The organism is Janthinobacterium paucivorans, assembly GCF_051380805.1.
Classification (GTDB): domain Bacteria; phylum Pseudomonadota; class Gammaproteobacteria; order Burkholderiales; family Burkholderiaceae_D; genus Janthinobacterium; species Janthinobacterium lividum_D.
In genome coordinates this window covers 1-115,343 of sequence record NZ_JBNYXR010000011.1, presented here as the reverse complement: position 1 = coordinate 115,343, position 115,343 = coordinate 1, and the positions used below count along the sequence as shown (strand labels likewise).

At 60.0% G+C, this 115,343-nt stretch carries 96 protein-coding genes, 1 tRNA gene and 1 pseudogene (1 of these 98 running past the window's edge); 60 read left to right on the top strand and 38 right to left on the bottom strand.

What is annotated here, in order from left to right; all coding sequences use genetic code 11:
• Positions 1-2,585 carry the 3' portion of a response regulator gene (locus ACQ4V8_RS14710; protein WP_436571732.1) on the top strand. Its footprint begins 502 nt before the window's first position, so only the last 2,585 of its 3,087 coding nucleotides appear in the window; its start codon lies beyond the left edge, outside the window; its stop codon occupies positions 2,583-2,585.
• A 99-nt stretch (positions 2,586-2,684) separates the two neighbouring features.
• On the opposite strand, the gene ACQ4V8_RS14705 is transcribed toward ACQ4V8_RS14710, so the two are convergent.
• From ACQ4V8_RS14705 to modA, 4 genes are read right to left on the bottom strand one after another with little or no spacing between them, the layout of a single operon-like run.
• Positions 2,685-3,482, bottom strand: coding sequence for a TOBE domain-containing protein (locus ACQ4V8_RS14705; RefSeq protein WP_010393907.1), 798 nt, complete (start codon positions 3,480-3,482; stop codon positions 2,685-2,687).
• A gap of 10 nt (positions 3,483-3,492) precedes the next feature.
• Positions 3,493-4,215, bottom strand: coding sequence for a sulfate/molybdate ABC transporter ATP-binding protein (locus ACQ4V8_RS14700; protein ID WP_436571731.1), 723 nt, complete (start codon positions 4,213-4,215; stop codon positions 3,493-3,495).
• The gene (gene modB / locus ACQ4V8_RS14695) at positions 4,212-4,883 is read right to left on the bottom strand and encodes a molybdate ABC transporter permease subunit (RefSeq protein ID WP_070345977.1); all 672 of its coding nucleotides are present in this window, start codon (positions 4,881-4,883) and stop codon (positions 4,212-4,214) included. Before modB ends, ACQ4V8_RS14700 begins: the two co-directional genes overlap by 4 nt.
• 17 nt (positions 4,884-4,900) lie before the next feature.
• A complete protein-coding gene (gene modA / locus ACQ4V8_RS14690) occupies positions 4,901-5,671 on the bottom strand; it encodes a molybdate ABC transporter substrate-binding protein (RefSeq protein ID WP_070345978.1) in 771 nt (256 codons plus the stop codon).
• A gap of 139 nt (positions 5,672-5,810) precedes the next feature.
• Between modA and ACQ4V8_RS14685 the strand changes: the two genes are divergently transcribed.
• Positions 5,811-7,043, top strand: a complete 1,233-nt coding sequence (locus tag ACQ4V8_RS14685) for a putative DNA modification/repair radical SAM protein (protein ID WP_010393895.1) — start codon at positions 5,811-5,813, stop codon at positions 7,041-7,043.
• Positions 7,040-8,503 carry a UdgX family uracil-DNA binding protein gene (locus ACQ4V8_RS14680; RefSeq protein WP_010393893.1) on the top strand — a complete coding sequence of 488 codons (1,464 nt, stop codon included), beginning with the start codon at positions 7,040-7,042 and terminating at the stop codon, positions 8,501-8,503. The genes ACQ4V8_RS14685 and ACQ4V8_RS14680 overlap by 4 nt, the downstream gene beginning before the upstream one ends.
• Here the strand turns inward: ACQ4V8_RS14680 and ACQ4V8_RS14675 are convergent.
• On the bottom strand, positions 8,455-9,468 hold the full coding sequence (locus ACQ4V8_RS14675; protein WP_010393891.1) for a bile acid:sodium symporter family protein: 1,014 nt from the start codon (positions 9,466-9,468) through the stop codon (positions 8,455-8,457). The genes ACQ4V8_RS14680 and ACQ4V8_RS14675 overlap by 49 nt on opposite strands.
• 232 nt (positions 9,469-9,700) lie before the next feature.
• On the bottom strand, positions 9,701-10,063 hold the full coding sequence (locus ACQ4V8_RS14670; protein ID WP_010393887.1) for a BON domain-containing protein: 363 nt from the start codon (positions 10,061-10,063) through the stop codon (positions 9,701-9,703).
• Here ACQ4V8_RS14670 and ACQ4V8_RS14665 point away from each other — a divergent pair.
• Positions 10,062-10,319, top strand: coding sequence for a hypothetical protein (locus tag ACQ4V8_RS14665; RefSeq protein ID WP_436571730.1), 258 nt, complete (start codon positions 10,062-10,064; stop codon positions 10,317-10,319). The genes ACQ4V8_RS14670 and ACQ4V8_RS14665 overlap by 2 nt on opposite strands.
• A gap of 31 nt (positions 10,320-10,350) precedes the next feature.
• Here ACQ4V8_RS14665 and ACQ4V8_RS14660 read toward each other — a convergent pair whose 3' ends face one another.
• The 3 genes from ACQ4V8_RS14660 to ACQ4V8_RS14650 are packed head-to-tail and all read right to left on the bottom strand — an operon-like array spanning position 10,351 to position 13,672.
• The gene (locus tag ACQ4V8_RS14660) at positions 10,351-11,718 is read right to left on the bottom strand and encodes a sigma 54-interacting transcriptional regulator (RefSeq protein WP_010393885.1); all 1,368 of its coding nucleotides are present in this window, start codon (positions 11,716-11,718) and stop codon (positions 10,351-10,353) included.
• A complete protein-coding gene (locus ACQ4V8_RS14655; protein ID WP_436571729.1) occupies positions 11,715-12,263 on the bottom strand; it encodes a hypothetical protein in 549 nt (182 codons plus the stop codon). Before ACQ4V8_RS14655 ends, ACQ4V8_RS14660 begins: the two co-directional genes overlap by 4 nt.
• Complete coding sequence (locus tag ACQ4V8_RS14650) at positions 12,260-13,672, bottom strand: sensor histidine kinase (protein ID WP_436571728.1); 1,413 nt, start codon at positions 13,670-13,672, stop codon at positions 12,260-12,262. The genes ACQ4V8_RS14655 and ACQ4V8_RS14650 overlap by 4 nt, the downstream gene beginning before the upstream one ends.
• Before the next feature lie 299 nt (positions 13,673-13,971).
• Between ACQ4V8_RS14650 and ACQ4V8_RS14645 the strand changes: the two genes are divergently transcribed.
• Positions 13,972-16,842, top strand: a complete 2,871-nt coding sequence (locus tag ACQ4V8_RS14645) for an insulinase family protein (RefSeq protein WP_010393878.1) — start codon at positions 13,972-13,974, stop codon at positions 16,840-16,842.
• 169 nt (positions 16,843-17,011) lie between these two features.
• On the opposite strand, the gene ACQ4V8_RS14640 is transcribed toward ACQ4V8_RS14645, so the two are convergent.
• Positions 17,012-17,455 carry an MFS transporter gene (locus ACQ4V8_RS14640; RefSeq protein ID WP_436571727.1) on the bottom strand — a complete coding sequence of 148 codons (444 nt, stop codon included), beginning with the start codon at positions 17,453-17,455 and terminating at the stop codon, positions 17,012-17,014.
• A 106-nt stretch (positions 17,456-17,561) separates the two neighbouring features.
• Between ACQ4V8_RS14640 and ACQ4V8_RS14635 the strand changes: the two genes are divergently transcribed.
• On the top strand, positions 17,562-18,464 hold the full coding sequence (locus ACQ4V8_RS14635) for a LysR family transcriptional regulator (protein ID WP_436571726.1): 903 nt from the start codon (positions 17,562-17,564) through the stop codon (positions 18,462-18,464).
• A gap of 139 nt (positions 18,465-18,603) precedes the next feature.
• Positions 18,604-19,452: a hypothetical protein gene (locus ACQ4V8_RS14630; RefSeq protein WP_436571725.1), complete on the top strand. Its 849-nt coding sequence runs from the start codon at positions 18,604-18,606 to the stop codon at positions 19,450-19,452.
• Positions 19,453-19,485: 33 nt separating this feature from the next.
• Here ACQ4V8_RS14630 and ACQ4V8_RS14625 read toward each other — a convergent pair whose 3' ends face one another.
• Entirely contained in the window at positions 19,486-20,550 is a 1,065-nt protein-coding gene (locus ACQ4V8_RS14625; RefSeq protein WP_436571724.1) for a bifunctional nicotinamide-nucleotide adenylyltransferase/Nudix hydroxylase, read from the bottom strand.
• 323 nt (positions 20,551-20,873) lie between these two features.
• Complete coding sequence (locus tag ACQ4V8_RS14620; protein ID WP_436571723.1) at positions 20,874-21,518, bottom strand: ArsR/SmtB family transcription factor; 645 nt, start codon at positions 21,516-21,518, stop codon at positions 20,874-20,876.
• Between the two features lie 63 nt (positions 21,519-21,581).
• Between ACQ4V8_RS14620 and ACQ4V8_RS14615 the strand changes: the two genes are divergently transcribed.
• Positions 21,582-22,070, top strand: a complete 489-nt coding sequence (locus tag ACQ4V8_RS14615) for a DUF2938 domain-containing protein (protein ID WP_010393864.1) — start codon at positions 21,582-21,584, stop codon at positions 22,068-22,070.
• On the opposite strand, the gene ACQ4V8_RS14610 is transcribed toward ACQ4V8_RS14615, so the two are convergent.
• Positions 22,071-24,506, bottom strand: coding sequence for a DUF3772 domain-containing protein (locus ACQ4V8_RS14610; RefSeq protein ID WP_010393863.1), 2,436 nt, complete (start codon positions 24,504-24,506; stop codon positions 22,071-22,073).
• Between ACQ4V8_RS14610 and ACQ4V8_RS14605 the strand changes: the two genes are divergently transcribed.
• The 5 genes from ACQ4V8_RS14605 to ACQ4V8_RS14585 all read left to right on the top strand — a co-directional run bounded on the left by ACQ4V8_RS14605 (position 24,505) and on the right by ACQ4V8_RS14585 (position 32,702).
• A complete protein-coding gene (locus ACQ4V8_RS14605; RefSeq protein ID WP_128089120.1) occupies positions 24,505-24,786 on the top strand; it encodes a hypothetical protein in 282 nt (93 codons plus the stop codon). The two genes, ACQ4V8_RS14610 and ACQ4V8_RS14605, sit on opposite strands and share 2 nt — an antisense overlap.
• A gap of 491 nt (positions 24,787-25,277) precedes the next feature.
• The gene (locus ACQ4V8_RS14600) at positions 25,278-27,752 is read left to right on the top strand and encodes a two-component system response regulator (protein WP_436571722.1); all 2,475 of its coding nucleotides are present in this window, start codon (positions 25,278-25,280) and stop codon (positions 27,750-27,752) included.
• A gap of 46 nt (positions 27,753-27,798) precedes the next feature.
• Positions 27,799-28,839 carry an ABC transporter substrate-binding protein gene (locus ACQ4V8_RS14595; RefSeq protein ID WP_082260938.1) on the top strand — a complete coding sequence of 347 codons (1,041 nt, stop codon included), beginning with the start codon at positions 27,799-27,801 and terminating at the stop codon, positions 28,837-28,839.
• A 6-nt stretch (positions 28,840-28,845) separates the two neighbouring features.
• On the top strand, positions 28,846-31,572 hold the full coding sequence (locus ACQ4V8_RS14590) for a response regulator (protein ID WP_080570563.1): 2,727 nt from the start codon (positions 28,846-28,848) through the stop codon (positions 31,570-31,572).
• A gap of 128 nt (positions 31,573-31,700) precedes the next feature.
• Positions 31,701-32,702 carry a diguanylate cyclase gene (locus tag ACQ4V8_RS14585; protein WP_070345989.1) on the top strand — a complete coding sequence of 334 codons (1,002 nt, stop codon included), beginning with the start codon at positions 31,701-31,703 and terminating at the stop codon, positions 32,700-32,702.
• A gap of 11 nt (positions 32,703-32,713) precedes the next feature.
• On the opposite strand, the gene ACQ4V8_RS14580 is transcribed toward ACQ4V8_RS14585, so the two are convergent.
• On the bottom strand, positions 32,714-37,225 hold the full coding sequence (locus tag ACQ4V8_RS14580; RefSeq protein ID WP_436571721.1) for a response regulator: 4,512 nt from the start codon (positions 37,223-37,225) through the stop codon (positions 32,714-32,716).
• A 287-nt stretch (positions 37,226-37,512) separates the two neighbouring features.
• Entirely contained in the window at positions 37,513-39,342 is a 1,830-nt protein-coding gene (glmS, locus tag ACQ4V8_RS14575; RefSeq protein ID WP_070345992.1) for a glutamine--fructose-6-phosphate transaminase (isomerizing), read from the bottom strand.
• A 161-nt stretch (positions 39,343-39,503) separates the two neighbouring features.
• Here glmS and ACQ4V8_RS14570 point away from each other — a divergent pair, with 161 nt between their 5' ends.
• Positions 39,504-39,977, top strand: coding sequence for an Lrp/AsnC family transcriptional regulator (locus ACQ4V8_RS14570; protein WP_010393847.1), 474 nt, complete (start codon positions 39,504-39,506; stop codon positions 39,975-39,977).
• A 305-nt stretch (positions 39,978-40,282) separates the two neighbouring features.
• On the opposite strand, the gene ACQ4V8_RS14565 is transcribed toward ACQ4V8_RS14570, so the two are convergent.
• Positions 40,283-40,984 (bottom strand): response regulator transcription factor, encoded by a 702-nt coding sequence (locus ACQ4V8_RS14565; protein WP_070346586.1) that lies wholly within the window; start codon positions 40,982-40,984, stop codon positions 40,283-40,285.
• Between the two features lie 80 nt (positions 40,985-41,064).
• Here ACQ4V8_RS14565 and ACQ4V8_RS14560 point away from each other — a divergent pair, with 80 nt between their 5' ends.
• The gene (locus ACQ4V8_RS14560; RefSeq protein ID WP_436571720.1) at positions 41,065-43,071 is read left to right on the top strand and encodes a sensor histidine kinase; all 2,007 of its coding nucleotides are present in this window, start codon (positions 41,065-41,067) and stop codon (positions 43,069-43,071) included.
• 439 nt (positions 43,072-43,510) lie between these two features.
• On the opposite strand, the gene glmU is transcribed toward ACQ4V8_RS14560, so the two are convergent.
• A complete protein-coding gene (gene glmU, locus ACQ4V8_RS14555; protein ID WP_436571719.1) occupies positions 43,511-44,887 on the bottom strand; it encodes a bifunctional UDP-N-acetylglucosamine diphosphorylase/glucosamine-1-phosphate N-acetyltransferase GlmU in 1,377 nt (458 codons plus the stop codon).
• Between the two features lie 27 nt (positions 44,888-44,914).
• Between glmU and ACQ4V8_RS14550 the strand changes: the two genes are divergently transcribed.
• From ACQ4V8_RS14550 to ACQ4V8_RS14530, 5 genes are all read left to right on the top strand, one after another.
• Entirely contained in the window at positions 44,915-45,820 is a 906-nt protein-coding gene (locus ACQ4V8_RS14550) for a DUF6279 family lipoprotein (RefSeq protein WP_010393839.1), read from the top strand.
• 69 nt (positions 45,821-45,889) lie between these two features.
• Positions 45,890-46,549: a 16S rRNA (guanine(966)-N(2))-methyltransferase RsmD gene (gene rsmD, locus ACQ4V8_RS14545; protein WP_010393836.1), complete on the top strand. Its 660-nt coding sequence runs from the start codon at positions 45,890-45,892 to the stop codon at positions 46,547-46,549.
• Between the two features lie 100 nt (positions 46,550-46,649).
• Positions 46,650-47,147, top strand: coding sequence for a pantetheine-phosphate adenylyltransferase (gene coaD, locus ACQ4V8_RS14540; protein ID WP_010393833.1), 498 nt, complete (start codon positions 46,650-46,652; stop codon positions 47,145-47,147).
• A gap of 14 nt (positions 47,148-47,161) precedes the next feature.
• The gene (locus tag ACQ4V8_RS14535) at positions 47,162-47,428 is read left to right on the top strand and encodes a YfhL family 4Fe-4S dicluster ferredoxin (protein ID WP_010393832.1); all 267 of its coding nucleotides are present in this window, start codon (positions 47,162-47,164) and stop codon (positions 47,426-47,428) included.
• Positions 47,429-47,528: 100 nt separating this feature from the next.
• Entirely contained in the window at positions 47,529-47,744 is a 216-nt protein-coding gene (locus tag ACQ4V8_RS14530) for a chalcone isomerase family protein (protein ID WP_070345995.1), read from the top strand.
• 63 nt (positions 47,745-47,807) lie between these two features.
• Here ACQ4V8_RS14530 and ACQ4V8_RS14525 read toward each other — a convergent pair whose 3' ends face one another.
• Complete coding sequence (locus ACQ4V8_RS14525; protein WP_010393830.1) at positions 47,808-48,113, bottom strand: hypothetical protein; 306 nt, start codon at positions 48,111-48,113, stop codon at positions 47,808-47,810.
• 191 nt (positions 48,114-48,304) lie between these two features.
• Here ACQ4V8_RS14525 and ACQ4V8_RS14520 point away from each other — a divergent pair, with 191 nt between their 5' ends.
• Complete coding sequence (locus tag ACQ4V8_RS14520; protein WP_010393829.1) at positions 48,305-49,285, top strand: LysR family transcriptional regulator; 981 nt, start codon at positions 48,305-48,307, stop codon at positions 49,283-49,285.
• A 52-nt stretch (positions 49,286-49,337) separates the two neighbouring features.
• On the opposite strand, the gene ACQ4V8_RS14515 is transcribed toward ACQ4V8_RS14520, so the two are convergent.
• Both ACQ4V8_RS14515 and ACQ4V8_RS14510 read right to left on the bottom strand, forming a co-directional pair.
• Positions 49,338-50,897, bottom strand: a complete 1,560-nt coding sequence (locus ACQ4V8_RS14515) for a methyl-accepting chemotaxis protein (RefSeq protein WP_010393828.1) — start codon at positions 50,895-50,897, stop codon at positions 49,338-49,340.
• 202 nt (positions 50,898-51,099) lie between these two features.
• A complete protein-coding gene (locus ACQ4V8_RS14510) occupies positions 51,100-51,555 on the bottom strand; it encodes an Lrp/AsnC ligand binding domain-containing protein (protein WP_010393827.1) in 456 nt (151 codons plus the stop codon).
• A gap of 207 nt (positions 51,556-51,762) precedes the next feature.
• Here ACQ4V8_RS14510 and putA point away from each other — a divergent pair, with 207 nt between their 5' ends.
• Complete coding sequence (gene putA, locus ACQ4V8_RS14505) at positions 51,763-55,416, top strand: trifunctional transcriptional regulator/proline dehydrogenase/L-glutamate gamma-semialdehyde dehydrogenase (protein ID WP_436571718.1); 3,654 nt, start codon at positions 51,763-51,765, stop codon at positions 55,414-55,416.
• Between the two features lie 72 nt (positions 55,417-55,488).
• On the opposite strand, the gene ACQ4V8_RS14500 is transcribed toward putA, so the two are convergent.
• Entirely contained in the window at positions 55,489-56,247 is a 759-nt protein-coding gene (locus tag ACQ4V8_RS14500; RefSeq protein ID WP_208760707.1) for a 5'-methylthioadenosine/adenosylhomocysteine nucleosidase, read from the bottom strand.
• A 1,476-nt stretch (positions 56,248-57,723) separates the two neighbouring features.
• On the opposite strand from ACQ4V8_RS14500, the gene ACQ4V8_RS14495 reads away from it, so the two are divergent.
• The 7 genes from ACQ4V8_RS14495 (at position 57,724) to ACQ4V8_RS14465 (ending at position 66,481) form a co-directional block, all read left to right on the top strand.
• On the top strand, positions 57,724-59,349 hold the full coding sequence (locus ACQ4V8_RS14495) for a GMC family oxidoreductase (RefSeq protein ID WP_010393822.1): 1,626 nt from the start codon (positions 57,724-57,726) through the stop codon (positions 59,347-59,349).
• A 133-nt stretch (positions 59,350-59,482) separates the two neighbouring features.
• Complete coding sequence (locus ACQ4V8_RS14490; protein WP_436571745.1) at positions 59,483-60,253, top strand: ABC transporter ATP-binding protein; 771 nt, start codon at positions 59,483-59,485, stop codon at positions 60,251-60,253.
• A complete protein-coding gene (locus ACQ4V8_RS14485; RefSeq protein WP_436571717.1) occupies positions 60,253-60,981 on the top strand; it encodes an ABC transporter ATP-binding protein in 729 nt (242 codons plus the stop codon). The genes ACQ4V8_RS14490 and ACQ4V8_RS14485 overlap by 1 nt, the downstream gene beginning before the upstream one ends.
• Before the next feature lie 70 nt (positions 60,982-61,051).
• On the top strand, positions 61,052-62,269 hold the full coding sequence (locus ACQ4V8_RS14480) for an ABC transporter substrate-binding protein (RefSeq protein ID WP_436571716.1): 1,218 nt from the start codon (positions 61,052-61,054) through the stop codon (positions 62,267-62,269).
• Positions 62,270-62,435: 166 nt separating this feature from the next.
• A complete protein-coding gene (locus ACQ4V8_RS14475) occupies positions 62,436-63,320 on the top strand; it encodes a branched-chain amino acid ABC transporter permease (protein ID WP_010393815.1) in 885 nt (294 codons plus the stop codon).
• Between the two features lie 31 nt (positions 63,321-63,351).
• Positions 63,352-64,332, top strand: coding sequence for a branched-chain amino acid ABC transporter permease (locus ACQ4V8_RS14470; protein WP_010393813.1), 981 nt, complete (start codon positions 63,352-63,354; stop codon positions 64,330-64,332).
• 76 nt (positions 64,333-64,408) lie between these two features.
• Positions 64,409-66,481 carry a 3-hydroxybutyrate oligomer hydrolase family protein gene (locus ACQ4V8_RS14465; RefSeq protein WP_436571715.1) on the top strand — a complete coding sequence of 691 codons (2,073 nt, stop codon included), beginning with the start codon at positions 64,409-64,411 and terminating at the stop codon, positions 66,479-66,481.
• Between the two features lie 3 nt (positions 66,482-66,484).
• On the opposite strand, the gene ACQ4V8_RS14460 is transcribed toward ACQ4V8_RS14465, so the two are convergent.
• Positions 66,485-67,642, bottom strand: coding sequence for an iron-containing alcohol dehydrogenase (locus ACQ4V8_RS14460; RefSeq protein WP_010393809.1), 1,158 nt, complete (start codon positions 67,640-67,642; stop codon positions 66,485-66,487).
• A 482-nt stretch (positions 67,643-68,124) separates the two neighbouring features.
• Between ACQ4V8_RS14460 and mnmG the strand changes: the two genes are divergently transcribed.
• The 13 genes from mnmG to ACQ4V8_RS14395 all read left to right on the top strand — a co-directional run bounded on the left by mnmG (position 68,125) and on the right by ACQ4V8_RS14395 (position 80,043).
• A complete protein-coding gene (gene mnmG / locus ACQ4V8_RS14455; RefSeq protein WP_436571714.1) occupies positions 68,125-70,062 on the top strand; it encodes a tRNA uridine-5-carboxymethylaminomethyl(34) synthesis enzyme MnmG in 1,938 nt (645 codons plus the stop codon).
• Entirely contained in the window at positions 70,059-70,703 is a 645-nt protein-coding gene (gene rsmG, locus ACQ4V8_RS14450) for a 16S rRNA (guanine(527)-N(7))-methyltransferase RsmG (RefSeq protein WP_010393802.1), read from the top strand. The genes mnmG and rsmG overlap by 4 nt, the downstream gene beginning before the upstream one ends.
• 177 nt (positions 70,704-70,880) lie before the next feature.
• Positions 70,881-71,651 carry a ParA family protein gene (locus ACQ4V8_RS14445; protein ID WP_010393800.1) on the top strand — a complete coding sequence of 257 codons (771 nt, stop codon included), beginning with the start codon at positions 70,881-70,883 and terminating at the stop codon, positions 71,649-71,651.
• Between the two features lie 131 nt (positions 71,652-71,782).
• Positions 71,783-72,667, top strand: a complete 885-nt coding sequence (locus tag ACQ4V8_RS14440; RefSeq protein ID WP_010393797.1) for a ParB/RepB/Spo0J family partition protein — start codon at positions 71,783-71,785, stop codon at positions 72,665-72,667.
• A 270-nt stretch (positions 72,668-72,937) separates the two neighbouring features.
• Entirely contained in the window at positions 72,938-73,306 is a 369-nt protein-coding gene (locus tag ACQ4V8_RS14435; protein ID WP_010393794.1) for an ATP synthase subunit I, read from the top strand.
• A gap of 51 nt (positions 73,307-73,357) precedes the next feature.
• Complete coding sequence (gene atpB / locus ACQ4V8_RS14430; protein ID WP_010393792.1) at positions 73,358-74,167, top strand: F0F1 ATP synthase subunit A; 810 nt, start codon at positions 73,358-73,360, stop codon at positions 74,165-74,167.
• Between the two features lie 62 nt (positions 74,168-74,229).
• On the top strand, positions 74,230-74,511 hold the full coding sequence (gene atpE / locus ACQ4V8_RS14425; protein WP_010393790.1) for a F0F1 ATP synthase subunit C: 282 nt from the start codon (positions 74,230-74,232) through the stop codon (positions 74,509-74,511).
• A 43-nt stretch (positions 74,512-74,554) separates the two neighbouring features.
• Complete coding sequence (locus tag ACQ4V8_RS14420; protein WP_010393788.1) at positions 74,555-75,025, top strand: F0F1 ATP synthase subunit B; 471 nt, start codon at positions 74,555-74,557, stop codon at positions 75,023-75,025.
• A 2-nt stretch (positions 75,026-75,027) separates the two neighbouring features.
• The gene (locus ACQ4V8_RS14415) at positions 75,028-75,573 is read left to right on the top strand and encodes a F0F1 ATP synthase subunit delta (RefSeq protein WP_010393786.1); all 546 of its coding nucleotides are present in this window, start codon (positions 75,028-75,030) and stop codon (positions 75,571-75,573) included.
• A 78-nt stretch (positions 75,574-75,651) separates the two neighbouring features.
• Entirely contained in the window at positions 75,652-77,193 is a 1,542-nt protein-coding gene (gene atpA, locus ACQ4V8_RS14410) for a F0F1 ATP synthase subunit alpha (protein WP_010393784.1), read from the top strand.
• A gap of 62 nt (positions 77,194-77,255) precedes the next feature.
• The gene (atpG, locus tag ACQ4V8_RS14405) at positions 77,256-78,131 is read left to right on the top strand and encodes a F0F1 ATP synthase subunit gamma (RefSeq protein WP_070346001.1); all 876 of its coding nucleotides are present in this window, start codon (positions 77,256-77,258) and stop codon (positions 78,129-78,131) included.
• 29 nt (positions 78,132-78,160) lie between these two features.
• Positions 78,161-79,561, top strand: coding sequence for a F0F1 ATP synthase subunit beta (atpD, locus tag ACQ4V8_RS14400; protein ID WP_010393778.1), 1,401 nt, complete (start codon positions 78,161-78,163; stop codon positions 79,559-79,561).
• Positions 79,562-79,623: 62 nt separating this feature from the next.
• Positions 79,624-80,043 (top strand): F0F1 ATP synthase subunit epsilon, encoded by a 420-nt coding sequence (locus ACQ4V8_RS14395; RefSeq protein WP_010393776.1) that lies wholly within the window; start codon positions 79,624-79,626, stop codon positions 80,041-80,043.
• An 89-nt stretch (positions 80,044-80,132) separates the two neighbouring features.
• On the opposite strand, the gene rsgA is transcribed toward ACQ4V8_RS14395, so the two are convergent.
• The 7 genes from rsgA to ACQ4V8_RS14360 form a co-directional block, all read right to left on the bottom strand.
• A complete protein-coding gene (gene rsgA / locus ACQ4V8_RS14390) occupies positions 80,133-81,197 on the bottom strand; it encodes a ribosome small subunit-dependent GTPase A (protein WP_436571713.1) in 1,065 nt (354 codons plus the stop codon).
• 276 nt (positions 81,198-81,473) lie between these two features.
• Positions 81,474-82,139: a hypothetical protein gene (locus ACQ4V8_RS14385; RefSeq protein ID WP_436571712.1), complete on the bottom strand. Its 666-nt coding sequence runs from the start codon at positions 82,137-82,139 to the stop codon at positions 81,474-81,476.
• Positions 82,094-82,465 (bottom strand): adenosylmethionine decarboxylase, encoded by a 372-nt coding sequence (gene speD / locus ACQ4V8_RS14380; RefSeq protein WP_010393772.1) that lies wholly within the window; start codon positions 82,463-82,465, stop codon positions 82,094-82,096. The genes ACQ4V8_RS14385 and speD overlap by 46 nt, the downstream gene beginning before the upstream one ends.
• A 2-nt stretch (positions 82,466-82,467) precedes the next feature.
• Positions 82,468-82,653 carry a hypothetical protein gene (locus ACQ4V8_RS14375; RefSeq protein ID WP_010393770.1) on the bottom strand — a complete coding sequence of 62 codons (186 nt, stop codon included), beginning with the start codon at positions 82,651-82,653 and terminating at the stop codon, positions 82,468-82,470.
• Complete coding sequence (locus ACQ4V8_RS14370; protein WP_436571711.1) at positions 82,650-84,113, bottom strand: DUF4178 domain-containing protein; 1,464 nt, start codon at positions 84,111-84,113, stop codon at positions 82,650-82,652. The genes ACQ4V8_RS14375 and ACQ4V8_RS14370 overlap by 4 nt, the downstream gene beginning before the upstream one ends.
• A 21-nt stretch (positions 84,114-84,134) precedes the next feature.
• The gene (locus tag ACQ4V8_RS14365; RefSeq protein WP_010393767.1) at positions 84,135-85,175 is read right to left on the bottom strand and encodes an SPFH domain-containing protein; all 1,041 of its coding nucleotides are present in this window, start codon (positions 85,173-85,175) and stop codon (positions 84,135-84,137) included.
• A gap of 31 nt (positions 85,176-85,206) precedes the next feature.
• Complete coding sequence (locus ACQ4V8_RS14360; RefSeq protein WP_010393765.1) at positions 85,207-85,593, bottom strand: DUF350 domain-containing protein; 387 nt, start codon at positions 85,591-85,593, stop codon at positions 85,207-85,209.
• A 58-nt stretch (positions 85,594-85,651) separates the two neighbouring features.
• Between ACQ4V8_RS14360 and ACQ4V8_RS14355 the strand changes: the two genes are divergently transcribed.
• Complete coding sequence (locus ACQ4V8_RS14355) at positions 85,652-87,163, top strand: polyamine aminopropyltransferase (RefSeq protein WP_436571710.1); 1,512 nt, start codon at positions 85,652-85,654, stop codon at positions 87,161-87,163.
• Complete coding sequence (locus ACQ4V8_RS14350; RefSeq protein WP_436571709.1) at positions 87,163-88,794, top strand: NAD(P)-binding protein; 1,632 nt, start codon at positions 87,163-87,165, stop codon at positions 88,792-88,794. Before ACQ4V8_RS14355 ends, ACQ4V8_RS14350 begins: the two co-directional genes overlap by 1 nt.
• A gap of 290 nt (positions 88,795-89,084) precedes the next feature.
• Here the strand turns inward: ACQ4V8_RS14350 and ACQ4V8_RS14345 are convergent.
• Positions 89,085-90,045: pseudogene (locus ACQ4V8_RS14345) on the bottom strand (IS5 family transposase).
• Between the two features lie 86 nt (positions 90,046-90,131).
• On the opposite strand from ACQ4V8_RS14345, the gene ACQ4V8_RS14340 reads away from it, so the two are divergent.
• The 7 genes from ACQ4V8_RS14340 (at position 90,132) to gabD (ending at position 98,148) form a co-directional block, all read left to right on the top strand.
• The gene (locus ACQ4V8_RS14340) at positions 90,132-90,428 is read left to right on the top strand and encodes a hypothetical protein (RefSeq protein ID WP_128089125.1); all 297 of its coding nucleotides are present in this window, start codon (positions 90,132-90,134) and stop codon (positions 90,426-90,428) included.
• 71 nt (positions 90,429-90,499) lie between these two features.
• Positions 90,500-91,006, top strand: coding sequence for a hypothetical protein (locus tag ACQ4V8_RS14335; protein ID WP_128089126.1), 507 nt, complete (start codon positions 90,500-90,502; stop codon positions 91,004-91,006).
• Positions 91,007-91,521: 515 nt separating this feature from the next.
• Positions 91,522-92,808 (top strand): HlyD family secretion protein, encoded by a 1,287-nt coding sequence (locus ACQ4V8_RS14330; RefSeq protein WP_436571708.1) that lies wholly within the window; start codon positions 91,522-91,524, stop codon positions 92,806-92,808.
• Between the two features lie 57 nt (positions 92,809-92,865).
• Positions 92,866-94,998, top strand: coding sequence for a peptidase domain-containing ABC transporter (locus ACQ4V8_RS14325; RefSeq protein ID WP_436571707.1), 2,133 nt, complete (start codon positions 92,866-92,868; stop codon positions 94,996-94,998).
• A gap of 353 nt (positions 94,999-95,351) precedes the next feature.
• Positions 95,352-95,774: a CoA-binding protein gene (locus tag ACQ4V8_RS14320; RefSeq protein ID WP_010393748.1), complete on the top strand. Its 423-nt coding sequence runs from the start codon at positions 95,352-95,354 to the stop codon at positions 95,772-95,774.
• Positions 95,771-96,613: a PPK2 family polyphosphate kinase gene (locus ACQ4V8_RS14315; RefSeq protein ID WP_010393746.1), complete on the top strand. Its 843-nt coding sequence runs from the start codon at positions 95,771-95,773 to the stop codon at positions 96,611-96,613. The genes ACQ4V8_RS14320 and ACQ4V8_RS14315 overlap by 4 nt, the downstream gene beginning before the upstream one ends.
• A gap of 80 nt (positions 96,614-96,693) precedes the next feature.
• Positions 96,694-98,148 (top strand): NADP-dependent succinate-semialdehyde dehydrogenase, encoded by a 1,455-nt coding sequence (gabD, locus tag ACQ4V8_RS14310; protein ID WP_010393743.1) that lies wholly within the window; start codon positions 96,694-96,696, stop codon positions 98,146-98,148.
• Between the two features lie 6 nt (positions 98,149-98,154).
• Here gabD and ACQ4V8_RS14305 read toward each other — a convergent pair whose 3' ends face one another.
• Positions 98,155-99,282 carry an extracellular catalytic domain type 2 short-chain-length polyhydroxyalkanoate depolymerase gene (locus ACQ4V8_RS14305; RefSeq protein WP_436571706.1) on the bottom strand — a complete coding sequence of 376 codons (1,128 nt, stop codon included), beginning with the start codon at positions 99,280-99,282 and terminating at the stop codon, positions 98,155-98,157.
• Between the two features lie 188 nt (positions 99,283-99,470).
• Between ACQ4V8_RS14305 and ACQ4V8_RS14300 the strand changes: the two genes are divergently transcribed.
• Positions 99,471-100,067: a glutathione peroxidase gene (locus ACQ4V8_RS14300; RefSeq protein WP_070346590.1), complete on the top strand. Its 597-nt coding sequence runs from the start codon at positions 99,471-99,473 to the stop codon at positions 100,065-100,067.
• Between the two features lie 196 nt (positions 100,068-100,263).
• On the opposite strand, the gene pabB is transcribed toward ACQ4V8_RS14300, so the two are convergent.
• The 3 genes from pabB to ACQ4V8_RS14285 all read right to left on the bottom strand — a co-directional run bounded on the left by pabB (position 100,264) and on the right by ACQ4V8_RS14285 (position 103,541).
• Complete coding sequence (pabB, locus tag ACQ4V8_RS14295; RefSeq protein ID WP_436571705.1) at positions 100,264-102,108, bottom strand: aminodeoxychorismate synthase component I; 1,845 nt, start codon at positions 102,106-102,108, stop codon at positions 100,264-100,266.
• 21 nt (positions 102,109-102,129) lie between these two features.
• Complete coding sequence (slmA, locus tag ACQ4V8_RS14290) at positions 102,130-102,705, bottom strand: nucleoid occlusion factor SlmA (protein ID WP_029496083.1); 576 nt, start codon at positions 102,703-102,705, stop codon at positions 102,130-102,132.
• Positions 102,706-102,806: 101 nt separating this feature from the next.
• Positions 102,807-103,541 carry a pyrimidine 5'-nucleotidase gene (locus tag ACQ4V8_RS14285; RefSeq protein ID WP_010393733.1) on the bottom strand — a complete coding sequence of 245 codons (735 nt, stop codon included), beginning with the start codon at positions 103,539-103,541 and terminating at the stop codon, positions 102,807-102,809.
• Between the two features lie 51 nt (positions 103,542-103,592).
• On the opposite strand from ACQ4V8_RS14285, the gene ACQ4V8_RS14280 reads away from it, so the two are divergent.
• Positions 103,593-104,501 (top strand): TraB/GumN family protein, encoded by a 909-nt coding sequence (locus tag ACQ4V8_RS14280; RefSeq protein WP_436571704.1) that lies wholly within the window; start codon positions 103,593-103,595, stop codon positions 104,499-104,501.
• Between the two features lie 174 nt (positions 104,502-104,675).
• Here ACQ4V8_RS14280 and ACQ4V8_RS14275 read toward each other — a convergent pair.
• Positions 104,676-104,750 (bottom strand) — tRNA-Thr (locus ACQ4V8_RS14275).
• A 40-nt stretch (positions 104,751-104,790) separates the two neighbouring features.
• On the bottom strand, positions 104,791-105,684 hold the full coding sequence (gene argB / locus ACQ4V8_RS14270; protein ID WP_010393729.1) for an acetylglutamate kinase: 894 nt from the start codon (positions 105,682-105,684) through the stop codon (positions 104,791-104,793).
• Positions 105,685-105,915: 231 nt separating this feature from the next.
• On the opposite strand from argB, the gene ACQ4V8_RS14265 reads away from it, so the two are divergent.
• The 3 genes from ACQ4V8_RS14265 to ACQ4V8_RS14255 all read left to right on the top strand — a co-directional run bounded on the left by ACQ4V8_RS14265 (position 105,916) and on the right by ACQ4V8_RS14255 (position 110,445).
• Entirely contained in the window at positions 105,916-106,098 is a 183-nt protein-coding gene (locus ACQ4V8_RS14265) for a cysteine-rich CWC family protein (protein ID WP_436571703.1), read from the top strand.
• Between the two features lie 113 nt (positions 106,099-106,211).
• Positions 106,212-109,262, top strand: coding sequence for a response regulator (locus ACQ4V8_RS14260; RefSeq protein WP_010393727.1), 3,051 nt, complete (start codon positions 106,212-106,214; stop codon positions 109,260-109,262).
• A 31-nt stretch (positions 109,263-109,293) separates the two neighbouring features.
• Positions 109,294-110,445 carry a response regulator gene (locus ACQ4V8_RS14255; RefSeq protein ID WP_010393724.1) on the top strand — a complete coding sequence of 384 codons (1,152 nt, stop codon included), beginning with the start codon at positions 109,294-109,296 and terminating at the stop codon, positions 110,443-110,445.
• A 131-nt stretch (positions 110,446-110,576) separates the two neighbouring features.
• Here ACQ4V8_RS14255 and ACQ4V8_RS14250 read toward each other — a convergent pair whose 3' ends face one another.
• Both ACQ4V8_RS14250 and ACQ4V8_RS14245 read right to left on the bottom strand, forming a co-directional pair.
• Positions 110,577-111,869 (bottom strand): extracellular catalytic domain type 1 short-chain-length polyhydroxyalkanoate depolymerase, encoded by a 1,293-nt coding sequence (locus ACQ4V8_RS14250; RefSeq protein WP_436571702.1) that lies wholly within the window; start codon positions 111,867-111,869, stop codon positions 110,577-110,579.
• A gap of 54 nt (positions 111,870-111,923) precedes the next feature.
• Positions 111,924-112,337 (bottom strand): CopG family transcriptional regulator, encoded by a 414-nt coding sequence (locus tag ACQ4V8_RS14245; protein WP_010393719.1) that lies wholly within the window; start codon positions 112,335-112,337, stop codon positions 111,924-111,926.
• Positions 112,338-112,729: 392 nt separating this feature from the next.
• Here ACQ4V8_RS14245 and ACQ4V8_RS14240 point away from each other — a divergent pair, with 392 nt between their 5' ends.
• From ACQ4V8_RS14240 to ACQ4V8_RS14225, 4 genes are all read left to right on the top strand, one after another.
• Positions 112,730-112,846, top strand: a complete 117-nt coding sequence (locus ACQ4V8_RS14240) for a DUF1289 domain-containing protein (protein WP_010393717.1) — start codon at positions 112,730-112,732, stop codon at positions 112,844-112,846.
• Positions 112,847-112,854: 8 nt separating this feature from the next.
• Entirely contained in the window at positions 112,855-113,787 is a 933-nt protein-coding gene (locus ACQ4V8_RS14235; RefSeq protein ID WP_436571701.1) for an MBL fold metallo-hydrolase, read from the top strand.
• A 90-nt stretch (positions 113,788-113,877) separates the two neighbouring features.
• Positions 113,878-114,831 (top strand): NAD(P)H-dependent flavin oxidoreductase, encoded by a 954-nt coding sequence (locus tag ACQ4V8_RS14230; RefSeq protein WP_010393712.1) that lies wholly within the window; start codon positions 113,878-113,880, stop codon positions 114,829-114,831.
• Positions 114,832-115,115: 284 nt separating this feature from the next.
• A partial coding sequence (locus tag ACQ4V8_RS14225; RefSeq protein ID WP_436571700.1) for an IS110 family transposase occupies positions 115,116-115,343 on the top strand: 228 nt, incomplete at its 3' end.

Sequence of the window (115,343 nt, the reverse complement as noted above, 5' to 3'; positions counted from 1 at the left end):
AGGTGGCCGGCATGGTGGTCGGCGTGCTGCGTTTGTACAAGGACAACCTGCTGGGGCGCCTGCGCTCGGAAAAAATCGGCAAGAACGGCTATTACTCGATTCTCACGCGCGGCGCCGTGCCGCGCTACGTGCTGCACCCCGACCCCAGCCGTTTGCTGCAGCCGCGCCAGCCGGACACCAATCTGGCGACCACCGCGCTGCTGAAACAAGATGGCGAAGGCAGCATGATCAGCACCGACAGCCGCGGCATCACGGCCGTCAACAGCTTCAAGCGCCTGAAATCGGTGAACTGGCTGCTGGCTACCTCGCTGCCCGTCGATGATGCCTTCGAGCCGTTCGATGGTGTGCTGTACCGGCTGGTGCTGTGGGGTATCCTCGCTTCGCTGCTGGCCGCTTTTGTTCTGGGCTGGCTTACCGTGCGCCTGCTGTCGCCGCTGGTACGCCTGCGCGACACCCTGCAAGCGCTGCGCACTAGCGGTAGTCGTTTCAGCCCGGTACCGGTGCGGCAGCGCGACGAGATCGGCGAACTGACGGAAGCGTTCAACGACCTAATGAGCGAACGCGATCGCCTGCAGCAAGAGCTCGAAGCACGCGCGGAGGAGTTGGAACAGGAGCGCGACCGGGCCGAGGCGGCCAACCGCGCAAAGAGCGACTTCGTAGCCAATATGAGTCATGAAATCCGCACACCCCTCAATGCCGTGCTGGGCATGGTGTACCTGCTGGGAAATACCAAGCTCGACACGGAACAGCGCAAGTATTTGACCATGGTGCGCGTGGCGGGCCAATCACTGCTGGGCATCCTCAACGACGTGCTCGATTATTCGAAGATCGAAGCGCGTCGCATGGAATTGTCGCCCGTCGAGTTCGACCTCGATGAAGTCATGAATTCCCTGGCCACGACGATGACCATGAATGCGGGTAAAAAGGAGCTGGAACTGGCCATCGCCGTCGAGCCCGACGTGCCGCGGTGCCTGGTAGGCGACGCCCAGCGCCTGCTACAAATCCTCGTCAACCTCGCTGGCAACGCCATCAAGTTTACCGAGAACGGCGAAGTGGTGGTGGCCGTCAGCAAAGCCGAAAGCGGGAAAGGGCGCGCCTGGCTGCGCTTCGAAGTGCGCGACACGGGCATCGGCATGACGGAACTGCAGCAACAGCAGCTGTTTGCCGCGTTTTCACAGGGTGACCAGAGCATCACGCGGCGCTTCGGCGGCACGGGCCTGGGCCTGGCCATCAGCAAGCAGCTGATCCACATGATGGGCGGCGACATCGCCGTCGCCAGCAGCGAAGGCAAGGGCAGCCGCTTCTCTTTCAGCGTGCCATTCGAGATGCTGGCGCAAGCAGCCGAAACGCGGCGCACGCCAGCCTTGGGCCAGCTGCGCCTGCTGGTAGCCGACGATAACCGCACCGCGCGCGAACTGATCGTCAAGCTGATCGAAGCGTGGGGCTGGCAAGCCGACGAAGTCGATTCCGGCTTTGCCGCCATCGAACTGTACCGCGAACGCCTGGCACAGCAGCAGCCCTACGATGTGGTGCTGGCCGACTGGCACATGCCCGTGATGGATGGCCTGGCTACGGCCAAGGCCATCCGCCAGGCGGCCGGCGGCCAGCGCCAGCCCATCGTAGTGATGGTCAACGCCTTCGCCCGCAACCATCTGGAAGCGATCTCCAGCGCGGCCGAGGCCGATGTCGTGCTGATGAAGCCGATCACAGGATCGAGCCTGTTCGATGCCCTGCACCAGGCGTTGATCGCCAAGAACGACGGCGACGTGCAGCGCATCCTGCACCAGCCGCTCGGCACGCAACTGACCGGCGTGCATTTATTGCTGGTGGAAGACAACCATTTGAACCAGGCGGTGGCACGCGGCATCCTCGAACACATGGGCGCCACCCTGGACGTGGTGGGCGACGGCTTGCAAGCGGTGGAACGGCTGCGCACCGAAGCGCTGCGCTACGACATCGTGCTGATGGACATGCAAATGCCCGTCATGGACGGTTTTAGCGCCACCCACATCATCCGCACGGAACTACGCTTGAACTTGCCCGTGATCGCCATGACGGCAGGCGTGCTGGCGTCCGAGCGCGCGCGCTGCATGACAGCCGGCATCAGCGATTTCATCGCCAAACCCGTGGTGGTGGAAGAGATGATGGAAGTCATCCTGCGCCATCTGCATAAGCACCCGCCCATACAGACAGCCGAGCAGACAGCCGAGCCGGTAGCCGTTGCCGATGAGGAAGTATTTTCCATGGCACCGCTAATGCGCGTGATGGGACGCGATGCGAAAGGGCGCGGCGTGCTGCGGCGCATGGTGGAAGACGCATTGAGCAAGGGCATGAAGCCCGTGCGCGACGCCGAAACAGCGTTGCAGGCTGGCCACCACAGCGACGTGGCGCGCATACTGCACAGCGTACGCGGCTCCGTTGGCACCCTCGGCACGAAGCGCCTGATAAGCGCCGCGTTTGCTACCGAGGAAGCCATCGACGCGGGCCGCGTGGACGAGGTGCCGGCGCTGCTGGCGCACACGGCGCAGGAACTGGAGCAGGCGCTGGCGGCAGCGTCCGCTTGGTTGTCCAGGCTGAACGATTAAAAGAGTAGGTCGGATTAGCGCATGCGCGTAATCCGACATGATACGCCAACAATATTGTCGGATTACGCGGCGTGCCGCCGCTAATCCGACCTACGCAATTTACGCCGGCACACCCAAAATCACGCTCGATGCTTTGAACAGCGCCGTCACGCTGCTGCCGAGGGCGATGCCCAGCTCGGTGCAGCTCTGCTGCGTGATAATGGCCGCCAGCGTGCCGCCGCGCGGCAAGTCCAGTACCACCTCCGTGTTGACGGCGCCCGTCTGCACCCGCGTGACTATGCCGCTCAGCTGGTTGCGCGCCGAATAGCGCGCCCCTGCGCCCTCAAGCACGAGGATAATCGACGAAGCCTTGATCAGCGCAAACGCTTCCGCGCCCGGCACCAGGCCCAGGCTCTCGCTGCTGCCCTGCGTGACGACGGCAACGATATGCTGGCCTCCCGGCAATTCCAGGGTCACTTCATCGTTGACGGCGCCTCGTTTTAGTTCGGCAACTTTGCCCAGGAATTGATTGCGTGCCGTGGTTTTCATGGCCATTCTGCGTATGAGTAAAAGATCGTCGGCCATGCCTTCCGCCTGGCTGCCCAGTTGGCGCAGGTAGCGCGCATGCTCACGCTCGATGATGCGGAAATTGTCGACCAGCTGACGCCCGCGTGGCGTCAGCCGCGTGCCGCCGCCGCCCTTGCCGCCAGTCAAACGCTCGACCAGTGGCTCGCCAGCCAGATTGTTCATCGCGTCGATGGCGTCCCAGGCCGCCTTGTAACTCATCTTGACGAGTTTGGCCGCCTGCGTGATAGAGCCACACTCGGCGATGGCACCCAGCAATGCCACGCGGCCGGCGCCGCCCAGGTGCTCGCCGCCCACCGTCATCCATACGGAGCCTTGCAGGCCGATTTCCATTGCCGCCGATTTATCCAATGTGTTCACCCCGTGCCCTATTTTCTTCCATGCTGTCAATTTTTCCGTCACGCATGTACAACACATGCTCCCCCAAGATGCGCGCATCTTCCGGATCATGTGAGATCAGGATCATGGGCACGTCCAGGCGCTGCTGCCACTGGCTCAGTTCCAGACGCATTTTGACGCGCAGGGCCGGATCGAGGGCGGCGAACGGTTCGTCGAGCAGCAGCGCGTCTGGTTCAGCCACCAGTGCCCTCGCCAGCGCCACTCTTTGGCGCTGACCACCGGACAACTGATCGGGGAACTGCTGCGCCAGTTCCTGCAAATCAAACGCAGCCAGCCAATGCTCGACCTGGTCCAGTTTTGCGCGCGCGCGCGGGTTGAACCAGCCCCGGCTCAGGCCAAAGCCCACATTCTGGCGCACCGTCAGGTGCGGGAACAGCGCGTAATCCTGGAACAGGTAAGCCACGTTGCGCTGCTGCGGCGGCAGATTGATGCCGGCGGCGGAATCGAACAGCGTACGCCCATTTAAGCGGATATGGCCCACCTCTGGCGTGAACAGTCCGGCAATGGCTTTCAGGGTCATGCTCTTGCCAGCGCCGGACGGACCATACACGGCGATGCGCTGGCTGCTTGAGGTGCATTGCACCTGCAAGTCAAAGTGGCGTTTGCCGGAGCGCAAGGTGGCGCGAATGTCGAGGTCGAGTTGCATGGGCATCGTCGTCAGCGTCATTTGTGCGCGATGCGCCCGGACGCCAGGCGGCCAGCCGACAGCAGCACCACGATACACACGCCAGAGATAATCAGCACCAGGGTGTTGGCCACGTCGTCCTGGCCCGCCTGTACGGCTTCATACACGGCGACCGACAGGGTTTGCGTCTTGCCGGGGATGCTGCCGGCCACCATCAGGGTGGCGCCAAACTCGCCCAGCGCGCGCACAAAACCGAGCAACACGCCAGCTAAGATACCGCGCCAGGCCAGCGGCAAGGTGACGCGAAAAAAGACGGCGATTTCAGAAATGCCCAGCACGCGGGCCGCCTGCTCCAGCTGGCCATCGACCGCCTCGAAGGCGGCGCGCGCCGGCTTGAAGACGAGGGGAAAAGCCACCACGGTCGAAGCGATCACGGCACCCTGCCAGGTAAAGATGAGGTTGATGCCGAAATTGTCCTGCAGCCAGATGCCCAAGCTGCCGCGCCGGCCCAGCAGCACCAACAGGTAATAGCCGAGCACGGTGGGTGGCATCACCATCGGCAGGGTCAGGACGGCGTCGAGCAATTCACGTCCGGGAAAACGCGTGCGCGCCAGCAGATAGCCGGTACCGATGCCAAGCAACAAATTAAGCGCCGTGGCCCAGGCCGCTACTTTGAGCGACAGGGCCAGCGCGGTCCAGGCGATATCCATGCAGGCGCGTGCTTACATTATGGTTTTTTGAATCCGTAGCGCGCCAGAATGGCTTGCGCCGGCGCCGTCTGCAGATAGTTGACGAAGCGCTTCGCTTCGATGGCATTGCTGCTGCCCTTGATGCTGGCAATCGGGTACAGCACGGGCGAGGCCAAAGGCACGTCCAGCACGACCTTGACCTTATCTTGCATGATGGCCGCGTCGGTGGCATAGACAAAGCCCGCATCAACTTCGCCACGCGCCACGTAGTCGAGCGACTGGCGCACGTTCTGCGTGCCGATGGCTTTCGGCTGCACGGCTTCCCACAGATGCGCCTTTTTCAGCGCACTTTCCGCATAGCGGCCGACAGGCACGCTGGCAGGATTGGCGATGGCCACGCGGGTCACGCCCTTGCGCGTCAAGTCGTTCAAGCTATTGATGCCCAACTTGCTATCGTGCGGCACGATCAGCACCAGGCTGTTGCTGACGAAATCCTGACGCTCGGCCGCCAGCACCAAGCCCTGCTTTTGCGCCGCATCCATGGTTTCCTGGTCGGCCGAGGCAAACACATCCACCGGCGCACCCTTGACGATTTGTTGCAGTAGCACGCCCGAGGCGGCAAAGTTCAAGGACACCTTGCTGCCCGGATACTGCGCCTCATAGCTGTGCGCCACATCCTTGAACGCATTCGTCAGGCTGGACGCAGCCGATACCAGCACTTCGCCGGCACAGGCGGACGAAGCGGCAGTGGCGAGCACAGGGGCCAGCAAAGCAGTGCCAAGCAGGCGGGCGAAGCAGGTGAGACGCATGATCGTATCCTGATAAAGTGACGCTGCACAAGAGGCGTAATATACACCTATATATAGCGCTATGTCATGCTGCAAGTCAGGACGGCACAAGCTCGATTCCCTGCTATACTGTATATAAACACAGTATATCGAGGCGCCCATGGAACTGACGGACAAGCTGGAAATCCTGGCCGATGCGGCCAAGTACGACGCGTCCTGCGCCAGCAGTGGTGCGCCCAAACGCGATTCCATCGGCAAAGACGGCTTTGGCGCCACCTCCGGCATGGGCATCTGCCACAGCTACACGCCGGACGGGCGCTGCGTCTCGCTGCTGAAAGTACTGCTGACCAATTACTGCCTGTACGATTGCCAGTACTGCATCAACCGGCGTAGCTCGAACGTGCCGCGGGCGCGGTTTACGGTGGCCGAAGTGGTCAAGTTGACGAGCGACTTTTACCTGCGCAACTACATCGATGGCCTCTTCCTCAGTTCCGGCATCATCCAGTCGGCTGACTACACGATGGAGCAACTGGTGCAGGTGGCGCGCGAGTTGCGCGAGGTACACCAGTTCCGCGGCTATATCCATCTGAAAACCATTCCCGACGCCGATCCGGCCCTGATCGCGCAGGCGGGCCGCTACGCCGACCGGCTCAGCGTGAATATCGAATTGCCGACGCAAGACAGCGTACAAAAGCTGGCGCCGGAAAAGAGCGTGCATACGATTAAACTGGCGATGGGCACCATCCGCCGCAAGCTCGATGAAAAGGCGGAGGAACCGCGTTCTCCGCGCTTCGCGCCCGCCGGGCAAAGCACGCAGATGATCGTCGGCGCCGATGCCAGCGACGACCAGCAAATTCTCTCCACGGCCGAGACGCTGTACGGCAGCTATAAACTCAAGCGCGTGTACTATTCAGCCTTCAGTCCGATTCCCGACAGCCCGAAAAGCGTGCCGCTGGCGCCGCCGCCCATGCTGCGCGAACACCGCTTATATCAGGCAGATTTTCTGCTGCGCAGCTACGGCTTTCAGGCCAGCGAACTGCTGCCCGCCACGGGTGGCAACCTGGCGCTAGACATCGATCCCAAGCTGGCCTGGGCGCTGGCGCACCGCGAACATTTTCCACTGGACTTGAACCGCGCGGCCCAGCACATGATCGCGCGCGTGCCCGGCATCGGCTTACGCAATGCGCAACGCATCGTCGACCTGCGCCGCTTGCGGCAGGTACGCTATGCCGATTTGTCGCGCCTGCGATGCAGCATGAAAAAGATTGCGCCGTTCATCATTACGGCCGACTACTTTCCCACGCGCGACACCAGCACCTCGGAACAGCTGCGGCGCGCCATGACGGAGGTGCCGCAGCAAATGAATTTATGGCCCGAACTGCAGGCGGCATGAGCCCTGTCGTCCGCCTGGCGCAGTCATTCGACGCGTGGCGCGCGGCCGCCCGGGAATTGATCGCGCGCGGCGTGCCACCTGCCGACGTTACCTGGCAGTCGCAAGCGGGCGAGGGCGACCTGTTCTCGCTCATGCCAGACGATACGGATGCCAACGCGCCCCTGCTGCGCCTGCCGCGCCAGCTGGTGGAATTGCTGGAAAGCGCCGCCTGTTTCAGCACCCCAGACCGCTGGGCCTTCCTGTACCAGGTGCTGTGGCGCTGGCAGCTGGGCCAGCAAGACGTGCTGTCGCACGCCGACACCGACGGTGCGCGCCTGCACGCCATGGTCAAGGCGGTACGCCGCGAGGAACACGACATGCACGCGTATGTGCGCTTCCGCGAGCGGGCCGAAACTGAAGGCGCGCCGCGTTTTGTCGCCTGGTTCGAACCGACGCACGAGGTGCTGCCGCAAGTGGCGCGCCACTTCGCCCGCCGCATGGGCAGCATCAGCTGGATGATCGCCACGCCCACGGCCACCATGCTGTGGGACGGCGCGAGCATGCACGCCGGCCCCGCATTGCTGCGCGGCGCGGCCGATATCGACGATGCGGGCGAAGCCCTGTGGCTGACGTATTACCGCAGCATCTTCAACCCGGCGCGCCTGAACGCCGACCTGCTGCGCAGCCATATACCCTCGCGTTTCTGGAAGAACTTGCCGGAAGGCGCCATCGTACCGGCCATGGTCAGCGGCGCCGCAAATGGCGCACGGCGCACGGGCCAGAGCGCCAGCGTGGGCCAGCGCAGCGGCGCCACCATGATCGCGATTTCCGCCGAGCGCGCCCAGCCCGCGCGCGACGCGCCCAAGACACTCGACCAGTGCCGCCGCTGCGAACTATGGGAATCGGCCACCCAGGCCGTGCCCGGCGTGGGGCCGCCACAGGCGCGCATCATGCTCGTCGGCGAGCAACCGGGCGACCAGGAAGACCTGGTGGGCCTGCCCTTTGTCGGCCCGGCCGGCGCGCTGCTGGAGCAAGCCATGCAGGAAGCGGGCATGGCGCGCGACAGCATCTATCTGACCAACGCTGTCAAGCATTTCAAGTGGGAAGCACGCGGCAAACGCCGCCTGCACAAGACACCCGCGCAGCGCGAAATCCTCGCCTGCCACGGCTGGCTGGAAGAAGAAATACAAGGCGTCCAAGCGCAAGTGATCGTGGTACTGGGCAGTACGGCGTTAAAGTCTGTGCTGCAAGATGGCTCTGCCAGCATAACGCCACGGCTTGGCACGCCCCTCCAGCACGACGGGCGCTGGGTGGTGAGCGTCTATCACCCGTCGTATGTACTGCGCGCGCCGGACGAGGCGAGCCGAAGGCAGGCGTATGCAGTGATTGTTGCCGGGCTGCAGCAGGCGCTGCGGCTACTACAAGTACAGGATCACAGCGTCGACGCCGGCACTTCCACGACCTCGTCGCGCCTTGCATAGCGCTGCGCAATCACGGCGCAGATCATCAGCTGAATCTGGTGGAACAGCATCAGCGGCAAGATCACCATGCCCAGCGAGTGCGTGGCAAACAATACCTTGGCCATCGGCACGCCGCTGGCCAGGCTTTTCTTCGAGCCGCAAAAGACGATGGCGATTTCATCTTCCTTGGAAAAACCCAGGCGGCGGCTGATGAAGGTCATCAGGCACAGGACTAGCGCCAGCAGCACGATGCTGAACAGGCACAGCGCGATCAGGGTTTCCACCGAGACAGTCTGCCACAGGCCTTCGCTGACGGCCTCGCTGAAAGCCGTGTAGACCACCAGCAAAATGGAACCCTGATCGAAGAATTTCAGCATGGCCTTGTGGCGGTCGACCCAGCGGCCTATCCAGCGGCGCAGGAACTGGCCAGCCAGGAAAGGCAGCAGTAGTTGCATGACGATGGACAGCACCGCATCGAGCGACGACTTGCTGTCTGCGCCTTTCGCCACCAGCAAGCCCACCAGGATGGGGGCAAGAAAGATACCGATGAAGTTCGAGGCCGAGGCGCTGCAGATGGCCGCTGGCACATTGCCGCGCGCCATGGCCGTCAAGGCGATCGACGACTGCACGGTAGATGGCAGCGCGCACAGGAACAAGATGCCCACGTACAGCTCGGGCGTGAGAAAGGTCAGCGCCAGCGGGCGCAGGGCCAGGCCCAGCAAGGGGAACAAAATGAACGTGCTGGCCAGGACCAGCACGTGCAAGCGCCAATGCATGACACCGGCCACCACGGCTTCGCGCGACAGCTTGGCGCCGTGCAAGAAAAACAGGGCGCCGATGGCGACGGTGGTGATATGGCCGAAGACCACGGCGGTCTGGCCCGTGCAGGGCAGAAAGCTGGCCAGCGCCACGGTAACGAGCAGGGCGATGGTGAAATTATCGGGTTTCAGATTGCGCAGCAGGGCAGCGGGAGAGAATGAAGACATGCGGTAGCCTGGTAATGGCCCAGCCTTGCAACACTGCGCCGTGGATGACAAAAAGCGCCGGGAACGGCGCCAGTGCTGGCTATTCTACCCGTATTGCCCAGCTCCTTGCCTGCTCCTTACCTGGCGGCATGGGCATCACTGCCCGGCAAAAACCATACGGACAAAAAAATGCCCTGTCCGCAGACAGGGCAAGCCGGAGTAAAGTACAGCGCGAGGCGTTCCCGCGAGGGGATTAACCGGCGGCTTTGACTTTCAGCTCGTTCTTGATTTCTTTCACGCCGCTGACGGAAGCGACGATCTGCACGATGCGGTCGCCCGCTTCGGCGCTCGGTACATCGCCCGACAGGACGACGACACCTTGCTCGGTTGCCACCTTGACGGGCAGGGTGGCGGCTTGCGCATCGGCGCTCAGGGCGGCCTTGGCCGAGGAAGTAATGGTTTCATCAGGGACGGCGGCGGCGGCGTTGGCGGCCACTACCGTGTCAACAGGAGCTTGTGTTTTTGACGCGGAGTCAGCTGCATGCGAAGCGGTGACCGAGGCGCTCGACAGTACGATAGCGGCGACCAGAGTATTGAACAGTTTCGATGTTTGCATGGTAGTTCCTCTCAATGAAGTTAAAAGCTTTTATGTGGCGATAGCAATAAAAAGCAACAAAACAGCAACACTTTGTAGCGTCACATCTACCCATACAGCAAGCACCGTGCCAGCTTTTAAATTGCATTCAAAATCAATGACTTACAGTAAAAATCGATTTTTCCAAGACGTTTCCACCGGATCTGGCGCGAAAATCGGCGCCTTTTGTCGCCTGGCGACGACAGCCTGCGGCAAGATCATCAGTATTTATCAGTAAGCCGTTGATTATTCACGCTTTATTTTTGTCGTTAATCAGCGACAGAGTCGCCATCCATGCGGAACAGGGCCGGCGTCAGCGCATATTTCTGTAATAAACGGTAGAACTCCGTGCGGTTGCGGTCGGCCAGGCGGGCCGCGTCGGCCACGTTGCCGTCCGTCAGGCGCAGCAATTGAATCAGGTAGTCGCGCTCGAAGCGCTGCTTGGCTTCGTTGTAGCTGAGCGCTTCCAGCGATGGCACGCGCAAGGCCCGTTGCACCAGGGACAAGGGCACCAGCGGCGCCGTGGCCAGCGCGCACACTTGCTCGACCACATTGACCAGCTGGCGCACATTGCCGGGCCATGGCGCGCTGACCAGGGCCGTGAGCGCATCGGGGGCGAAGCCGTTCAAGGGCTTCTGGTACTTGGCTGCCAGTTTTTGCAAGAAATGGTTGGCCAGCAGGGAAATGTCTTCGCGGCGCTCGGCCAGCGCCGGCAGGGTCAAGGTCACCACGTTCAGGCGGTAATACAAGTCTTCGCGAAATTGCCCTTCCGCCATAGCCACGTCGAGGTCGCGGTGCGTGGCCGACAAGAGCCGTACGTCGACCGGGCGCGTCTGGTCGGCACCGACAGGGCGCACAGCCCGCTCCTGCAGCACGCGCAGCAGTTTGACTTGCAGCGGCAGCGGCATGTCGCCGATCTCGTCTAAAAACAGGGTGCCGCCGTCGGCAGCCAGGAACAAGCCTTCGCGCTTGCCCACGGCACCCGTAAACGCGCCCTTCACGTGGCCGAACAGTTCCGATTCCAGCAACTGCTCGGGAATGGCGCCGCAGTTGACGGCAATGAACGGTGCCTTGGCTCGGCGGCTGGCGTTGTGCAGCGCACGCGCCAGCAATTCCTTGCCCGTACCGCTGGGGCCGCGGATCAAAATGCTGGCGTCCGATCCCGCCACCAGCTTGGCTTCGGCCAGCAGTTCGGCCATCTGCGAACTACGGCTGAGCAACTCGGCGCGCCAGCTTTCGTCACCGGACGCCGGTGCCGGCATGACCGTAGACAAGTTAATCGCATGCGCCACCTTTTCCATCAGCAGCTTGCCGTCGAACGGCTTCGTCAGGTAGGCAAATGCGCCGCGTGCCGTCGCTTCGACGGCGTCGGGAATGGTGCCGTGCGCCGTCAGCAAGATGACGGGCAGGGCTGCGTGCTGGCGGCGAATTTCATCGAACAGCGCCAGGCCGTCACGACCCGGTAATTGCACGTCGGTAATGACCAGGGCCGGCAATTCCACCGCCAGGCGCGCCAGCGCCGCTTCTGCGCTGCCCACGGCCGTCACCCGATAATTACCCGCCTGTAAGCGGATGGTCAGCAGGCGCAGCAGGTCAGGGTCATCGTCGACCAATAAAATGTGGGCCAGCGCGCTCATTTTGGCGCTCCCGCAGCGGGGCGCACGGACAGGCTGCGCTCGATATTTTTCAGTGCCTCGAGTTTTTCATTGAGCAAGTCGTTGCGGCGCTGGGTGTCGCGCAGCTGCGTGTTGAGCTTGTCAATATTTTCTTCCTGGCGGCGCAGTTCCCCGTACTGGTTGCTGAGCAACTGCACCAGCGGCGCCAGCAACTGAGCATCCTTGCCCGTGGCCGTGGCCATCAAAAGCGGTTCCAGCAGCGCCTGTGCGCGGGCCAGGTCACCGGCGCCGCGCAAGGCCGCCAGCAGCATGGCGCGGCGGATAGTGTTGTGCGGCGCGTGATCGGCCTTCGCCAAATTTTGCTGCGCCTTCAGCAGTTCCGACGACGGCATCAGGCGCACGGCGCTTTGATATGCGAGCAGTTCAGTGAGCTGGGGGTCCATCGGCACCACCACGCGTGGCGGCGTTGGCGCCAGCAAGGGCGTCTGGGTGGGAGGCTTGGCGGCGCAAGCGCCCAACAGCAGCGCGCAGACGGCCATGCCGGCCAGAGAAGTTCTCGTCATCATAAGGGCAGTTCTATCCGAAAATGTGCGCCGGCATGGCGCGGTAAAAGAGTGACGCTGCCAGCGTGGGCAGCAATATATTCATGGACGATGGACAGGCCGATGCCATTGCCATTGCGCGCGCCAGCGACCTGCCGCAGGCCTTGGTAAAACGGCTCAAAGATGCGCGCGCCATCCTCGGGTGCCACGCCAGCGCCATCGTCGATACAGTCGATGCACACGCGCCCGCCTTGCTTGGATAAGCTGAACCGCACGCTGCCGCCTGGCGGACTGAAGCGCACGGCATTCGACAGCAGGTTCGCCAGTACCGTTGCCAGCTTGTCGCGGTCGGCCTGCACGCTCAAGGACTCGCCCTGCACCTCGACCGTCAGGTGGCGCGCCAGCCATTGCAAGCGCTGTCCGGCCACGACCTCTTGCAGCAAGACCAGCAAGTCCACCTTGCTGCGCGCCAGATGCTGGGCGTCAAAGGCGGCGGCATTGTAGCGTAGCAAGTCTTCGATCTGGGTTTGCAGGCAAGCCGTGTTTTGCTGCAGGATGCCGGCAATTTCGCGCTGGCCATCGCTGAGTTTGCCTGCCACCTCGTCTTCCAGCAAGGCCACGCCTTCGCGCAGGGCCGCCAGCGGCGTCTTCAATTCGTGCGAGATGTGCCGCAAAAAGCGTTCCTTGTCAGCATCGAGGTCCGCCAGGCGCTGGCGCAGCCAATCGAGCTGCTGGCCCAGGCGGCGCGTGTCGGCCGGACCACCGACAACGATGGGCTGGTCATAGCGCTTCTCGCCCAGGCGCTCGATGGCCATCTCGATGCGGCGCAACGGACGCGACAATAAAAAGCCGAAGCAGGTGGCCAGCACGGCCGCCAGCAGCACGGCGCCGCCCACCAGCATGCCCAGCACGCGGCGCTGGCGTTCCAGCTCGGCCAGCAGGGCATCGTTGCGGCTGCCGATGTGCGTCTTGCTTTCACGCGCCAGGCTGTCATTGATCTGCGTCATGCGCGCAAACGCGCGGTACACGACGGCGTGGCCATCGCGCTTGCGGCGCTGACCTGCTTGCAACACTTCCCAGGCCGCTTGCGCTTGCACCGTCCATTCCTCGGCCAACTGGGGCGCGAACCCGGGTGTGGCGCGGCTCAACACTTGCAGCGCCGCCGTGGCGTCGGCGCGGGCTGCCGCGTAGCGCTCACGAAATACGCGATCATCGAGCACCAGGAACTGGCGCGCGCTGCGCTCCATGGCCAGGGTGCGCTCGGCTAAACGCTGCGACTGTTCCGTCAAGGTAATCGCCTGCGCCGCCGTCTCGCGCCCCAGCCGCGCCAAGTGTTCCAGGGTCAGCAGCGCTTGCACGGAGGTAGCCGTCAAAATGCCCGTCGTCAAAATAAAGGCAGCAAATAACAGTTGGCGAAAGGAAAGTCTGGACAAAGTAAGCGCCTTCAGTGCGGTCAGCGAGAGGGAAAAGGCGCATGGTACGCTAAGCCTGCAGACTGGGGCGCCACCTGTCACGAACCGGCTTATTTGCCAACATTGCTGCTTTTGCGGCCGACTGGCAAGCCTCGTCGGCGGCGCGCAGATACTCCTAGTACAATAGGCAAAAGCTGCATACAGACATCAAGCGGGCATCCGTCCTGGCGGGCCGGCTCTGGCATTGCGCCACATTGCCCCCATCTGTCCTGCAGCCCGACCGACTATCCGCATCACCTACCGAAGAGATCCCATACCGCATGAGCACATTTGAAAAAGTCAGCAGCAACTTCATTCCAGTCTTGCAGGCAACCATCGAGCAGTATGTCGAGCCGGCAACGGGCATGCGCCATATCCACATGCATACCGAGCAGGCTGAGATGGTGTTCCTGGTGGCCTTTCCCACTGTGCCAGAAGCGAGCGACGGCCGCGCCCACATCCTCGAACACCTGGCGCTGTGCGGTTCGGCCCGTTACCCGGTGCGCGACCCCTTCTTTTCGATGCTGCGCCGCTCGACGGCCACCTTCATGAATGCGATGACCTATCCGGACCGCACCGTGTACCCGTTCGCCAGCACCGACCGCAAGGATTTCTTCAACCTGCTCGACGTCTACCTCGATGCGGCCTTCTTCCCGAATCTCGATTACCTGAACTTCCGCCAGGAAGGCTGGCGCCACGCGTTCGAAGGCGACAAGCTGGTGTACCAGGGCATCGTCTTCAATGAAATGAAGGGTGCGTTCAACAGCCCCATGCGCGCACTCGACAGCGGCATCGCCAGCGCCTTGCTCAAGGGCACGACGTATGAAGTGGAATCGGGCGGCGATCCGCTGGTGATCCCGGAACTGACGCATGCAATGCTGAAACAATTCCACGCCAGCCACTACCATCCTTCACAAGCCGTCATCATGACCGCCGGCAATATCGAAGCGTCGGCCGTGCAAGAGCAGGTGGCCGAGCGCGTGCTGTCCAAACTCAGCGGCTTTAGCCCGCGCCGCCTGCCGCAACTGGCGCCAGCGTGGACCTCGCCGCAGGAAAATATCGTCAAGATTCCGTCGCAAGAAGCGCGCGACGACGAATTCGGCCTGCAATTGGCCTGGCTGATGGGCGAGTCGAGCGACCCCATCGCTTACTACCACGCGCATCTGCTGTCGCACGGCTTGCTGGGCGAATCGTCGGCACCGGTCATGCGCGCCATGGAATCGGCCGGCTATGGCCGCCCATCGGACATGAATGGCCGCGACGCGGGCATCCGCCAAATGGTGTTCCATATAGGTATGGAAGGTTTGACCCAGGAACAGATCGCCGATGCGCACCAGCGCATCTGGACGGCACTGGAAGAAACAGCGGAAGAGGGCATTCCAGCCGCAGTACTGCACGCGGCCTTGCGCGATATCAAATACAGCCAGCGCGAAATCAGCAGCGGGCGCATGCCTTACGGTCTGGGCCGCTTGCTGCACGCCTTGCCACTGGCCATGTATGGCGGCGATGTGATGGACGCCTTTGACAATGCGGCCATCCTGGAAACGCTGGAGCAGCAAATCGAAGACCCGCAATTTTTCAAGCAACTGGTGCGCGAGCTGATCGCCAATCCGACCCGTTTGACCACCCACGTGGTGCCCGACAACGCCTACTTCACCGACCGCGCCGCGCAGGAAGACGCCAAGCTGGCGGCCCTGCAAGCGACACTGACGGATGCGGAGCGCGAACACATCGTGGCCGAATCCGCCGCGCTGGAAGCGCATCAGCAACTGCCATCGAATTCCGAAGTCTTGCCGCGCATCCGCCCAGGCGACGTCAGCGCCGCGCCGCGTCCGGCCCTGCCTATCCCGCCCGCCGTCGACGGCGCCGTGGCGTTTTCCATCGCCTCGAACGGCATCAGCTATGCCAACGTGCTGTATGACGTGTCGAGCTTGCCGGAAGCGTCGTGGCCATGGTTGCGCCTGTACACGGACCTGGCACCGGAACTGGGCGTGGGCGACATGTCGTTCGACGACGCCAGCGCCTGGCGCCAGAGCATGGTGCCTTCGTTCCACATCGGCCTGGAAGCCATTCCTCGCCCGCAACAAGCGATGCGCGTGGAATTGTCGTTCTCGGCCAGCGGCTTGCGCGAAGAACACGCGGCGATTGCCGCCGTGCTGTCGGCCTGGATCGCCAAGCCACGCTTCGATGAAGAAGAGCGCCTGGCTTTCCTGATCGAAAGCCTGGTGCAAGACAAATTGAGCAGCCTGGCCGAATCGGGCAACCGCTACGCCATGCTGGCCTCGGCAGCGCCCCTGTCGCCCACGCGCCGCTTCGACGATATCGTCGGCGGCCCGGCAGCATTGCCGTTCTACCGCCGTTTGCAGCAACTGAGCAAAACCTCGGCAGGCTTGCAGGAAATCGCCCGCGAACTCGACACCCTGCACACGCACATCATCGCCCAGACACCCACCGTGCTGTGCGCGGGCCTGGAGCAAGATGGCATCACCCTGGCCCGTTTGCTGGAACTGCCAGCGGCCAGCGTCGACACGGCGGTCGCTACAGCAACGCCAGCGCCAGCAACATTACCACTGGCCAACACGGCCCTGCATGCAACGAGCCAGATCAACCATTGCTTCGTCTCCTGGGCCGTGCCTGGCGTGCACAGTCCGGACGCCTCGGCCCTGGCCGTGGCCGCTGAACTGATGACTAACCAGGTGCTGCATACGGCCCTGCGCGAAAAAGGCGGCGCCTATGGCGGCAGCGCCAGCTATGCCGCTGGCGCCGGCACGTTTACCCTCAGTTCCTACCGCGATCCGCGCCTGGCCGGCACGTTTGCCGACTTCGCGACGACCTTGGATCAAATCCTCGACGGCGATTTCTCGCAAGAGCAAGTAGAGGAAGCCATCATCTGCGTCATCAAGGGCCTGGACAAGCCGCACTCGCCTTACGCGGAAGCGCTGACGGCATGGAATATGCAGCAACGTGGCACGACGGAAGCCGTGCGCCAGCAGTTCCGCAGCGGCGTATTGACCTGCACCTTAAGCCAGATCAAGGATGTCACACGCACCTGGCTAAAAAATGGCCAGCAGAGCCGCGCCGCGTTTGCCGGTAACACGACGCAAGACCTGGCAGGGCTGGAAGTGGTCGATTTATTGGCCTTGGCCAGCTAAGAGCGCTGTCACGGCTTCAATACCGCGCTATTGCGGTATTGAAGCCGCTGGGACATACATCAACGCCCATCGATATTCATCGATGGCCATCGCAATTCTGGAAACTGTGGCCCTGCATGGAGCAGAAATCGCGCGCTTCCTTGTCGCTGCTGCCACTCGCCTGGACGGCCTACACCACCATCTCATCGACTGCGCCCCGGCTCTCGGCCGACAAATAGCGCAGCACTTCCCCCCCCAAGTGATTTAGCACAGCTGCCCGGGCGCAAATAGCCTGAATCTGTCGTGCATCCTCAAAGCCACGGCACCAGGCAATCAGCGCCTCGATCGACGGTGACAGTCGGGTGCACAAAAAAGTTAGCAACGATGCCACAAACACAGTTTTACTGCCATAATAGGCAGCCAAGCAGGCGCTGGCGGGAATGACGATGCTCAGGCCGAGGATGCAGGCGGTGTTGATCCAGACCAGCTGCGCCACCAAAGCCTGCCAGGCGTGGCCGATGTCCGGGCAGGCGACGCTGGTGGTGAACATGTTGATCAGGTCAACGAAAAAAACCAGCAGATAAATGGCGGCGACTTTTTTGCGATAGTCGATGGTGCTCCGAATGGCAAACAAGCAGCGGAAGCGCTGCAGAGCATTTGCGTAACGAGCCAGCCCCGATTACACTGTCAAATAATTTTTGACAAACCTCTACAACCCGCATGCCTCCTCATTCTTATTTATGATCAGTCTTGACCGCTTGGGTATTTTCATCGCTATCGTCGACGCCGGTTCGCTGACAGCCGCTGCCGCCGTGCTGGGCCAGAGCAAGGCCGTCGTCAGCTTCAACTTGAAACAGCTGGAGGTGGAACTGGGCGTATTGCTGCTCACGCGCAGCACGCGCAGCCTGGCGCTGACCGACGTGGGGCAGCGTTTTTACGAAGATTGCCAGCGCGTGCTGAGCGAAGCGTACGGCGCCATCGAAACGGCGCGCCAGGGCCACCAGAGCTTGCGCGGCACCCTGCGCCTGAGCACCACCGTCGAATACGCTAGCCGCACGGTGATCCCCGCGCTGATCGCCTTTGCCGCCGCCCATCCGCAGCTGCAAATCCAGCATGCGTCCTCGTCCTCGCATGAAGACCTGATCGCGGGCCGCTGCGACCTGGCCATTTGCATGGATACACTCAACGATGCGAGCGACCGCGCTTCGCTGGTCGAGCGCTACGCCGTCTGGCCCGTGGCCTCGCCCGCCTACCTGGCCAGCCTGCCCGCCAAGGACATCGCCACCTTGCCCGACTTGCAGCGCGCGCGCTGGCTGGCGCACAGCAGGCTCAGCACGCCCCTGCACTGGGACGTGCTGACCCCGGACGGCGCCGCCCACTTCATCGTGCAGGACGCCGCCGCCATCCATTCCGACTCCGCCTCGGCCCTGCTGGGCTTTGCCCTGGGCGGCTGCGGCGTCGCGCTACTGCCACAGTGGCTGGTGGAAGGGGAAGTGCGCGCGGGACGCCTGCGCCGCCTACTGCCCGATGTCGTCTTTCCAGAGCAGGGCGTGTATGCCGTGGTTACGGACACCCTGCCTGTTGCGCAAAAGGTGCGCGCCTTCATCGACTTCTTGCGCGCCTTCGTGGGCACACCCGCCTGAGGTTGCACGTGGTGCCACGCTGCCCGTATCACGTTGGCAGTACTTGTTCAATACAACGATTTCCAAGGGGCAAACGAGCGCCCCTTTCCTTGTACACGGCCTACACTAAACCTACTTTGTTCAACGGTTGGAGAGCATCATGGCACATACATTGGCAGCAGTTTTCGCCGTGCGCGACATGGCCGAACGCGCGCGGCACGACCTGATCACGGCGGGCTTCCCCGCTGCCCGCGTCCGCCTGCACGATGCGGGCAGTGACGATATTTACGCCACGGAAAACATGTACCGCGACAATAGCAACAACAGCGACAACAGCGACAGCCTGCTCGTCAACATCAGGCACTTCTTTGCCGACCTGTTCGGCAGCCACGCCGACCGCCACATCTATGCCGAAGCCGTGCGGCGCGGACATGTCGTGCTGACCTTGGAAGGGGCGAGCGACGCCGATATCGGGCGCGCCACCGACCTCGTCGAGCGCTATGCGCCGCTCGACATCGATGCACACGCCGATCACTGGCGCGCTGGCGGCTGGCAAGGCGCGCCGCAACACGATAGCGCGATGCGCCACGTCGCCAGCATGCAATCGGGCGCGCCATCGCAGCAAGGCACAGCCACCGGCAAGCCGAACTCGACAACGGCAGCATCGCAGCAATTTGCCGGCGGCATGGCGCCGCCACCACCGAGCGCGAGCGCCAACGCGCGCCGCTATCCGGGCGCCGACAACCTGCCCGGCACCAGCGACGACGACGAGCAGTATTACCGCAAGCACTGGAGTGGCCAATATGCTGCCGGCGGCGGACACTTCGACGACTACGATCCCGCCTACCGCTATGGCCATTCGATGGCGGGCAGTGACAGCTACCGGGGGCAAAGCTGGGAGCAGGTCGAAGTGGAACTGCGCAATACCTGGGAACACACGTACCCGCAATCGGCGTGGGACGACTTCAAGGCGGCCATCCAGCATGGCTGGGAACGCGTGACGTCCTGAGCACAGCGCGGCGCTGCGGCTGCCCCCGCTGCTTCAGTGCCCCTCGTGCGTCAGTTGCAGGAAATGGTTCAGGATATGAAAATGGTCTTCGAAGAATTGCTCTTCCATGGCCGGTAGCGACACTACGGGCACCCACTGCGCCAGCGCCGCATCGTCGGCCGCCGTCACGGCCGGCAGTTGGCGCGTTTTCAGGTCAAAATAATGCGCATGGGTGATGGTGCGTCCGCGCTGGCTGCGGTCAGGGTGGTCGAACACGGCGACGTCGACCAGCGCCTCGACAAGGGTGGGCGCCAGCACGCCCAGCCGGGTCTCTTCCGCCAGCTCGCGCAGAGCCCCCTGCAGCAGGCGCTCGCGCGGCGCCAGGAAGCCCCCAGGCAGCGCCCACAAGCCCTTGCCCGGATAGCCGCCGCGGCGCACCAGCAAGACGTGGCCACCCGTCTGCACCAGCGCATCCACGGTGCAAAAAATGGGTGCATACGGTGCCGTGCGCCAGCGCGCCTTGTACGCTTCGATGGCCCGGTATTCCTGCACCAGTGGCGCGTACCACGGCAACAAGGTCCATGCTTTCAAGTACTGGCTAATAGCCGCCGGCAGCAGCTGCGCCACGGCACTCAGCGACACGTCCACATCTTCGGCTTCGAACACCACGCTGCGAATCGCCGTCGCGCCAATCGGCGCACCCGTATCGATCTCCGGGTTCAGCAACTGCCAGTGCGGGAAGTGGTGCAGATAGTAACTGGTGGCGTCCTTGAAGCAGGCCACCAGGATGGCGCGCTGCGCCGTCGGCACGGCGCCCGCCACGGCGCGCCGCACGGTATCGGCCCACAGGCCGTCGTCATAGTAATCGCGCACGGCCACGTAGTGCACGCGCGCGCGCTGCGTCTCGGGCAGGGTGGCGGCGATCATGGCAGCGCGCTCCTGCCACGTAAACGGATTCTTCGCGCTGCGCGCATGGAAGGCGGAACCGAGCACCACCACCACCTGGGCGGCGCTGGCCAGCGCCGTTTGCAGCAAGCCGGCATGGCCATTGTGAAAAGGCTGGAAGCGGCCGATCAGGATGGCCGCGTCGGCGGAATAGGCAGGATAGGCGAGGGTCATGCATCGTCTCCAGTCGGGTAGTGGGCGGTGATCGGCAATTGGCGCCCACTGCAAAAAGCATGCGAACGCACGCGTACCAGAGCACTATCCTGCCTGAAAAATTTTCTGAGCGTACTGATGCAATCGTGCGCGGGTGGCGCTCGCGTGCTGCAGCGCCAGCAGCTGGTTTTTACCTGCGGCAGGCCTGGCAGCGAACTTCCATGTCCCGTGCAACATAGGCACACGGCGGCGCTGCGCCAATGTCCGCAGAGCGTTCCACGTGAAACCTTCGACGGCAAGGACGATGTCCTCGATGCCTCACTGCTTGCTGTTCGGGATCGCCGTCATGCAGCCTTGACGACTGGCAAGCCGGCCGCCTGCCAGTGCTCAAAGCCGCTACCAAGACGACGCGCAGGCAAGCCGTGTTGGCGCAGGGCCGCCACCGCCTGCACGGACAACACGCAATACGGGCCGCGGCAATACGCGGCAATTTCTGCGTTCGCTGGCAATTCGCCGAGGCGGCGCTGCAAGTCATCAACAGGAATATTGATCGCGCCAGGCAAGTGGCCAGCGGCAAATTCCTGTGCCGGCCGCACGTCGAGCACGGTGATGCTGGCCTCGCGGATACGTGCCAGCAACTCGTCGCCCGTGATCGCTTCCACATGGTCACCCCGGCTCAGCGCCTGCACCTCGCTGCGCTGGTGCTGCGCATACACGTCCAGCGCGGCCAGCAGTTGCACGATGGGACCACTACCGAGCCGGTACAGCACGCGCTTGCCGTCACGCTGCGCCTGCACGAAACCGGCGCGCCGCAGTTGCTGCAAATGCTGGGAGGTATTCGCCACGGACAGGCCTGTCAACGCCACCAGTTGCTCCACTGCATATTCGCCCTGCGCGATTTGCTCGAGCAGGCGCAGACGCGGCGCGCTGCCTAAAATATGGGCAAATCCGGCAGAACCGGTGAGAAATTCGATATCAGCATTTTTCATTGACACGATGCTAGCACCCTTATAACATTCAATCAATCTATTGAATGTTATAAGGCGATAACGATGCAAATACTCTGGCTTGATGCCTTGGCCATCGGCGTGGGCGCAACGGCGGTGATGGATGTATGGGCGCTAGCCTTGAAACACTTCTGGTGCATCCCCTCGCTGAACTTGGCCATGCTGGGACGCTGGCTCGGCCATCTGCCGCGCGGTACCTTCACGCATGCCAACATCGTCCAGGCGGCAGCCGTACGCGATGAGGCGCTGCTGGGCTGGAGCGCCCATTATGTGATCGGCGTGCTGTTTGCGGCCATGCTGCTGGCGCTGGTGGGACAGCAGTGGGTGCAACAGCCGACGTTCGCGCCGGCGCTGCTGGCGGGCCTCGTGAGCGTGGCCGCGCCGTTTTTCATCTTGCAACCGGGCATGGGTGCCGGTGTCGCCGCCAGCAAGACGGCGCATCCGACCGCCGCCCGCCTGCGCAGCCTGATGGCCCACATGGCATTCGGCATCGGTCTGTACCTGGCGGCGGCGCTGTGGTCGACGGTGCGCTGACTAACTCGTCATTGGCGGCACGGGTGCGGGTGCCGCCGTCGGTGCGGGTACAGCCGCCGAGATGGCCGGCGTCTGCGGCTGCGCCGGCACGGTGCTCAGCACCATCGTGCTGGGCTTGGCAATCGCAATGTGCGCCTCGTCGAGGCGCTTGAGCAGCTCGAACAGCAGGGCGCTGCGGATGCCCGACGTCAGGCGCGGCGACGACGCATAGCCGGTGGCGTTGAACAGCAACAGGCCATTGTCGATACCGTCGAGCTGCACGCTGGGCGCCGGCGTGTCGAGCACGTCGGGATTGTCGACAAAGGTGGACAGGATCAGCGCGCGCGCCGCCTGCGCATCCGTACCCAGCGGCAACGGCAGCTTGACCTGTACCAGTCCCAGGGGATTGGCGTGCGTAACGTTGCGCACCGTCTTGGTGATGAATTCCGAGTTCGGCACGATCACCGTGGAACGATCGCCCAATTGAATTTCCGTGGCGCGCACATTGATGCGGCGAATGTCGCCTTCCACGCCGCCCAGCGAAACCCAGTCGCCGACTTTGACGGGGCGTTCGGCCAATAAAATCAGGCCGGACACGAAGTTCTGCACCACCGCCTGCAAGCCAAAACCGATACCCACCGACAAGGCCGACGCCACCCACGCGATGCGTTCCAGGCCGATGCCGGCCGCCGACAGGGCCAACGCCACGGCCAGCACGCCGCCGATGTAGCCGAACAGGGTGATGAACGACACTTGCATGCCGGAATCGAGATTGGTGGTCGGCAAATAACTATTTTGCAGCCAGCGCTTGAACAGGCCCAGCGCCACGAAACCGACGACCAGCACCAGCAGGGCCTGGATCAGCGCGGCAGGACGTATCGCCACCTCGCCGATGGCCAGGCCATCTTGCAGCTTGCCCATGCGCTGGAACAGCTCGCCCGGACCTTCGCCAAACGGCGCCAGCAACAGCATCAGGGCCAGCAGCACGACGATGGCGCGGCCGATGCCCGACAGTAGCACGGCCGCCTGGTCGCGCGCCTTGGGCGTGGCCAGCACGGGATTGACGGCATCCGGCGGCGGCGGGGTGGAGGCCAGCAGCATGCAGATATCATCGACCAGCACCGTCAGCAGATAGGTACTGCCCACCACCACGATAACCCAGGCGATTTGCTTGGCGATAAAACTGCCAAACGCCACATAGCCGATCAGCAAACTGATGACACTCGACGCCAGCGCCAGCCATAGCAGCACCGTAACGCAACGCAGCCACAAAGGCGTGACCAGGGTGGCCGGATCGGCCTCGCGCAACAGGCGCCAGCTGCGCTCGGCGCGCATCGAGCCATAGGCGATGGTCGTGCTCATCACCAGGGCGACGATGCAGTTGACAGCCACGGCCGTCGACAGGCCCGCATTGATGACGATGGTGACGCGTTCCGTGGCCCACACCAGCACCACGATAAAGGAAAATATCGAGGGAAAATGGCGCAAGCGGTGCGCCAGCGCATCGGGCAAGGGCAGCAAGCGCCACGACACGCGCCAGGGCGACAGCAGCGCATGGCCGAGACCGGCCGTAAAACCGGCAAAACAGATGATACCGATCAAGCTACCGAGAAAAGTCGCGGTTTTTTCGGACAGGCCGCCATCCCAGCGCAAGCCCATGGCCAGCAATTCCGCCACCAGCCCCGGCGTGGCCAGCGCCAGCACCAGCACGGCCAGCGCATGCAGCGAACGGCGCAAACGGCCGTGCGGCACGCGTGTGGCCGTGATCACCAGCAGATAGCGAGAAACCCAGACGCTGGCGGCGATCACGGCCACGATACCGGCCAGCAAGCCGCCCCAGGCCGACCACGGCGTCGCGCTTGCCGCGTGGGCCAACTCCAGCCCCAGCACCCGCAGGCGTTGCAAATTCTGCGGCAATTCGGCATGCAGCTGTTGCCAGAACGAAGCGGCCAAAATCGACGCCGTGCGCTCGCCCAGGCGCGCCTGCAATTGTGCGCGGCGCACCGTCGATACCTGCTCGGACGCCTGCGTCGCCTCCACCGCGAGCAATCGCGCCAGCTTCACTTGCGCATCGAGCGCGCTGCTGGTGCGGTCCAGCAAGCTGCGCTGCGCCGCCACGTCAGGGGCATCTTTCATGCCCGCCGCCGGCTTGCCCAGCTCGGCCAGCCGTGCCTGCACGCTCGACAGGGTGGGCGCGAGCGCATCGGCCACCTTGTCCGCCGATGCGCTCGCTGCCAGCGCATCGGCACGCATCTGCGACAGGGCTGCGTCATCGAGATCGGCCTCGCCATCGAGCGCCTTCTGGATGGTGGTGATCTGCTTGCGCAAGCCATCGAGGCGCTGGTCGGCCGTGGCGGCATCGTCGACAGGCTGCGACCAGGCCGGTGGTGCGGCCAGCGAGCATGCCAGCAACAGCGCCAGCAGGAAGGGGAAAAAACGGAGACGGAAAGAAGTCATGCTGACCTATGGCTGGAGAAATGAGTACTGTCAGAAAACAGGGGTGATGTCGTGCGCAGACGCGTCAAGCGCAACGGCAATGGTGTCGCCATCGCACATATGGCGCCAGCTGGGCGTATGGCTCGTCAATATAGCTGAAAATGGCGTCAGCACGCCAAAACGCTTATCCATCCGTGTCCCGCCACTGATCGGCAAGAGAATGGGTTTGGTGCACGGCGGCGCCAGTATCTTTACCGTCCATCTGCCACTGAGGTCAGGCGTGGCGCCTGACAAGGGCTAAGCCGGCGGGTCCATCGACGTTGGCATCGCCCAGCCTTTGGCGTTGGCACAGATGCTGGCCAGCATGCAACGATGGGCGCCAGCCTCGCCAGCCTGGGCGCGCGCTGCCGATGGGCGTCATTGCATGCCTGCCGATGTTGTCAATTCGCAACATCGGCGCCGTTGAAGGGAGCGCCTCGCCATGCAGACAGCCACCAGCGCTCGCCGGCACTTGGAAGCCGGCCAATTTGACGACATGGCACGCGCATACGCGACGCTACGCGCAACGATGGGCACCCTGCACACAAAGCAGTTCGAGGGGGGAACGAAGCAGGCTGCCGGGCTTGCCCACCCTGGTCGCACACAGTCTACGCGAATGCGAAGCGCTCGCTCTTGCCTGGGGCGGCGCAGGCATGCGCCTGCCTTCACGATAGCGCTTGCGCCATGGAGGCGTCAGAGTTAGCATCATTGCACGATCACATCATCCATGGACTAGGCACCAGAATGTTCACCATGCAAGAAACTTCGCCCATGGCGATCCTGATCATCGACGATATGACCAGCAACATTACGGTGTTGCGCGATGCTGTCGATGGGCTGGCCGAAGTATTTTTTGCAACCAGCGGAGCGAGCGGCCTGGCGTTGGCCCGCCATTGTCGTCCCGACGTGGTCTTGCTCGATATTGCCATGCCGGGCATGGATGGTTACGCGGTCTGTGAAGCGTTGAAGGCCGATCCGCTCACGGCCGACTGCGCCGTGATTTTCGTCACCGGTTACACCTGCGCAGACCGTGAGTTGCTATCGCTGCAACAGGGTGGGGTGGATTACTTGCAAAAGCCGCTGGATCTGGCCGTAGTGCGGGCGCGGGTATTCAATCATTTAAGGATTAGAATGCAGACGCGTGCGTTGGCACAGGCACGCCAGGACTTGGCCGATGTGGTCGCGCACCTGCCCGCCTTTGTCAGTTATTGGGACGACCAGCATCTGAACCGTTTTTGTAACGATGTCGCCGGCAGGTGGTTTGGTGTGACTGCGGCGTCGATGGAGGGCATGGCCTTGCCCGAAGTGGTGGGTAGCGCGAACGCCTTGCTGATACGGCGCCGCTTGTATGTAGGCCCGCCGGACGCCGCGCCGGCGTTTGAAATGTCTCTCCACAACGCTGACGGCGGCACCTTGCATACCCAGGCATCAGTGGTGCGGCGCGAGCGCGGCAAACGGGACAGCAGCTTTCTATTGCTGATCACCGATGTCAGCGCCCGCAAGCAAGCCGAGCTCGCCCTGTACGATGAAAAAGAGCGCATGCGCATCATGCTCAATTCCATCGGCGATGCGGTCATCGCCACGGACCGCTACGGTTGCGTCACCTTTCTCAATCCCATCGCCGAAGAGATGACGGGATGGAGCAGCGAGGAGGCGGTAGGGCAACTGATCGAGCACGTGATGCCCTTGATCGACGGCGACAGCGGCGCGGTGACGCGCAACCCGGTGCGACTGGCCCTGAGCGAAGACCGCATCGTCGGCATGGCGCTAGACTGCGTGCTGGTGCGGCGCGATGGACGGCGCCTGATGGTCGAAGATTCAGCGGCGCCAGTGCGTGACCGCAACGGCGTCCAGAGCGGCGCCATCATCGTGTTCCACGACGTCAGCGAAGCGCGCGCGATGGCGTACAAGATGACCCATCTGGCCCAGCACGACGCCTTGACCAATCTGCCCAACCGCACCTTGCTGCGGGACCGCACGACACAGGCGCTGGAGCAGGCCTCGCGCCAAGATCAGCATGTGGCGATGCTGCTGATCGACCTCGACAATTTCAAGGTGATCAACAGCACGGCCGGGCACGCCGTTGGCGATACGCTGTTGCAGCAAGTCTCTTTACGCCTGCAGCAGGCGCTGCGCGCCGGCGATACCATTTGTCGCCAGGGGGGCGACGAGTTCATCATCTTGCTGAGCGCTCTCGATGATGTGGAATACGCCGGGGTCGTCGCGCGCAAGCTGCTCGCGGTGCTGGTGGAGGCGTTTATGGTCGGCAACCAGCGCTTTGATCTGTCCGCCAGTATCGGCGTCAGCCTGTTTCCCGGCGATAGCAATGATCAGGATGGCCTGTACCGGCATGCCGATTCTGCGATGTACCGGGCCAAGCAAGAAGGAAAGAACCGGTTCTGCTTCTTCTCGGCCGAGTTGGAGGAAAAACTGCTGGCCCGGCATGCCTTGATCGGCGAGTTGCGCAAGGCAATCGAGGATGGCGGGCTGGAAATGCATTACCAGCCAAAAGTCGATGCCAGAGTGGGGCGCGTGGTCGGGCTCGAGGCACTGATACGCTGGCGTCATCACGGCGTACTGGTGCCGCCCGCCAGTTTCATTGCGCTGGCCGAAGAGTGTGGATTGATCGTCCCGCTGGGCCAGTTCGTGCTGCACCAAGTCTGCACCGACTTGGCCCGGCTGGTCGACGCGCAGGTGGCAGTGCCGATCAGCATCAATTTGGCGGGGCAGCAGTTCGACGATCTGGCGCTGGCCGCCGACATCGCCAGGACGCTGGCCAGCCATGATTTGCCCACCCATCTGCTGGAGGTCGAGATCACAGAGGGCACGCTGATCGAAGATGTCATACACTCATTGGAGAATCTGCGCACGCTGTCCGAGCTGGGAATACGGACTTCAATCGATGACTTCGGCACCGGCTATTCGAGCCTATCGTATCTTAAAAAGTTTCCCATCGATGTACTCAAGATCGACCAATCCTTCGTGCGCGACATGCTCACCGACAGCAGCGATGCGGCCATCATCTCAGCCATTATCAGTCTGGCCAGCAGCTTGCGCATGGATCTGGTGGCCGAGGGCGTGGAACAGCAGGCCCAGGCTGATCTGCTACTGGCGATGGGGTGCACGATCATGCAAGGCTATTTGTATAGTCGTCCTGTGCCGTTCGAAGAAATGTTGACCTTGCTTGGCCACGAAACGATCTTTGGCTTGCCGCCAGTGCCGGCGTGAACCAGTCGGCGGCGCCGCGCCGCTGGCACACAGGAGTGTGAACTTGATGAAAAATCTGCGGGTTGGGCGGCCTTGGTCCTCGCGGCAACGCATACTCGGCGTGATCGCAACTGGAGTGCTACTTGCGCTGCTCATCGCGCTGGCTTGGCGATATACGCGGCCAACTGCCGCGGTAGTGGCGCCGCTGCCATTGACGCTAGCCTTGCCGGTACAGGCGGCCAGCGGCGCTTTCTTCGTCGCCGAGCAGCGGCAACTGTTCCCGCAGCATGGTCTGGTTTTGCAGACCCAGCGTTATGCGCTCGGCAAGCAGGCACTGGCAGCGGTGATCGAGGGACGGGCCGACATGGCGGTCGTCGCCGATACCCCCTTTGTCTTGGCCATCGCCAAAGGAAACCAGGTCGCGGTGGTCAGCACGGTCTTTGGCTCGCGTAAGACGGCGGCGCTGCTGGTGCGCGCCGACCGTGGCATGCGTACCGCAGCCGACCTGCGTGGGCGCCGCATCGGCACGGTATTTGGCACCAATGCCCAGTATTTCCTCGATAAATTACTCGAACATCAGGGCATAGCCGCGCATGAAGTGAGCATCGTCGATTACGCCCCGGCAGCGTTGCTCACGGCCATGCGTGACGGCGAGGTCGATGCCATCACTACCTGGCAACCGGAGCTGGCAAGGCTGCAGCAAGCGCTAGGCAAGAAAGTCGCCGCCCTGTTTGAGCAAGACCTGTTCGTGTATCGTTTTTTGTTGGTCGGGAAGGTCGAATTTATCGACAGCCATCAGCAAGAAATACAACGGCTGCTGGCGGCATTGGCCGACACTCAGCAATATATGCTCGACCAACCGTTGGACGCCCGCCAGACCGTGGCTGCCGCCGTCGGGCTGCCGCCAGAACTGATGTCGAGTTTCTTCGAGCCTGTCGACTATGGACTGTCACTGGATCAATCCCTGTTGCTCGCTCTTGATGATCAGACGCGCTGGGCGCGCCAGCGGCAAATCATCACCAACCGTGCGGTGCCGAACTACCTGGACTACCTGCGTCCCCAGCCATTGCAGGCGGTGCTGCCCAGTGCGATTTCAATTATCCGGTAGGCGCGTATGACACTACAGCGACAATCGACATTGCTGGCCTGGCTCGCCGTTCTGGCACTGCTGCTGCTGGCCGGCGTGACCATGAGTGCGGCCAGCGAGGTGCGTAGGCAGACCGAGCAGAGCGAGATGGCGGAAAGCACCGCCAGGGCGGTGGGAAATTTCCGCTATCTCATCATGGAAACGGCGCTGTATCGCGAAGCGCGTTCGGGCCAGCAGTGGCGCCAACGTGTCGACAGTTTCCGCCGCCAACTGGCAGCGAACCGTTACAGTGAGGGCAGGCAGCGGGCGCTGCTCGACCGCGAACGCAGCAATCTGGCCGTGATCGAACGGCTGTTTGATAGTTTGACGGGGGCGACCGACAGTGCGCGCACGGCGTCGGCCGTCAGCGCGCTGTTCCTGACCACCGAGCAGATGGCAAGCGACGCGTTCGAATTGATACGCATGAACCGCGATGATTTGCAGCGCGCGCAAGCCCGGTATAACCAGGTGGTCCTGTTTGCCCTGGCCCTGCTGACTGGCCTGATCGCCTCGGCGTACATGATACTGCGACGGCGGGTGTTGCTGCCAGTCACGCTGATCCGCCTGGTGGTGGAGCGGGTGGCGCAAGGCGATCTGACGCCACGCGTCGCGCTAAGCCTGGACAACGAGATCGGTTTTCTGGCACATCGGTTCGATGCGATGACTGAGCAATTGGCGCAGACGCACAACGCCATCAGTGCCGAGGTGCAAGAACGTCGACGCGCCGAGTCTGCATTACAGGAGACCGTGACCGAACTGGCGACGGCACGCGACCTGGCACAGGCAGCGAATGTCGCCAAGAGCCAGTTCCTGGCCAACATGAGCCATGAATTGCGCACACCGATGAATGGCATGCTGGGCATGCTGCAATTGCTGCGCTATACCCGGCTGACAAAGCAACAACAGGACTACGTGGCAAAGAGCAGCTTGGAGGCGCAGTCTTTGCTCGCCTTGCTGGACGACTTGCTCGATTTTTCCCGCATTGAAATGCATGCGTTGGAGATCGAGGCGGCGCCTTTCGAGATCGAGACCGTCCTCACCGATATGGCGATCCGGCTGCGCGTATTACACGGCTGCAAAGCATTAGAGTTGGTGATCCGCTGTGCCCCTGGCGTACCGGCAATGCTGATAGGGGACGGCGCGCGCCTGCGCCAAGTCATGTTGATTTTAGCCAGCAACGGCTTGAAATTCACCGAGCACGGCGAGGTCGTCGTCGACGTCAACTGCTTGCACACCGACGGCAAGACCGCAGAGCTTGAGTTTAGCGTGCGCGACACCGGCATTGGCATCGCCGCAGAACACCTCGACGTGATCTTCGAACAGTTCAGGCAGTCCGAGAGCGCCACGACCCGACGCTACGGCGGCGCCGGCCTAGGACTGTCCATCAGCCGTCGCCTGGTGGCACTGATGGGCGGTGAGCTTGAAGTCGCCAGTGAGCCCGGCGTTGGCAGCGTGTTCCGTTTCCGCTTGCGCCTGGCGACGGGCGCATTGGCCATGACCGAAGCGCAGACAGCGCCCTACCGGGTGCTGGTAGTCGACGATCATGCGCTGGCGCGGGAGGCGATATTGGGCATGGTCGAGGTCGCCGGCTGGCGTGGCGAGGCGGTAGCCGGCGGCGCGCAAGCGCTGGCGTGCCTGGAGAAGCAGAAGCAGGACGGCGCTGGATTTGACGTGGTATTGCTCGACTGGCGCATGCCGGACATGAATGGATGGCAGCTCGCTGCGCACTTGCGGGCGATGCGACACGGACAGAGCCGCCCCGTCATCATCATGGTGACTGGCTGCAGCAGTATTGAACTGGCGGCCCGCAGCGATGCCGAACGCGCGTTGATCGATGGTTATCTGAGCAAGCCGGTGACGTTATCGCTGCTGCGGGAAGCGGTCACGGCTGCGTTCGAGGTCGAGCGCAGCGCTAGCGTCGCGGACTATGCACGTCTGGCGGGCCTGCGCATACTGGTGGTCGATGACAATCCGATGAACCTGCAGGTAGCCTGCGAATTACTGCAGCGGGAAGGCGCACATGCCGAGTGTGCCGAGGGCGGGCTGGCGGCCATCGCGCTGGCGCAGCGCGGTGATCGCAGCTACGACGCCGTCCTGATGGATATTCAAATGCCCGACATGGATGGTCTGGAGACCACGCGACGACTGCGCGCAGACCCGCGGACCGCCGAGCTGCCTATCATTGCGCTCACCTCCAATGTACTTGAGAGCGACCGCGCCGCCAGCCTGGCCGCAGGGATGGACGCACACCTGGGCAAGCCGGTTGCGCAAGACGAGTTGGTGCGCACTTTACTCAGCGTCTGCAAAGCTCGGCAGCTTGACTCTGCCTTTGTCGGCGACGTCGCTGGCGCTCTGTCAGCGGCACGGGCGCCGGTGATCGACAGCGCGCTGGCGCTCTCGCGTCTGGGAGGCGATATACAGCGTTATGCGAGCATGGTACAGTCGTTCCAAAAGGAATGCAGCAGCACGCTCAAGGCGCTGCGCCTGGCGCAGCGACACAATATGCTGGGCGCCGGCGCAGAGCGCCTGCAGGCATTCCAAAGCGCCGCTGGCGTGATCGGTGCGGTGTCGCTACAGGAATGTGCAGCAGAGCTTGAGACCTGTTGGCGAACGGGGCAGGATGGCGATGGGCCATCGTTGGCAGCCCTGACGCAGCTGACCGAGCGCAGCTTGTCCGAGCTGGAGCAGTTCGCTGGCATAGATGCGCCGACTTAGCGGGCGCTGCAAGGGGGTACGTGGCGCACTGGCCAAGCCAGTAATGGGTGCCGCCGGACGACGATCTCACGGCTTAATTTAAAACACGACAGTCAAGGCGCGACGAGCGCACGGAAGCGAGAGAGGCAATGAGCATCGATAGCGAACCGGAAGGGAGCGGCAACGCGAGGGAAGGGAGCCGACCGCTATTGCTGATCGTGGACGATCAACCGAGCAACATCCAGGTCTTGTTCGATATCTTCAAGGACGATTGCGAAGTGTGCATGGCGCTTTCGGGCGAGGCTGCGTTTGCATTCATCGAGCAACGCCAGCCCGACTTGATCTTGCTTGACATTGTGATGCCCGATATTGGTGGCTTCGCCGTTTGCAAGCGCATCAAGGAATCGGCGCGCACCGCCGATATACCGGTGATTTTTGTCACGGCCAACAACGATCCCGAGGAGGAGGCGCGCGGGCTGGTGGCGGGCGCAGTGGACTTTATCATCAAGCCCTTTCACGCCACCGTGGTCAAGGCACGCGTCAAAACTCAGCTGACCGTCAAACGACAGGCCGATCAACTGCGCTCCATGGCGATGGTCGATGGCTTGACCGGCGTGGCCAACCGGCGTCGCTACGACGCGGTGCTGGAAATTGAATGGCGACGGGCGGCCAGAGAGCGCAAGGAGCTGGCGGTCATCATGATCGACGTCGATTTTTTCAAACGGTATAACGATCGCTTTGGACATCTGGCGGGAGACAATTGCTTGCAGCAGGTCGCTAAAGCGTTGCAACAGCGAATTATCCGTTCGTCCGACTTGCTGGCGCGTTATGGCGGCGAAGAGTTCGCCTGCGTGCTGCCTGCCACCGGGCTCGATGGTGCCTTGATTTTCAGCAAAATGCTGGAACAGCGGGTGCGTGCGCTGGCGTTGCCGCATCCGGACTCCGAAGCCGCGCCGGTCGTCACCGTCAGCATCGGCGTGGCGGTGGGAAGGCCGAGCGAGGGCGGCAGCGCCGCCGCACTGCTGGCGGCGGCCGATGCCCAGTTGTACTGCGCCAAACAAAGCGGGCGCGCGCGCGTCTGCGGCCAGCAATTTAGCGAACAGCGTCCGCACGGCGATGCCGATGATGGCGGGCAAACTGGACCGGTCTGAGTTGGTCGCAATTAAGCGGCCTCAGCCAGCGCGCCTTTCAGGGCCGTACAAAGCTCGAGGCCGGCGCTAAAGTCCAGTGCACGTATCGCCTGGCCCAGCGCATCGAGAGTGTGCTGATGAGCAGGTAAGTGCATACCTTCGAGTTCGTCAAAGACGGATAAGGCCAGCATATTGGAGGCGGCCAACAGTTGCGCCAGCCGATCAAGCTGCGCCGCCAGGAGCGGCTGGTCCGGTGCCCGTGGCGCAAGGGCGGCAGGACTGTAAAAGGCGGCGCGCTGGCCTGCGTGGTCGGCGGCACTGACACAGGCATCGAACAAGGGGTCCAGCGATGGCCAAGGCTGGCTGGTCGATGCCAACAGCGCGTGTTCCACCTCGGCGGCGAGTGTCGCCAAAGCCTCGGCGCCCACCAGCGCGGCGATGCCCTTGAGATTATGCAGGATTTGGGCCGCGCTGCTGCGCTGCCCCTCCAATGCGGCGGCGCGCAAGCGCTCGCTCAAGGTGCGTGATTCGCCCGGAAAGGCTTGCAAGGCGCGCGCATAGGTGGCCTGGTTTCCGCCCAAGCGTGCCAGCGCGGCCGCTTCGTTCCACGCCGATACCAGTGGCTCTGGCTGCGCTGCAGCCGCCACCGCCGCTGCGGGCTCGCGGGCGTAGGACAGATGCCGGCCGGACTGGCAGTGGTGGCGGATCACGCTGACCAGTTCTGCCAACTGGAAAGGCTTGCCCACATGATCGTTCATGCCAGCGGCCAGCGCCTCGGCACGATCGCTGGCCATGGCGTTGGCGGTAATGGCGATGATGGGCAAGTTCGCCAGATCGGCGCGCTGGCGTATGGCGCGGGTCGCGCTGTAGCCATCCATGCCGGGCATTTGCACATCCATCAGCACCGCATCATAGGCATCACCTTTGCCAGTGACCATGGCCACCGCCGCCAGACCATCATTGGCGACCACCACCGTCGCCCCTTCCGAGCACAGCAGTTCACGCGCCACCTGCTGGTTGATGGCATTGTCTTCCACCAGCAGCAGGCGCAGGCCGGCAAGCTGGCCTGCGCCATGTGGCTCGGGCGCTGCCGTGGGCGAAGCCCCCAGGCGCAATTCTGCCACGACATCATAGAGGGCCGACGCCGTCAGCGGCTTGCTGACGGCACCATCAAACAACGCCGGTTGTGCTTCCTGCAGCAATGCGCATTCTTCACTGCCACTACCCGCCGTCAGCGCGATCAGGATCGGGGTTGGCGTGAGGTCCAGGCACCGCAGCCGTTCGGCAGTCTGGCGGCCGTCCAGATCGGGCATGCGCCAATCGAGCAGGATGACGTCGTAGGAAGCACGACTCGCCAACTCCAGCGCAGCGCGGCCACTGGCAGCTTGCCGCACCTGCCAGCCCAAGGACTGAAGCATGTTTGCGCACGTACTGCGGGCGCCATCATGATCATCCACGATCAAACAACGCAGGCCGGTCATTTTCTGCAGCACGTCGGTGGGGTGATACGCCGGATCGCGCTGGCAAACGATGGTGAAGCGGAATGTACTACCGCTGCCGCGCTGGCTGTCGGCCTCAAGCTGCCCACCCATCATCGACACCAGGCGTCGGCTAATGGCCAGACCCAGGCCGGATCCGCCGTAACGGCGCGCGGTGGAGGCGTCAGCCTGGGCGAAGCCGTCAAAAATGCGCTCCAGCTGCTCCGGCGCGATGCCGATGCCGGTATCGCGCACGGAAAATTCCAGAACGAGCTCGTCACCACGCGTTTCCAGCACCGCCACCCGCACATGGATTTCGCCCGCATCGGTAAACTTGACGGCGTTGCCCGCCAGGTTGATCAGGATCTGCTGTAGGCGCATGGCATCGCCGACGATACAGGCCGGTACGTCGGCGCACTGTTCAAAGATCAACTCCACCGGTTTTTCGCCCAGATTGGTCGACAAGATAACGCCGATCTCACGCAGCAGACGGTCGATATTGAATGGCTGTAGTTCGAGAGCCATCTTTCCAGCCTCGACCTTGGAAAAGTCCAGGATGTCATTCAGAATGCCCAACAATGCGCGCGCGGCCGCTTCGGCCTTGCTGGTATAGTCAGACTGGCGTGTAGCGAGGCCGCTGCGCTGCAGCAGCTGCAGCATGCCCAGGATCGCATTCATCGGCGTGCGGATTTCATGGCTCATGTTGGCGAGGAATTCAGATTTGGCGCGGCTGGCCTGCTCGGCCTCGGCAGTGCGCTGGGCCAGCGTACGGTTAAGCAATTCCAGATCCAGCTGGGCTTGCTTGAGTTCCGTCACGTCGAACACCAGCACAATGAAGCCGCGCACGTCCTCGCCCTCGACATCGGGGATGTAATGGGCCCAGGTATGGCGCTGGGCGCCATCGCTCATGGTCAGGCTGCGCTCGAATCGCTGCGGCTCGCCGCACAAGGCGGCCAGCACATAGTTTTCATTTCGTTGGAAGATTTCGTCGCCCAGCAAGGCGCGCAAGTGGATGCCCGACATCTCGGCCTTGCTGCGGCCGAACCACTTCAGGTATGCGCCGTTAGAGAAGCGGCACAGCAAGTCGGCGTCCCAGTACGCCACCATGCCGGGAATATTGTCGGCCAGGCTGTTGAGGAAACGATGGTTGGCGACGAGCTGCTGCTCCACCGCGCGCTGGGCGCTCAGGTCTGCGGCCATGCCGAGGTAGCCCATGAGCGCACCGGTATCATCCTTCAGCGTCGTGACAGCCAGCAGCACCGGCACCGCACTGCCATCTCGCCGGAGGTACGTCCACTCGTGCTCGTTGGGCAGCCCGCGCAGCGCCTTGACGACAAACACCTCGAACCCCGGTTCAATCTCCTCACCCAGCTGCAAACTGAATTCCTTCGCCCGGGACGCCACTTCCGCCGGGTCGTGGAACAAGGCGGGCGTGTGTTGTGCGATAAGGTCAGCGGCCCGGTAGTCGAGCAGTCTTTCCGCTGCCGGATTGAATGTGATGATCTTGCCTTCGAGGTCGGTGGCGATGATGGCGTAGCCAGCATGCTGGAATATCGCCTGTTGCATGGCCGAGACCTGTCGTATTTGCGCAGTGCGCTCGGCCACCTGCATTTCGAGAGAACGGTTCAGTTCCAAGATGCGCGCCTGCGCTGCGGTTTGTTCGCTGATGTCGCGGGCGGTTTTGGCAGCGCCGATCACGCGGCCGCTGGCGTCAAGAATGGGAGAGACCGTCACCGCAATATAAAGCAGCGTGCCGTCACGCCGGCGTCGCCGGGTATGCTGGTTAGTCACGACCTCGCCGTTTTTTACCCGCTCCAAGATGGCAGCGTCCTGGGCTAGCGCGAAGTCGGGGACGATCAATTCGGCCAGAGGGTGCCCGATTGCCTGCTCGGCGGTATAGCCGAACATGTGCTGGGCGCCCTCATTCCAGCTGCTTACGCGGCCGTCTAATGTCTGGCCGATGATGGCGTCGTGCGAGCTGCGCACGATGGCCGCCAGCTCTTCAATCTGTTTACTGGCGCGGCGGCGCATCGTGCGCAGCAAGTAAAGAACCAGCGCCGCCGCGATGCACAGGCCCGCTACGATGCGCAGCTGCGACCAGCGTGCCGCTTCTGCGGCCGTCTCGGCCACGCTGTCGGGCAAGGCCAGCGTCAAGGTCGGGTTGCGTGCCGGGGCGTCGAGGTCGAGTCGCACCGGCGCGCTGAAGGCGTGCAGGATGCCCTCCGGACCGGCGAGCCGATACAACACCTGGCCGCTATCGGCCTGATCCGGGACGATTTGGTAGTCGCGTTGCCAGCGCGTGCGCGGCAACGCGGCGCGAGGGGCTATCAAATAGCTGCCATCGGGGGCGGTAAGAAACAACTGGAACTCTCGCCCCAGGCTGCTGTGCAGGCTGGCCAGCATGGCATCCGCATCCGCGCTCATGACCACCATCCCGAAAACCGCACCGTTCGCACCGAACACCGGCGTGGCGGCGTGGATCACCCGCCGATCAGGGCCATACGAGCAGCCGCTCGGTGCTTCCAGGCGCAATTCCGACAGATAGACTTGTCCCGCCACGAGTTTGCTCGCAGCCAGGAAAAAATCTTCTGCGCCATGACGCGTCAACGCGTTGGCCGGCACGGTGCTGACCTGTTGGCCGAGGCGCTGCGTGCGTAAAATCTCCTTGCCGCCGTCTGCCAGGCCGATGAAGCGGATACAGGTCAATTCCCGGTTGGCTTGCATGAAATTGCCAAAGATCTGCCCCAGGCGCCGTTCCCACAGGAAGCCACTGGATGCCTCCTGTGGGTCGTAACCATGATGGGCGATGGCGCGTGTGACACCGCCGACCGGCGGCACGTTAGCAAGGAAAACTACATCGCGGCGCATCGACGCCAGCGCGGTAGAGATGGTTTCGCTGCGCAGGTTGACGGAGGCGCTCATCCGCGCAGCGTAGCCGCTTAGTATCTGGCGGCGCTCGCGTTCGCCGGCTTGATAGGTCAGCATGGCCGCCACCGCCAGTACACCAATGAGCGCAATGAACAGGGCGACTTTTGCGCTCTGCGAACCAAGTCTCCGTTGCAGCATGGCTATCCTTATCGAAGGGGTACACGATGCTAACATGTCTTCCAAACAATTAACTCATAGTATCTTGTAATCGGTCGGTATACCAGTCGCTGCGGCGCCAGAACCGTGCGGCCAGGCGGCGTGCAGCAATGGCCACAGATGCCGGCATGGTCGCGTTCGCGCTCTGAACTCGGCAGCAACGAAAAATGGCGCAGCCCATTACGGACTGCGCCATTCGCGACAAACATTTTTAGTTTGTGTCAAACTTTTTTATTGATTGACACTGCCTTGTAAGGCAGTGGCAGATCTTATTCCACCGTCACCGATTTGGCCAAATTGCGCGGCTTGTCCACATCCGTGCCGCGCGCCAGTGCCGTGTGATACGCCAGCAATTGCAGCGCCACCACGTGCAGGATCGGCGACAAATCGCCGTAGTGCTCGGGCAGGCGGATGACGTGCAAGCCTTCGCCGGAGCTGATGCGCGAATCGACGTCGGCAAAGACGTACAGCTGGCCGCCACGGGCGCGCACTTCCTGCATATTCGATTTCAGCTTTTCGATCAGGGCATCGTTCGGTGCGATGGTGACGACCGGCATTTCATTCGTCACCAGGGCCAGCGGGCCATGCTTCAATTCGCCGGCCGGATACGCTTCGGCGTGGATATAGGAAATTTCTTTCAGTTTTAGCGCGCCTTCCAAGGCAATCGGATAATGCATGCCGCGGCCCAGGAAGAGGGCGTTTTCCTTGCGCGCAAATTCTTCGGACCAGGCGATGATTTGCGGCTCCAGCGCCAGCACGGACGCGATGGCGACGGGCAGGTGACGCATGGCTTTCAGGTGCGCCGCTTCCTGTTCTTCGCTCAAGCGACCGTTGACTTGCGCCAGGCACAAGGTCAGCAGGAACAGGCCAGCCAGCTGCGTCGTGAAGGCTTTGGTCGACGCCACGCCCACTTCCACGCCGGCGCGCGTGATGTAGGCCAGCGCGCATTCGCGCACCATGGCGCTGGTGGCCACGTTGCAGATGGTTAAGGTGTGCAGCATGCCCAGGCTGCGCGCATGCTTCAGGGCGGCCAGGGTATCGGCCGTTTCGCCGCTTTGCGAAATCGTCACCACCAGGGTGTTCGGGTGCGGCACGCTGTCGCGGTAGCGGTATTCGCTGGCCACTTCCACGCTGACGGGCACTTTGGCGATCGCTTCGATCCAGTACTTGGCGGTCATGCCCGCATACGAGCTGGTGCCGCAGGCCAGGATCAGCACGCGGTCGATCTGCTTGAAGATGGCATAGGCGTTGTCGCCGAACAGTTCCGGCATGATGCCGGTCACGCCTTCTAGCGTGTCGCCGATGGCGCGCGGCTGCTCAAAAATTTCCTTTTGCATGTAGTGGCGGTACGGACCCAGCTCGGCTGCCCCGGTGTGCGCATGCACGGTTTTCACTTCGCGTTCAACGGACTTGCCATCGACGTCGACGATCCAGCAGCGCGACAGTTGCAGGTCGACCACATCGCCTTCTTCCAGGTAGATGATCTGGTCCGTCGTGCCGGCCAGCGCCATGGCGTCGGAGGCGACAAAATTTTCACCATTGCCCAGGCCGACGATCAGGGGCGAGCCCTGGCGCGCAGCCACCACGCGGTGCGGCTCGTCGCGGCAGAACACGGCAATCGCATACGCGCCATCGAGGCGTTTCACGGCTTGCTGCACGGTCTCGAACAAGTCGCCGTTGTACATGTGTTCGACCAGGTGGGCAATCACTTCCGTGTCCGTCTGGCTCTGGAAGACGTAACCCAAGGCCGTCAGCTCGGCGCGCAATTCATCATGATTTTCAATGATGCCGTTGTGCACCAGCGCTACGCGGGCGTTTTCTTCCGTTGGGGAAAAGTGCGGGTGGGCATTGAAGGAAACAGGGGCGCCATGCGTGGCCCAGCGCGTGTGGGCGATGCCCGTAAAACCGCTCAAGCCTTCTTCGCCGATCTGCTTTTCCAGCTCGGCGACGCGCGACGTGGAGCGCGAACGCTGCAAACGGCCATCGGCATGCAGGGCGATGCCGCAGGAATCGTAGCCACGGTATTCCAGGCGCTTCAAGCCTTCGAGCAGGATGGGAGTGATATTACGTTGCGCTACCGCGCCGACGATGCCGCACATGGAAACCTCTGTCTAAAAATTCATCAATGCACGCATGCTAATGCAGAGTGCATGAAATATGCTTTCTAAATAGGTATATTTTTGACCAAATATTTCATGACTATTTTGCGGTGAAATATTATTTCATTTAGACTCGATATATTTTCCAATTCATCAAAATCATGAGCGAACACAACATCATCCTCGACGAAATTGATCGTCGCATCCTGAACGCCTTGCAAATTGATGCATCGCAGACCAACAGTGAGCTGGCGCGTTTGGTGCATGTTTCGGCGCCCACCTGTTTGCGGCGCGTCAAGCATTTGACGGAAAGCGGCGTCATCGAGCGGCAGGTGGCCATCGTCGCGCCGCAACTGGTGGGGGCGCGCCTGACGGCCATCGTGGAAATCACGCTCGACGTGCAAGCGGCTGAACGCATGGCCGAATTCGAACAACTTGTGGCGCTGGAAGCGGCCGTACTGCAGTGCTACCGCGTCTCGCCCGGCCCCGACTTCGTGCTGATGGTGCAGGTGGCCGACATGCCCGCCTACCATGCGCTGGCGCACCGTCTGTTTGCTGCGCACGCGAATGTGCGCAATGTGAAAAGCTATTTTTCCACATTGCGCAGCAAGTTCGAGACGCGCATCGCCGTCTGATGTAGCAACAGCCGATTATCCACCGCTTACCCACATGTTTGTACGCATCTTGCACACCGCTTATACGGCACTTTTGCACAGGCTTATGCACAAGCGGGCTACGCTGCATGAGTGATGGCATCGGCATTTTTCTGCCACCATCTCCAGACGCGACGACGCCGCACCCGGCAAGCCAGTACTGCTCATGCATGCCGCCAGAACAAGGCTTTGCTAGAGTGACTTTTACACCGCTTTCACACAGCTTGCCAACAGGCTTTTGCACCACTTGTCGACAGGTTTATCCACAGCCTTCACAGGCGAAAAACTCAGAGACACACTTGCGCGTCGGCATAAAACCGGTAGCCGGCATTGCGCGCGGTGTTGATGGGCAAGGTCATGCCGCAGGCCTGCTCGACCTTGCGCCGCAGGCGGCTGATCTGGGTATCCAGGCGGCGCTGGTCATAACTGAGAAAATCCTCGTCCATGGACTGGACGATCTGCTGGCGACTGACGATGTGCTCCGGTTCCGCCATCAGGACGTGCAACACCGTGACATCCTGTTGCGACAACGCGATGGCCTCGCCACCGGGCGGCAGCAGACGGCGTGGCCCCAATTCCAGCACCCAGGCCGTAACGGGCGCGACGCTGACAGCAGCGGCCGACTCGCCCAGGCGCCGCACCAGCGCGCCCAGGGTGGCGGCCAGTTCGTCGAGGTCGGCGCTCTTGGGCAGATAATAGTCGGCGCCGCCACTGAGCCCGTTCACCTTGTCGCGCGTCGTGCCGCGCGCCGTAAACACGACGATGCCGATGGGCCGCCCCTGCTCCCGCAAGGCGCGCACCAGCAGCATGCCTTCGCCGTCGGGCAAGCCCAAGTCAATCACGGCGATGCGGTGCAGCGCCGGTGCGTAACAGGCATGAAACGCCGCCATATCGGCCACGGCGGTCACGCGGTAGCCGCAGTCGCCGAGAAACTCGGCCAATTCCTGCCGCAGCACGGCTTCGTCTTCAAGCAAAATGAGGTTCAACATGGCGCAAGGATAACCGATCGTCATGCTGCCGAGAAGTAAGCCGCAAGGGCTTCATGCACCGCATGATAAGCTCCTGCGCCATGAAAATCCTGTTCGCCCTTGCCCTCTTGTTCGCCACCTTGCAACCCTCGGCCGGGCTGGCCGCGCCCATGTCGGCGCCACTCACGCTACCGGCCAGCGGTCAGCCCGTGTCGGCCAGCGGCCATATGCAGATGCTGCGCGACACTTCCGGACAGCTCGATCCGCAGGCCGCGCTGGCCGCGTCAGGCTGGCAGCCACTGCCTGGCGCCGTGAGTGCCGGCTATACGCAAGATGCCATCTGGTTGAGCCTAGAGGTAACACGCGCGGCGCAGTCAGCCGATGAATGGGTGTTGCGCTTTAGCAACGCAGGACTCGATGACGTACGCCTGTATCGCCAGGATAGGGCTGGACACTGGCTGCTGCAACAGGCGGGTGCCAACGTGATCCGCAACGCCTGGCCCATCGATGCGCGCCAGGTGGTGTTTCCCGTGCAGTTGCAGCCGGATCAGCCGCAGCGCTGGCTGATAAGGCTGACCAGCAAGAAAGCCATGTCGACCGAGCTGACGTTGTTGCCCAGCGCCAGCTTCGACGCTTCCTCGCGCCGCGAATACCTGTATTACGGCTTGCAGTTCGGCAGTTATTTACTGCTGATCCTGTTTCATATCTTTTTCTGGCGCATGACACGCGAGGCCCACAGCGGCTGGTACCTGTTATATGTAACGACGAGTGCCATCACGGAGGCGCTGACCATCGCCATCCCCCAGCAAATCTTCACCATGCCAAATCAGCTGTCCGACCCCATGCTGGGCATATCGATGGCCATGTCGCTTGCCGCCGGCGCGCGTTTTTCCACCTTGCAACTGGAGCTGCCCGCTGTGTATCCGCGTTTCAGCCGCGCGGTGGTGGGCATCACGGCCGCCACCACCCTGTGTGGGGCGCTGCTGGTACTGCACGGCGACTATGCCGCAGGCGTGCTGATGGTGCAAATGACAGCCTTGCCGCTGATCGCACTACTGACCTGCCTGGCCAGCTGGCTGGCGCTGCGCGGCCATCGCCCGGCGCGTGCCTTTCTATTCATTTTTGGCATTTTCTACGCCGGTGTCATCATCAGCTTCTTGCGCAACATGGCCTTGGTGCCGCCGAATTTCTGGAGCAACCATGCAGCCACCCTGGGCGCCTTTGTCCACATGATGCTGATGAGCCTGCGCCTGAACCGACGTTACGCCGAATTGCGCCGCGCCAAAGACAGGGCACAGGCCGAGGCTGTGCATGCCGTGCGCGCACTCAATGAACGCTTGGAAGAGCAGGTGGCGCAGCGCACGCTGGCGCTGCAACAGGAAATCGGCCGGCGCGCCGTGCTCGAAGGAGAATTGCGGGCTGCCCTGGAAGTGGAAACCCGCACGCGCGAAGAACAGCAGGATTTCGTTGCCATGGTGTCGCATGAATTCCACACGCCGCTCGCCATCATCAACACCACGGCCCAGCAAATTGCCCGCAACACGGAAGCGCCACGGGAAAAAACCTTGCAGCGCTGCCAGAATTTACGCGCAGCAAGCAGCCGCATGGCGGCACTGGTGGATGAATACCTGAGCGCCGACCGCATGGAAACGAGCGCGGCGACGCTCTGTCAGCAGCCATGCGACTTGCGCGCCCTGCTGCAAGCCGTGCTGGCCGAATGGCCCGATGGCCGCATCGACGCCAGTGTGCAGGCGCTGCCCGACAGCATCATGGCCGATGCCAGCCTGCTGCGCGTGGCCCTGCGCAATTTGCTCAGCAATGCTGACCGGTATGCGCCGCAGGCCCAGGCAATTCGTGTGCAAGCTGTCACACTCGATGATGGCCGCGTACAGATCATCGTCAGCAATGCGGGCGAGCCCGTGCCTGCAGATGAAATCGCGCGCCTGTTCCAGAAATACTTCCGCGGCCGCATTGCCCAGCACAAGCCTGGCGCCGGCTTGGGCCTGTACCTGGTGCAACGCATCGCCAAATTGCACGGCGGCCAGGTCACCCTCGACAGCGCCGGCAACAACGGCACCATCAGCTTCGCCTTGCGCCTGCCCGCCTGATTTTCGCCCACGTTTGCGCCCGCGTTCCCGATTGCATTAATCGCAAATCGCTGAGTTTCGCTCAACGTCCAATTTCCACGACGCTATCCACCGGCGATGCACACACTTTTCCACAGGTTTATCCACGGCCATGCGTGGATAAACGGCACTGAAGTACAGTTATCCCTACTTATACACCGATATTACAGCGCTTATGCGCGCCCTTATGCACAGACTTGTCCACAATACGGGGATAAACACCGCTGCACCGCTGGCAGCGAGCGACAATCGAAGAAAAAGGCAGCACGAGGCGCGCGCCAAGCGGTAGAGAGAGACCTGGCTAAAGCTTATGCACGGGTTTGTACACAGGCTTGTGCGCCACTTGTGCGACACTTTACCCACATAGTTATCCACAGGCGGGCTGCAAGGCCTGCCTGTGTGCAACAGTGGACGGCGCAGCTTACTTCTTGATTTTCTCGGGGCGCGTCCAACCCTCGATACTCACTTGCCGCGCGCGCGAGACCGTCAACTTGCCGGCCGGCGCATCTTTCGACAGCGTCGTGCCGGCGCCCAGGGTGGCCCCCTTGCCGACGGTAACAGGTGCGATCAGCTGGCTGTCGCTGCCAATGAAGGCGTCGTCTTCGATAACGGTGCGGAACTTGTTGACGCCATCGTAGTTGCAAGTAATCGTGCCGGCGCCGATGTTGACCCTCGAACCGATGCTGGCGTCGCCGATGTATGCCAGATGGTTGGCCTTGCTGTGCGCGGCGACCTGGCTATTTTTCACTTCGACAAAGTTGCCGATATGCACGTCTTCTGCCAATACCGTACCCGGGCGCAAACGCGCGTAAGGGCCGATGAGAGAGGCAGCACCGACGACGGCGTCCTCGATATGACAAAACGGCTTGATGTGCGCACCAGCGGCCACGGTGGCGTTGATGATGACATTGTTGGCACCGACGCGCACGCCATCGCCCAATTCCACGCGGCCTTCGAACACGCAGCCGACGTCGATGCTGACATCACGGCCGCAGATGAGTTCGCCGCGCACATCGATGCGGGCCGGATCAAACAGGGTCACCCCCCGCTCCAGCAACGCTTGCGCGATATTGTTCTGGTGTATGCGTTCCAGCTGCGCCAGCTGGACCTTGCTGTTGACGCCCGCCACTTCCCACACGGCAGCCGGATGCGCCGAGGTGACGGCGACGCCATCGGCGACGGCCTGGGCGACGATATCGGTCAGATAGTATTCCCCTTGGGCATTGTCATTCGACAAAGCCGACAGCCACTTCTTCAGCGCCACAGTGGGCGCGACCATGATGCCGCTATTGATTTCGCGGATGGCCCGTTCGGACGGCGTGGCATCTTTTTCCTCGACGATGCGCACGATGGCGCCGTGCTCGCGCACGATGCGGCCCAAGCCGAAGGGATCGTCCTGTTCCACGGTCAGGATGGCCAGCTGGTCCTTGCCGGCCGCTTGCACCAGTTGCTGCAGGGAGGCGGCGCTGGTCAGCGGCACATCGCCGTACAGGATCAGGGTCGGCACGGCGTCATCGAGCAAAGACAGCGCTTGCTGGACGGCGTGGCCGGTGCCCAGCTGCTGGGCCTGCTCTGCGGCGTCGATCTGTACGGCGTGGCTGGCGTTGTAGCTGTCAAGCAACTTCAGGACCGCTGCGCCCCCATGCCCATAAATCACGCATAATCGAGACGGCGCCAGGCTGCGCGCCGTGTCGATGACGTGCGACAACAGCGGCTTGCCAGCCAGCGGGTGCAATACCTTGGGCAGTGCCGACTGCATGCGTTTGCCCATACCAGCAGCGAGAATGACAACGTTCATAGTGCGTAATTTTTATAAGTTAATAATATGAAAAAGTTTAACACGCAGCCCCCGTCTTCCACGCCCTTCAAGCGCATTACTTATGCCGTGCTGGCCATCGTGCTGGTTGTCATGGCCGGCTGCAGCGGCTTGCGCCTGGCCTACAACAATGGCGATACCGTGCTGTACTGGTGGCTGAACGCCTATGTCGACCTGGACCGCGACCAGAAAGGCTGGGTGCGCGAAGACATCGACAAGCTGTTTGACTGGCACCGCAAGACGCAATTGAAGGATTACGTGGAAATTTTGCGCACGGGCCAGAAGCAGCTGCAAGGCAATATCACGCAAGCGGACCTGATGGCCGATTATAGCGAGATCAAGCAACGCACCCAGGCGCTGCTGCTGAAAGCGGCGCCCGAGCTGGCCGAGCTGGCACGCTCACTCAAGCCCGAGCAGATCGCGCAGGTGGAGAAAAAGTTCAAGTCGAACAATGACGATTACCGCAAGAAATATCTGAGCGGTGACCAAGACAAGCGCCAGAAACTGCGCTACAAGAAAGCCATGGAGCAATTCGAATTGTGGTTCGGCAGCTTCAGCAGCGAGCAGGAAGCCATCATACGCAAAGCATCGGACGCGCGCCCGCTGAACAATGACATCTGGCTCGACGAACGCATGCGGCGTCAACAGAACGTATTGGGCCTGGTCAAGAAAGTCCAGCAAGAAAAACTCGGCAAGGAAGCCGCCACAGCCTTGCTCACGACGCTGATCAAGGACAGTTTCGAGCGCCTGGAACATTCCGAGCACAAGGCTTTTTTTGACAGCTACGAAGCGAGCACGGCGCAGATGGTCTTGACGCTGATCAAGATCACCACGCCGGCGCAAAAAGCCCACGCCATCAAGCGCATGCAGGGCTGGATCGACGATTTCAATTCCCTGGCGGCACAGCCCAAATAGACAGGCAGCGCCAGCAGGGGAGCTGGGGCATTATGCTATAGTGGCCGCCATCGAATTGAAGAAATCCCCATGCAAAAAAAGATAAAAAAACCCGCCAAAGTCCCTGTCCACCACGCGCCGCCACCGAACCAAGTACGCATCATCGGCGGCCAGTGGAAACGCTCCGTACTGCCTGTTTTACAGGCACTCGGTTTGCGCCCGACACCGGACCGCGTGCGTGAAACCGTATTTAACTGGATCAACCACTTGCGCGATGGCGACTGGGCCAACGCCCAGGTGCTGGACCTGTTCGCCGGCAGCGGCGCACTGGGCTTCGAAGCGGCCAGCCGCGGCGCCGCCGCCGTCACCATGGTCGACACGCACACACCCGTGATCCGCCAGCTGGAACAGAACAAGGTGAAATTACGCGCCGACAACGTTGAGCTGCTGCGCGGCGACGCCCTGTTGACGGCGCAAGGCATGGCCTCGCGCGGCCAGCGTTTCGACCTGATCTTCCTCGATCCGCCATACCAGCAAGATTTCCTGGCCAAGGTATTGCCTTTGTGCGCCAAGCTGCTCAAGGAAGGTGGCATGATTTACGCGGAATCGGGCTTGTCGCTGGTATTCGATGACAGCAGCACACTGGAAAAACCAGAGTGGATGGCAGGGTGGGAAGTCATCCGCGCCGACAAGGCGGGCACCGTTTATTATCATTTGCTAACTTACAACAAAGTGCCGGCAACTGCCTGAATCTGCCTATAAATGAGGCAAAATGGCTTCCTGGCCCCGGGCGCAGCACCAATTTCAGGCATAATGCGCGTCTATATTGGTGCATCGTTAGGGAGCCGCAATGGTTGTAGCCGTTTATCCAGGAACGTTCGATCCGCTCACGCGCGGTCATGAAGATTTGGTGCGCCGCGCATCGGGTCTGTTTGACAAGCTGATCGTCGGTGTGGCCGACAGCAAGAACAAGCAACCGTTTTTCTCGCTCGACGAACGCCTGGAAATCGCCAATGAAGTGCTGGGTCACTATCCGAATGTGCAGGTGGAAAGCTTTTCCGGCCTGCTCAAGGATTTCGTGCGCACGCACGAAGCTAGAGTCATCGTGCGCGGCTTGCGCGCCGTTTCAGACTTCGAATACGAATTCCAGATGGCAGGCATGAACCGCTACCTGCTGCCCGATGTCGAAACCATGTTCCTGACGCCGTCCGACCAGTACCAGTTCATTTCGGGCACCATCGTGCGCGAAATCGCGGCGCTGGGCGGGGACGTCTCCAAGTTTGTCTTCCCCTCGGTGAACCGCTGGCTGCAAAAAAAGATTGCTGCCAACGCTGCATCATCGCAATAAGTAAGAGTGAAATCATGGCATTACTGATCACCGACGAATGCATCAATTGCGACATTTGCGAGCCAGAGTGCCCGAATGATGCGATCTATATGGGCGCGGAAATCTACGAAATCGATCCCAACAAATGCACCGAATGCGTGGGACACTTTGACGAGCCGCAATGCCAGCAAGTGTGCCCCGTCAGCTGCATCCCCTTCAATCCCGCCTGGCGCGAAAGCCCGGAGCAATTGATGGCCAAGTACGAACGCCTGCAGGCGGAACTGCCTGCGACGAAGGCCTAAGCATTGCTCCAGCGCCTCAGCGCCGCCCGCGCAGCGCTGCCAACCGTTCTACACTGCGTGCTGACATCTCCACAGTCTATGCTTTCCACGGAGGTAGAAGATGCACATCAGCACATCCCGTTTGGGCCGCCCCCTGGCTTGTGCCTGTCTGTGCGCCGCCGTCGCACAAGCTGCACTGACCGTCGAGGTAGGCGGGGTCAAGCTGGGCGACACGGTGCCGGAGCTGGCCTTTTACACTGCGCTGCTGAAAATCTGGATCGGTGGCCAGCCGGCTGACGCCGTATTGCGCACGCATTTGCTGGGCGACGTGGCCTGAACAAAAACGCGGGCGTAAAAAAGCCGGCTCACGCCGGCGTATCATTGTGCAACAGTTTATCGCTCAGGCGCGTGTCGACAGAGCGCGCAATTCGGCGGCATTGCTGGGCGACACGCCATCCATCTTGCCCAGGGTGCGTTGCAAGGCTCGTGCTTCGCGCATCTGTTGACGCGCCTGACGCTCTTCGCGGCTCAGTTTGGGACGCACCAGCAGTACCATGGCGCGGGCGATGCCCACCAGCAAAGGCTTGAACAGCAGGGAGAATGCGCCCACGGCGACGATCACCAGCACGAGTTGCAGGGTGTTCAGCAGGGAAATCTCCAGCACGGGTGCGGATACTGCGTACAAGGCGGAGGCGAAGGTGGACATACTGTTCCTGTGCATTATAGAATTTGTGAGTACTATAGTGCAGTGCAACATATAAATCTAATTCCATTTCCTGATACCAATTATATGAATCGTGAATGGAAAACTGTAATATTTTTTGTGAGTGAAAATTTTTGCGCCCGGCGCGGTTTACACTCCTAAGTAATCAATTCAACTTTTACCTTGGGCTTTCCATGAGTTTTCTGACGCTGGATCTGAACTTGCTGCGTGTTTTCGACGCCGTCATGACGGAACAAAACCTGACGCGCGCAGCCGGCCACCTGGCGATGACGCAGCCGGCGGTATCGAATGCCATCAAACGCCTGCGCGAAAGCCTCGGTGACGAATTGCTGATACGCACGGCGTATGGCGTGAAACCGACGCCCCGTGCCGAAGCGCTGTGGCCGTCCGTGCGCTCGGCCCTTGCCAGCCTGGAAGCGGCCGTCACGCCGGAAACCTTCGACGTGTCGAAAACACATGCCACCTTCCGCATGGCCATGGCCGACGCGACCGCCGCGTTCTGGCTGCCCTCCCTGATGCGCTCGATCGAAAGTGAGGCACCGGGCGTGAATGTGCGCATGATGCCACTGACTACGCGCGAACCGCGTCCCATGCTGCTGCGCGGCGATATCGACCTGGCCGTGGGCTTCTTCCCCGGCGTGGCGGCGCAATTGTCGAGCGAAACGGGTTCGCCCATCCGCCATGAGCGCCTGTATTCCGGTAAATATGTGTGTGTGATGCGGCGTGGCCATCCGCTGGCCGACAAAGAATTGACCTTGGATAACTATTGCGCAGCGAACCATTTATTGGTGAGTTTTTCCGGCCGCGCGCATGGCTTGATCGACGAGGCGCTGTCGCAAATCCATCGCGAGCGGCGCATCTTGCTGACGGTCAACCAGTTCTTCACGGCCGGACGCGTAGTGGCCAATTCCGACCTGATCACGGTCTTGCCGCGCCACTTGATCGCCTCGACGGGCATGACGGAATCGCTGCTGCACAAGGACCTGCCGCTGACCCTGCCAGCCGTCCACCTGGACATGCTATGGCACGAACGCGACGCTCGCAGCCCCGCCCACAAATGGCTGCGTAATCATCTGGAAAGCATGAACACGCCCACCCTGCGCACGGCCACGGCGGCCGGCGGCGGTGTGGCGGCCAAGCCGCATATGGAATAAAGCGTAGCTGGCTCAAGAAAAAACGCCTGATGAGGATGCATCAGGCGTTTTGCTATGCGTGGTTGCTGGAGCGATAGCCGATTCGGAAACCACCCCAATGCTTGCCATCGACGTGGATGGGCACAGATAAATCATGCATGACTTCGCCCGTGTCGCGCTTGTACGTCTGCAACAGGAACGGTTTGGTATTGCTGCCGCAGCGCGACCCAGTGCGGTCACTGAAGATGCGCTTGGTGCGGTTATTCACGATATCGATGGCGTAATCGCCCGTCAGCGGCTGCGAAAATTTCTTGTTGTGCGTTGGAAAATATCCATTGTTGTCGACAGCGCCCGCATACGCCAGGTAGGGCAGGGCGGCCAGCACGCTTTCCTGCAGGTCCGGCAATACCTTGTCCGTAAACGCGTCGAACTTCGTGTTGTGCTTGGGCGGATTGGTGTTCGGGATAGGGCGATAGTGGCGGTCGAACAGGGCTTCGCGCGTGATGCGCCCGGCAGCGATAGCTTGCTCGAACAGTTTGCCCACCTCGCGCGCGGCGCGCTGTGCCGCGATACGGATCTCATCGTGCGGCGTGCTCACACCCGATTCGCCCAGGGCGCCGGCGATCACTTCGGCGCGCTCGGCCAGGGCCATGGCCGACTGCGTGGCGCGCGGCAATTCGACATTCGTCGACAGCATGCTGTCGCGGATTTTCAGGATGGCGTCGGCGATCAGCTGCGTCGTGTCGACGTGTTCGCGCGAGGCATGGGCGATTTGCCCGATCTCGTCTTCCGACACGCCCGAGGATTCCTCGATGTGGGTGAGCGACGCATGCACGCTTTCCACATTGCGCGCCGCTTCCGTCACGCCCGTCGCCAATAAACTCATGCCGCGCGCCGCTTTTTCCGACTGCTCATTGATTTCGCGCACCATCACGCTGATTTCATCGGAAGCTTCCTTGGTGCGCTGCGCCAGTTGCCGCACTTCGCCGGCCACTACGGCAAAACCGCGCCCGTGTTCACCGGCGCGCGCAGCTTCGATGGCGGCGTTCAGCGCCAGCAAATTGGTGCGTGCAGAAATATCGGAAATGGCTTCCGTAAAACCGGTGATGCGCTTGGATTTTTCCTGCAAGCTCAGCATGGTGCCTGAGGCGCCTTGTGCTTCCTCGCGTGCCTTATTGATGCGGCGCAAGCCCTGGTCCACTTCGGCGCGCGCCGCCACGCTTTCCACGCGCACGCCGGCAGCTACCTTGGCGGCACGTTCCGCGTTGGCGGCGATCTTTTCCGTCGTCACGGCATTTTGTGCGGAGCTGTCGGCGATCTCACTGGCGGTGCGCACATCGAGTTCCACCTTTTGTTTGACGGAATCGACAAAGTACGAGGTTTCTGCGGCGCCTATCATGATAGCGTCGATGGCCTTGCCCACCGTGTCGGCAAACTGGTGCAAGCCATGCTCAGCACGCGTGCGGCCGTCGAACGCCAGCAGCGCAGCGCCAATGGCAGCGGCCAAGCAGGCAATCAGATACGGATGGTCGCCGCCGAAAAGCAGCAGAAGAAAGACCAGACAACAGGCCACGGCCATTGCCAGGATGGTCAACACAAGGATACGCACCAGCTGATGCTGCAACTGCTTCATTTGTCCCCCGCTGCACGAACCCGTCACGTCCCCAGGGGAACGTGCTATAGCCGTATGCGACTGGGCACGATTGCCCACCTTGCACCCTGAACGTGACGTCTGCGCGGCGTTTCAGGCGGCTACCGGATAGCAGAATTGTAGCTCTACCCTACAACATTTGCTCCGATAGCTCAATCATAAAAGTTGGCTAGCTGCAATACGCTCACTTAATCGGCAATTTGGTGGTATTTTTTACCTCTTCCATGACGGCATAAGTGTGGGTTTCGCGCACACCTTTCTGCAACAACGTCTTGCCCAGGAATTCGCGGTAGGCGGCCATGTCCTTGACGCGTGCCTTGACCAAGTAATCGAAGCCGCCAGCGACCATATGACATTCGAGTACCTCTGGAATGATTTGTACGCTATGCTTGAAGGCGTCAAACACTTCCGGCGTCGTGCGATCGAGCACGACTTCGATGAACACCAACAGCGACACGTCGAGCAGCTGCGGGTTCAACTGTGCCGTATAGCCCATGATGTAACCGGATTCGTGCAACTTGCGCACGCGCTCCAGGCAAGCGGCCGGCGACAGGTTAACGCGCGCGGCCAGCTCCACATTGCTGATGCGTCCATCGCTTTGCAATTCCATCAAGATTTTCTTACTGATCTTGTCCAGCATTACCGTCACCCCCAAAATTAATATTATTTGGTTAAATTGTCGCATCAAAAACTATCTATTGCTAGTCCCCTGTATTACCAGAATTAATCCACAAGAATCCCCTTTACAATCAAATCATCTTAGCGTCCGACTTTGCGTATTTTTTTGCACAAAAAAAGAGCAAGAATTACCTTGGTTTTCGTCCCCATTTCCTTGTAAAGAGCACTTATGCACCCTGCAGGCCCCTCGGCTTTTACCCCGATTCCTTTTGCTGCGTTCCAGGCAGAAATCCTGCCCGAAGCGACCCTACAACGCGCCGCCATCACCGCCGCCTATAGGCGCGATGAGGTTTCCGCCGTGCAGTGGCTGTTGCAACAAGTGCGCCCCAGCAGCACCGAAACGACGGCCGAGGGACAAGCCCTGGCGCACCGCCTGGTCTCGAACGTGCGCCACAAACGCACACGCGCATCCGGCGTCGATGCGCTGATGCACGAGTTCTCGCTGTCGTCTGAAGAGGGGGTTGCATTGATGTGTCTGGCTGAAGCGCTGTTGCGTATACCCGACAGTCAAACGGCCGACCGTTTGATCGCCGACAAAATCAGCAAGGGCGACTGGCGCAAACATCTGGGCGAATCGCCGTCGCTGTTCGTAAATGCCGCCACCTGGGGCTTGCTGATCACGGGCAAACTAGTCAGTACCAGCAGCGAATCGGGCCTCGGCTCGGCCATGAGCAAGCTCATCGCCAAAGGCGGCGAACCGCTGATACGCAAAGGTGTCGACTTGGCCATGCGCATGCTGGGCAACCAGTTCGTCACGGGCCAGACGATCGAAGAAGCTTTGAAAAACAGCCGCGAGAATGAAACCCGCGGCTACCGCTACTCGTACGACATGCTGGGCGAAGCGGCCCTGACGCAACAGGATGCCGCCAACTATTACGCCTCGTACGAAACCGCAATCCACGCGATCGGCAAGGCGTCGAACGGTCGCGGCATCCGCAACGGCCCTGGCATTTCCGTAAAACTGTCGGCACTGCACGCGCGCTACAGCCGCGCCCAGCGGGCCCGCGTCATGGAAGAATTATTGCCAAAAGTCAAAGCGCTGCTGTTGCTGGCCAAACAGTACAACATCGGCTTCAATATTGATGCGGAAGAAACGGATCGTCTGGAGCTGTCGCTGGACCTGATGCAAGCACTTGCCTTCGATGCAGACCTGGCCGGCTTCGAAGGCATCGGTTATGTGGTGCAGGCGTATCAAAAACGCTGCCCCTACGCCATCGATTTTCTGATCGACCTGGCGCACCGCAGCGGCCGCAAGTTCATGGTACGCCTGGTCAAGGGCGCGTATTGGGATGCGGAAGTCAAACGCGCGCAAGTCGATGGCCAGGACGGCTATCCCGTCTACACGCGCAAGGTCTACACGGACGTCTCTTACCTTGTGTGCGCACAAAAATTACTCGACGCCAGCAGCCTGATCTATCCACAATTTGCCACACATAACGCGCAAACCTTGTCGACCATCTACACCTGGGCACAGCGCGACGGTATTACCGACTACGAATTCCAATGCCTGCATGGCATGGGAGAAACCCTGTATGACCAAGTCGTCGGTCCCGATAACCTGGACAAGCCGTGCCGCATTTACGCGCCCGTCGGTTCGCATGAAACCCTGCTGGCCTACCTGGTGCGCCGTTTGCTGGAAAACGGCGCCAACTCCTCGTTCGTCAACCAGATCGTCGACGAAAGCGTGGCCATCGATAGCCTGATCCGCGATCCTCTGGAGCAGGCACGTCTGCAGGGCGGCTTGCCACATCCATCGATCCCCTTGCCGCTGGACATGTTTGGCAGCGAACGCAGGAACTCGGCCGGCCTGGACCTGTCGAATGAAGACACCTTGCGCACGCTGGCCACCGGCCTGGCGCAACAGCAGCAATGGCAGGCAGCGCCGTTGATCGATGGCGCCGTCAGCCTCAATAGCCCTACACAGCTGCTGCATAATCCGGCCCAACACGACGATGTCGTGGGCAAAGTCATGCAAGCCGGTCCGGCCGACGTAGAAACGGCGCTGGCCAGCGCCAGCGCTTACGCCATGGACTGGCAAACGACAGAACCATCGGTCCGCGCACAAGCGTTACTACGCGCGGCCGACCTGTTTGAAGAGCACCACATCGAGCTGATGGCCCTGGCCGTACGCGAAGCGGGTAAATCCTTGCCGAACGCGATCGCGGAAATCCGCGAAGCCGTCGACTTCCTGCGCTACTACGCAGCGCAGGTAGAAAATGCGCCGAACACCGTGGCACTCGGTCCCGTCACCTGCATCAGTCCGTGGAACTTCCCGCTGGCCATTTTTACGGGCCAGCTGGCTGCCGCCCTGGCAGCAGGCAACGTGGTGCTGGCCAAGCCGGCCGAGCAAACGCCATTGATCGCCTACCGCGCCGTGCAACTGTTGCATGCGGCAGGCGTGCCGCGCGGTGCACTGCAATTACTGCCTGGCAGTGGCGAAATCGTAGGCGCCGGCCTGTGCAATGACGCGCGCGTCAAAGGCGTGATTTTTACGGGCTCGACAGAAGTAGCGCAATTGATCAACCGCAACTTGGCTGCGCGTGCCGTGGCCGAAGGCATCGACATTCCTTTGATCGCCGAAACCGGTGGCCAGAACGCCTTGATCGTCGATTCGTCTGCCTTGCCGGAACAAGTGGTGCAAGACGTCATGTCGTCGGCCTTTGACAGCGCCGGCCAGCGCTGCTCGGCCTTGCGCGTGCTGTTCCTGCAGTCAGAAATCGCCGACAAGACTATCCATATGCTCAAGGGTGCCATGCAGGAATTGCGCGTAGGTAATCCTGACCGACTGGCGACCGATATCGGTCCTGTCATCGATGCAGAAGCGCAAAGCAATCTGCTGGCGCACATCAACAAGATGAAAAGCGTCGCCATCAACCATTTTTCGCTCGATTTGCCTACCGTGAAAGGCACGTTCGTCGCCCCGACCGTGCTGGAAATTAAGTCGCTGGCGCAATTGACGCAAGAAGTCTTTGGCCCCGTGCTGCACGTGATCCGCTATAAACGCTCCGAACTGCCGCAACTGGTGCAATCGATTAACGACAGCGGTTACGGCTTGACCCTGGGCATCCATACGCGCATCGATGAAACCATCGCTTTCATCACCAAGCGCGCGCATGTGGGCAATATTTATGTCAACCGCAACATCGTCGGCGCCGTCGTCGGCGTGCAACCGTTCGGTGGCGAAGGCAAATCGGGCACGGGCCCGAAGGCGGGCGGCCCGCTGTATCTGAAACGTCTGCAACACAATGCACCGACCGGCGCACAGCACCAGCGCCAGGCGCCGCCGGCATTGGATGCGCTGACCGTATGGGCAAAGATGCATGGTCACGACCAAGTCGAGCAGTTGGCGCAAGACTATGCACGTACCACTTTGCTGGGCAGCACCATCGTCTTGCCAGGCCCGACCGGTGAACGCAATACCCTGAGCTTTGCCGCACGGGGCACGATTTTGTGCGCGGCGGCCACCTCCGGCACCCTGATGAACCAATTGGCAGCCGTACTGGCCACCGGTAACCAGGCTTTGGTGCTGGCGCAATCGCCGGATCTGATCCCTGGCGATTTACCTGCGGCGCTGAAGGACCGTATTCAGGTCATCAGCAGTCTGGCATCGATCAAGCATGATTTCCAGATTGCCATGATCGAGCCTAGCCTCGCTGGCCAGCTTAAACCGCTGCTGGCGTCCCTGGAAGGGGCTCTGGTGGGCACCATCGCCACTACCCAGGAGGGTGTCATCCCTCTGTGGCGCCTGGTCGCTGAGCGGGCGCTGTGCGTGAATACGACGGCAGCCGGCGGCAATGCGAGTTTGATGATGCTCAGCGTCTAAAATTTAAGCAGGCAGCTAACAAAAGAGGGCAGAACCATTGGTTCTGCCTTTTTTTTACACTGCGCCCAGGAGTTAGCCCGCCAGGCGCTGACACAGTCTTTGAATCACGGCAAACGCATACGGCGAGGCGACCGTTTGCACAAAACGCATGAAGTCGACGGCCGCCTCTTCGTTAGCGTTATCGGAAATGGTACGCATGACCGTAAACGGCACGCCCAGTTCAAAACACACTTGTGCCACGGCGGCGCCTTCCATTTCGACGGCCAGCAAATCGGGAATATCCGCTTTCAGCTGTTTCACGTGCATGGCGCTGCTGATGAACTGGTCGCCGCTGGCGATCAAGCCGCGGTGGACTTGCGCGTGCTGTAACGCAAACTCTTGCCTTTCCGACGCCTGTATTACTTTGGCAAGTTCATCGCGCAAAAAATCTTTTGCCGCACCGGCCAGTTGCGTACTCAACTCAAGATCCGTGGCGAAGCGTTGCAAGCCCGTTAGCGGCACTTCGAAGCGGGGAAACAAAGGCCGCGCGTCCATATCGTGCTGCAGCAGCGCTTCTGCCACCACGATATCGCCGACGTTGACGTGTGGATCGGCGCTGCCGGCGACGCCGGTGAAGACGATGTGGGTAACTGCGTACTTTTCCACAAGGATAGACGCTGTCATGGCAGCGGCAACCTTGCCCAGACGCGACAGGACGCACACAGCGTCGATATTCCAGAGGGTGCCTAGGGTGAAGTCACGCATGCCGTGCGAACGCTTCTGGGGGCCTTGCATGGCTTCTACCAGCCCCTGCTGTTCTTCGTGTAAGGCACTAATGATGCCTAAACGCATTTTTTTGCTTGAATTCATGCTGTCTTTACAGGTTTTTTGGATTGCAAGACTGTTTTTATGGTGAAAACACCTGTTTGGACGACTTTTCCACCGTTTGCGTTTGTCTCTGTGTTTTAAATAAAGATGTATACATAAAAATAGTAGTGATAGTAAACGCTCATTTTTTTGTGGATAAGTCGGTATACCGTTGAAGAATCATCGACTTAGCGCACAAAAAAGTAGGCGCACAAGCATTGTATCTACGTAGGACTTGTTTGGGATAAAAATTGAGCTGTGGACAAAGAACGACTTTTCCCACATCTCGTCCTGTGGATATGCAGACACTTATCCACAGTGCCTAGCGAAAATCAGGTTTTTTTTTGCCGTAGTGGCATGTTTGACCTGTTTCACATGCTCTGACGCTTGTTTGGCAATCAGACTTGAGCGACCACGAATGTCGTTCCTTCGCGAATGCCGGCATCGAGTGGATTCTTGGCAGACGGTTTGGTAGTGGGTCGTGATGTCGTCGTTGGCTTTGACGTTTTATGCATGTTTTTTGGAAATATCCGTGGACTTCCGCTTTTTTCATTGGTTTACAATAAATCTATATATAAAAATAGTAGTAATAGTAAACGCAGTTTTTTCTGTGGATAAGTCGTTTTTTTTCAACAGGATCAACTGTTTACGCGAAAAATAAAACGTGCATAATCGTTGTATCACGCGAGGAGCAAAATTGTATAAAATGCCGGCCTGCGCATAACTTCGTGTTTACTCACAAGTCATCCTGTGGATATCAAGTGACTTATCCACAGTCGATGCAAATCCTCTCTTTTTTCTACATCGAACCGCGTGCTGGGACTGTGCCTGTTCAGGCATGTTGACGTTGACATTTTGCATAACGGTTTTGCAGTGCTGTGTGCGTGATGCCGGTTGCGCTGGTTTTCGTCGCTCAGTTGTTGGCTGTTTTTTTTGACAGCATGAGCAGCTTGCCCGCATTTTCTTGAAGACAGGTTGGCTGATGCCGTTGACGGTGAACGGCAAGCAAAGTGCGTGTCGTCGGGTTTACTCTAACAAGTACGTATACAAGAATAGTAATAGTAGTTAACGCTGACATTTTCTGTGGATAAGTCTTGATTTATCCTTGTAAACAAGTGCTTGGCGTGCGGATAAGCGCTGAGTAAGCGGTGTATCTGCGTGGGATGGTTTCTGAACAAAAAAACGCCGCCGAAAAAATTTTTCGTTTACGCACATATCGTCCCTGTGGATATCCATACGCTTATCCACAGCCTGCGACCGCCGTTTTGCCCTGTTTTTTTGCTCGCTGTCGCGTTTGCTCTTGTCGCTGGCGGCGATTAATGTCGCCCTGGTGCAGCACTGGTGGTAATCTTAATGTGGCGCAACAGCTATGCACGCATGAAGAAAGACAGACTCTGGTAAAGGAACGCGGTGGGGAGACACGCCGCGCGACAGCTTGATGGCATACCAAAAGGAGCTTCATTGGAATCAGCAGGCGAATACGACTACATCATTGTGGGCGGCGGTACGGCAGGCTGCGTGCTGGCCAACCGGCTCACACGCGACAAGGACGCCAACGTTTTACTCGTGGAAGCGGGTGGCAAGGACGATTATGTATGGATACACATCCCTGTAGGCTATCTGCATTGCATCGGCAATCCCCGCACAGACTGGTTGTATGCCACGCAGGCAGAGGCGGGACTCGGTGGGCGCAGCTTGATGTATCCGCGCGGCAAAGTGCTGGGCGGTTGTTCTTCCATCAATGGCATGATTTATATGCGCGGACAGGCCAATGATTACGACCACTGGGCCAACTTGACGGACGATGCATCCTGGCGCTGGGACAAAGTCTTGCCGCTATTCAAACAAAGCGAGGATCACTACGGCGGGGCCTCGGAAAACCATGGCGTGGGCGGCGAGTGGCGGGTGGAAAAACAGCGGCTATCGTGGGATATTTTGAACGCTTTTCGCGACGCGGCGCAGCAGGTTGGCATTCCAAAAACCAGTGATTTCAATGGCGGCGACAACAGCGGCAGCGCGTATTTCGACGTCAACCAGCGCCGCGGCATCCGCTGGAATACGTCGAAAGCATTTTTAAAACCGGCCGCCCGCCGTGCGAATCTGACCATCATGACGGGTTGTCACGTAGAACGTCTGCTGCTGGAAACGACGCCAACGGGAGCGCGCTGCACGGGTATCGTGTTTACCGGCGGTGGCACGCAGTGGCAGGCGACGGCCAAGCGGGAAACCTTGCTCACGGCGGGCGCCATCGGCTCACCCCAATTGTTGCAATTGTCCGGTATTGGCCCGGCCGCCTTGCTGCAGCAGCATGGCATTGTTCCCGTGCTCGATATCGCTGGCGTGGGCGGCAATTTGCAAGACCATCTGCAGCTGCGCATGGTATTTAAAGTGCAGGGCGTGAAAACTTTGAACGTAATGGCGGGCAATTTGCTGGGCAAGATGCAGATTGGTTTGCAATATGCCTTGTTTCAGAGCGGGCCCATGTCGATGGCGCCGTCGCAACTGGGTGCGTTTGCCAAGTCCGATCCGCAGCAAGCCACGCCGAATCTGCAATACCATGTGCAGCCCTTGTCGCTCGACAAATTCGGCGAGCCGCTGCACACGTTTCCCGCGTTTACGGCCAGCGTATGCAATTTGCGCCCCACCTCGCGCGGCCATGTGCAAATCGCCAGTGCCGACAGTTATGCAGCGCCAAACATCGTGCCAAATTACCTCAGTACGCAGCACGATCTTAGCGTGGCGGCCGACGCCTTGCGCCTGACGCGGGCCATTGCCGCCGCGCCCGCCTTGAAAAAATTTGCGCCGCAGGAATACAAGCCTGGCTTGCAATTCCAGAGCGAGGAAGAACTGGCGCAGGCGGCCAGCCAGATCGGCACCACCATCTTTCACCCGGTGGGCACTTGCCGCATGGGCCTTGCCAGCGATGCATCGAGCGTCGTCGACAGCCAATTGCGCGTGCTCGGCGTGGCAGGTTTACGCGTCGTCGATGCTTCCATCATGCCGTACATTACTTCTGGTAATACCAACTCACCGACCGTGATGATCGCGGAAAAAGCAGCGCAAATGATACATGCGGCCTGGAAATGAGCACGTGCCAGCATGGCTTTGCGCCATTCGGGCTGGCGAAAATTCCCCGTAGTTATACTGTATTGTGCGTTAAATTTAAGTTGTGTATTATAAAAATGACTAAATAGTACAAAAAGTACAACTAGGAGACATGATGTCAAACGTCATCTTGGAAACAAGAAATTTAACCAAGCAATTCAAGGGATTCACCGCAGTGAGCGAGGTGAACCTGCAGGTAGAGCGCGGTCATATCCATGCCTTGATCGGTCCCAACGGCGCCGGCAAGACCACGTGCTTCAACTTGCTCACCAAATTCCTGATCCCCACTTCCGGACAGATCCTGTTCAATGGGAAAGACATCACGGCTGCCAAACCGGCGCAAATCGCCCGCATGGGCGTGATTCGTTCCTTCCAGATTTCCGCCGTTTTCCCGCATTTGTCCGTGCTGCAAAATGTGCGCATCGGCTTGCAGCGCCAGCTGGGCACTTCCTTCCATTTCTGGAAAAGCGAACGTTCCCTGAGCCAGCTCAACGACCGTGCCATGGCCTTGCTGGCCGAAGTCGATCTGACGGAGTTTGCCGACACCATCACGGTCGATATGCCGTATGGCCGCAAGCGGGCGCTGGAAATTGCCACCACCTTGGCAATGGCGCCGGAAATGATGTTGCTCGACGAGCCGACGCAGGGCATGGGTCATGAAGACGTGCATCGTGTGACGGAACTGATCAAAAAGGTGTCGGCTGGGCGCACCATCCTGATGGTGGAACACAATATGAGCGTGGTCTCCGGCATTTGCGACAAGATTTCTGTCCTGCAGCGCGGCGCCATGCTGGCCGAAGGCAGTTATGCGGAAGTGTCGCGTAATCCACAGGTGATGGAAGCGTACATGGGCACCACCCACGCCGAGCTGGAAGGGGCGCATTGATGACGACGCAATCGAAGACAGGCACGCCGGCGCTGGAAATTACACAACTGCACACCTGGTACGGTGAATCGCACATCTTGCACGACGTGAATCTGAAAGTAGGGCAGGGCGAAGTGGTGACTTTGCTGGGCCGCAATGGCGCCGGACGGACAACCACCTTGCGCGCCATCATGGGCTTGACGGGCGCACGCACGGGCTCCATCAAAGTCAATGGTGTTGAAGCAATAGGTTTGGCCACGCACAAAATCGCCCACCTGGGCATCGGCTATTGTCCCGAAGAGCGCGGTATTTTTTCATCGCTGTCGACCGAGGAAAACCTGATGTTGCCGCCGACTCTGGCTAGCGGCGAGAAGGGCATGTCGGTCGAGGAAATCTATGCCATGTTCCCAAATTTGCAGGAGCGCCGCCACAGCCAGGGCACGCGCCTGTCGGGCGGGGAACAACAGATGCTGGCCGTGGCGCGTATCTTGCGCACCGGTGCGCGCCTGCTGCTGCTCGATGAAATATCCGAAGGCTTGGCACCTGTCATCGTGCAAGGGCTGGCGCGCATGATCACCACCCTGAAAGCGAAAGGTTACACCATTGTCATGGTGGAACAGAATTTCCGGTTTGCCGCACCGCTGGCGGACCGGTTTTATGTGATGGAGCACGGTCAGATCGTCGAGACTTTTGCTGCATCCGAACTGGAAGCCAAGATGCCGGTATTGACCGAGCTGCTTGGCGTGTAATGCCCATGTAGTTCCGTATCGTCATCGAGCAATCGTTTAAATAGCCAACAATAATCCCAACGGAGACACTATGAAACGTAACGCTATCGCCATTGCCACCGCCACTCTGTGTACCTTGTCGGCACTGGGCTTGTCCAGCGCCGCGCACGCCCAGGTATCGGGTGACACCATCAAGATCGGCTTCATTTCCGACATGTCCGGCGTGTATTCCGACGTCGACGGCCTCGGTGGCGCCGAAGCCATCAAGATGGCGATCGCCGATGCCGGCGTGGTATTGGCCGGAAAAAAGGTGGAATTCATCTCTGCCGACCATCAAAACAAGGCCGACATCGCCGCCTCGAAGGCGCGCGAGTGGTTTGACCAGCAAGGCGTCGACATGCTGATCGGCGGTACCAACTCCGGTGCCAGCCTGGCCATGGCCAAGGTTGCGGCGGAAAAGAAAAAAATCTTCATCGCCATCGGCGCCGGTTCCTCGCGCCTGACGAATGAAGAATGCACGCCTTACACCGTGCATTACGCCTACGACACGGTAGCGCTGGCGCGCGGGACGGGCGGCACTATCGTCAAGCAGGGCGGCAAGAGCTGGTATTTCATGACGGCCGATTACGCGTTTGGCCACTCGCTGGAAAAAGACACGGCCGAGGTCGTCAAGGCGGCTGGCGGCAAGGTACTCGGTAGCGTCAAGCATCCGTTGGGCGCCTCGGATTTCTCCTCGTTCCTGTTGCAGGCGCAGGCTGCCAAGCCACAGATTCTGGGCCTGGCCAATGCGGGCGGCGATGCCATCAACAGCATCAAGGCGGCCAATGAGTTTGGCTTGACGAAAACGATGAAGCTGGCCGGCTTGCTGATCTTCATCAATGACATCCATTCGCTGGGCTTGAACCTGACGCAAGGCATGTACTTGACGGACGGCTGGTACTGGGACTTGAATGCGGAAACGCGCGCCTGGTCGAAACGTTATTTCGCAAAGATGAAGAAGGAACCGTCGATGCTGCAGGCGGCCGACTATTCGGCTGCGGCGAACTACCTCAATGCCGTCAAGGCGCTGGGCACGGACGACACCGAAAAGGTCATGGCCCACCTGAAAAAGACCAAAATCAACGATATGTTTACCCACAATGGCGAAGTGCGCCCCGATGGCCGCATGGTGCACGATATGTATCTGATGGAAGTGAAGAAGCCATCCGAGTCGAAATACCCGTGGGATTACTACAAGGTGATCGCCACCGTGCCTGGTGCGCAAGCGTTTGTGACCAAGGCCGAATCGAAGTGTTCCCTGTGGAAGTAAGGCTGTAGCAATATCTACAGCTTGCCCGCCACTGTGCGGGCGCTCTGTCCTGTACGCTCTTTGCGCGCAGGGTTCGCCTTGCGCCGCCGCGCCAGCCTGGTCTGCGGTGGCGTGTTTCCCTTGATATGACACCGTCCTGTGGCGGTGCTTTTTATACTGTGATGCCATGGAAATTTTCGGCGTTCCATTACAAGCGATGATGAGCCAGCTGCTGCTGGGTCTTGTCAACGGCTCGTTTTATGCCATGTTGTCCCTCGGTCTGGCCGTCATCTTCGGCTTGCTTAATGTCATTAATTTCTCGCATGGCGCCATGTACATGATGGGCGCCTTTCTGGCCTGGATGGGCCTCAGTTACTTCGACATCAATTACTGGGCTATGCTGGTCATTGCCCCGATCCTGGTCGGCCTGGTCGGCATCGTGATCGAAAAAACCATGCTGCGCTGGCTGTATAAGCTCGACCACCTGTATGGCTTGCTGCTGACTTTTGGCATCACCCTGATCATGGAAGGCGTGTTTCGCTCCTTCTATGGCGTTTCGGGCCAGCCGTACGCCGTGCCTGAAGCGCTCGCTGGCGCAACCGATCTGGGTTTCATGATATTGCCGAACTACCGCGCCTGGGTGGTGATCGCTTCGCTCTCCGTGTGCCTAGCCACCTGGTTCGTCATTGAAAAAACCAAATTGGGGGCCTACCTGCGGGCCGGCACGGAAAACCCGAAATTGGTGGAAGCGTTCGGCATCAATGTGCCGCTGATGGTGACGCTGACGTATGGCTTTGGCGTGGCACTGGCCGGTTTCGCCGGCGTGCTGGCGGCGCCCATCATTCAGGTGTCGCCGCTGATGGGCTCGAACCTGATCATCGTCGTGTTTGCCGTGGTGGTGATCGGCGGCATGGGTTCCATCATGGGCTCCATCTTGACGGGCCTGGGCTTGGGTGTGATCGAGGGCCTGACTCGCGTGTTCTACCCGGAAGGCTCGGCCACCGTGGTGTTCGTGGTGATGGTCATCGTGCTCCTGCTGCGTCCCGCCGGCCTGTTCGGCAAAGAAAAGTAATCCTCATCAGTCATGTATTGGAGCTACCACGATGAATAAGAATGTAGGCTACGCCATTGCCTTGCTGCTGGCGTTGGCGGCGCCGTTTTACGGTTATCCCGTCTTCCTGATGAAGTTATTGTGCTTTGCCCTGTTTGCCTGCGCCTTTAACTTGCTGATCGGCTATACCGGCCTGCTGTCGTTCGGTCATGCCGCCTTCTTTGGCGGTGCCGGCTATGTGACCGGCTACGCGCTGCGCACCTGGGGTTGGCCAACGGAACTGGGCTTGCTGGCCGGCGTTGCCACGGGGGCCTTGCTAGGCCTGGTGATCGGCGGCCTGGCGATCCGCCGTCAAGGCATTTACTTTACGATGATCACCTTGGCGCTGGCGCAGATGGTGTACTTCCTTGCCTTGCGCCTGCCGTTCACCGGTGGCGAGGATGGCTTGCAGGGTGTTCCACGTGGAACCTTGTTGGGCATGATAGACCTGGCTAATGACACGGTGCTGTACTACGTGGTGCTGGCCATCTTCATCGCCGGCTTCGCCCTGATCGTGCGCACCATCCACTCGCCGTTCGGCCAAGTACTCAAGGCCATCAAGGAAAATGAACCGCGCGCCATCTCGCTCGGTTACGACGTCAACAAGTACAAGCTGATGGCCATCGTGCTGTCGGCCTCGCTGGCGGCACTGGCCGGCGCCACCAAGACGCTGGTGCTGGGCTTTGAAACCCTTACCGATGTCTACTGGGGCATGTCCGGCCTGGTCGTGTTGATGACCTTGGTCGGTGGCATGGGCACGCTGTCCGGTCCCATCCTTGGCGCAGTATTGATCATCGCGCTGGAAAACAAGTTGGGCGATGTTGGCACGTATCTGGCCACGCACACGGGTATCGAGTGGTTTGGCACTCTGGGCGAGTCGGTGGGTATGGTCACTGGCGTGATCTTTGTCATTTGCGTCTTGCTGTTCCGGCGCGGCATCGTCGGCGAAGCCATTGCGCGCTTCGGCGGCAGGGCTGCCAAAGCCGCTGTCTGATTTTCAAGCAACGCCGGACCGATAGTCCGGCGTTTTTCATTCGGCACCCACTGTTACTAGAACGGAGAGAAGCTCCATGCAAACGATGATCACGATCACGCGGGCGGGCACTGGCATGAGTTTGTGCGCCATGCTGGCCTTGGCAGGCTGCGGCAGCAACCATGCAGCGGAAGAACTGAATCAATTGCCCAGCTACCTGGGCATGATCACGCGCGCTGATTACGACGGCAAGACGAACGATTTACTCACGGCAGGTCTGGGCAAGACGGGGCTGGCGGGCGCCACGCCCGCGTATGCGAATGCGGAGCAGCCGACGCCGCTCGAACTGCGCCGCAATGCCATCTACGCCAATTATCGCGCCGTGCTCGATATTGCCGCCAACAGCGGCTATGGCACCCTGTATGGCCCGAACGTCGATGCGTCCGGGAACGTGGGCGCGGGCGAGGGCCTGGTAGCCGGCAGTGAATACATCGCCTACGCCGACGATGGCACGGGCAAGAAGAATGTCAGCTTGATGGTGCAGGTACCGGCCAGCTTCGATCCCGAGCGTGCCTGCATCGTCACGGGCACGTCGAGCGGCTCGCGCGGCATCTATGGCGCCATCGGCAGTTCGGGCGAGTGGGGTTTGAAGAAGGGCTGCGCCGTGGCGTATGCGGACAAAGGTTCCGGCACAGGGCTGTATGTGTTTGAAGACGACAGCGTCAATTTGCAGAACGGCGCGCGCGCGGGCAGGGTGGCTGCCGGCAAGAATGCACTCTTCGTGCCCGACTTGAGCGATGCCGACCGGCTGGCCTGGTCTAGCGCCTATCCGAACCGTATCGCCTTCAAGCATGCGCACTCGCAGCAAAACCCGGAGAAGGATTGGGGCAAGGTGACCTTGCAGGCGGTCGAGATGGCGTATTATGTCTTGAACCAACGTTATGGCGTACTGGCGCGCGACGGCAGTTCGCGCATCGTGCGGTTGACGCCGAAGAACACCATCACGATAGCATCGAGCATTTCCAACGGTGCCGGCTCGGCCCTGCTGGCGGCGGAACACGATACGCAGGACTTGATCAGCGGCGTCGTCGCCAGTGAGCCGCAGATTCAGCCGGCGGCGTCTAGTGCTTACAGCGTGCGGCAAGGCGGAGTGCAGCTTGCCAATCCGGGCCGCGCGTTGTTCGACTACGCTACCTATGCAGCCTTGTATCAGCCTTGCGTGGCTTCCGTCGCCAGTAATGCGGGACGCTGCACGGCGCTGCTTGCCAAGGGGCTGTTGAACGGCGCCGACCTGGCGGCGCAGCAAGCGGATGCGAAGCAACGCTTGCGCGCGTATGGCTGGCTGGTCGATTCCGATCCGCTGCAGGCCGCGCATGCGGGCACGAATATCCTGGTGGCCGTGACGTACGCCTATGCTTATGGAAAATTTTCCGTGACCGACAAGGTATGCGGTTTCACGTTTGCACAGACCGATGGCAGCGCTAATCCGATTCTTTTTACCTCGGCGCAAAGGGCGGCCAGTTTTGCGGCGCAAAACGGTATACCCGGCAGTGTCGTCTACGAGAACAGCGTGGGCGGCGCCAAGGGCTACACGGCTGGCGTGTCGCCCTCAAGCAACATTGCGGACCAGTCGCTCGATGGCTTTCTGTGCCTGCGCAGCTTGGCGATAGGCAAGGATGCCGTCAGCGGCGCCAACTTGCAGGGCACCTTGGAAGGGCAAAGCGCGCGCGTGCGGGCAGGCATGGCCGAAGTAGCTGCCAGCGGAAAATTGCATGGCAAGCCAGCCATCATCGTGCATGGCCGCAGCGATACCCTGATTCCCGTCAATCAAGCCTCGCGCGCCTATCTTGGCCTGAACGCGGCCGTGGAAGGGAGCAACAGCAAACTGCGCTATGTGGAGGTGACTAACGCCAACCACTTCGATTCCTTCAGCAGCGCCTTGCCGACCCTGATCGTGCCCTTGCATGTGTACCTGAACCGGGCACTCGACGCGATGTTTGCGCATTTGTCTGTCAAGCAAGCGTTGCCGCCCTCGCAGGTGGTGCGCGCGGTGACACGCGCTGACGCGTCGACCTTGATCACGAATGTCAACGTGCCAGCGATAGCGGCAACGCCATTGGCGGGTAATGCGATCAGCGTGACGGGCACGGTGGTGGATGTACCCAACTGAGTCTCATAGCGCTGCCGCATAGATGGCGCGGGCATCCTTGCGTGTGACAACGCGCGCATTGTTGCCCAGCAATCGCGTCTGCAGCATGGCGTCATCGGCGAGTCGGTCCAGGTCGCTGGTCATGACGCCCACTTCGCGCAGCGTGCGCGCGATGCCGGTGGCAGCGCTAATGTCCTGCATGGCGTCGATCAAGGCCTCGGCCCGTGCTTTCTCGCTGCCCGTGATGCCCGGTTGCACGACGCTCGCCAGTTGCGCATACAGGGGCGCTGCGTGGGACAGATTGAAGCGCAGCACGTGTGGCAGCACCAGCGCATTCGACAGGCCGTGTGGCACGTGGAACAGGCTGCCAATGGGATAGGCAAGCGCATGCACGGCGGCCACGGGCGCATTGGCAAACGCCTGGCCGGCCAGCATGGCGCCTAGCAGCATGGCTTCGCGCGCCGGCAAGTTGCTGCCATCGCGGCAGGCCGTGAGCAGATTACCGGACAATAGCGACAAGGCTTCGATAGCCAGCATGTCGGACAAGGGATTTTTCAGCAGGCGGCTGGTGTACGCCTCGATCGCATGCACCATGGCGTCGATGCCGGTGGCGGCTGTCACGGCGGGCGGCAAGCTCAGGGTCAGCTTGGCATCGAGGATGGCCAAGTCTGCATATAGTTGCGGCGCGACTATGCCCATCTTGCTGCTGGCGCCTGTGGTGACGATGGCAATCTGCGTCACTTCGGAACCTGTGCCTGCCGTAGTGGGTAATTGCACCAGGGGCAGGCGTTGGCTGTGGACATTGCCGATGCCATACAGTTGCGCCAGATCCTGGTGTCCTGCTGCCAGCACGGCGACCAGTTTGGCCACGTCCAGCGAGCTGCCGCCACCGAGACCGATGATGAGTTCCACGTGAAACATTTGGGCTCGGCTCACGCCTGCAAGCACGACCGCTTCCGACGGATCCGCTTGCACATCGGAAAAGACATGCACCTCAATGCCTGCCGTTCGCAAGCTATGCAGCGGATCATCTGCAAGTCCCGTACCTAGAAAACCAGCGTCGGTGACGAGCAGCGCGCGGCGCACGGTGGGGAAGTGATGGGCGACGTGCGCGCCCAGTTGGGTGGCGGCGCCTGGCGCAACGATCAGATGCGGCACGGTGCGGAACTGGAAGGCGGGCATGCATACTCCTGGCAGTCGAGTCATGTGCCAAGCTTACTCCGCTTTTCCGTCCCGCGTGTGTTTCACGTGGAACGGGAACGGGGGCATCCATCAATGCCGTGTTGCCTATCGGATGACCGGCCGAAGGCCAATATCCTCCAAAAGTCCATGACGGCCAAGAGAACCGGCAAACCAAGTTCGCTGACGTTCGCATTCCTAGACTTCAGGAGGACGACCTCGCTATTTAGCAGGATGGACAGGATGGAGAGGATGGAGAGGATGGAGAGAGTGGAAGGCCGCTGGCAGCGGATGGCGTACAGCAGGGGGATGACGGCGCACACGCGAGTCCGGTGCGTGTTCCACGTGAAACAGAAATGCCCTCTTCCGCTCTACTGCTGAGTAAAAATTAAGCAAAAATTGGCCCATGGAAGGTTACGCTCGCAAAAAGACTCTATAATCGGGCTCTCTTCCCGCATTTTTACTTGCACTGTTACCTATTAATTATGTTATTTCCTACAGAATTCGACGTTATCGTTGTCGGTGGTGGTCACGCCGGTACCGAGGCGGCCCTCGCTTCCGCCCGCATGGGGCAGAAGACGCTATTGCTTACGCATAATATTGAGACACTGGGCCAGATGTCGTGTAATCCCTCGATTGGCGGCATCGGCAAGGGCCATTTGGTCAAAGAGGTCGATGCCATGGGCGGTGCGATGGCAATTGCCACCGACGAGTCCGGCATCCAGTTCCGCATCCTGAACTCTTCGAAAGGTCCGGCAGTACGCGCCACGCGCGCCCAGGCTGACCGCATTTTATACAAAGCCGCCATCCGTACACGTCTGGAAAACCAGCCGAATTTATGGCTGTTCCAGCAAGCCGTGGACGACTTGATCGTCGAAGGCGACCGTGTCGTCGGCGCCGTGACGCAGATCGGCCTGAAGTTTTTGGCGCGCGCCGTGGTGCTGACGGCTGGTACTTTCCTTGACGGGAAGATTCACGTGGGCTTGAATAATTACTCGGCTGGTCGCGCCGGTGACCCGCCCGCCATTTCGCTGTCCGCCCGCCTGAAAGAGCTGAAACTGCCGCAAGGGCGTTTGAAAACGGGCACGCCGCCGCGCATCGATGGGCGCACGATCGATTTTTCCGTGATGCAAGAACAGGCCGGTGATCTCGATCCCGTGCCCGTCTTCTCGGTGATGGGCAACACGTCCATGCATCCGCGCCAGGTGCCCTGCTGGGTCACGCACACGAATACGCAGACGCATGACATTATCCGCGCCGGCCTCGATCGCAGCCCCATGTACACGGGCGTCATCGAAGGCGTGGGTCCCCGCTATTGCCCCTCGATCGAAGACAAGATCCACCGTTTCTCGGGCAAGGACTCGCACCAGATCTTCCTTGAGCCGGAAGGCTTGACGACGCATGAGTTCTATCCGAACGGTATCTCCACGAGCCTGCCGTTCGATGTGCAGATCGCCCTGGTGCAATCGATGAAGGGCATGGAAAACGCCCACATCATGCGCCCCGGTTACGCCATCGAATATGATTATTTCGACCCGCGCGGCTTGAAGGCGTCGCTGGAAACGAAGGCCGTGGCTGGTCTGTTCTTCGCCGGTCAGATCAACGGTACTACCGGTTACGAAGAAGCGGCCGCGCAAGGTATGTTGGCCGGCCTGAACGCAGCCTTGCTGACGCAGGACAAGGAAGCCTGGGTACCGGGTCGCTCCGAGGCGTATCTGGGCGTGCTGGTCGACGATCTGATCACCCAGGGCGTGCAGGAACCGTACCGCATGTTCACCAGCCGCGCCGAGTACCGCTTGAGCCTGCGTGAAGACAATGCCGATATGCGCCTGACGGAAATCGGTCGCACCTTGGGCTGCGTCGGCGATGCCCAGTGGCAAGCCTTCGAAACCAAGCGTGAAGCAGTGGCGCTGGAACTGCAGCGCCTGCGTTCTACCTGGGTCAATCCGCGCATACTGGCGGCGGCCGAATCGGAACGCATCGTCGGCCAGGCTATCGAGCGCGAGTACTCGCTGGCCGACCTGCTGTGCCGTCCGAACGTGGCTTACGATACCCTGATGAGCATGACGGGCATGGAAGGCCAGGCTCTGGCCGGCCCCGGAGTAGAGGATCCCGCCGTGCGCGAGCAGGTGGAAATCCAGCTCAAATATGCGGGCTATATCGAGCGCCAGAGCAAGGAAATCGAGCGTCATGAACACTATGAAAACCTGGCCCTGCCAGTCGGTTTCAACTACCTCGATATCGGCGCCTTGTCGGTCGAAGTACGCCAAAAACTCGACAAGCAGCGCCCTGAAACCCTGGGCCAGGCATCGCGCATTTCCGGCGTGACCCCGGCGGCGATTTCGCTGCTGCTGGTGCATTTGAAAAAGCGTGGTTTCGGTGCCGCGCAGACTACCACTTTAAAGGACGAGGTTGTTGAATGAAGCAGTTTGACCGGGCCGCACTGGCCCCCATTTTGAATGAAGGCATCGCCGCGCTGGAGCTGGACCTGAGCGCGGATCAGACGGAACAACTGCTCGACTACCTGGCCCTGCTGGCCAAATGGAACAGCGTCTATAACCTCACGTCGGTGCGCGATCCCATGCAGATGCTGACCTTGCATGTACTCGATTCGCTGGCCGCCGTGCCAGCGTTCGCAGACGCGAAAAACGTGCTCGACGTGGGCGCCGGTGGCGGTTTGCCGGGGATGGTGCTGGCTATCGCGCGGCCCGATGTGAAAGTATCGATGATCGACACGGTGCATAAGAAGACGGCTTTTTTGACACAAGTGAAGGCTGAACTGGGTCTGGCCAACGTCACCGTCTACACCAAGCGCGTGGAACAGCTGGAAGTGCAGCAGAAATTCGATGTCATCACCTCGCGCGCTTTTGCCGACCTGTCCGATTTCGTCAACTGGTCGAACCATGTGCTGGCCGAGGGGGGGCAATTCATCGCCTTGAAAGGGGTGGCACCACCAGACGAGCGCGAGCGACTGCCGGCAGACTGGCAAATAACGCAATTACGGCCTATCCAGGTGCCAGGGCTAAATGCGGAGCGTCATCTGATCTTTATAGCAAGATTGTAAGGGCTGGTAAATTAAACGGTATAAATCATATAAACAATTTATACGGTATAAATTATATAAACCGTATAAACAATTTATACCATATAAATAGTATAAATAAAATAAACAATATAAATCGTTTCGGTCGGATGCCGGGGCGCACGATGAAGTTTGCATTTCTTTACGACTAGAAGATACATGGCCAAAATTTTTTGTGTAGCAAATCAAAAGGGTGGTGTTGGTAAAACCACAACAAGCGTCAATCTCTCCGCCGGTCTGGCCAAGCTGAACCAGCGCGTGCTGCTGGTCGACCTCGACCCGCAGGGCAATGCGACCATGGGGGCCGGCATCAACAAGGCCGGCTTGAAGGCGTCCACCTATGAAGTCATGCTGGGCGAGTCCGATGTCAAGACGGCACGCCAACGTTCGGAAGCAGGGCGCTTCGATGTCTTGCCGTCGAACCGCGAACTGGCCGGTGCAGAAGTCGAGATGGTCGAACTGGATAACCGCGAACGCCGCCTGAAGGAAGCGCTGGCCGAAGTGGACAGCGAATACGACTTCATCCTGGTTGATTGCCCTCCGGCACTGTCGATGTTGACCTTGAATGGCCTGTGCGCCGCGCATGGTGTGATCATTCCGATGCAGTGCGAGTACTACGCGCTCGAAGGCTTGTCCGATCTGGTCAACACCATCAAGAAGGTGCACGCCAATCTGAACCCGGATTTGAAGATCATCGGCTTGCTGCGCGTGATGTTCGATCCGCGCATGACATTATCGCAACAAGTGTCTGCGCAACTGGAGCAGCACTTCGGCGACAAGGTTTTCAAAACCATCATTCCGCGCAATGTGCGACTGGCCGAAGCGCCATCGTACGGCTTGCCAGGCGTGACCTTCGACCCTAGTTCGAAAGGTGCCCAGGCGTATATCGCCTTTGGCGCCGAGATGGTCGAACGTATCAAACATATGTAAACAAGCCCGGGGTCAGACCCGCCGGGGGAATGCATCCCAATGGGATGCATTCCGATTCCTCCGGAACTGACCCCAGCATTTGCCGTTGGGTTAAAGGCAAATGGCAATATAGATAAGATTATTAGGACAGCATGGCTACGAAAAAATTAAAAGGACTGGGGCGCGGACTCGACGCCCTCCTGGGCGGCGGCGGCGATTTCGCCAGTCCGGACACGCATCAACCCTCCAGCTTACCCGTGTCACAAATGCAAGCTGGCAAGTACCAGCCGCGCACGCGCATGGACGAGGGAGCCCTGAACGAATTGGCCGCTTCGATCAAGGCGCAAGGATTGATGCAGCCCATCCTGGTGCGCCCGATCGGGCAAGACACCCTGAGCGGTGTGATTAAATATGAAATTATCGCTGGTGAACGCCGTTTCCGCGCCTCGCAGTTGGCGGGCTTGACGGAAGTGCCGGTGCTGGTGCGCGATGTGGACGACTTGGCCGCCGCGGCCATGGCGCTGATTGAGAATATCCAGCGCGAAGACCTTAATCCACTGGAAGAGGCGCAAGGTATCCACCGCCTGATCGCTGACTTCAATTTTACGCATGAGCAAGCGGCCACTGCGCTGGGACGCTCGCGCAGTGCGGTGTCGAACCTGTTGCGCCTGATGAACCTGGCCAGTCCCGTGCAGACTATGTTGATGGCCGGTGATATCGACATGGGCCATGCGCGTGCCTTGCTGGCGGTCGATCCAGCCAGCCAGATCAACTTGGCTAACCAGGTCGTGGCCAAACGCTTGTCGGTGCGCGAAACGGAAAAGCTGGTGACGCGCACCGTCGAGGAAGCGACCAATCCCGTCGAACCGCGGCAAAAGGAAAAGTCCGGCGACATCGCGCGCCTGGAAGAAGAGTTGTCCGATACGCTAGCCACGCCCGTGGTATTTAAAATGGGCAACAAAGGCCGTGGTCAACTGGTGATCGATTTTGCCGATCTTGACGTGCTCGATGGCGTGCTGACCCGCTTGCGTGGTTAAATAGCAAGTTGCAAAAATCTGGGGAGTGTGCCTGCAGACAATCTGGCCATACTTCCCGGATCTACCACGGGATTGCTTGTTAACACGCCAGAAATCGGCCAGACAAGCAACTTTGCCATATAGTGGTGCAAGTGACAGGGAATAGTCGGTAAAGCGTCAGTTTCACGCCGCAATCGCCCTGCTGCGGCGCAGCAACGTTTGACTCTATAGATCAAAGCCAACTATAATCCCGTGTCTTTGCGTGTGTAGATTTTTCTGGGAACCTGGCAATTGAGTGATTCACAACAAAGTATTGCCAAACCCGTCTACAAAGTAGTTGCATTGCAGTTAGCAATCGCTATCAGTTTTGCCACAGTCACCCTGTTTTTCGGTGGCAGTGTCAGAGGCTGGTCCGCCGCATACGGCGGTGCTATCGCAGTCATCGGTAGCCTGGTATATGCCATGTTGGTGGTTCGCGGTTCTAGCGACGCTAAAATGGCATTCCGGGCGCATTTGCGCGCAGAAGTGATGAAAATATTTATCACAGCGGTGCTGTTTATATTGGCACTGGTGTTGTTTCAGTCGGCCGCCTGGTTATGGCTGATCTTGGGTTTCGCGGTGGCAACCTTAGCATACTGGTTTTCATTGCTCGCTGTTTAATCATTGGTTTTGGGGCCTGTTGTGCTCTGAAACGACAAATCTAAATTCATTATGACCACAGAACACGCTATTGAAGCGGGCCATGCTGCCCCGGCCAACGCCACAGAATACATCAGTCACCATTTGACCCACTTGAAAAGTGCCACTGGCACCTTCAATCTGGACACCTTCTGGATTTCTGCCTTTCTGGGCTTTGTTTTCCTTGCCGTTTTCTATATGGCTTCGCGCCGCGCGACGGCCGGTGTTCCCGGCAAGCTGCAGAACTTCGTCGAAATGATCATGGAAATGGTCAATGAAACCATTAATGGGGCCTTTCACGCAAAAAGCAAGATCATCGCACCGCTGGCCATCACGATTTTCGTGTGGGTCTGGCTGATGAACGCGATGGACTTCTTGCCAGTTGACTTGCTGCCGATGATTTTGAGCTGGTTTGGCGTATATAACCTGCGCGTGGTGCCAACCGCCGACGTGAACCATACTTTTGGCATGTCGTTGTCGGTGGTTCTGTGTATTATCGCGTTTTCCGTCAAGGCCAAGGGCCTGGGCGGCTGGATCAAGGAATTGTTCACCGCGCCGTTCCACGCAAGCGGCATCATCGGCACGATCTTGTTGGCACCAATTAATTTCTTGCTGCAAATGGTTGAGTTGGTTGCGAAACTGATCTCCCTGTCGCTGCGACTGTTCGGCAATATGTATGCCGGCGAACTGATTTTCATCTTGATCGCGTTGTTGCCTTGGTGGGCACAGTGGGCGTTGGGTGGTCCATGGGCAATTTTCCATATCTTGATTGTAACTTTGCAAGCTTTTGTGTTTATGGCGTTGACGGTTGTGTATCTGAGCCTTGCGGTTGAGAAGCATTAATCAGCAACTTTATATTTTGTTTTTTTGTTAGTACCTTTCGTTTTTAAATTTAGGAGAATTTTATGCAAGCTCTGATCGCACAAGTACAAAGCATGACCGTTCTGGCAGCAGCAATCATCATCGGCCTGGCCGCAATCGGTACCGCTTTGGGCTTCGCTATCTTGGGTGGTAAATTCCTGGAAGCTTCGGCACGTCAACCAGAACTGATGCCACAACTGCAAACCAAACTGTTCGTTATCGCTGGTCTGCTGGATGCTATCTCGATGATCGGCGTTGGTATCGCTCTGCTGTACACGTTCGCTAACCCGTTCCTGGCTCCATTGATGGCTGCTGTTGCTCAGTAATTCGCTCCAATCCTAGGAGAAACTTTTAGTCAGGAGCAAAGGTATGGACATCAATATGTCGCTCATCGGCCAGATGATCACCTTCGCGGTGTTGGTCTGGGTCTCGATGAAGTTCGTATTTCCAGCGCTGAACAGTGCGCTGGATGAGCGTGCCAAACGAATCGCGGATGGATTGGCTGCGGCCGATCAAGGTCAAGCTTCGATGGCTGTCGCTGAAAAGCGTGCGCAAGAGGCATTGAACAGTGCACGTGAAGAAGCGTCGCAACGCGTTGCGGACGCTGAAAAGCGCGCGCAGCTGGTTGCTGAAGAGATCAAGCAAAATGCACAAGCTGAAGCTGCGCGTATCATTGCGCAAGCCCAGTCGGACGCCGAACAGCAACTGTCGAAAGCACGCGAACAATTGCGCGCTCAGGTGGCTGACCTGGCTGTCAAGGGTGCCGAGCAGATCTTGAAGCGTGAAGTCAACGCTACGGCTCACGCCGAAATGTTGCAGCGTCTTGCTGTCGAGCTGTAATCATGGCAGAACTCGCAACCGTCGCCCGTCCCTACGCGGAAGCTTTGTTCCGCGTAGCCCAAGCTGGTAAGGAGTCAAGCAACCTCGCGGCGTGGTCCGAACTGGTGTCCGAACTGGCACAGATCGGTAGCCACCCCGAGGTACAGGCGTACGCGCGCAATCCGAAAGTTTCGGAAAGCGACGTCGCCGCCACCATCCTGTCGTTGTTGAAATCGCCGCTCAATGAGGAAGTGAAAAACTTCGTCACGTTGTTGATCGAAAATGGCCGCATCAGCCTGCTGCCGGAAATCGGCGCGCAATTCCACACCTTGAAAAACGGTCTGGAAGGTGCGGCTGACGCCGAGATCACGAGCGCTTTCGATCTGAGCGAAGGCCAAACGGCCGAGCTGGTCGCAACGCTGGAAAAGAAATTCAGTCGTAAGCTCAACCCTGCCGTCACAGTGGATCCATCGCTGCTCGGCGGCGTGCGCGTGGTTGTTGGCGACCAAGTGCTCGACACCTCGGTGCGCGCCAAGCTGCAGCAACTGCATGCTGCATTGGTGTCGTAAGACACGCGCTTCGGCAGGCCAGCTTAGACAGACCCTTACCCCTCGCGCAAGCTGAGAGAAACACTTTTAGGAGTTAGTATGCAACTCAACCCATCTGAAATCAGCGAGTTGATCAAGAGCCGGATCCAAGGTCTTGACGGCGGCGCTGAAGTGCGTAATCAAGGCACGGTTATTTCCGTCGCCGACGGTATCTGCCGCATCCACGGTTTGTCGGACGTGATGCAAGGCGAGATGCTGGAATTCCCAGGCAACACGTTTGGCCTGGCAATGAATCTGGAACGCGACTCCGTCGGTTCCGTGATTCTGGGTGCCTATGAGCACATCTCCGAAGGCGACACGGTGAAATGCACCGGCCGCATTCTGGAAGTGCCAGTCGGTCCTGAACTGCTCGGCCGCGTTGTTAACGCGCTGGGTCAGCCAATCGACGGCAAAGGCGCCATCGAGACCAAATTGACGGCCGCGATTGAAAAAATCGCACCGGGCGTGATCGCTCGTGAGTCCGTGTCGCAACCTATGCAAACCGGCCTGAAGTCGATCGATGCGATGGTTCCAGTTGGTCGCGGCCAGCGCGAACTGATCATCGGCGACCGTCAAACCGGTAAGTCGGCTGTGGCGATTGATGCGATCATCAATCAAAAAGGCCAGGGCATGAAATGTATCTACGTCGCGATTGGCCAAAAAGCCTCGTCGATCAAGAACATCGTGCGCTCGCTGGAACAGCACGGCGCGATGGAATACACCATCGTTGTCGCCGCTTCCGCTTCGGAATCGGCCGCCATGCAATACATTTCGCCGTACTCCGGTTGCGCCATGGGCGAATACTTCCGTGACCGCGGTGAAGATGCACTGATCGTCTATGATGATCTGTCCAAACAAGCTGTTGCATACCGTCAAATCTCGCTGCTGCTGCGCCGTCCACCAGGTCGCGAAGCGTACCCAGGCGACGTGTTCTACCTGCACAGCCGCCTGCTGGAACGCGCAGCACGCGTGAACGCCGACTATGTCGAGAAGTTCACCAACGGCGCCGTTAAAGGCAAGACCGGTTCCCTGACGGCACTGCCGATCATTGAAACGCAAGCTGGCGACGTGTCCGCATTCGTTCCAACCAACGTCATTTCGATCACCGACGGTCAGATCTTCCTGGAAACGTCGCTGTTCAACGCCGGTATCCGTCCTGCAATTAACGCCGGTATTTCCGTATCGCGCGTCGGTGGTGCCGCCCAGACCAAGGTCATCAAAAACCTGTCCGGCGGTATCCGTACCGACTTGGCGCAGTACCGTGAACTGGCCGCGTTTGCGCAGTTCGCTTCGGACCTCGATGAATCGACCCGCAAGCAGCTGGACCGTGGTGCCCGCGTAACGGAATTGCTCAAGCAAGCCCAATACTCGCCACTGTCGATCTCGCTGATGGCCGTATCGCTGTTCTCGGTGAACAAAGGCTTCATGGACGACGTGCCAGTCAAGCAAGTGCTGTCGTTCGAAGCTGGTGTCCACGCTTACATGAAGACCAAGCAAGCTGCTCTGCTGGCCAAGATCGAAGAAACCAAGCAACTCGACAAAGACAGCGAAGCAACTCTGTCGGCGGCCATTGCTGATTTCAAGAAATCCGGCGCATATTAAGCGGCCAGGCGGCGCCCACCTCGAGTGAGGCGCCGCCCTACGCGCAGAAGGAGTAAGGACTCATGGCATCAAGCAAAGAGATACGAGGCAAGATCAAGAGCGTAGAGAATACGAAGAAGATCACCAAGGCGATGGAAATGGTCGCCGCGTCCAAAATGCGCAAGGCGCAAGACCGGATGCGGGCCGCCCGTCCCTATAGTGACAAGATTCGCAATATCGCCGCCAATCTGGCGACCGCCAATCCAGAATACACGCACCCGTTCCTGGCAGCTGCCCAGGCTACGCAAGCGAAGGCAGTAGGTTTCATCGTTGTCACGACCGACAAGGGTCTGTGCGGCGGCATGAACACCAACATCCTGCGTCAGGTGACGAGCAAGTCGCGCGAGCTGGAAGCAGCTGGCAACCGGATTGAAGCAGTCGCCATCGGTAACAAGGGTTTGGGTTTTTTGAATCGCATCGGCGTCAAGATTATCGCGCACGCCATTCAAACCGGTGATACGCCCCACCTGGACAAATTGATCGGACCCGTCAAGGTCATGCTCGAAGAGTTCCAGGCAGGCAAGATCGATGCAGTGTACCTGTGCTACACCAAATTCATCAATACGATGAAACAGGAACCAGTCGTGGAGCAATTGCTGCCCCTGACGGCCGACAAGATGGTCGCTGACAAGAGCGCCCACACGTGGGATTACATCTACGAGCCCGATGCGCAAAGCGTGATCGACGAATTGCTGGAGCGCTATGTAGAAGCGCTGGTGTACCAGGCAGTCGCGGAGAATCTGGCGTCCGAGCAATCGGCACGGATGGTCGCGATGAAGGCTGCAAGCGACAACGCGGGTAGTGTGATCGGCGAATTGAAGCTGATCTACAACAAGACCCGTCAAGCTGCGATTACCAAAGAACTCTCCGAAATCGTCGCCGGTGCGGCTGCGGTTTAAACGAATTTAACTATATTGAAGGAACGAACATGGCTGATGGCAAAATCGTTCAGTGTATCGGCGCTGTGGTGGACGTTGAGTTTCCCCGCAACGCGATGCCTAAGGTATTTGATGCCTTGAAGATGGCAGGCTCGGAACTGACCCTGGAAGTACAACAGCAGTTGGGCGACGGCATTGTCCGTACCATTGCACTCGGCTCGTCCGATGGCTTGCGTCGCGGCATGATGATTCAAAATACCGGCAAACCTATCATGGTGCCAGTCGGTAAAGCAACCCTGGGTCGCATCATGGACGTGCTGGGTAACCCGATCGACGAATGCGGCCCAGTGTCGCACGAACAAGTCGCGTCGATCCACCGCACCGCTCCTGCATACGACGAACTGTCGCCATCGCAAGAACTGCTGGAAACCGGCATCAAGGTGATCGACCTGGTTTGCCCGTTTGCAAAAGGCGGTAAAGTTGGTCTGTTCGGCGGCGCTGGTGTAGGCAAGACCGTCAACATGATGGAACTGATTAACAACATCGCTAAAGCGCACAGCGGCGTGTCCGTGTTCGCCGGTGTTGGTGAGCGTACGCGTGAAGGTAACGACTTCTACCACGAGATGGCTGACGCGAAAGTGGTCGATCTGGAAAATCCAGAGAACTCCAAAGTTGCGATGGTCTACGGTCAGATGAATGAACCGCCAGGTAACCGTCTGCGCGTTGCGCTGACCGGCCTGACGATCGCTGAATCGTTCCGTGATGAAGGCAAGGACGTTCTGTTCTTCGTCGACAACATCTACCGCTTCACGCTGGCCGGTACCGAAGTATCGGCACTGCTCGGTCGTATGCCATCGGCTGTGGGTTACCAACCAACCCTGGCTGAAGAAATGGGCCGTCTGCAAGAGCGTATTACGTCGACCAAGACCGGTTCGATCACCTCGATCCAGGCCGTCTACGTTCCTGCCGATGATTACACCGATCCATCGCCTGCTACCACGTTTGCTCACTTGGATTCGACCGTTGCGCTGTCGCGTGACATCGCTTCCCTGGGTATCTACCCAGCCGTGGACCCACTCGATTCGACCTCGCGTCAGCTCGATCCGTTGATCGTTGGTCAAGAGCACTATGACACCGCGCGTGCCGTGCAAACGACCCTGCAACGCTACAAGGAATTGCGCGACATTATCGCGATTCTGGGCATGGACGAGCTGGCACCGGAAGACAAACTGCTGGTCGCCCGTGCACGTAAGATGCAGCGTTTCCTGTCGCAGCCTTTCCACGTCGCTGAAGTCTTTACCGGCGCGCCGGGTAAATACGTTTCGCTCAAAGACACGATCAAGGGCTTCAAAATGATCGCTTCGGGCGAACTCGATCACCTGCCGGAACAAGCGTTCTACATGGTCGGCACGATCGAAGAAGCAATCGAAAAAGCCAAGAAACTTAACTAAGTTAAGTCTGGGCCTAACCCCGCCCCTTACAAGGCGGGGTTCTTCAACCCGATAGGACACACATGGCACACACAATTCACGTTGACGTGGTTTCCGCTGAAGAACTGATTTTTTCAGGCGAAGCAGAATTCGTCGCGTTGCCGGGTGAACAGGGCGAGCTGGGTATCTACCCACGCCACACGCCTTTGATTACCCGCATCCGTCCGGGCGCCGTGCGCATCAAGGTAGTCGGCCAGGCTGAAGAAGAATTCGTCTTCGTTGCTGGCGGTCTGCTGGAAGTGCAACCGGGCACCGTGACCGTCCTGGCCGATACCGCGATCCGCGGTCACGACCTGGATGAAGCGAAAGCGCTGGAAGCGAAGAAGTTGGCGGAAGAAAATATCCACAACAAGGATTCGGGCATCGACTACGCGCAAGCGCAAGCCGAGCTGGCCAGCGCAATTGCGCAGCTGGCAGCGATCCAGAAGCTGCGCAAGCATTAATTCGCTAGCAAGCAGCAGAAAAAAAGGCAGCCTTCGGGCTGCCTTTTTTTTATGCAAAACTAACTACAGTAAAACTAACTTTAGTAAAGTTAACGGCACTTGTCCTTTTCTCGTTTCAGCCCCGCCTTCAATATTGTCTTCCATTTGGCGCGCGTGGCAATGCGCTCGAGCGGTGTTTCTTCGCTGCGGCGCGCGTCGCGCAGCAGCTTGTGATAATTGCGCAGGCGATCCGAATCGACGGCGCCGCGCACGGCGCAACCGGGTTCGCTGGCATGCCGGCAATCGCGGAACTGACAGCTGGTCTCCAGTTGTGCAATGTCGTCAAACGTGGCTGCCAGGGTCTGCGCATCGGCATCGGCCTGCCAGCTGCGCAAGCCCGGCGTGTCGATGATGCAGGCGCCACTGCTACATAGGTGCAAGGAACGCGCCGTCGTCGTATGCCGGCCACGGCCGTCGCCGTGACGCACGCCATTAGTCGTTTGATCCGCCGCGCACAGTGTATTGGTCAGGCTGGACTTGCCGGCGCCCGACGAACCGAGCAAGACCAGGGTCTGGCCGCTGCCCAGCCAGGGCTCCAGGATGGCCACGTCATACGCATGGCGTGTATCGACGGCAAACAGCGGTACATGCTGTGGCAGGCGCTGCTTCAGCAGCGCCAGTTTGCCGCCTACGTCGTCGGCCACATCGGCTTTGCTCAGCACCACAACAGGGCTAACCTGGCTCGCCAACACGATGGCCAGATAGCGTTCCAGACGCCGAGGGTTGAAGTCCCTGTCCAGCCCCATCACCAGCAGGGCTGTATCGACATTGCTGGCAAGTAGCTGGCGCCGGCCACTATTGTCGCGCCGCGCAATTTGCGTGAGCGGGGATAAGCTCGCACTTATCCACAGCCTGTCGTGAGGATCGTGTTCAGCAGCGACCCAGTCGCCAACTGTGAGAATGTTATCGCGCGCCAGCAGCTCGTGCAGCAGACGCGGCAGGATGTGAGCCGTGTGTTCCAGGATGCCGTCGTGCACGAGGATGCTGTCGCGGTGGATGGCGCTTACGCGCATCAGCTGCGCGGTAGGTGACATGGTGTTGAGTTGGGTGGCTGCGCCGGCGATGGCCTGCTGCAGCCCGATAAGGCGTAGTTGCGCAAAATCGAATGCGATCATGGTAGCGTGATTCCAAATTCTGTCGTCCGCGTGCGGACTTGAAGCCTGCGCGTGCAGGCACTGCCAGTCGCGATGACTGGCACGAAAGAAGGGGAATGTCGGCTACGCGATCACGCGTATGAAGAAAAACCTGGCCGAGCCAGGTTCAGGGCAAGACAGTGATCAGGCAGCCGACAGCACGGCAGTATCCGAATGGCGCATGTTGTCTACTCCTGTTATGTGATGTGAAAAGCCAGTGTGCCAGCGACATGCGCTGGCGTCAATAGACGGCGTGGCTCAGCTGCACATGCCATAGGCGCTACGTTCGGGAAAATAGCGGTACGTAAACGTGCGCACCGGATAGCGCTTGCCGGCGACGAGCATGTCGGGCATCGATAAATCAAAACGCTGCGGCAACTGGCGCGGCAGTTGCAGGCGCAGCCGCCACTGGGTTTCCTTGCTGTTGCCGACGGCGGCAAACATGATAGGCAGCTTTTCGATGACGTCGACTATCTCTGCCTTCCGGTTCATGCCGCGCTGGTAAATGGTCAGCACCTTGGCCTCGCCGAATGGTGGCTTGTGTGGTTCTTCGAGCAGGAAGGACAGGCGCGTGAAGCTCGCTTGCGTGCCGACGGGCAAGGTGAAGATCAGCGCCAGTTCCGTGCCGCCTTCCTTCAGCGTGACGGGCGGCGTGGCATACACGCTGATGCCGCGCGGCAGCTCGAAACGCGAACCTTCCGTCCATGTCTTGCACTCTGGCGTGGTGGCCTGGTACAGGCTGGGCGCCGTGTAGTCATCGCAGGCGGTGACGAGCAGTAGGAGTGGCAGCAGGGACAGGGTGGAGCGGCGCATGGCAGGCAGTGGTTGGGGAAATGAGCCGACAGTGTAAGCGATCGCCTTGTGATCCACCAGCGGCGCTACGCATGCTCGGGCGGGGCGCGCCGCACGGATTGCAACTGGCATTGCGTCGCCTGCAAGGCGTCCTTGATGAGGTCGAGCGCCACTTGCGGCCGCGCCGCGCCGCACATAAAGATATCTACGGCGGCAAAGCTGCATTCCGGCCAAGTGTGGATGGAGATGTGCGACTCGGCCAGCAGCACCACGCCAGTGATGCCCTGGCCCGCGCCAAAGCTGTGGAAATGGCTGTGCAGTACCTGCGCGCCGGCCGCAACGGCCGCCTCGCGCAACAGGCGTTCGAGCGCTACGCTATCGCGCAGGCGTTTTGCTGCGATGCCCGATAAGTCGGCCAGCAAATGGGTGCCCAGGGGCAGATGCGGTGACTCTGCCATGCTTATTTGTGGCTGCCGCCGCTGGAACCGCCGCCGTAGCTGCCGCCGCCGCTACCCGTGCGCGAACTCCAGCTGCTGCCACCGCTGCCACCGCTGCCTCCACTGCCGGCCACCTTGAACATGCGCACCCAATTGGCGGTGGTGACGGAAAACGTCACCATCAAGGCATAGATCATGTATTTACTCATGGAGTATTCTTTGCGTTTTTATCGAGAAAAAGGGCTGGCAGGAAGAGTGCCAGGCAGCCCAGCAAACTCCACATCAAGGTGCTGGAGAACGAGACGAACATCGGGATCGCATTCAATACCAGCACGATGACGATGAAGACCTTGGCGATGCCACAATGGCTCAGTTGAATATTTTGTTTCTTTGGAGCGCCATGGAAGGCGGCGCCGAACCAGGCGGCCATCTGGTCATAGGCGACGGGCACGGAGCGCGACCAGGTCATTTCCTCGCCGCTGATTTCGGCCGCCAGCTTGGTCTGTCCCTGTTCGAATTCAAATACGCGCGTGCTGTCGCCGACGGCTACCTGCCAGTTGAAGGCGCCCGCCGCATACACCACCTGTGAGCCGTAGTCATATAGCTTGGCATAGGTGGCACCATCGAGCGTGCAGCGCTCGGCATCCATGGATGGCCAAGTGGGCCAGTTCGGCAGCACGTTCGATCGCGACCAGCCATCGTTCGTTTCCACCAGCCAGAAGAAGCCGGCGCGCGCGTTGTACAGCAGGTATTCATTCCATTCGCTGCCTTCATCGTCGGCGCGGCGCATCATGCCGATGACCGTGAAATCGACATTGCTGATCTTCGCGCTGGCGCCCAGCTCCAGCGTGATGTCAGCGTTGTCGTGCACCTGCTTGCCGATGGCCAGCACCTGCGCTTCCGGACCGCTGGCATCAAGCTGCGCCTGGCAGGCAGGGCATACCAGCTGCGCCGCCGCACCGGGCACATATTGGATGCCGCTGCCGCAGGATGGGCAGTCGAGGGTATCGAGCTTGCCACGGTACTTGCCGGCGCTCCTGGCGATGGCGTCGTCGTCGCGCAGCAGCTGGCATTGCAAGCCATCCAGGGTGACAGCGACGCCTTGGTAGACGACCGCTTGCGGGCCATCCGTGTAGTCGAGCGTGACAAAGCTGGCGTAGTTGCGCAAGTCTGCCACCTGGATGCGCCAACCGGCACCCACCTTGAACGGCAATTCACCCTGGCCGGCAATGCATTCGGCATTGCGGATCTCGGCCGCCGTGTACGGCTCGCCGCAAATGGTGTAGCGCTTGCCTGGCGCCAGCTCGCCAAAGGCGGGTAGGGCATCCTGCGTCGGGCGCACACGCGTCAGGGTGTACAGGCCGGACGAGTCGCCCAGCCAGGCCGTGCTGGCATCGTCGAACAGCACATACCACTCGTTCCACGTGCCGGCGCTGTAGCGCTGCTGGATACGCCCGACGACCGTGAAGTGGACGCCATCGTGCACGCCGGCCGTGCCGATCTGGATCGGCGTATAGTCTTCCAGGATAGCCGACATCTTGCCTGCGTCCCTGACGGAGTCGGCGTCCTTGAGGATGCTGCTGTGGCAGTACTCGCACACGGCGAGCACGGAAGCGTGCGAGCGGAAACGAACGTCCGCGCCGCAGCTGGGACAGGAAACAGTTTGCATGCAGTCGTATTTCGCTAATATTTAGCCGATCAGTTTTTTCAGTAGTTCAGCCTTGGCGCCGTCGTAGTCGGCTGGCGAAATGAGGCCCTTGTCGAGCAAGCCCTTGAGCTTTTCCAGGCGCGCCTCGATCGGTTCTTCCGCGGGGGCGGGTGGTGCCGCCGGAGCTGGTGCCGGGGCGGGCTGCTGCAAAGCGCCACCCATGCTTTGCGCCATCACCTGGCCGATCGACAGCCCGGCACCGAGACCTGCGCCAATGCCGGCCATGCCGCCTTCGTTTTGCGCCGCCAGCGGGATCGCATTGGCCACCTGGAATTTGGTGTAGCCGCTCATCTTGTCGGCGCCCAGGCCGCCCTTCATGCCGGCGGAAATGCGCTCATCGAGTGCCGTCTGCAATTGCTCGGGCAGGCTGATACTGGCCACGTTGAATTCATCGAGGCCCACGCCATAGCGGGCGAACGCCTGCGCCAGGCCATGTTTGACCTCTTGCGCCATCAGCGCCTGGTTGGCCGCCATGTCGAGGAAGGGGACGTTCGCGCCGCCCAAGGAACTGGCCATGCTCGACATCAAAATGCCGCGCAACTGATCTTCCACCTCGTCGCGCGTATAGACTTCGCGCGTGCCACTGATCTCGGTGAAAAAGGTGCGGGCATCGGCGATGCGGTACGAGTACATGCCGAAGGCGCGCACGCGGATCATGTCGAAGTCCTTGTCGCGGATGGTGATTGGCTGCGGCGTGCCCCATTTGCGGCCCGTCTGTACGCGGGTGCTGAAGTAATACACGTCCGACTTGAAGGGCGAATCGAACAGCTTGTCCCAGTTTTTCAGGTTGGTCAGCAGCGGTAAAGTCTGCGTTGTCAGTTTGTGCGTGCCAGGACCGAAGACGTCGGCGATCTTGCCTTCATTGACGAAGACGGCGACCTGCGATTCGCGCACATTCAGGATGGCGCCATTCTGGATTTCGAAGTCTTGCATGGGAAAACGCCATGCCAGCACGCCTTCTGTCTCTTCGTTCCACTGCAGTACGTCGATAAACTGCTTCTTGATAAAGCTGCCCAGGCTCATGATGGATGTCCTTGAATAAAATAATGCGGTGTCAGGAAATGCAGGCGGCGTTGATGGCGCCGATCGACAGGGAAATGGCGCCCAGCAGGCCGCCGAAGGCGCTGTTGTTCGATTCGATCTGATCCTTCGACATGCGCAGCAAGCGCGTGGTGACCAGATAGGCGAGCAACTGCACGACCATGGCGCCGAAGGCCCAGGCGAAGAATTGCTGGTAGTCGGCCGTGTGCATCAGGGACGAGGCGATGGTGGCGGAAAAGCCCAGCAGGGCGCCACCCAGTGATAGCGCCGCCGCTTGATTGCCCTGGCGGATCAGCAGCACTTCCTTATACGGCGTGACGCGCGTATAGATAATAAAAAAGGCAATCAACAGTCCGGCAGCCAGTATAAGATGGATCAGATAATTTAGGATGGCGGGCACGGCTTTCCTTGCAATGAGTATTTGATAACGTCAACGCATATTAGAACAAAAAAGTCCAATGAACAAAAAGATTCTGATCTTGTCCGTCTTCGTGGTCGCCTCTTGCGGCCTGGCGTATGAGCTGATCGCCGGCGCCATGTCCAGTTACCTGCTCGGCGATTCCATCCTGCAGTTTTCCACCATCATTGGCTGCTACCTGTTTGCCATGGGTGTTGGTGCTCACTTTTCAAAGTATGTGCAGGATGATGATGTGCTCTCGCGCTTCGTCGACATCGAACTGGCCGTGGGCCTGATCGGTGGCCTGTCGGCCGCCATCCTGTTCATGACATTTTCGTGGATGGCCGCGCCATTTCGCACCTTATTGTATGTGATGGTGTTCCTGATCGGCGCACTGGTTGGCATGGAAGTGCCGCTGGTGATGCGCGCCCTGAATTCGCGCCAGACGGAATTTTCTGAACTGGTCAGCCGCGTGCTCACCTTTGATTACCTGGGCGCGCTGGCTGTCTCGCTGTTGTTCCCGCTGGTGCTGTCGCCGTATCTGGGCCTGGTGCGCACGGGCTTCCTGTTCGGCATGCTCAACGTGGGCGTGGGGCTGTGGACGATTTATGTATTTCGCGCGGAGCTGAAGAACCTCACGGGTCGCTTCCTGCGCGCCTGCGCCGTGATGCTGCTGCTGATCGTCGGCTTTGCCATGTCGGACCGTATGGTGGCTTGGGGTGAACACGGCCTGTTCGGCGACCAGATTGTGTATTCCACCACCACGCCCTACCAGCGCCTGGTGATCACGCGCTGGAAAGACGATACGCGTTTGTACATCAACGGCAACCTGCAGTTTTCCTCGCGTGACGAGTACCGTTACCACGAGGCGCTGGTGCACCCCGTGCTGGAAGCCTTGCCGTGGGCGCGCCGCGTGCTGGTGCTGGGCGGCGGCGATGGCCTTGCGCTGCGCGAAATCCTCCGTTATCCACAGATCGAACACGTCACCGTGGTCGACCTCGACCCCGCCATGACGGCCGCGTTTACCACGCGCCCGGAGCTGGCAACGTTAAATAAGAGCGCGTTCTCGGACAAGCGTGTCAGCGTCGTCAATGCCGATGCCGCCGTCTGGCTGCGCAATAACGGCGCTATGTTTGACGCGGCCATCGTCGATTTCCCAGATCCATCCAGCTTCGCGCTCGGTAAACTGTATTCGGTGCCGTTCTACGACCTGGTGAAAAAGCACCTGGCGGCCAAGGGCTTGATGGTGGTGCAATCGACGTCACCGTTCTTTGCCCCGCACGCCTACTGGACCATCAATTCGACCCTGCGCGAAGTGGGCATGCGCACCTGGCCCTACCACGCTTACGTGCCCTCGTTTGGCGAATGGGGTTTTATTCTCGCTTCGCCTCAGCTCGACTACAAACCGCCCACCAGCTATCGCCTGCCCATGCGCTACCTGAATGCGGACACCACGCGCGAGATGTTCATCTTCCCGCCCGACATGCAGCCGCTGCCGATGGCGCCGAATCGCCTCAACACCCAGTCGCTCGTGCATGAATTCGAGCAGGACTGGAACCGGGTAATCCGCTGATGCAGCGCCGTTCCTTCATGTTGTGGGCTGCCGGCGGTACTGCGGCGGCAGCCGCCGGCATCGGCAGCATAGGCGCGTATCTGCGCTGGCAAGAAATCACGCCCAAGGTGCTGTATCCGGGCCGCAGCGAAGGACACTATATGCGCGACCTGCTGCGCGAGCGCAAGGCCTTGCCATCGCCCTCGGAAAGCGTCAGCACGGATGTTGCCATTCTTGGCTCCGGCATCGCGGGTTTGACGGCTGCATGGCGCCTGAACAAGCTTGGGAAGCAGGACTTCCTGATGATCGATGGGCCGCAGCCATATGGCAACGCGGCAGGCGGCCACTTCGGCGAACTGGCTTATCCGACCGGTGGTCATTATCTGCCGCTGCCCCCGCCCGAGTCCACGCATGTGCGCGAGATCCTGTTTGACCTCGGCATCATCGAGCGCAATCCGCAGGCGGAAAAGCCGACTTACGACGAGCGCTATATTTTGCACGCGCCCGAAGAGCGCTTGCTGTTCAACGGCCAGTGGCAGGACGGTTTCATTCCCACCGAAGGCGTCTCTGCCGAGGAGCTGGCGCAGCACGCACGCTTCTTTGCCGAGGTACGGCGTTTGCGTCAGGCGCGCGGCAACGATGGCAAACGCGTTTTTGTCTTTCCCACCGTGGAATCGTCGCGGGACCCGGCCTGGCAGGCGCTCGACGCCATCACCTTGAAGCAGTGGATGGAGCGCGAAGGCTATACATCGCCCACCCTGCACTGGTATCTGAATTACTGTTGCCGCGACGATTACGGTACGCGTTATGACCAGGTTTCGGCCTGGGCCGGCCTGCATTACTACTGCAGTCGCTGGGGACAGGCGGCGAATGCCGGCAATGGTGCCTGGCTGACTTGGCCGGGCGGCATGCAGCCCGTGGCCACAGCCATGGAGCAGGCGTCGGGCGTGCGACGCAAGGCGGGCACGGTGGTGTCCGTGCAGACGACTGACAAGGGCGTAGAAGCACTTTGCCTGGAACTGGTCGACGGCCAGCCGCGCACTTATCTGGTCAAGGCACGCAAGGCCATCTGCGCCATGCCACTGTATGTGGCGGCGCGCGTGGTGAACAACATCGCCGACTATGGCTTCGACGTCAAACGCGATACGCCCGCGTATGCGCCGTGGCTGGTGGCCAACTTTCTGCTTAAGCGCTTTCCCGACGAACTACCGCATGCGCCGCTATGTTGGGACAACGTGGTGTACCAGGAACCGGGCCTCGGCTATGTCGTCTCCACGCACCAGGATATCCGCGTGCGCCCGCCCGAGAAAACCGTTTTCAGCGCCTACGTGGCGCTGTCCGACCGCACGCCGCAGGAAGCCCGCAAGTGGCTCGATACGGCCAGCCCCGAGCAATTGCTGGCGCTGGCCAGCGTCGACCTGAAAACGGCGTATGGACGCGATTTTGCCAGCTGCGTCGAGCGCGTCGACATCACCGTGCGCGGCCACGCCATGGCTGCTCCCTTGCCGGGATTTCGCAGCAATGCGGGCCTGAAGGCGCTGCGCGAACACGATGGCGCCATCCTGTTCGCGCATGCCGATCTGTCGGGATTTTCCGTGTTCGAGGAAGCGGCGTGGTGGGGGGACAGGGCGGCGCGCTTGGCGACTGCATGACAGATTGAAAGCAGTACCGGATTCTTGCTCAAGGTGTCTGAGGAATACCCGATCAAGAGCGAGATACTGCTTCTCGGCTATGGCAGTCAGTTTATCAACCATCCTACCAGCAACCGCAGCGGCGTGCGTGCCAGTTTGACTCCCTCGCTGGCATAGATCATCGATTGGCGTTAGGGAAGTACTGATCAATTCGCTTTCGTAGCGACTTTGGTGTGCCAAATGGTCGACTGACTAGTTGCTCAAGCCCATTTCTCGCTCCATTCGACGCGATGTTTCGCGTCTTTCTGTCATCACGACGGACTACGGGATTCGGTGATCGTAAAGCGCCTGCCGACCAGCAGCAGATTGGCAAAGGCGAACAGCGTATAGAGCTGTGCGGTGTTCTTCGCCAGGCCTCGATAACACATTTTTTGATGACGAAACCGGTTCTTGACGACATGGGACGGATGCTCGACTTTCGCCCAGACGCTGGCCTTCAGATGCTCGAGCTTTTCCGTCAAGCGTCCCAGTTTATTGTTGGGCAGCGCCTTGCGTTTGGAGCGCTTCATGGCCACATGCCACACCACCGATTTGCCGATATTTTCAAGCCGCTTTTCTACGCCCTGGTAGCCGGCGTCGCCGAGCGCGGCGCTCTCGTCGCCGTACGGCAGCGCATGCGTCGAGTCGGCGACGTTTCCTTCCGTGCCGATGACGGTGTGCACCAGGCCCTAAGCGGCATCGACGCCGATGTGGGCCTTCATGCCGAAGTGCCAGTCATTGCCTTTCTTCGACGGGTGCATCTCTGGATCGCGCTTGCCGTCCTTGTTTTTGGTCGACGGCGGCGCGGCGATTAGCGTGGCGTCGACGATGGTGCCTTCGCGCATCATCATGTCCGTTGATCGTATCTAAGACCTTGCGCGTCAGCCCGTTGGCTTTAAGCAGGTGGCGGAACTTCAGCATGGTTGTTGCGTCCGGAGCCGACTCGCGGCCCAGATTGATGTCAACAAAGGAGCGAATGGATTGGCTGTCGTAGATCGCGTCTTCGATGCCTTCGTCAGACAAGCCGAATTATTGCTGGGCCACATACATGCGCAGCATGCGCGCCAGTCCGATCAGTGGCCGGCCGGCGCCTTCGACCTTCGGATAGAACGGCTCGATCAGTTTGTGCAGCCTGCCCCACGGCGTCACGCTGTCGATCTCGGGCAGGAAGCGGTCGCGCCTCGTCTGCTTCTTCCTGGCTGCGTATTCAAGATCGGAGAAGCGCTTTTGCATGATGGTTCCCGGGCGGTGAACGTATATGTGCACTATTTTCCTGACTTTGAGTGTTTGTCGGGAATTGTTTTGAAAATCCACATTACATGACTATTGTCAACTTCTTTATTTTATCCCGAAACATAATAAACCTACGTTCGGCTGTATGGCTTGAGCGTAGGTTACTTTTAAATTTAACTTTGGAGCTAAAAATGGAAATTTTGTCTATTTCTGAAATTGATCAGGTTTCTGGAGCTGGTTTGGCACAGGTACTTTCCTCCGCCGGCACTACCGCAGGCTTTGCTGCAATTGGGTTTTCGGTAGGTGGACCAATCGGCGGCGTTGCTGGTGCAATGTTTGGTGCAGGTGTTAGCTATGGATATTTCAAATATTTTATGAATTAATTTTTTAAAAATTGGTATGGCACTGCGAATTGCTGTGTTATGCCATAAAAATTCTAAATTTGGAGTTATGGATGAATAAATTTCAAGAGTCCAGAATGAAAAAAATCAGTAATAGTGTTACTGCTATTTTTTTTCCATTAGAAAAATGGCGCTATTTTTTTCTTTTTCAATCAAAAGCACAAGCGGTATCTTGGATTGTTACAGTGCTTGGTTGTATGGTCTTCATAACTTATTTACTTTCTTTAGATGGAGACGACAATATTCCCCTTGAAGGAGTATTGTTGGGGGCGGCGATAGGGGCTACTTTTTCTTTGATGGCTGTACTCCCAGCTAAATTCATGGTTAGAGACAACGGTTTGGGTATGCTTGATGAAATTGAAGTCCGTCTTTTAAGAATGAATTATGTTGAGGAAAAAAGGTTTAATAAAATAGTAGTATATCGGCAGAATTTACCAAGATTGCTTCGTTGGGAAGAGGGAAATATAAGGATAAGTGAGGAGGGAGATATTTTAGTCGTAAGTGGTGGATATGTTTCTTTGTGGAAACTTCGTAGAAGCCTCCTAAAGAAATATTTATAAATAAAAGGAAGATTTTGTTGCTAAAATTTATAAATTACGCCTAGACAGAATTGATCTTTCGGAGATAGTGTGGAGTAAGCTGGGGGAATATTTTTTCATATAGCAAAGAAGAGTGAATACATGGAATGTTTCGCGCTCGGCAAGATATAGAACATCCCAGAAAATTCATGATACACATTGAGAGTGAGATGTTGATTTAGTCCAGTTTAATTGGTGGACAGTATATTAGAATTATGCATGAGTAGCGGATTAAGTATAGCGTAGGGACTATTTTTATATGATATTTTATGAGTAAAATTAATGTAAATCATGGTTTTTTTATTTATAAAATAGGAATGATATGTTTTTAATCAATGTGCTTTGGGCTAATTAAGTACTATACTTAATAAAATTTAAATAGAAATATTTTCTTTGTGAGATGTTACTGTTTAATATTGATGTGTAAAATTAATTTTTGTGGAATTTATTTGGTATTTTTTAAAAGGTGGATTATTTTGAAAAATAAATTCGATGCCATGACGTTACGAGAAAATTTTGCCCCATCGGTACAGTCATTATTTCGCCAGCAGGCCATCGAATTTCTCAGCACTAAACAATACGGCACGGTGCTGCTGGCGCGGCCCGTCAGCCATCTGTTCCTGACCTGGCTGTTCCTCGCCATTGCGCTGTCCATCATCGCTTTCTTCATCTTCTTCAGCACCACGCGCAAGGCGCAATCGCAGGGCGTGCTGTTGCCGACCAGCGGCGTGATCCGCGTCATGCCGGGCCAGGCGGGCGTCATTGCCGGGGTGCGCGTCAAGGAAGGGCAGGCCGTGCGCGCGGGCGAGGTGCTGTTCGTGCTGTCGGGCGAGCGCAGCAGCACCAATGCGGGGGCGCCCCAGCAAGTCGTATCAAGCCTGCTGAAAAGCCGGCGCGACAGCTATGACGCGGAATTGCAGCAGTCGCGCCTGCAATCGCGCCAGCGCGTGGCGGCGGGCCAGCGCCGCGCCAGCGACCTGGCGGCGGAAATCGGTCGCATGGACGACCAGATCGCGCTGCAGCAGCGCCGCATTACCCTGGCGGAACAATCCTACCAGCGCTATGGCGACCTGCACGCCACCAATTACATTTCATCGGCACAACTACAGGATAAGCAGGCCGAACTGCTGGACCAGCATCAACGCCTGGCCGAACTCCAACGCATCAAGTCGGCCAGCCAGCGCGACCTGGCCACTACCGAAGCGGATGTGCGCGACTTGCAGGTGCAGGCGCAGCGCGATACGGAAGGCTTGCAGCGTAATGTCTCCGCCATCGAGCAAGACCTGACGGAGAACGAGGCGCGCCGCGAAATCCTGGTGCGCGCGGCGCAGGATGGCATGGTCACGGCCATTACCACGGAACTGGGCCAGACCGTGGCGGCCAACAGCGTGCTCGCCTCCGTGCTGCCGCAAGGCGCCCAACTGGAGGCGGAAATCTATGCGCCGTCGCGCTCGGTTGGCTTCATCATGCCGGGCATGACGGTGCTGCTGCGCTATCAGGCTTATCCATATCAAAAATTCGGTCAGTATCCGGCGCTGGTGCGCGAAGTGGCCAGCACCTCGCTGCGGCCCGAAGAGCTGTCAATGCCGAGCGCCGTCAGCGGTACCAGTGGCGAACCCTTGTACCGCATCCGCCTGACTCTGCAGCGCCAAAGCGTGCAGGCGTATGGCGAAACCTTGCCTTTGAAGTCAGGCATGCTGGTCGACGCCAGCGTACTGCTGGAGCGGCGGCGCCTGTATGAGTGGGTGCTCGAACCCCTATTCGGCATTTCTGGACGCTTGTAGTACGCCTGCACTGACACACCAGTATTGATTTCCCACAATATTTTACGTCTGCGCCTCATGCATTTTCCCGATCTCGCCCACCTGTCATTCTGGCGTAGCAAGCGCCTGCCCATCCTGCTGCAAACGGAAGCGGCCGAGTGCGGCCTGGCCTGTTTGTCCATGGTGGCCAGCTACTGGGGTCACCATACCGATATTTCCAGCATGCGCCGGCGCTTTTCCGTCTCCCTCAAGGGCGTCACATTAAAGGGCCTGATGGCGATGGCGCAAGGGCTTGCCCTACAGACGCGGCCGCTCAAACTCGACATGCAACATTTGCCCGAGCTGAAACTTCCCGCCGTCCTGCATTGGGACTTGAACCATTTTGTCGTGCTCAAGTCCGTCTCCGGCAGCCATGCGGTGATCCACGACCCGGCCGTCGGCGAACGGCGCTTGCCGTTGGCGGAAGTGGCGAAACACTTTACGGGTGTGGCGCTGGAGTTGACGCCCACCGCCGAATTCAAAAAGGCCGAGGAAAAACAGCAGTTTTCGCTGCTGTCGCTAATGGGGCGCGTGGTGGGCCTGAAGCGCGGCCTGCTGCAATTGCTGGTGCTGGGCCTGGCCTTGCAGGTATGCGCGCTGGTAGCGCCGTTCTACATGCAGTGGCTGGTCGACGAGGCGCTGCTGGCCGCCGACCGCGACCTGATCACGGTGCTTGGCTGCGGCTTCTTGTTGCTGGTGCTGGTGCAGACGGCCATCGGCGCCGTGCGTTCCTGGATCACCACCGTGCTGGCCACGAATTTGAATCTGCAATGGCTGGGCAATGCCTTTGCCCACTTACTGAAGTTGCCGTTACCATACTTCGAGAAGCGCCACACGGGCGACATCGTCTCGCGCTTCAATTCCATCCAGACCATGCAGCGCAGCCTGACGACGCAATTCGTCGAAGGCGCCATCGACGGCGTGCTGGTGCTGGCCACCCTGGGCATGATGCTGTTCTACAGCCCACTATTGGCGGGCGTGGCCTGTATCGCCGTGCTGTTGTATGTCTTGCTGCGCTGGGCCTTGTTCAATGCCATGCGCGAGGCGACGGCCGAACAGATCATCCACGCGGCAAAACAGCAGACGCATTTTCTCGAATCGGTGCGCGGCATCCAGAGCATCCGACTGTTCGGCCGCGCCGCGGAGCGCCGCGCCAGCTGGACCAACGCGCTGGCCGACCAGTTCAATGCCGACCTGCGCATCGCCAAACTGTCCGTGTCTTACCAGACGGCCAATACCCTGCTGTTCAGCGCCGAACGGGTGATCGTCATCTGGATGGCGGCGCTGGCCGTGCTGGACAACCGCTTTTCGGTGGGCATGCTGTTCGCCTTCATCAGCTACAAGGACCAGTTCAGCCAGCGCATGGCCAGCCTGATCGACAAACTCTTCGAGCTGCGCATGTTGCGCCTGCATGGCGAGAGGGTGGCAGACATCGTCCTGACCGACGCGGAAGTAGACGGCAGCGACGTCGAGGTCGATATGGACGATATTTCGCCATCGATCGAGATCCGCAACCTCACCTTCCGCTACGCCGCCAGCGAACCGAATGTATTGAGCGGCCTCAATTTGCACATTCCCGCTGGCCAGTGCATCGCCGTCACCGGCCCGTCCGGCTGCGGCAAGACGACCCTCATGAAGTTGCTGCTGGGCTTGCTGGAACCGACGGAAGGCGAAATCCTCATCGGCGGCATCAAATTGGGCAGCCTGGGCTTGACGAACTACCGGCAATTGCTGGGCACGGTCATGCAGGAAGACACGCTGTTTGCCGGCTCCATCGCCGACAACATCAGCTTCTTTGCCCCCTCCCCCAATTACCAGCAGGTGCAAGCCTGCGCGCACCTGGCCGCCGTGCATGCGGAGATCGCCGCCATGCCGATGGGTTTCAATACTCTGGTGGGCGACATCGGCAGCGGCCTGTCCGGCGGCCAGAAACAGCGCATCCTGCTAGCGCGTGCCCTGTACAGCAATCCGAAACTCTTGGTGCTCGATGAGGCAACTAGTCATCTGGACGTGTGGAATGAACAGGCAGTCAATGCGGCCATTCAAAAGATTCAGCTGACGCGCGTGATCGTAGCCCATCGGCCCGAAACGATTGCGATGGCACAACGAGTGGTAGTGCTGCAGCAGGGACATATCGTGCAAGATGTGGTGCAAGTAAAAGACGCCGCATAAAAAGAGGCTAGCGCAAGCGCAGTCCAGGGCCCCCGATTACTCGAACCGGCTTATTCGTGCTTGTGGAGCATATCGAAAAATCGGCCACCAGCAGCACCAGTGCCTTGATCACCTGCTGAAAACCGATGTCGAAGGCCGCCGATAAAGCAGGCTGCGATCACGTCCAGTTTGAAGTCGGCACCGGCTTTCGGCGTGGCTGTGCAGCCGACGGGCCCGCGTGTCAGGATCGCGCGTCCGAATTTGTGGCAAAGATGGCGTTGCTGCGCACGGCAGGATCTTCTTGCTAGCTCCCGCAGCGGGATAATTCTGCTACGCTAGGCGGGCAATGTCGCACGCCTAACCACGACCAGAATATGTCCAACATCGCCCGCATTTTGCAAGACAGCCGCATCATCGCCATCGTCGGCATGTCCGACAAGCCCGAACGCGCCAGCCACGAAGTAGCTGACTACTTGCTGCAGCATGGCTACCGTGTACTGCCCGTCAATCCTGCACTCGCTGGCAAGGAAGTGCTGGGCCAGCGTGTTCATGCCAGTCTGAGCGAAGCTGCTGCCTTTGTCGCTCCGGCGCGCATCGACATCGTCGATTGTTTCCGCAAGTCCGAGGATATCGTGCCCATCGCCGAGGAAGCCATCGCCGTCAAGGCAGGCTGTTTGTGGCTGCAGCTCGATATTATCAACGAGGCTGCGGCGCAACTGGCGCGTGCCGCTGGGCTGGCGGTGGTCATGGATCACTGCACGAAAATCGAGCACCGCAAGCTGGCGCTGGCAGCATGAAGGCGCGCAAGCAATTCCGTGCCGGCCAGGGCTTGCACCTGAACGAGGAATTCGCCGGCAAGCGCCTGCTGGGTGCTGCTTCCAAGGCGGCGAATAAAAAGCTGACAGCGGCCCAGTGCAAAGCCCTGGATATCGAGGAAACCATGGCGTTGACGGCGCAGATCGCCGAGTGCCAGAGCATGCTGTATGCACAGCACAAGAAAAAGGTGCTGCTGGTGTTGCAGGGCATGGATACGTCGGGCAAGGATGGTACCGTCAAGGCGATTTTCAGCAACATCAATCCGATGGGCATCCGTGCCGTGGCATTCAAAGGGCCCACCGATATCGAGCTGGCACACGATTACCTTTGGCGCGTACACCAGCATGTGCCCGTCAAGGGCGAGATCGCCATCTTCAACCGTAGCCACTACGAGGATGTGCTGATCACGCGCGTGCAGGACATGATCGACAAGGCAGAATGTCAGCGCCGTTATGCGCAGATCCGCGATTTCGAGCGCATGCTGAGCGAAACGGGCACCGTCATCCTGAAAGTGTTCTTGCATATCTCCAAGGAGGAACAGCGGGGACGGCTGCAGGAGCGGCTCGATGACCCCGACCGCCAGTGGAAGTTCGACCCTAATGATATTGCCCAGCGCAAGAAGTGGGATGGCTACCAGCGTGCCTACGAAACGGCGATCCGCGAGACCGACGCCGATCACGCGCCGTGGTACGTGGTGCCGTCCAATTCCAAGACCCAGCGCAACTTGGTGGTGGCTTCATTGCTGCTGGAAACGCTACAGGGCATGCAGCTGGGCTATCCGCCACCGGTGCCGAAACTGTCATCTTTCAAGGTCGAGTAGTTCCGTACTTTGCCTGCGGAATCGACCGTGCTGTGGCATAGTATCCTTCGTCGATAATTCAAACCAGACCGGAGATGCATATGCTGCAGTTGAAAGATCCTACCTTGTTGCGCCACCAGGCTTACGTGAATGGAGCCTGGACGGATGCCGACGCTGGCCAGACAATTAATGTGAGCAATCCCGCCACCGGCGAGCATATCGGCACGGTACCCCTGATGGGTGCTGCCGAAACGCGCCGCGCCATCGAGGCGGCCAATGTCGCCTGGCCTGCGTGGCGCAAGAAGACGGCCAAGGAGCGCGCGGCCGTGCTGCGCCGCTGGCATGACCTGATTCTGGAAAACGCCGACGACCTGGCGCTGATCATGACCACCGAACAGGGCAAGCCTTTGCCGGAAGCGAAAGGCGAAGTGCAGTTCGGCGCCTCGTTCATCGAGTGGTTTGCCGAAGAAGGCAAGCGCGTCGCGGGAGAGACCCTGCAATCGCCGTGGCCGGACCGTCGCCTGGTCGTCACTAAAGAGCCTATCGGCGTGTGTGCTGCCATCACGCCGTGGAATTTCCCCGCCGCCATGATCACCCGCAAAGTCGGTCCGGCCCTGGCCGCCGGCTGCCCGATGGTGTTGAAACCGGCCGAAGCGACACCATTTTCCGCGCTGGCGCTGGCCGTGCTGGCCGAGCGTGCTGGCGTGCCTGCGGGCGTATTTAGCATCGTCACCGGTGCGCCCAAAGACATCGGCGGCGAAATGACCTCGAACCCCATCGTGCGCAAGCTGACGTTTACGGGCTCGACCCAGGTGGGCCGTTTGCTGGCCGAGCAATGCGCTCCAACGATCAAGAAGCTGTCGCTGGAACTGGGCGGCAATGCGCCCTTCATCGTCTTCGATGACGCCGACTTGGACGCTGCCGTGGAAGGCGCTATCGCCTCTAAATACCGCAATGCTGGCCAGACCTGCGTTTGCGCCAACCGTCTGTACGTGCAAGACAGTGTCTATGACGCCTTCGCCGAGAAGCTGGTGGCCGCCGTCGCCAAGCTGAAGGTCGGCAATGGCATCGAGGCGGGCGTCACGCAAGGCCCGCTGATTGATGGCAAGGCTGTCGCCAAGGTGGAAGAGCACGTGGCCGATGCATTGGCCAAGGGCGGCCGCCTGCTGGCCGGTGGCAAGCGCCATGCGCTGGGCAATGGCTTCTTCGAGCCGACCATCATCGCCGACGTGACGAATGACATGCGCGTGGCCACGGAAGAAACCTTCGGCCCGCTGGCACCGCTGTTCCGCTTCAAGACCGATGATGAAGTCATCGCCTTGGCCAACAATACGGAATTCGGCCTGGCCGCCTACTTCTATTCGCGCGATATCGGTCGCATCTGGCGTGTGGCCGAAGGCCTGGAAACGGGCATGGTTGGCGTCAACACCGGCTTGATCTCGAACGAGATCGCACCGTTCGGCGGCGTCAAGCAATCGGGCCTGGGCCGTGAAGGCTCGACCTACGGTATCGATGACTACCTGGTCATCAAATACATCTGCATGGGCGGTATTTAAGGCAAGCTAGCGTGAGCCGCGGCGCGCAGCCAAACGATCGAGCATGCCCTTGACCGCTGCCATCTGCGTGCCGCTCTTGCGGTAAAAATTCGGGTCGATCGGATTGATGCTGGTGTAGCCCCAAAAATCCCAGCAGCCTTTCGGGTTGTAGGGGTAGACCGGGCTCGGTTCGACCTGCGGATACAGCACGATGATCTTGTTGGCATCGGCTACCTGGTTGTAGCCGGTGCTGGTATAGAAACGGTCGCCGATCGCTTGCGTCGTTTGCAGGCAGCCGTGGAACACCACGTGCACGCGGCAACTCTCGCTGTCGCAGGCTTTCGGGATGTAGGCGTAGCCCGTATGGTGCATGCTGGAGTACGCGTTCTGGATGAAGCTGCGTTGGTTGAAGGCGATCAGCTTGCCCGTCAGGGCGTTCGACGCGGGCTGCAAGTCGGGGTATAGGTGCTGCAAGATGTCGCCTGCCTGCACGTAGTCGCAGTCGTTGATGAACGGCGATTCCGTTGTGGCGCAGGGCTTGTCCTGATTGCTGTCGGTCAGGATGGCGTGGCCCGCGACTAGCGTGTCAATGAAGCGGATCTGCGCCGCCGGCGTGCCCGCCAGTTGATAGAACTTTTCCACCTGCTCCACCACCGGCCGCGTCACGGTCTGGTCTTTCGTGCCACTGAACAGATACACGCGCTGACGTTTCAGGTTGGCCGTATCGTCGATGAGACGGGCACGCGCAAAATCGTTCGCGGCGCGCAGCAATTCGCTCGCTACGGGCGGCGCCACCTGCGCGCTGCCAGGATTCATGCAGGTGGTCAGGGCATTGGTCAGGTAGGCAATGAAAGGGAAGCGACCCGGCTGGCCCGAGCAGAAGTACGGCCCGCCAGCGATGATGCCGGCGCCGGCCACAGTGGCCGAGTAGGCAACGGCAAATTGCGCCGCCATGAAACCGCCCGAGGACAGGCCCGATACGCTGGTCTGGCTCAAGTCGGCCTGGTAGGCGGGCAGGGCGGGGGCGTTCTTGTGCGCGCTAGCCGCCTTGACGGCCGTGACAGCCTTGGCAGCGTGCGCGCCGTCTGGCGCCAGGACGAGCAGGCTGGCGGCCAGCACGGTGGTGGGTAATGCGCTCAGGTGCAGGAAGGACATGGCTACTCCACGGGGCAAGGGCAGGAAGGCCGAGCATAGGTAAAAAAACTGTGCCTTGGGCAAGTACTGCATCGTTCTTGATATCGCTCAAGTAATCGCTCAAGTAATCGCTGTTGCGGTGGCCCTCATACGCGTGTGCGGCGTTTGGCATAGAATGGTTTTTTTACTTTTCGACCATGGTGCCCCTCATGTCCAAGACCCTTGCCCAGTTTTTTGCCTTCGCCACCCTTGCCGCCAGCGCCAGTCTGGTCGTGCCGGCCCATGCTGCCGAAACCGCGGCTGCCACGATTGCCGCAGCGCCCGCCTGTCCCGCCATTCTCAAGCAGACCTTCAACCGCTTGCAAGATGAAGCGCCGCAAAACTTGTGCCAGTACGCGGGCAAGGTCGTGCTGGTGGTGAACACGGCCAGTTACTGTGGTTTTACCAATCAATACCAAGGGCTGGAAGCGCTGTACGCCAAATATGGCAGCAAGGGTCTGGTGGTGCTGGGCTTCCCGTCGAACGATTTTGGCAAGCAGGAGCCTGGCAACAGCAAGGAAATCGCTGATCTTTGCTACAACACCTATGGCGTGAAGTTCCCCATGTTTGCCAAATCGGTGGTATCGGGGCCGGCACCGAATCCGCTGTACGCGGAGCTGATCAAGCAGACGGGCAAGACGCCGGGCTGGAATTTTCATAAATACCTGATCGACCGCAACGGTAAAGTGGTGGAAAGCTTCCCCAGCAAGGTGACGCCGGACGACAAGAAACTGCTGGGTGCCGTAGAAAAAGCGCTGGCGCTGTAAGTTGTCGCTATACCAGCAAGCCTGCGCGCCTGCATTTTTTTGATGCTGTGCCTGTTGGTTTGCCACCATTGGCCGGCGCTGCTTGTCCGGCTTAGTCACAAGCGGCGGCAAGCAGAGCATCATGGCGTATGTCGATGTCCTTGGGGTCTCCTACCGCAAGCCCATCCTACGGTGATGACACGATGCGGATAGACGCTTAATCGATGAGCTTGGCCGGCAGTGCGCCGCGCAGCGCATTGCACACGACGATCGCTTCGGCGCGCGCCAGCATGGCGCGCGTGATGATGGTTTCCTGCGCGTTCCAGGCGGGATCGGCCAGCATGGCTGCACGCTGCACGCCGGGCAGCACGCCGCAGGACAGCGGCGGCGTGTGCCAGCGCGTATCGAGCTGCACGAAGACATTGCTGCGTCCACCTTCCGTCAGCTCTCCCCGCTCGTTAAAGAACAGCATGTCGAAGCAGCCCTGCGCTTCGGCAGCGCGCCAGGCGGCGTCATAGCGCGTGCGCAGGCTGCTCTTGTGGCGCAGGAACAGGTCGTCTGCCGTGGTGGCTTCGGGCGCCAGCATGACTGTTACGCTCTCCGGCAAGGCGCTGAGAGCACCACTCTGCAGCGTGTATTTGCCGTCCTGGCGTAGCGCCAGGCGCAGGCGGAATGGCGCATCGTCGGATCGTTGCGCGCAGGCCGCCTGCAGTGCTGCGCGGGCAGCATTGTCATCCCAGGTAAAACCGAAGTAGGCGCTGGAAGCGGCCAGGCGCGCCAAGTGGCGCTCTTGCTGGCGGCAGCCATCGGCGCGGCTGGCGTGCAGGGTCTCGAACAGTTCAAAGTCGTTGCTCAAGCCGGTCAGGAAGCGGGCCTTGAGCTGACACTCGGCAAATTCCTCTTGCGCATCGCTGTCGAGTACGATGCCGGCGCCCACGCCCATTTCGCCGCGCCGGATACTGCCAGCGCCAGGGCCAGCCGGCTGCAGCGCCAGGGTGCGGATCGGTACGGACATGCAGAAGTCGCCCACCGCGTGGACAGCGCCGATGGCTGGCGGATCGAACCAGCCGATGGCGCCCGTGTAGATGCCGCGTGGCGCCGCTTCCAGTTCGGCGATGATTTCCATGCTGCGCCGCTTGGGCGCGCCCGTGATCGAACCGCAAGGGTACAAGGCCTGGAAGATATCAGGCAGGCTGGCATCGTCGCGCAAACGCGCTTGCACGGTGGACGTCATTTGCAGCACGCTGCTGTAGCGCGTCACCTGGAACAGTGCCGGCACCTTGACCGAACCCGTGACGGCGATGCGGCCGATGTCGTTGCGCAGCAGGTCGACGATCATCAGGTTTTCCGCGCGGTTCTTCGTATCATTGGCCAGGGCGCTGGCACGATGCGCGTTTTCTTCCACCTGTTCGGCAGGGGCGGCCGGCGCCGTGCCTTTCATGGGACGCGCCGTCAGCTCGCCCTGCGCATGGCGCACGAACAGCTCCGGCGACAGCGACAGCAGGGCACCGCCATCGGGCAGCATTATCAGCGCGCCATACGGCACCGGCTGGCGCGCGCGCAGCCGTGCATACAGCGCCAAGGGCGAGCCGAAGGCGTCGAAGCGCAAACGGTATGTGTAGTTGATTTGGTAGGTGTCGCCAGCCACGATGTAGTCGTGGATGCGGTTCAGCGCGCGCGTGAATTGGCTACGATCCACATTTGCGTGTATGCCGGCGATACCGGCCGGCGTGTCCGCCGCTGGCGTCCGTTCAGCCAGCCACTGCAGCACCGCCTCCTGTGACAGCTGGCTGCAATGTTCAAAGACCAGCACCTGCGCCAGCGGCGCGGCGTCGATGCCTGCCGCACGTGGTGGCATGGCCAGCAAGTGCGCCCCCAGCTCATAGCTGCACACGCTGACGGCGTACTGGCCGCGTTGCAAGGCCCCTTGCAGCCCTTCGAGCAGGGCTGGCCAGCTATCGCCGTCGGTGCACTGCAAGACCTCTACCAGACCCGTGTACAGGCGCGAACTGGCGCCTGGCGTGCTGGCGTCATCGAGCAGGGCGAAACAGTCGGTGTGCATAGGGACAGCGGCGGCGATGATTTATCCCAGCAGCATGGCGATTTGCAGCGCCGCTTCCTGGGACGGATTGATCTTGAAGCCGCTCTTGGCATAGCGGTGCCAGCGCCCGATGACGAAGCTGATGATCAGGGTGGCGCGCGCCGCCACTTCGCTTTCCTTGCCATGGCCTTCGGCGGCGGCCACGCGCAAGGCCTGCTTGAGCGCCAGCTCCACGCGGTCGTAGAACTGGTTCATGCGTACTTGCAAGCGTTCGTCCTCATTCACCAGCGCATCGCCGATCAGCACGCGCGTCATGCCCGGATTGCTGATGGCAAAATTGAGCAGCATGCCGATGATGTCGCGCGTCTGCGTCATGCCGTCGCTGTGCTTGTCCGCGATCTGGTTGATCAGGCCGAAGACGCTCGACTCGATGAACTCGATCAGCCCTTCGAACATTTGCGCCTTGCTGGCGAAATGGCGGTACAGGGCCGCTTCCGACACGGCCAGTCTGGCGGCCAGTGCGGCAGTGGTGATTTTTTCGCCTTTCGGCTGCTCCAGCATTGCGGCGAGGGCCTGAAGAATTTGTAGCCTGCGTTGGCCCGGCGGTGTGCTTGCCATATTTTCTCTTGTCGTTAAAAAAATGCTGCCTTGATGAGGAGGTCCGTCACCGCCGCTAGCGGTGCGGCCCCCGGCGTCAACCGGAAGCCTAGGAGCCCCCTTCAGCGAAGACGGTGAAGGCGGCGTGCCAAATGCCGGACAGATTTTACTTTGACATCGACGTAAGCGGGGCGATTTAACGCCTTTGGCAACTTTGCCACGCCGATCGGATCAGCCATTTTCAGGTATTGCGTAATCCAGGCCGTGCGCAGCCCCAGTTTTTTTGCGCCCCGCAAGTTGGCCAGGGTGTCTTCCACCAGGATGCAGCGGCCAGGGCGGATGTGGTGCTTGCGCATCAGTTTGCGCAGCATCAGGGTCGATGGCTTGGGCCGCAACTGGCGGTGCACATGCATCGCCTCGATGGCGATATGCTGCGCAAAGTGTCGCTGCAAGCCCAGGTGGCGCATCACGTCGCTCGAATAGCGCAGCGGCGCGTTGGTGAGCAAAATTTTACGGCCAGGCAGGCGTTTGAGTAAAGCCCCCAGCCCCCGCTCGGCGCGTATCATGGCGCGCAAATCGTCGAAGGTATGCGTCTCGTGCAAAAAATGCGCTGCCTGCACCTGGTGGTGCTTGACCATGCCCAGCAAGGTGGCGCCATAGCGGCGCCAGTAGCCCGCGCGCGCCGCATTGACGATGGCGGCGTCGGCCGGCGTCACGCCGTCGCCCAGTACGCGGGCAATATACGTGTTCATATTGGCCGTGATGGTGGGGAAAATGGCATGCGATGCATTGTGCAGCGTGTTGTCGAGGTCAAACAGCCAGACCGGCGACGAGCGGTTAAGATGGGACACAGGCACAAGAGTCTTTGCTAGCGAGAGAAGATGAAAAATTCAACAATCAGGAAAACCATGCGACGCCAGATTATAGTGATGTTTTGCGGATTATTCTTGCTGCCGTTGCAGGCGGCCCTCGCCGACGCGTCGCCCTTGGTACAAAATCGGGGCGCCTTGTTCAAGGTGCAGGACGCCAGCCACACTCTGTATCTGTTCGGCACCATCCATGTCGGCGCGCCTGATTTCTATCCGCTCGAGCCGTTGGTGACGCAGGCATTGGAAGACGCCGGGGCGCTGGCGCTGGAGATCGATCCCGGCGCCGATCCGCGCGCCGCCGTGGGCGCCATACTGAAATATGGCATGGAGGCGCCGGGCAGCAAAGTGCCGGCTGATTGCCGTCAGACCCTGGCACCGCGTCTGGCGCCGCTGTTGCAAAAATACGCGATTCCAGCCGAATCGGTGGCGCCGATGAAGCCGTGGATGCTGGCCAGCATGCTGGCCATCGGCGAATTTTCCAGCCTCGGCTACCGCTCCGACCTGGCGGTCGACAATTATCTGGCGCAGCAGGCCAAGGCGCGCAAGATTCCCGTGCTGGCACTCGAATCGATGGAAGGCCAGATGGCACTGTTTGGCGCCATGACACCGCTTGAGCAGTGTCGTTTCCTGGAAGACAGCGTAGTCTCGATCGAGGAGCAGGAACAAAGTCAGGAAGCGCGCGCGATCGCCGACGCCTGGCGTACGGCCGACGCGGCGGCCTTCGATACGCTGGCGGCAAAGGCGGCGCAAGACCCGTCGTTTGCCGCGCAGTTCGTGCAAAAGGTGTTGTTAGATGGCCGCAACCCGGCCCTCGCCGAGGGCATCGCGCAACTACTGGCGCGCGAAAAAAATAGCCTGGCCGCTATCGGCATACTGCATCTGGTGGGAACGAAAAGCGTGCCGGAGCTGTTGCGTCAAAGGGGATTGAAGGTCGAGCGGATTTATTGAACGGCAGAAGCGATGACGGCAGCTCAGCCGCGCAAAACACGCGGCAGAGTAGATGGGGAGTGTTCAGGGCAAGTCGTCTTGACGAAGACAGTACGCATGGTCGGCGAGGCGAGGCAACGCAGCCATGGACAGTTTTGCTATGGGGAGATGACGGCAGATACGGGGATAACTCGATGGTGCCCTTGACGTGGATCGAACACGTGGCCTCTCCCTTACCAAGGGAGTGCTCTACCACTGAGCTACAAGGGCATAAAAAATCGGCGCTGGGTGAATTGCGCCGAATTAATCTTTAGTGCGAACGGATCATAGTACCAAAAGCCTGCTCGGTCAACACTTCCAGCAATAATGAGTGTTCGATGCGGCCATCGATGATGTGCACCGTGTTGACGCCGGACTTGGCGGCGTCGAGCGCGGACGAGATCTTTGGCAGCATGCCGCCCGAGATCGTGCCGTCGGCAAACATCTCGTCGATTTCGCGCGCGGACAGGTCGGTCACCAGATTGCCCTGCTTGTCCTGGACGCCGGCGATGTTGGTCATCATGATCAGCTTTTCCGCTTTCAGGATTTCCGCGATCTTGCCCGCCACGACGTCGGCGTTGATGTTGTAGGCCTGGCCATCCTGGCCGAAACCGATAGGCGAGATGATGGGAATGAAGGCATCGTCCTGCAGCGCCTTGACGACGGCCGGATTGATCGCGTCGATCTCGCCCACAAAGCCGATGTCGAGGAATTCGCCCGGATGTTCGCGGTCTGGCATCTGCATCTTGCGCGCCCGGATCAAGCCGCCATCCTTGCCCGTCAAGCCAACTGCCTGGCCGCCGTAATGGTTGATCAGCATGACGATATCCTGTTGCACTTCGCCGCCCAGTACCCACTCCACCACTTCCATGGTTTCTTCATCAGTGATGCGCATGCCTTGCACAAAGGTGCCTTGCTTGCCGATTTTTTTCAGTGCGTTGTCGATCTGCGGTCCGCCGCCGTGCACCACGACCGGGTTCATGCCGACCAGCTTGAGCAAAATGACGTCGCGCGCGAAGCCGTGCTTCAGGCGTTCGTCCGTCATGGCATTGCCACCGTATTTGATGACGATGGTCTTGCCATGGAAATTGCGAATGTAGGGAAGGGCCTCGGCCAGAATCTGCGCCTTGATTTGTGGCGACACCGCCGTCAAGTCGTCATTCATGTCCAGGTTCAAGTTAGCTAGTTGATTCATGGCGAGTCCGGAAAATAGATTTGTGAGATTTTACAGTGAAGAAGAAAATCTTGGCGGCATTATAGGGCGATCTTGTTGTATTTTCCCTGATGATCCTATAGTCTGGTCCGATATGTCCGCCAGCCAGCCCTTTTACTGCCCGTTACATCTGCGTCACACCCCGGTGCAGCATGACACACACTTGTTAATTCAAACACAGCCATGAGCCAGTGCACTCTCTGCGGCGCCACCTTCCAGTGCGGCCAGACTGACCCGCAGGCCGGCGCAGCATGCTGGTGCATGGTCTTGCCGCCCGCCATACCCGTGCCCGGCAGTCGCGTCGTCGGTTGCTGGTGCCCAGCCTGCCTGCAAGCGCATATCGCTACCCTGCCCCGCTCGCAATAGCGGTCACGTTGGCTGATTAAGCGCTGCAGTATAAATTGCTTTGTAATAAACCTTGCTTTCCGTAGGGGAATACGTTCAGACTTCGATTTTTAAGAATTTCTGACAGGAAAGTCATGCGCTTCAGGGATATCCGCATCGGCGTGCGTATCAATGCCGGTTATGCCATTTTGATCGTGCTGATGCTGGTCGTCATTGCCCTTGCGAGCAGTTGTATCTATGCCATCCGCGCCGAGACCGACGATATTTTGCAGCGCGATTGGATCGCGGCCAAGGCCACCAGCAAGATCTATGGGCTAGCGCGCGAGGCTGCCGCGCGCATAGGCAGCTTGCCGAACCAGCACGAGTTGGCACGCCGCCAGGCGAATCAGGCGCGCCTGGAAGCGATCAAGCAAGCCATCGACGAGCAGGTGCGCATTCTCGATGGTCTCGATACGCGGCCGGAACAACGGCGCCTGCTCGAACAGATGCGCCTTGCACGCGCCGATTACTACGTGACGCTCAAGACGACGTTCGAACTGGCCGAGCGCGGTGACGATGCTGGCGCAGAGCTGGCCGTGCAGACGCAAACCTTGCCGGTGCTGGAAAAAGTGCTGCTGCATGTGGGCCAGCTCGATGACTTGCAGCAGCACTTGATACGCGACAGCGCCGCCGGGATACGCAACGATATCGATACGTCGCTGATGCTGATGGGCGGCATCGGGCTGGTAGCCCTGCTGATAGGCCTGGCCTTTGCCTGGTCGGCGCGCTCGATTACGCGCCCGCTGGGCGAGGCGGTGGCGATCGCCACGCGCGTGGCCGATGGCGACTTCAGTTCCGTCATTGAAGTGACGTCGCGCGACGAGACGGGCGAATTGCTGCAGGCGCTGAAAAACATGAGCACCAACCTGGCCGTTGAGCAGGACCTGCGCCATGCCGTCGAAGTGGCCGAAGATGCGACCAAGATGAAGTCGGACTTCCTGGCCAATATGTCGCACGAGATCCGCACGCCGATGAACGGCATCATCGGCATGACCCACCTGGCGCTGCAGACCGAGCTCACCTCGACCCAGCGCAACTACCTCGAGAAGGTCGAGTCGGCTTCGAAGAACCTGCTGGCCATCATCGACGATATCCTCGATTTCTCGAAGATCGAGGCGGGCAAGATGGCCTTTGAAAAAGTCGATTTTTTTCTCGAGGACGTGCTGGCGCAGATCGCCGACCTGTCCGTGATGCGTGCGCAGGACAAGGGGCTCGAGCTGCTGTTCGACATCGCCCCCGACGTACCAAATGCATTGCAGGGTGACCCGCTGCGCCTGGGCCAGGTACTGATCAACCTGACCAATAACGCTATCAAGTTTACGGACAAGGGTGAGATCGTCGTCAGCATCCGTCTGCAACAGCTTGAGGAACATGCGGCCGTCTTGCGCGTGGACGTGCGTGACACTGGCATCGGCCTGACTCCGCCCCAGCGCAGCAAATTGTTCCAGGCATTTACCCAGGCCGACACGTCGACTACGCGCCACCATGGCGGCACCGGCCTGGGGCTGACCATCAGCAAGCGCCTGGTGGAAATGATGGAAGGCGAGATTGACCTGGTCAGCGAAGCGGGTAGGGGCAGTACTTTTTTCTTTACGGCGCGTTTCGGCCTGGCCGCCGTGCCGCGCGACAGCCTGCCAGTGGTGCCGCAGTTCCAGGGCCTGCGTGTGCTGGTGGTTGACGACAACCCCAGCGCGCGGGAAATCTTCGTCAGCATGCTGACAGCGCTCGGTTTCGAGGCGCGTGCGGTGTTTAGCGGCGTGCTAGCCATCGGCGCCGTGGCGCAGGCGCGTGCCGAGGGGCGCCCGTACGGGCTGGTGCTGATGGACTGGAAAATGCCAGGCATGAATGGCCTCGATACGCTGGCTGGTATCCGCGCCGATGCCGCCGGCATCCATGCGACGCCGGCCTGCATCATGGTCACGGCCTTCCATCGCGAAGCGCTGCTGGAGGCGGCACGCCAGCGCGAATTGCCGCTCGATGGCGTATTGAACAAGCCGGTCAGCGCCTCGACCTTGCTTGACCAGATATCGTTCGTGTTTGGCGGCGTGACAGGGCAAAGCCGCAAGACGCAGCGCCAGAGCAGCTACCGCGATGACGAGCGCGCCCTGCGCGGCGCCTGGCTGCTGCTGGTTGAAGACAATGAGGTTAATCAGGAAGTGGCGCAGCAAATTCTCAACGACGCCGGTATTCGTGTTGACATCGCCAGCAATGGCGCCATCGCGTTGGCGAAGATCGAGGAAAATGCCTATGACGGTGTGCTGATGGATTGCCAGATGCCGGTGATGGATGGTTACCAGGCTACCCGCAAGCTGCGCCAGGATCCCCGCTATTCGAATTTGCCCGTGATCGCCATGACGGCCAATGCCATGGTTGGCGATAAGGAAAAATGCCTGGACGCCGGCATGAACGATTTCATTGCCAAGCCGATCAACGTGGCGCAGCTGTTCGGTACGCTGGCGCGCTGGATCACGCCGGCTGCGCCTCAGGAGGCGACGGCGGCGCAGCCGCAGCCGCAGCCGCAGCCTGAAGCGGAGCTGCCTGTGATCGCCGGCCTAAAGATGGCGGAGACCATACGGCGCGTGGGCGGTAATATTCCTTTGATGCGAAAACTGCTGGAGCGTTTTGTGGAAACACAGTTCGATGCCATGCAGCGCATCGTCACCGCCATCGAGAACAACCAGCTCGAGACGGCAATCCGAGAAGCGCATACCCTCAAGGGCCTGGCTGGCAATATCGGTGCCGGTGGCCTGGCCGACAGCGCGGCGCGGGTCGAGCATTTACTTAGTCTGGGATCGCATGACGGTTTGCCGCAGGCGCTTGCGGCCTGCACCCTGGCGCTCGACGAACTGGTGCCGAAGATTGTGTTGGCCATGCAGTCGCGCAGCAATGTGGCCGAGCCAGGCAACGCTGTCGTGGCACCAGTGGAGCGGGCACACTTGGAGGCGGGCTTGCGCGAACTGTCACAGCTGCTGCAGCAGGACGATGCGCAGGCCGTCAGGCATCTTGACGGTATCGCTCCCGTGCTGGCCGCGGCCGGGCAGGCGGAACATGCGCGCCAGTTGAAGCGCATGCTCGGACAATACGATTTCGAAGGTGCGCTGGCGCAGCTCGGTGAGGTAGCCGAGGCGCTGGAGCTGACACTGTGACAGGTATAGATATGCAGAACGAAGGACAGATATGAAAGCGCCAGCAAGCAAGCCAACCATCCTGGTGGTCGACGACACGCCAGACAATATCGACCTGTTGCGTGCGGTGCTGGAAGACGATTACCGGACCAAGATTGCCGTCAATGGCGAGCGCGCCCTGAAGATCGCCGCTGGCGGCGACCAGCCGGACCTGATTCTGCTCGACATCATGATGCCGGGCATGAGCGGCTACGATGTGTGCCGCGCGCTGAAGGCCGATCCCGTCACGGCTGGCATACCCGTCATGTTTGTGACTGCCATGAGCGAGGTGGCCGACGAGCAGCTGGGCCTGGCTTTGGGCGCCGTCGACTACATCACCAAGCCGATTTCGTCGCCCATCGTACTGGCGCGCATCAAGACGCAGTTGGCGATGAAGCAGATGCAGGATTTCTTGCGCGACCAGAACCAGTATCTGGAAACGGAAGTGGAGCGACGGGTGCAGGAAGTCAAGGCGCTGCAGGATGTCACCATCCACGCCATGGCTTCGCTGGCCGAGACGCGCGACAGCGAAACGGGTAACCATATCCGCCGCACCTCGCACTACCTGAAAGCGCTGGCAGAGAAGGTACGCGGCTTGCCACGTTTCCGGGCTTTTTTGACGGACAAGAATATCGAACTGCTGTTCAAGACTGCGCCGCTGCACGATATCGGCAAGGTGGGCATCCCCGACCATATTTTGCTCAAGCCGGGGCGTTTTGAACCGCACGAAATGGCCATCATGAAGACGCACACCACGCTGGGGCGCGACGCCATCCTGGCAGCCGAGCAAGAGCTGGGCATCGAAGTCGATTTCCTCAAGTACGCCAAGGAGATCGCCTATAGCCACCATGAAAAATGGGATGGCAGCGGCTACCCGCAAGGACTCGCAGGCGAAGAAATTCCGATTTCGGCACGCCTGATGGCGCTGGCCGACGTCTATGACGCCTTGATCAGCCGACGCATCTACAAGCAGGGTATGGAGCATGCGCAGGCCGTGCAGATCATCATCGAGGGTCGCGGTTCGCACTTTGACGCCGAGATCGTCGATGCTTTCCTGGAAATTCAGGACCAGTTCATCGCCATCTCCAGCCGCTATGCCGACGGTATCTGCGAGATCGCCGACAAGCAGCGGCAAATCGCGCCGTTCGTCGAAAACATCAGCTGACGGTCTTGAAGAAGCGCAGCAGCATTTTACGGTCGTCGGCTGGCGTCCGGGCCTTTGCCGTCTGCTTAGGACTGCCGCTGCCGCCGGACCAGGCATGGCCGGCACCGTGCATCTCAGCTCAAGATAAGTGGTCAGCTGACGGTTTTGAAGAAGCGCAGCATCTCTCTGCTGGCGTCCGGGCCTTTGCCGTCTGTATAACTACCGTTGCCGCTGCCGCCGGACCAGGCATGGCCGGCGCCGTGGATGACCCAGTGTTCCCCCAGCGGTGATCCATCTGCCTGGCTATGCGTGGTGCGCGTGTAGCGGTGGCCATTTGGTACGCTGCCATCGATGGAAGCGGCCTTGGCAGCCTTGCCGCCAGCTTGGCTGCGTACGCCCTGGGCAATCAGTTCATCGCCATTGCGCGGGTTGACGGTGGTGTCGCGGTCGCCATGGAAAACGATGATGGGCACGCCGCCTGCCGGTGCCTTGCGCTGGGCATTGGGCATGGCGCCGCCTTTCATGGCGGCCAGCGCCGACGGCAAGTCCTGTGCCGAGGCGAACGGCAGGCCCGAATGCACGCCGACGGCGGCGAACAAATCCGGGTACAAGGTGCCGACAATGACGGCCATGGCGCCGCCCGCCGACAGGCCGGCGACGAACACTTCGCGTTCATTCACCGGGTAGTCGTCGATCACTTGCCGCGCGATACCGGCGATCAGCGACGGTTCGCCCTGGTCGCGCTGCTGGTCGATGGCATTGAACCAGTTCCAGCAGCGCGAACTGTTGGCTCCCTGTGTTTGCGCCGGGTAGACGACAAAACATTCCTTTTCTTCGGCCAGCGCATTCATTTGGGTGCCTGCCGCGAAATCGTCGGGATTTTGCGTGCAGCCATGCAGCATCACGATCAGCGGCATGGCTTGGCCATGATAGCTGCTGGGAATGTACAGTTTGTAGGAGCGCGTACCCGCATGGTTGCGGTATACGCCGTCGATGAACTGCGCGCCAGCGGGCATCTGCGCCGGCGTGCTCGCTGGCGCATTGAAACCGGGCGGATGGAAATTCGGCAGCTCGAAGGTGGGCATGTCGAAGCTATGCTGTCTCAGGCCTGCCGGCACGCCCAGACGCGCCATGAAATCTTGTGCGAACTCCTGGGCCACCTGCGCGGGCGTGGGCGGCACGGCAGCCGTTTCCGGCGTAGCATCGGCTTGCGGCTGCGCGGCTCGGGCCTGCGCTGATGCTGATGCTGGTGCCGGTGATGGCGCAGGTGGCTGATTAATATCGCGCATGGGCTGTGGTGACGGCTGCTGTTTGGGCGCTGCCTGCGGCACCAGGCCAGCCGCGGCCAGCGCCTGCTCGATGGCTGCGGCGGCGGCGGGACTTTGGCCCATCAGATTACGGCTTGCGGCGCGCATCTGCGCCAACATGTTGAGAGGGAGTTTCATGACTATCCTTAACGGTGCTGCGCATCGGTCGGGGCATCGCCACGAACCAATACGCTAGTGAATTCGCCCTGCGAGCGCGGTCTTGACGACGCTGCTGGCATGCAGGGCACCTAATACGAAAATCGACTCGATGGTGGCCAGTGCCAGTTCCACGGAGACGTCGCTGGCGATGCTGGCCAGTCCCAGAACCTGGATTTGCAGGCGCTGGCCGGCTGCCTGGATCGCTTCCAGGTCGGCGCGCGAATAATGCTGCATGCCCAGTACCAGGCTTTTACGGGCGACGGTTTGCTTGACCACGTCGGCGTGGGCGCCCAGCTGGTTGCGGATCGCCGTCCGGATCAGATCCGTGCGGTTGGAATAAAAACCCTCCTGGACCAGCAAATCGATCTGCCCCAGGTCGATCAAACCGAGGTTGATCGTGATTTTTTCGGATTCCCCAATTTTGGGTTTGCTGTCTTGCTTGGCCATAAGTCTCCAAAAACTCTCCGCGGCATCCATTTGCCATCTGTATGGATGGTAGTATAGTTATGAAATATCTTAAGTCAAGCAGGATTTGGCCTGATCGTGTTGTAGGACGGATACCCGTAGAGTGAGTATGGACTGTAAAAAATTTCAGGAGGATGATTTTTTGATATGATTTTTCTTGTCAATATATTTACAGAAACATTGCATGGCGATGCCATCGCCTCGCCAGGTTGGTTTCGCGGCATAATGAAAGCCTCGACGTTTACCGATGCCGCTCCATGATGGTCGCTACCCCACCTCCGCCAGCCGTTCCGCTCCCCCTGCCGTCACCGGTGCCTTCGCCCTGTGTCAGCCTGTGCAAGATCAATCCCAACAGCGCTTTGTGCGAAGGCTGTATGCGCACGCTCGACGAGATCATCGCCTGGAGCAAGGCAGATGACGACTTCAAGCGCGCCGTGCTGGCCCAGTTGCCGGGCCGTGTATCCCTGCTCGATTTCGAGCCCGACTACTGAGGAAACCCATGCCGCGATCACCAGCGCTGTTCCCCGATGCCATTCAGGTGTTCGAACGCGGCTGGCTATCGTCGAACAACATCCTGTTCAAGGGCAAGGATGACACGGCCCTGATCGACAGCGGTTATGTCACGCACGCGCCGCAAACACTGGCCTTGCTGCGCCATAGCTTGGCTGGCCGGCCGTTGGAGCGCTTGTTCAACACCCATTTGCACTCCGACCATTGCGGCGGTAATGCGCTGCTGCAGTCCGCATACGGCTGCCACACGGCCATTCCCGTATCTGAAGCGGACAAGGTGCGAGTGTGGGATGTCGATGCGCTCAGCTTCCAGGCCACGGGCCAGCAATGCCCGCGCTTCGGCTTTGATGCCACCATTTCTCCCGGTGACACCTTGACCTTGGCCGATATGGCCTGGCAGGCGCTGGGTGCACCGGGTCACGACCCGCACTCGCTGATTTTTTACTGCGCCGACGAGGGCATCCTCATTTCCGCCGACGCCCTGTGGGAAAACGGTTTTGGCGTGATCTTCCCCGAACTCGACGGCCGCTCCGGTTTTAGCGAGGCGCGCGCCACGCTGGACCTGATCGCCAGCCTGGACGTGCGCGTCGTCATCCCCGGCCACGGGCGGCCGTTTCAGGATGCCGCCGGGGCCCTGCAGCGCGCCTATTCGCGCCTCGACTACCTGTCGTCGGACCCCGTGCGCAATGCGCAGAATGCGGTCAAGGTGCTGCTGAAATTTTTGCTGCTCGAGCGTCAGCGCATCGCCATCGCCACGATACCCGCGCTGTTGCGCGGCATGCCCATCTTCGAAGAGGCCAACCGGCGCTTCCTGCGCCAGGAGACGGTTGCGTTGGCCGAGTGGGCTGTCGCGCAGCTATGCAGAGCTTGCGCGGCACATGTCGAGGGTGAGTACTTGCTCAATGAGCCTGGACACGGATAGCTAACAAATTCAGCACGACCGTACTTTTTCTGCACTATAATTAACGTTCAGTGTGTCTTTCATCCCGATCAACTTTCCAGCGAGTCCGCCATGGCATTGCCTGTTGCGTTGCAAAACCTTTCCTTACCCGTTATCGCCTCGCCGATGTTTATCGCCAGCGGCCCGGCCCTCGTCGCGGCACAGTGCAAGGCCGGCATCGTCGGTTCCTTCCCGGCGCTGAACGCGCGTCCCGCTGAATTGCTCGACACCTGGCTCACGGATTTGCGAGTCGAGCTGGCAGCCTTCCAGGCCGCCAATCCCGACAAAAAAGTGGGGCCGATTGCTGTCAACCAGATCGTGCACCAGTCGAACGACCGCCTGGCACATGACGTGGAAGTGTGCGTGAAACACCAGATTCCCATCATCATTTCCTCGCTGCGTGCGCCGCCCAAAGAAATGCTCGACGCCATCCACAGCTATGGCGGCATCGTGCTGCATGATGTGATTTCGATCCGCCACGCAAAAAAGGCGCTGGAGGCCGGTGTCGACGGCTTGATACTGGTGGCCACCGGCGCTGGCGGCCATGCGGGCACCTTGTCGCCATTCGCGCTGGTGGGCGAAGTGCGCAAATTCTTTGACGGTCCGCTGGCGCTGTCCGGCTCCATCGCCACGGGCGACGCCGTGCTGGCAGCACAAGCCATGGGTGCCGACTTTGCCTACATAGGCTCGCGTTGGCTGGCGACCAAGGAATCGAACGTCAGCGACGGTTACCGCGACGCCATTGTGGATTCAAGCGCTGCGGACATCGTCTATACGAATTTGTTTACGGGCGTGCACGGCAACTACCTGAAAAAATCGATCGTCGCTGCAGGACTTGATCCGGAAGCCTTGCCCGAAGCGGACAAGAGTTCGATGAACTTTGGCTCGGGCAGCGCCAAGGCCTGGCGCGATATCTGGGGTGCTGGCCAGGGCGTGGGTTTGATGGACGACGTGCCAAGCGTAGAAGAGATGGTGGCGCGCCTGAAGGCCGAATACGATGCGGCGCGCGCGCGGCTGAAGCTGTAACGCGGGTGCTGCGGTGGTGGTGTCGGATTACGCTGCGCTAATCCGACCTTGTATTATTCCCTTCATGCCGTTCGTGATATTGCGAACGGTATCGACCGCTGTCAAAATCTTGGTAGGCATATCAAGACCGGGTAACTGGATGCTGTATCCGCCCTTAGGCTTCGAGCCAGTTTCGTAGATCTCGCACCAGTTACCCATCCTCAATGTCAAGATCGGACAGTATCTTTGGCACCGGCATGCCGGTTAGCCCGCATTCACAAGGTAGATCGCAAGAGGACCACAGCATGTTTAATTTAGGAATCGACGTTGCCAAAGCGAAGCTCGACTGCGCGCTGCGCCTGCCTAACGGAAAACACCGTAACAAAGTAGTAGAAAACAATCACAAAGGATTCATCGCACTCAGCGAATGGCTGCTCAAGCAGGATGCCAGCAGTCCGCGCGTATGCATGGAAGCGACCGGAACCTACTGGGAAAAGGTGGCCGAATATCTCGCTGGACTTGGCATGGTGGTC

Coding starts and splice junctions, on each gene's coding strand:
- ACQ4V8_RS14705 (WP_010393907.1), bottom strand. CDS start 3,482: ATGGAAATCGGCCTGCAAGGCTCCGTATGGATGACGGTGGGCGGCGAG.
- ACQ4V8_RS14700 (WP_436571731.1), bottom strand. CDS start 4,215: ATGACGCTGACGACGATGCCCATGCAACTCGACCTCGACATTCGCGCC.
- modB (WP_070345977.1), bottom strand. CDS start 4,883: ATGGATATCGCCTGGACCGCGCTGGCCCTGTCGCTCAAAGTAGCGGCC.
- modA (WP_070345978.1), bottom strand. CDS start 5,671: ATGCGTCTCACCTGCTTCGCCCGCCTGCTTGGCACTGCTTTGCTGGCC.
- ACQ4V8_RS14685 (WP_010393895.1), top strand. CDS start 5,811: ATGGAACTGACGGACAAGCTGGAAATCCTGGCCGATGCGGCCAAGTAC.
- ACQ4V8_RS14680 (WP_010393893.1), top strand. CDS start 7,040: ATGAGCCCTGTCGTCCGCCTGGCGCAGTCATTCGACGCGTGGCGCGCG.
- ACQ4V8_RS14675 (WP_010393891.1), bottom strand. CDS start 9,468: ATGTCTTCATTCTCTCCCGCTGCCCTGCTGCGCAATCTGAAACCCGAT.
- ACQ4V8_RS14665 (WP_436571730.1), top strand. CDS start 10,062: ATGGTAGTTCCTCTCAATGAAGTTAAAAGCTTTTATGTGGCGATAGCA.
- ACQ4V8_RS14670 (WP_010393887.1), bottom strand. CDS start 10,063: ATGCAAACATCGAAACTGTTCAATACTCTGGTCGCCGCTATCGTACTG.
- ACQ4V8_RS14660 (WP_010393885.1), bottom strand. CDS start 11,718: ATGAGCGCGCTGGCCCACATTTTATTGGTCGACGATGACCCTGACCTG.
- ACQ4V8_RS14655 (WP_436571729.1), bottom strand. CDS start 12,263: ATGATGACGAGAACTTCTCTGGCCGGCATGGCCGTCTGCGCGCTGCTG.
- ACQ4V8_RS14645 (WP_010393878.1), top strand. CDS start 13,972: ATGAGCACATTTGAAAAAGTCAGCAGCAACTTCATTCCAGTCTTGCAG.
- ACQ4V8_RS14635 (WP_436571726.1), top strand. CDS start 17,562: ATGATCAGTCTTGACCGCTTGGGTATTTTCATCGCTATCGTCGACGCC.
- ACQ4V8_RS14630 (WP_436571725.1), top strand. CDS start 18,604: ATGGCACATACATTGGCAGCAGTTTTCGCCGTGCGCGACATGGCCGAA.
- ACQ4V8_RS14625 (WP_436571724.1), bottom strand. CDS start 20,550: ATGACCCTCGCCTATCCTGCCTATTCCGCCGACGCGGCCATCCTGATC.
- ACQ4V8_RS14620 (WP_436571723.1), bottom strand. CDS start 21,518: ATGAAAAATGCTGATATCGAATTTCTCACCGGTTCTGCCGGATTTGCC.
- ACQ4V8_RS14615 (WP_010393864.1), top strand. CDS start 21,582: ATGCAAATACTCTGGCTTGATGCCTTGGCCATCGGCGTGGGCGCAACG.
- ACQ4V8_RS14605 (WP_128089120.1), top strand. CDS start 24,505: ATGCTGACCTATGGCTGGAGAAATGAGTACTGTCAGAAAACAGGGGTG.
- ACQ4V8_RS14610 (WP_010393863.1), bottom strand. CDS start 24,506: ATGACTTCTTTCCGTCTCCGTTTTTTCCCCTTCCTGCTGGCGCTGTTG.
- ACQ4V8_RS14600 (WP_436571722.1), top strand. CDS start 25,278: ATGCAAGAAACTTCGCCCATGGCGATCCTGATCATCGACGATATGACC.
- ACQ4V8_RS14595 (WP_082260938.1), top strand. CDS start 27,799: ATGAAAAATCTGCGGGTTGGGCGGCCTTGGTCCTCGCGGCAACGCATA.
- ACQ4V8_RS14590 (WP_080570563.1), top strand. CDS start 28,846: ATGACACTACAGCGACAATCGACATTGCTGGCCTGGCTCGCCGTTCTG.
- ACQ4V8_RS14585 (WP_070345989.1), top strand. CDS start 31,701: ATGAGCATCGATAGCGAACCGGAAGGGAGCGGCAACGCGAGGGAAGGG.
- ACQ4V8_RS14580 (WP_436571721.1), bottom strand. CDS start 37,225: ATGCTGCAACGGAGACTTGGTTCGCAGAGCGCAAAAGTCGCCCTGTTC.
- glmS (WP_070345992.1), bottom strand. CDS start 39,342: ATGTGCGGCATCGTCGGCGCGGTAGCGCAACGTAATATCACTCCCATC.
- ACQ4V8_RS14570 (WP_010393847.1), top strand. CDS start 39,504: ATGAGCGAACACAACATCATCCTCGACGAAATTGATCGTCGCATCCTG.
- ACQ4V8_RS14565 (WP_070346586.1), bottom strand. CDS start 40,984: ATGTTGAACCTCATTTTGCTTGAAGACGAAGCCGTGCTGCGGCAGGAA.
- ACQ4V8_RS14560 (WP_436571720.1), top strand. CDS start 41,065: ATGAAAATCCTGTTCGCCCTTGCCCTCTTGTTCGCCACCTTGCAACCC.
- glmU (WP_436571719.1), bottom strand. CDS start 44,887: ATGAACGTTGTCATTCTCGCTGCTGGTATGGGCAAACGCATGCAGTCG.
- ACQ4V8_RS14550 (WP_010393839.1), top strand. CDS start 44,915: ATGAAAAAGTTTAACACGCAGCCCCCGTCTTCCACGCCCTTCAAGCGC.
- rsmD (WP_010393836.1), top strand. CDS start 45,890: ATGCAAAAAAAGATAAAAAAACCCGCCAAAGTCCCTGTCCACCACGCG.
- coaD (WP_010393833.1), top strand. CDS start 46,650: ATGGTTGTAGCCGTTTATCCAGGAACGTTCGATCCGCTCACGCGCGGT.
- ACQ4V8_RS14535 (WP_010393832.1), top strand. CDS start 47,162: ATGGCATTACTGATCACCGACGAATGCATCAATTGCGACATTTGCGAG.
- ACQ4V8_RS14530 (WP_070345995.1), top strand. CDS start 47,529: ATGCACATCAGCACATCCCGTTTGGGCCGCCCCCTGGCTTGTGCCTGT.
- ACQ4V8_RS14525 (WP_010393830.1), bottom strand. CDS start 48,113: ATGTCCACCTTCGCCTCCGCCTTGTACGCAGTATCCGCACCCGTGCTG.
- ACQ4V8_RS14520 (WP_010393829.1), top strand. CDS start 48,305: ATGAGTTTTCTGACGCTGGATCTGAACTTGCTGCGTGTTTTCGACGCC.
- ACQ4V8_RS14515 (WP_010393828.1), bottom strand. CDS start 50,897: ATGAAGCAGTTGCAGCATCAGCTGGTGCGTATCCTTGTGTTGACCATC.
- ACQ4V8_RS14510 (WP_010393827.1), bottom strand. CDS start 51,555: ATGCTGGACAAGATCAGTAAGAAAATCTTGATGGAATTGCAAAGCGAT.
- putA (WP_436571718.1), top strand. CDS start 51,763: ATGCACCCTGCAGGCCCCTCGGCTTTTACCCCGATTCCTTTTGCTGCG.
- ACQ4V8_RS14500 (WP_208760707.1), bottom strand. CDS start 56,247: ATGCGTTTAGGCATCATTAGTGCCTTACACGAAGAACAGCAGGGGCTG.
- ACQ4V8_RS14490 (WP_436571745.1), top strand. CDS start 59,483: ATGTCAAACGTCATCTTGGAAACAAGAAATTTAACCAAGCAATTCAAG.
- ACQ4V8_RS14485 (WP_436571717.1), top strand. CDS start 60,253: ATGACGACGCAATCGAAGACAGGCACGCCGGCGCTGGAAATTACACAA.
- ACQ4V8_RS14480 (WP_436571716.1), top strand. CDS start 61,052: ATGAAACGTAACGCTATCGCCATTGCCACCGCCACTCTGTGTACCTTG.
- ACQ4V8_RS14475 (WP_010393815.1), top strand. CDS start 62,436: ATGGAAATTTTCGGCGTTCCATTACAAGCGATGATGAGCCAGCTGCTG.
- ACQ4V8_RS14470 (WP_010393813.1), top strand. CDS start 63,352: ATGAATAAGAATGTAGGCTACGCCATTGCCTTGCTGCTGGCGTTGGCG.
- ACQ4V8_RS14465 (WP_436571715.1), top strand. CDS start 64,409: ATGCAAACGATGATCACGATCACGCGGGCGGGCACTGGCATGAGTTTG.
- ACQ4V8_RS14460 (WP_010393809.1), bottom strand. CDS start 67,642: ATGCCCGCCTTCCAGTTCCGCACCGTGCCGCATCTGATCGTTGCGCCA.
- mnmG (WP_436571714.1), top strand. CDS start 68,125: ATGTTATTTCCTACAGAATTCGACGTTATCGTTGTCGGTGGTGGTCAC.
- rsmG (WP_010393802.1), top strand. CDS start 70,059: ATGAAGCAGTTTGACCGGGCCGCACTGGCCCCCATTTTGAATGAAGGC.
- ACQ4V8_RS14445 (WP_010393800.1), top strand. CDS start 70,881: ATGGCCAAAATTTTTTGTGTAGCAAATCAAAAGGGTGGTGTTGGTAAA.
- ACQ4V8_RS14440 (WP_010393797.1), top strand. CDS start 71,783: ATGGCTACGAAAAAATTAAAAGGACTGGGGCGCGGACTCGACGCCCTC.
- atpB (WP_010393792.1), top strand. CDS start 73,358: ATGACCACAGAACACGCTATTGAAGCGGGCCATGCTGCCCCGGCCAAC.
- atpE (WP_010393790.1), top strand. CDS start 74,230: ATGCAAGCTCTGATCGCACAAGTACAAAGCATGACCGTTCTGGCAGCA.
- ACQ4V8_RS14420 (WP_010393788.1), top strand. CDS start 74,555: ATGGACATCAATATGTCGCTCATCGGCCAGATGATCACCTTCGCGGTG.
- ACQ4V8_RS14415 (WP_010393786.1), top strand. CDS start 75,028: ATGGCAGAACTCGCAACCGTCGCCCGTCCCTACGCGGAAGCTTTGTTC.
- atpA (WP_010393784.1), top strand. CDS start 75,652: ATGCAACTCAACCCATCTGAAATCAGCGAGTTGATCAAGAGCCGGATC.
- atpG (WP_070346001.1), top strand. CDS start 77,256: ATGGCATCAAGCAAAGAGATACGAGGCAAGATCAAGAGCGTAGAGAAT.
- atpD (WP_010393778.1), top strand. CDS start 78,161: ATGGCTGATGGCAAAATCGTTCAGTGTATCGGCGCTGTGGTGGACGTT.
- ACQ4V8_RS14395 (WP_010393776.1), top strand. CDS start 79,624: ATGGCACACACAATTCACGTTGACGTGGTTTCCGCTGAAGAACTGATT.
- rsgA (WP_436571713.1), bottom strand. CDS start 81,197: ATGATCGCATTCGATTTTGCGCAACTACGCCTTATCGGGCTGCAGCAG.
- ACQ4V8_RS14385 (WP_436571712.1), bottom strand. CDS start 82,139: ATGCCAGTTGCAATCCGTGCGGCGCGCCCCGCCCGAGCATGCGTAGCG.
- speD (WP_010393772.1), bottom strand. CDS start 82,465: ATGGCAGAGTCACCGCATCTGCCCCTGGGCACCCATTTGCTGGCCGAC.
- ACQ4V8_RS14375 (WP_010393770.1), bottom strand. CDS start 82,653: ATGAGTAAATACATGATCTATGCCTTGATGGTGACGTTTTCCGTCACC.
- ACQ4V8_RS14370 (WP_436571711.1), bottom strand. CDS start 84,113: ATGCAAACTGTTTCCTGTCCCAGCTGCGGCGCGGACGTTCGTTTCCGC.
- ACQ4V8_RS14365 (WP_010393767.1), bottom strand. CDS start 85,175: ATGAGCCTGGGCAGCTTTATCAAGAAGCAGTTTATCGACGTACTGCAG.
- ACQ4V8_RS14355 (WP_436571710.1), top strand. CDS start 85,652: ATGAACAAAAAGATTCTGATCTTGTCCGTCTTCGTGGTCGCCTCTTGC.
- ACQ4V8_RS14350 (WP_436571709.1), top strand. CDS start 87,163: ATGCAGCGCCGTTCCTTCATGTTGTGGGCTGCCGGCGGTACTGCGGCG.
- ACQ4V8_RS14340 (WP_128089125.1), top strand. CDS start 90,132: ATGACTATTGTCAACTTCTTTATTTTATCCCGAAACATAATAAACCTA.
- ACQ4V8_RS14335 (WP_128089126.1), top strand. CDS start 90,500: ATGAATAAATTTCAAGAGTCCAGAATGAAAAAAATCAGTAATAGTGTT.
- ACQ4V8_RS14330 (WP_436571708.1), top strand. CDS start 91,522: ATGACGTTACGAGAAAATTTTGCCCCATCGGTACAGTCATTATTTCGC.
- ACQ4V8_RS14325 (WP_436571707.1), top strand. CDS start 92,866: ATGCATTTTCCCGATCTCGCCCACCTGTCATTCTGGCGTAGCAAGCGC.
- ACQ4V8_RS14320 (WP_010393748.1), top strand. CDS start 95,352: ATGTCCAACATCGCCCGCATTTTGCAAGACAGCCGCATCATCGCCATC.
- ACQ4V8_RS14315 (WP_010393746.1), top strand. CDS start 95,771: ATGAAGGCGCGCAAGCAATTCCGTGCCGGCCAGGGCTTGCACCTGAAC.
- gabD (WP_010393743.1), top strand. CDS start 96,694: ATGCTGCAGTTGAAAGATCCTACCTTGTTGCGCCACCAGGCTTACGTG.
- ACQ4V8_RS14305 (WP_436571706.1), bottom strand. CDS start 99,282: ATGTCCTTCCTGCACCTGAGCGCATTACCCACCACCGTGCTGGCCGCC.
- ACQ4V8_RS14300 (WP_070346590.1), top strand. CDS start 99,471: ATGTCCAAGACCCTTGCCCAGTTTTTTGCCTTCGCCACCCTTGCCGCC.
- pabB (WP_436571705.1), bottom strand. CDS start 102,108: ATGCACACCGACTGTTTCGCCCTGCTCGATGACGCCAGCACGCCAGGC.
- slmA (WP_029496083.1), bottom strand. CDS start 102,705: ATGGCAAGCACACCGCCGGGCCAACGCAGGCTACAAATTCTTCAGGCC.
- ACQ4V8_RS14280 (WP_436571704.1), top strand. CDS start 103,593: ATGCGACGCCAGATTATAGTGATGTTTTGCGGATTATTCTTGCTGCCG.
- argB (WP_010393729.1), bottom strand. CDS start 105,684: ATGAATGACGACTTGACGGCGGTGTCGCCACAAATCAAGGCGCAGATT.
- ACQ4V8_RS14265 (WP_436571703.1), top strand. CDS start 105,916: ATGAGCCAGTGCACTCTCTGCGGCGCCACCTTCCAGTGCGGCCAGACT.
- ACQ4V8_RS14260 (WP_010393727.1), top strand. CDS start 106,212: ATGCGCTTCAGGGATATCCGCATCGGCGTGCGTATCAATGCCGGTTAT.
- ACQ4V8_RS14255 (WP_010393724.1), top strand. CDS start 109,294: ATGAAAGCGCCAGCAAGCAAGCCAACCATCCTGGTGGTCGACGACACG.
- ACQ4V8_RS14250 (WP_436571702.1), bottom strand. CDS start 111,869: ATGAAACTCCCTCTCAACATGTTGGCGCAGATGCGCGCCGCAAGCCGT.
- ACQ4V8_RS14245 (WP_010393719.1), bottom strand. CDS start 112,337: ATGGCCAAGCAAGACAGCAAACCCAAAATTGGGGAATCCGAAAAAATC.
- ACQ4V8_RS14240 (WP_010393717.1), top strand. CDS start 112,730: ATGCGCACGCTCGACGAGATCATCGCCTGGAGCAAGGCAGATGACGAC.
- ACQ4V8_RS14235 (WP_436571701.1), top strand. CDS start 112,855: ATGCCGCGATCACCAGCGCTGTTCCCCGATGCCATTCAGGTGTTCGAA.
- ACQ4V8_RS14230 (WP_010393712.1), top strand. CDS start 113,878: ATGGCATTGCCTGTTGCGTTGCAAAACCTTTCCTTACCCGTTATCGCC.